The organism is Streptomyces sp. LaBMicrA B280 (assembly GCF_049222185.1).
GTDB lineage: Bacteria > Actinomycetota > Actinomycetes > Streptomycetales > Streptomycetaceae > Streptomyces > Streptomyces murinus.
This window is the reverse complement of sequence record NZ_JBMJCT010000058.1, coordinates 227652-317221: the sequence shown is the minus strand read 5'-3', so window position 1 is coordinate 317221 and position 89570 is coordinate 227652. Positions and strand designations below refer to the sequence as shown.

83 protein-coding genes, 2 pseudogenes and 1 riboswitch are annotated in these 89570 nt (G+C 73.7%); of the genes and pseudogenes, 44 read left to right on the top strand and 41 right to left on the bottom strand.

Features of this window, described 5'->3' with window-relative positions:
* The 5 genes and pseudogenes from ACLF5H_RS32950 to ACLF5H_RS32930 all read right to left on the bottom strand — a co-directional run.
* Positions 1-490: pseudogene (locus ACLF5H_RS32950) on the bottom strand (hypothetical protein); the annotation flags it as partial.
* Between the two features lie 5 nt (positions 491-495).
* Positions 496-1371, bottom strand: coding sequence for an AAA family ATPase (locus tag ACLF5H_RS32945; RefSeq protein ID WP_421679670.1), 876 nt, complete (start codon positions 1369-1371; stop codon positions 496-498).
* Between the two features lie 15 nt (positions 1372-1386).
* Positions 1387-2244, bottom strand: coding sequence for an FAD binding domain-containing protein (locus ACLF5H_RS32940; RefSeq protein WP_421679669.1), 858 nt, complete (start codon positions 2242-2244; stop codon positions 1387-1389).
* The gene (locus tag ACLF5H_RS32935) at positions 2241-4616 is read right to left on the bottom strand and encodes a xanthine dehydrogenase family protein molybdopterin-binding subunit (RefSeq protein ID WP_421679668.1); all 2376 of its coding nucleotides are present in this window, start codon (positions 4614-4616) and stop codon (positions 2241-2243) included. Before ACLF5H_RS32935 ends, ACLF5H_RS32940 begins: the two co-directional genes overlap by 4 nt.
* Positions 4613-5143 (bottom strand): (2Fe-2S)-binding protein, encoded by a 531-nt coding sequence (locus ACLF5H_RS32930; protein ID WP_421679667.1) that lies wholly within the window; start codon positions 5141-5143, stop codon positions 4613-4615. Before ACLF5H_RS32930 ends, ACLF5H_RS32935 begins: the two co-directional genes overlap by 4 nt.
* A gap of 352 nt (positions 5144-5495) precedes the next feature.
* Between ACLF5H_RS32930 and ACLF5H_RS32925 the strand changes: the two genes are divergently transcribed.
* Entirely contained in the window at positions 5496-6521 is a 1026-nt protein-coding gene (locus ACLF5H_RS32925) for an alcohol dehydrogenase catalytic domain-containing protein (protein ID WP_421679666.1), read from the top strand.
* 209 nt (positions 6522-6730) lie between these two features.
* Here the strand turns inward: ACLF5H_RS32925 and ACLF5H_RS32920 are convergent, their stop codons facing one another.
* From ACLF5H_RS32920 to ACLF5H_RS32910, 3 genes are all read right to left on the bottom strand, one after another.
* Entirely contained in the window at positions 6731-7591 is an 861-nt protein-coding gene (locus ACLF5H_RS32920) for a bifunctional 5,10-methylenetetrahydrofolate dehydrogenase/5,10-methenyltetrahydrofolate cyclohydrolase (RefSeq protein WP_421679665.1), read from the bottom strand.
* A 26-nt stretch (positions 7592-7617) separates the two neighbouring features.
* Positions 7618-7697, bottom strand: a riboswitch (ZMP/ZTP riboswitch).
* 77 nt (positions 7698-7774) lie between these two features.
* Positions 7775-8071, bottom strand: coding sequence for a hypothetical protein (locus ACLF5H_RS32915; RefSeq protein ID WP_421679664.1), 297 nt, complete (start codon positions 8069-8071; stop codon positions 7775-7777).
* Positions 8059-8424: a nuclear transport factor 2 family protein gene (locus ACLF5H_RS32910; RefSeq protein WP_421679663.1), complete on the bottom strand. Its 366-nt coding sequence runs from the start codon at positions 8422-8424 to the stop codon at positions 8059-8061. The genes ACLF5H_RS32915 and ACLF5H_RS32910 overlap by 13 nt, the downstream gene beginning before the upstream one ends.
* A 171-nt stretch (positions 8425-8595) precedes the next feature.
* On the opposite strand from ACLF5H_RS32910, the gene ACLF5H_RS32905 reads away from it, so the two are divergent.
* Positions 8596-8901, top strand: a complete 306-nt coding sequence (locus ACLF5H_RS32905) for a hypothetical protein (protein WP_421679662.1) — start codon at positions 8596-8598, stop codon at positions 8899-8901.
* Between the two features lie 9 nt (positions 8902-8910).
* On the opposite strand, the gene ACLF5H_RS32900 is transcribed toward ACLF5H_RS32905, so the two are convergent.
* Positions 8911-9693 (bottom strand): acyltransferase domain-containing protein, encoded by a 783-nt coding sequence (locus tag ACLF5H_RS32900; protein ID WP_421679661.1) that lies wholly within the window; start codon positions 9691-9693, stop codon positions 8911-8913.
* A gap of 286 nt (positions 9694-9979) precedes the next feature.
* On the opposite strand from ACLF5H_RS32900, the gene ACLF5H_RS32895 reads away from it, so the two are divergent.
* The 7 genes from ACLF5H_RS32895 (at position 9980) to ACLF5H_RS32865 (ending at position 15282) form a co-directional block, all read left to right on the top strand.
* Positions 9980-11068: an S-(hydroxymethyl)mycothiol dehydrogenase gene (locus ACLF5H_RS32895; RefSeq protein WP_421679660.1), complete on the top strand. Its 1089-nt coding sequence runs from the start codon at positions 9980-9982 to the stop codon at positions 11066-11068.
* On the top strand, positions 11068-11697 hold the full coding sequence (locus tag ACLF5H_RS32890) for an MBL fold metallo-hydrolase (protein WP_421679659.1): 630 nt from the start codon (positions 11068-11070) through the stop codon (positions 11695-11697). The genes ACLF5H_RS32895 and ACLF5H_RS32890 overlap by 1 nt, the downstream gene beginning before the upstream one ends.
* A 28-nt stretch (positions 11698-11725) precedes the next feature.
* Positions 11726-12094: a DUF4180 domain-containing protein gene (locus ACLF5H_RS32885; RefSeq protein WP_421679658.1), complete on the top strand. Its 369-nt coding sequence runs from the start codon at positions 11726-11728 to the stop codon at positions 12092-12094.
* 105 nt (positions 12095-12199) lie between these two features.
* Positions 12200-13156 carry an SDR family oxidoreductase gene (locus tag ACLF5H_RS32880; protein ID WP_421679657.1) on the top strand — a complete coding sequence of 319 codons (957 nt, stop codon included), beginning with the start codon at positions 12200-12202 and terminating at the stop codon, positions 13154-13156.
* Positions 13157-13223: 67 nt separating this feature from the next.
* Positions 13224-14009, top strand: a complete 786-nt coding sequence (locus ACLF5H_RS32875; RefSeq protein ID WP_421679656.1) for an SDR family NAD(P)-dependent oxidoreductase — start codon at positions 13224-13226, stop codon at positions 14007-14009.
* 183 nt (positions 14010-14192) lie between these two features.
* Positions 14193-14891 (top strand): L,D-transpeptidase family protein, encoded by a 699-nt coding sequence (locus ACLF5H_RS32870; protein ID WP_421679655.1) that lies wholly within the window; start codon positions 14193-14195, stop codon positions 14889-14891.
* Positions 14892-15096: 205 nt separating this feature from the next.
* Positions 15097-15282: a hypothetical protein gene (locus ACLF5H_RS32865; RefSeq protein WP_085568129.1), complete on the top strand. Its 186-nt coding sequence runs from the start codon at positions 15097-15099 to the stop codon at positions 15280-15282.
* 55 nt (positions 15283-15337) lie between these two features.
* Here the strand turns inward: ACLF5H_RS32865 and ACLF5H_RS32860 are convergent, their stop codons facing one another.
* Positions 15338-16168 (bottom strand): SAM-dependent methyltransferase, encoded by an 831-nt coding sequence (locus tag ACLF5H_RS32860; protein WP_421679654.1) that lies wholly within the window; start codon positions 16166-16168, stop codon positions 15338-15340.
* 342 nt (positions 16169-16510) lie between these two features.
* Between ACLF5H_RS32860 and ACLF5H_RS32855 the strand changes: the two genes are divergently transcribed.
* Entirely contained in the window at positions 16511-17689 is a 1179-nt protein-coding gene (locus ACLF5H_RS32855; protein WP_421679653.1) for a MalY/PatB family protein, read from the top strand.
* Between the two features lie 22 nt (positions 17690-17711).
* Positions 17712-18101, top strand: a complete 390-nt coding sequence (locus ACLF5H_RS32850) for a PPOX class F420-dependent oxidoreductase (RefSeq protein WP_421679652.1) — start codon at positions 17712-17714, stop codon at positions 18099-18101.
* A 31-nt stretch (positions 18102-18132) separates the two neighbouring features.
* Here ACLF5H_RS32850 and ACLF5H_RS32845 read toward each other — a convergent pair whose 3' ends face one another.
* The 3 genes from ACLF5H_RS32845 to ACLF5H_RS32835 form a co-directional block, all read right to left on the bottom strand.
* Positions 18133-20952, bottom strand: a complete 2820-nt coding sequence (locus ACLF5H_RS32845) for an alpha/beta hydrolase family protein (protein ID WP_421679651.1) — start codon at positions 20950-20952, stop codon at positions 18133-18135.
* A 172-nt stretch (positions 20953-21124) separates the two neighbouring features.
* Positions 21125-21541, bottom strand: a complete 417-nt coding sequence (locus ACLF5H_RS32840) for a Zn-ribbon domain-containing OB-fold protein (protein ID WP_421679650.1) — start codon at positions 21539-21541, stop codon at positions 21125-21127.
* 177 nt (positions 21542-21718) lie between these two features.
* On the bottom strand, positions 21719-22480 hold the full coding sequence (locus ACLF5H_RS32835; RefSeq protein WP_421679649.1) for a TetR family transcriptional regulator: 762 nt from the start codon (positions 22478-22480) through the stop codon (positions 21719-21721).
* Positions 22481-22676: 196 nt separating this feature from the next.
* Between ACLF5H_RS32835 and ACLF5H_RS32830 the strand changes: the two genes are divergently transcribed.
* Positions 22677-23795 (top strand): substrate-binding domain-containing protein, encoded by a 1119-nt coding sequence (locus ACLF5H_RS32830; protein WP_421679648.1) that lies wholly within the window; start codon positions 22677-22679, stop codon positions 23793-23795.
* A gap of 70 nt (positions 23796-23865) precedes the next feature.
* Here the strand turns inward: ACLF5H_RS32830 and ACLF5H_RS32825 are convergent, their stop codons facing one another.
* The gene (locus ACLF5H_RS32825; RefSeq protein WP_421679647.1) at positions 23866-25023 is read right to left on the bottom strand and encodes a CaiB/BaiF CoA transferase family protein; all 1158 of its coding nucleotides are present in this window, start codon (positions 25021-25023) and stop codon (positions 23866-23868) included.
* A 364-nt stretch (positions 25024-25387) separates the two neighbouring features.
* Between ACLF5H_RS32825 and ACLF5H_RS32820 the strand changes: the two genes are divergently transcribed.
* Positions 25388-26254, top strand: a complete 867-nt coding sequence (locus ACLF5H_RS32820) for a hypothetical protein (RefSeq protein ID WP_421679646.1) — start codon at positions 25388-25390, stop codon at positions 26252-26254.
* Here the strand turns inward: ACLF5H_RS32820 and ACLF5H_RS32815 are convergent.
* On the bottom strand, positions 26241-28664 hold the full coding sequence (locus ACLF5H_RS32815) for a polysaccharide lyase 8 family protein (protein WP_421679645.1): 2424 nt from the start codon (positions 28662-28664) through the stop codon (positions 26241-26243). The two genes, ACLF5H_RS32820 and ACLF5H_RS32815, sit on opposite strands and share 14 nt — an antisense overlap.
* A gap of 226 nt (positions 28665-28890) precedes the next feature.
* Here ACLF5H_RS32815 and ACLF5H_RS32810 point away from each other — a divergent pair, with 226 nt between their 5' ends.
* Entirely contained in the window at positions 28891-29376 is a 486-nt protein-coding gene (locus ACLF5H_RS32810; protein WP_421679644.1) for a flavin reductase family protein, read from the top strand.
* A 166-nt stretch (positions 29377-29542) separates the two neighbouring features.
* Here the strand turns inward: ACLF5H_RS32810 and ACLF5H_RS32805 are convergent, their stop codons facing one another.
* From ACLF5H_RS32805 to ACLF5H_RS32790, 4 genes are all read right to left on the bottom strand, one after another.
* A complete protein-coding gene (locus ACLF5H_RS32805) occupies positions 29543-32116 on the bottom strand; it encodes a SpoIIE family protein phosphatase (protein WP_421679685.1) in 2574 nt (857 codons plus the stop codon).
* A gap of 202 nt (positions 32117-32318) precedes the next feature.
* Positions 32319-32687, bottom strand: a complete 369-nt coding sequence (locus ACLF5H_RS32800; RefSeq protein WP_037652599.1) for a hypothetical protein — start codon at positions 32685-32687, stop codon at positions 32319-32321.
* Positions 32688-33038: 351 nt separating this feature from the next.
* Positions 33039-33956 (bottom strand): MurR/RpiR family transcriptional regulator, encoded by a 918-nt coding sequence (locus ACLF5H_RS32795; protein WP_037652601.1) that lies wholly within the window; start codon positions 33954-33956, stop codon positions 33039-33041.
* 242 nt (positions 33957-34198) lie between these two features.
* Positions 34199-34849 carry a nucleoside/nucleotide kinase family protein gene (locus tag ACLF5H_RS32790; protein WP_421679684.1) on the bottom strand — a complete coding sequence of 217 codons (651 nt, stop codon included), beginning with the start codon at positions 34847-34849 and terminating at the stop codon, positions 34199-34201.
* A 106-nt stretch (positions 34850-34955) separates the two neighbouring features.
* Here ACLF5H_RS32790 and ACLF5H_RS32785 point away from each other — a divergent pair, with 106 nt between their 5' ends.
* Both ACLF5H_RS32785 and ACLF5H_RS32780 read left to right on the top strand, forming a co-directional pair.
* Positions 34956-35696: a beta-phosphoglucomutase family hydrolase gene (locus ACLF5H_RS32785; protein ID WP_421679643.1), complete on the top strand. Its 741-nt coding sequence runs from the start codon at positions 34956-34958 to the stop codon at positions 35694-35696.
* On the top strand, positions 35693-38050 hold the full coding sequence (locus ACLF5H_RS32780) for a glycoside hydrolase family 65 protein (RefSeq protein ID WP_421679642.1): 2358 nt from the start codon (positions 35693-35695) through the stop codon (positions 38048-38050). Before ACLF5H_RS32785 ends, ACLF5H_RS32780 begins: the two co-directional genes overlap by 4 nt.
* A 22-nt stretch (positions 38051-38072) precedes the next feature.
* On the opposite strand, the gene ACLF5H_RS32775 is transcribed toward ACLF5H_RS32780, so the two are convergent.
* Both ACLF5H_RS32775 and ACLF5H_RS32770 read right to left on the bottom strand, forming a co-directional pair.
* Positions 38073-38954, bottom strand: coding sequence for a M56 family metallopeptidase (locus tag ACLF5H_RS32775; RefSeq protein WP_421679641.1), 882 nt, complete (start codon positions 38952-38954; stop codon positions 38073-38075).
* A 137-nt stretch (positions 38955-39091) separates the two neighbouring features.
* The gene (locus ACLF5H_RS32770; protein WP_085568146.1) at positions 39092-39475 is read right to left on the bottom strand and encodes a BlaI/MecI/CopY family transcriptional regulator; all 384 of its coding nucleotides are present in this window, start codon (positions 39473-39475) and stop codon (positions 39092-39094) included.
* A gap of 153 nt (positions 39476-39628) precedes the next feature.
* Between ACLF5H_RS32770 and ACLF5H_RS32765 the strand changes: the two genes are divergently transcribed.
* Together ACLF5H_RS32765 and prcB are read left to right on the top strand one after the other, a co-directional pair.
* Positions 39629-41149, top strand: coding sequence for a hypothetical protein (locus ACLF5H_RS32765; protein ID WP_421679640.1), 1521 nt, complete (start codon positions 39629-39631; stop codon positions 41147-41149).
* A gap of 27 nt (positions 41150-41176) precedes the next feature.
* A complete protein-coding gene (gene prcB, locus ACLF5H_RS32760) occupies positions 41177-42031 on the top strand; it encodes a proteasome subunit beta (RefSeq protein ID WP_421679639.1) in 855 nt (284 codons plus the stop codon).
* Between the two features lie 98 nt (positions 42032-42129).
* Here the strand turns inward: prcB and ACLF5H_RS32755 are convergent, their stop codons facing one another.
* From ACLF5H_RS32755 to ACLF5H_RS32730, 6 genes are all read right to left on the bottom strand, one after another.
* A complete protein-coding gene (locus ACLF5H_RS32755; RefSeq protein ID WP_421679638.1) occupies positions 42130-42627 on the bottom strand; it encodes a YbhB/YbcL family Raf kinase inhibitor-like protein in 498 nt (165 codons plus the stop codon).
* 59 nt (positions 42628-42686) lie between these two features.
* Positions 42687-43271 carry an isochorismatase family cysteine hydrolase gene (locus tag ACLF5H_RS32750; protein WP_421679637.1) on the bottom strand — a complete coding sequence of 195 codons (585 nt, stop codon included), beginning with the start codon at positions 43269-43271 and terminating at the stop codon, positions 42687-42689.
* A gap of 98 nt (positions 43272-43369) precedes the next feature.
* Positions 43370-45124, bottom strand: a complete 1755-nt coding sequence (locus ACLF5H_RS32745; protein ID WP_421679636.1) for an MFS transporter — start codon at positions 45122-45124, stop codon at positions 43370-43372.
* Between the two features lie 45 nt (positions 45125-45169).
* Positions 45170-45610 (bottom strand): MarR family winged helix-turn-helix transcriptional regulator, encoded by a 441-nt coding sequence (locus ACLF5H_RS32740; protein ID WP_421679635.1) that lies wholly within the window; start codon positions 45608-45610, stop codon positions 45170-45172.
* 27 nt (positions 45611-45637) lie between these two features.
* Positions 45638-46303: a phosphatase PAP2 family protein gene (locus ACLF5H_RS32735; RefSeq protein WP_421679634.1), complete on the bottom strand. Its 666-nt coding sequence runs from the start codon at positions 46301-46303 to the stop codon at positions 45638-45640.
* A 166-nt stretch (positions 46304-46469) separates the two neighbouring features.
* A complete protein-coding gene (locus ACLF5H_RS32730) occupies positions 46470-47129 on the bottom strand; it encodes a DedA family protein (RefSeq protein WP_421679633.1) in 660 nt (219 codons plus the stop codon).
* 213 nt (positions 47130-47342) lie between these two features.
* Here ACLF5H_RS32730 and efeU point away from each other — a divergent pair, with 213 nt between their 5' ends.
* The 4 genes from efeU to ACLF5H_RS32710 all read left to right on the top strand — a co-directional run bounded on the left by efeU (position 47343) and on the right by ACLF5H_RS32710 (position 52655).
* The gene (efeU, locus tag ACLF5H_RS32725) at positions 47343-49448 is read left to right on the top strand and encodes an iron uptake transporter permease EfeU (RefSeq protein WP_421679632.1); all 2106 of its coding nucleotides are present in this window, start codon (positions 47343-47345) and stop codon (positions 49446-49448) included.
* A 38-nt stretch (positions 49449-49486) separates the two neighbouring features.
* The gene (gene efeB, locus ACLF5H_RS32720; RefSeq protein WP_421679631.1) at positions 49487-50758 is read left to right on the top strand and encodes an iron uptake transporter deferrochelatase/peroxidase subunit; all 1272 of its coding nucleotides are present in this window, start codon (positions 49487-49489) and stop codon (positions 50756-50758) included.
* Between the two features lie 188 nt (positions 50759-50946).
* Entirely contained in the window at positions 50947-52098 is a 1152-nt protein-coding gene (locus ACLF5H_RS32715; RefSeq protein ID WP_421679683.1) for a HoxN/HupN/NixA family nickel/cobalt transporter, read from the top strand.
* Between the two features lie 98 nt (positions 52099-52196).
* The gene (locus tag ACLF5H_RS32710; RefSeq protein ID WP_421679630.1) at positions 52197-52655 is read left to right on the top strand and encodes a DUF5709 domain-containing protein; all 459 of its coding nucleotides are present in this window, start codon (positions 52197-52199) and stop codon (positions 52653-52655) included.
* Positions 52656-52850: 195 nt separating this feature from the next.
* On the opposite strand, the gene ACLF5H_RS32705 is transcribed toward ACLF5H_RS32710, so the two are convergent.
* A complete protein-coding gene (locus ACLF5H_RS32705) occupies positions 52851-53057 on the bottom strand; it encodes a hypothetical protein (RefSeq protein WP_037652629.1) in 207 nt (68 codons plus the stop codon).
* A gap of 212 nt (positions 53058-53269) precedes the next feature.
* Here ACLF5H_RS32705 and ACLF5H_RS32700 point away from each other — a divergent pair, with 212 nt between their 5' ends.
* The gene (locus ACLF5H_RS32700; protein ID WP_421679629.1) at positions 53270-55114 is read left to right on the top strand and encodes a glycoside hydrolase family 15 protein; all 1845 of its coding nucleotides are present in this window, start codon (positions 53270-53272) and stop codon (positions 55112-55114) included.
* On the opposite strand, the gene cynR is transcribed toward ACLF5H_RS32700, so the two are convergent.
* Positions 55070-56038, bottom strand: a complete 969-nt coding sequence (gene cynR, locus ACLF5H_RS32695; RefSeq protein ID WP_421679682.1) for a transcriptional regulator CynR — start codon at positions 56036-56038, stop codon at positions 55070-55072. The genes ACLF5H_RS32700 and cynR overlap by 45 nt on opposite strands.
* Positions 56039-56164: 126 nt before the next feature.
* Here cynR and ACLF5H_RS32690 point away from each other — a divergent pair, with 126 nt between their 5' ends.
* The 3 genes from ACLF5H_RS32690 to ACLF5H_RS32680 all read left to right on the top strand — a co-directional run bounded on the left by ACLF5H_RS32690 (position 56165) and on the right by ACLF5H_RS32680 (position 57829).
* Complete coding sequence (locus ACLF5H_RS32690; RefSeq protein WP_421679628.1) at positions 56165-56749, top strand: carbonic anhydrase; 585 nt, start codon at positions 56165-56167, stop codon at positions 56747-56749.
* A 74-nt stretch (positions 56750-56823) separates the two neighbouring features.
* Complete coding sequence (cynS, locus tag ACLF5H_RS32685; RefSeq protein WP_421679627.1) at positions 56824-57294, top strand: cyanase; 471 nt, start codon at positions 56824-56826, stop codon at positions 57292-57294.
* A gap of 34 nt (positions 57295-57328) precedes the next feature.
* On the top strand, positions 57329-57829 hold the full coding sequence (locus ACLF5H_RS32680) for a nucleoside deaminase (RefSeq protein ID WP_421679626.1): 501 nt from the start codon (positions 57329-57331) through the stop codon (positions 57827-57829).
* 38 nt (positions 57830-57867) lie between these two features.
* Here the strand turns inward: ACLF5H_RS32680 and ACLF5H_RS32675 are convergent, their stop codons facing one another.
* Both ACLF5H_RS32675 and ACLF5H_RS32670 read right to left on the bottom strand, forming a co-directional pair.
* A complete protein-coding gene (locus ACLF5H_RS32675) occupies positions 57868-60489 on the bottom strand; it encodes a SpoIIE family protein phosphatase (RefSeq protein ID WP_421679681.1) in 2622 nt (873 codons plus the stop codon).
* A 286-nt stretch (positions 60490-60775) separates the two neighbouring features.
* Positions 60776-63245: pseudogene (locus ACLF5H_RS32670) on the bottom strand (SpoIIE family protein phosphatase).
* A gap of 217 nt (positions 63246-63462) precedes the next feature.
* Here ACLF5H_RS32670 and ACLF5H_RS32665 point away from each other — a divergent pair.
* The gene (locus ACLF5H_RS32665) at positions 63463-64638 is read left to right on the top strand and encodes a hypothetical protein (protein ID WP_421679625.1); all 1176 of its coding nucleotides are present in this window, start codon (positions 63463-63465) and stop codon (positions 64636-64638) included.
* 21 nt (positions 64639-64659) lie between these two features.
* Here ACLF5H_RS32665 and ACLF5H_RS32660 read toward each other — a convergent pair whose 3' ends face one another.
* From ACLF5H_RS32660 to ACLF5H_RS32635, 6 genes are all read right to left on the bottom strand, one after another.
* A complete protein-coding gene (locus tag ACLF5H_RS32660) occupies positions 64660-65382 on the bottom strand; it encodes a 2-phosphosulfolactate phosphatase (protein WP_421679624.1) in 723 nt (240 codons plus the stop codon).
* Between the two features lie 29 nt (positions 65383-65411).
* Positions 65412-65702 (bottom strand): DUF1232 domain-containing protein, encoded by a 291-nt coding sequence (locus ACLF5H_RS32655; RefSeq protein ID WP_256639195.1) that lies wholly within the window; start codon positions 65700-65702, stop codon positions 65412-65414.
* A 27-nt stretch (positions 65703-65729) separates the two neighbouring features.
* Positions 65730-66914: a hypothetical protein gene (locus ACLF5H_RS32650; RefSeq protein WP_421679623.1), complete on the bottom strand. Its 1185-nt coding sequence runs from the start codon at positions 66912-66914 to the stop codon at positions 65730-65732.
* Positions 66915-67271: 357 nt separating this feature from the next.
* Positions 67272-68636 carry an FAD-dependent oxidoreductase gene (locus ACLF5H_RS32645; protein WP_421679622.1) on the bottom strand — a complete coding sequence of 455 codons (1365 nt, stop codon included), beginning with the start codon at positions 68634-68636 and terminating at the stop codon, positions 67272-67274.
* A gap of 158 nt (positions 68637-68794) precedes the next feature.
* Positions 68795-69130, bottom strand: coding sequence for a hypothetical protein (locus ACLF5H_RS32640; RefSeq protein ID WP_421679621.1), 336 nt, complete (start codon positions 69128-69130; stop codon positions 68795-68797).
* A 76-nt stretch (positions 69131-69206) separates the two neighbouring features.
* Positions 69207-69848, bottom strand: a complete 642-nt coding sequence (locus ACLF5H_RS32635; RefSeq protein ID WP_421679620.1) for a class I SAM-dependent methyltransferase — start codon at positions 69846-69848, stop codon at positions 69207-69209.
* 192 nt (positions 69849-70040) lie between these two features.
* On the opposite strand from ACLF5H_RS32635, the gene ACLF5H_RS32630 reads away from it, so the two are divergent.
* A complete protein-coding gene (locus tag ACLF5H_RS32630; protein WP_421679619.1) occupies positions 70041-70493 on the top strand; it encodes a flavodoxin family protein in 453 nt (150 codons plus the stop codon).
* A 9-nt stretch (positions 70494-70502) separates the two neighbouring features.
* On the opposite strand, the gene ACLF5H_RS32625 is transcribed toward ACLF5H_RS32630, so the two are convergent.
* Together ACLF5H_RS32625 and ACLF5H_RS32620 are read right to left on the bottom strand one after the other, a co-directional pair.
* Positions 70503-71246, bottom strand: coding sequence for a polysaccharide deacetylase family protein (locus ACLF5H_RS32625; RefSeq protein ID WP_421679618.1), 744 nt, complete (start codon positions 71244-71246; stop codon positions 70503-70505).
* Between the two features lie 94 nt (positions 71247-71340).
* Positions 71341-72681, bottom strand: a complete 1341-nt coding sequence (locus ACLF5H_RS32620) for a glycosyltransferase (protein WP_421679617.1) — start codon at positions 72679-72681, stop codon at positions 71341-71343.
* A gap of 184 nt (positions 72682-72865) precedes the next feature.
* Here ACLF5H_RS32620 and ACLF5H_RS32615 point away from each other — a divergent pair, with 184 nt between their 5' ends.
* The 7 genes from ACLF5H_RS32615 (at position 72866) to ACLF5H_RS32585 (ending at position 80346) form a co-directional block, all read left to right on the top strand.
* On the top strand, positions 72866-73279 hold the full coding sequence (locus ACLF5H_RS32615; protein WP_421679616.1) for a BlaI/MecI/CopY family transcriptional regulator: 414 nt from the start codon (positions 72866-72868) through the stop codon (positions 73277-73279).
* Positions 73280-73283: 4 nt separating this feature from the next.
* On the top strand, positions 73284-74132 hold the full coding sequence (locus ACLF5H_RS32610) for a M56 family metallopeptidase (RefSeq protein WP_421679615.1): 849 nt from the start codon (positions 73284-73286) through the stop codon (positions 74130-74132).
* 86 nt (positions 74133-74218) lie between these two features.
* Positions 74219-75184, top strand: coding sequence for an ABC transporter ATP-binding protein (locus tag ACLF5H_RS32605; protein WP_421679614.1), 966 nt, complete (start codon positions 74219-74221; stop codon positions 75182-75184).
* Complete coding sequence (locus ACLF5H_RS32600; RefSeq protein ID WP_421679613.1) at positions 75181-76029, top strand: ABC transporter permease; 849 nt, start codon at positions 75181-75183, stop codon at positions 76027-76029. Before ACLF5H_RS32605 ends, ACLF5H_RS32600 begins: the two co-directional genes overlap by 4 nt.
* 14 nt (positions 76030-76043) lie before the next feature.
* Positions 76044-77363 carry a sensor histidine kinase gene (locus ACLF5H_RS32595; RefSeq protein ID WP_421679612.1) on the top strand — a complete coding sequence of 440 codons (1320 nt, stop codon included), beginning with the start codon at positions 76044-76046 and terminating at the stop codon, positions 77361-77363.
* A complete protein-coding gene (locus ACLF5H_RS32590) occupies positions 77360-78016 on the top strand; it encodes a response regulator (RefSeq protein ID WP_128793218.1) in 657 nt (218 codons plus the stop codon). Before ACLF5H_RS32595 ends, ACLF5H_RS32590 begins: the two co-directional genes overlap by 4 nt.
* A gap of 260 nt (positions 78017-78276) precedes the next feature.
* Entirely contained in the window at positions 78277-80346 is a 2070-nt protein-coding gene (locus tag ACLF5H_RS32585) for an acetoacetate decarboxylase family protein (protein ID WP_421679611.1), read from the top strand.
* A gap of 518 nt (positions 80347-80864) precedes the next feature.
* Here the strand turns inward: ACLF5H_RS32585 and ACLF5H_RS32580 are convergent.
* Entirely contained in the window at positions 80865-81338 is a 474-nt protein-coding gene (locus ACLF5H_RS32580; protein WP_421679610.1) for an ATP-binding protein, read from the bottom strand.
* A gap of 404 nt (positions 81339-81742) precedes the next feature.
* On the opposite strand from ACLF5H_RS32580, the gene ACLF5H_RS32575 reads away from it, so the two are divergent.
* The 4 genes from ACLF5H_RS32575 to ACLF5H_RS32560 all read left to right on the top strand — a co-directional run bounded on the left by ACLF5H_RS32575 (position 81743) and on the right by ACLF5H_RS32560 (position 84491).
* Entirely contained in the window at positions 81743-82618 is an 876-nt protein-coding gene (locus tag ACLF5H_RS32575; RefSeq protein ID WP_421679609.1) for a helix-turn-helix domain-containing protein, read from the top strand.
* A gap of 181 nt (positions 82619-82799) precedes the next feature.
* A complete protein-coding gene (locus ACLF5H_RS32570; protein ID WP_421679608.1) occupies positions 82800-83285 on the top strand; it encodes a TerB family tellurite resistance protein in 486 nt (161 codons plus the stop codon).
* 65 nt (positions 83286-83350) lie between these two features.
* Positions 83351-83809, top strand: coding sequence for an SRPBCC domain-containing protein (locus tag ACLF5H_RS32565; RefSeq protein WP_421679607.1), 459 nt, complete (start codon positions 83351-83353; stop codon positions 83807-83809).
* A 181-nt stretch (positions 83810-83990) separates the two neighbouring features.
* Positions 83991-84491, top strand: coding sequence for a hypothetical protein (locus ACLF5H_RS32560; protein ID WP_421679606.1), 501 nt, complete (start codon positions 83991-83993; stop codon positions 84489-84491).
* Between the two features lie 58 nt (positions 84492-84549).
* Here the strand turns inward: ACLF5H_RS32560 and ACLF5H_RS32555 are convergent, their stop codons facing one another.
* Positions 84550-85740, bottom strand: coding sequence for a PP2C family protein-serine/threonine phosphatase (locus tag ACLF5H_RS32555; RefSeq protein WP_421679605.1), 1191 nt, complete (start codon positions 85738-85740; stop codon positions 84550-84552).
* A gap of 181 nt (positions 85741-85921) precedes the next feature.
* Here ACLF5H_RS32555 and ACLF5H_RS32550 point away from each other — a divergent pair, with 181 nt between their 5' ends.
* The 5 genes from ACLF5H_RS32550 to ACLF5H_RS32530 all read left to right on the top strand — a co-directional run bounded on the left by ACLF5H_RS32550 (position 85922) and on the right by ACLF5H_RS32530 (position 89549).
* Positions 85922-86761 carry a hypothetical protein gene (locus tag ACLF5H_RS32550; RefSeq protein ID WP_421679604.1) on the top strand — a complete coding sequence of 280 codons (840 nt, stop codon included), beginning with the start codon at positions 85922-85924 and terminating at the stop codon, positions 86759-86761.
* Positions 86758-87027: a BON domain-containing protein gene (locus ACLF5H_RS32545; RefSeq protein WP_421679603.1), complete on the top strand. Its 270-nt coding sequence runs from the start codon at positions 86758-86760 to the stop codon at positions 87025-87027. Before ACLF5H_RS32550 ends, ACLF5H_RS32545 begins: the two co-directional genes overlap by 4 nt.
* Positions 87024-87755 carry a metallophosphoesterase family protein gene (locus ACLF5H_RS32540; RefSeq protein ID WP_421679602.1) on the top strand — a complete coding sequence of 244 codons (732 nt, stop codon included), beginning with the start codon at positions 87024-87026 and terminating at the stop codon, positions 87753-87755. Before ACLF5H_RS32545 ends, ACLF5H_RS32540 begins: the two co-directional genes overlap by 4 nt.
* Before the next feature lie 47 nt (positions 87756-87802).
* Entirely contained in the window at positions 87803-88132 is a 330-nt protein-coding gene (locus tag ACLF5H_RS32535) for a DUF6343 family protein (protein ID WP_421679601.1), read from the top strand.
* A gap of 310 nt (positions 88133-88442) precedes the next feature.
* Positions 88443-89549 carry an MFS transporter gene (locus tag ACLF5H_RS32530; RefSeq protein ID WP_421679680.1) on the top strand — a complete coding sequence of 369 codons (1107 nt, stop codon included), beginning with the start codon at positions 88443-88445 and terminating at the stop codon, positions 89547-89549.
* Positions 89550-89570: the final 21 nt, after the last annotated feature.

Genomic DNA, 89570 nt, shown 5'->3' with positions numbered 1-89570 from the left:
CCAGCAGCCGGCGGAGTTGAGCGCGCTCGGCGGCGTCCAGCGCGGCGACGTCACGGTGCCGCAGCACCTCCGTCGCGCTGGCGAGCGCCGCCGTGGGCGGGCCCAGCGGATCGCGTTCGCCGGGGGTACGGCTGCCACCGGCCGCGTCCCGTGCGCGCAGCCGCGGCCGAGGCGGTTGCGGAGTGCGGACCGTAGGTGGGAGAGGGGAGCCCTCGGCGGCGCCGAAGTAGGCGGCGAACACCCGCTCGTAGCGCTCCAGATCGTCCGGCCCCCCGCACAGCGTCGCCCGCCCCGCCGCGTACACGTCCGCCCGCATCCCGGGCCGCAGCACGGCCACCGCCCGCAGGAAGGCGTACATCCGCTCGGTGCTCGCCTCGACCCCGGCCGCGCGCAACGCCCGTACGAGGCCGAGCAGTACGGCGTCCGCCCCGGCGAGTCCCGCGGCCGCCGCCTCGGACTCCCCGGCCTCCCCCCGCCCGCCGACGGCCATGCCGTTCACACCCCCCGCGCCGCCAGCACCGCGGCCAGGTCGAGCCCCCTGGCCCGGTCCATGTCCTCCCGGTACTTCAGGACCGAACCCAGTGTGGAGACGGCGAGTTCCGCGTCCACCTCCGTGGCACCCAGGGCGTCCAGCGCCTCGGCCCAGTCGATGGTCTCCGCGACCCCCGGGGGCTTCACCAGGTCCGCGCCGCGCAACGCCTGGACGAGCACCGTGACCTGCTCGGCCAGGCGCGCCGACACCTCGGGCAACCGACGGCGCACGATGGCCAGTTCACGGGCGAAGCCGGGATGGTCGAACCAGTGGTACAGGCAGCGCCGCTTCAGCGCGTCGTGCACCTCCCGGGTCCGGTTGGAGGTGAGGACGACCACCGGCGGCACCTCGGCGCGCAGCGTGCCCAGTTCCGGGATCGTCACCGCGTACTCGGACAGCAGCTCCAGCAGGAACGCCTCGAACTCGTCGTCGGCGCGGTCGATCTCGTCCACCAGCAGCACCGACGGCTGCCGCTGCAGGGCCTGGAGCAGCGGCCGGGCGACGAGGAACCGCCGGTCGTACAGCTCGCTCTCCAGCCGGTCCGCGTCCTTGACCCCGGCCGCCTCCGCCGCGCGCAGATGCAGCAGCTGACGCGGGAAGTCCCAGTCGTACAGGGCCTGGGAGGCGTCGATGCCCTCATGGCACTGCAACCGGATCAGCGGCGCGTCGAGCGCCTCGGCGAGGGCGGAGGCGAGCGCGGTCTTGCCGACGCCCGCGTCGCCCTCGCAGAACAGCGGCCGGTGCAGCCTCAGCGCCAGGTAGCAGGTGACGGCCAGCCCCTCGTCGACGAGATACCCCGTCTCCGCCAGGCGGGCCCGCACCTGGTCCGGGCCGTCCATCCGGGTGATCGGCGCTCACCCCATCCCGGCGGCGGCCAGCACCGCCCGCTTGGTCAGCACCTCGGCCAGATGCGCCCGGTAGTCGGGCGCGGCCGACGCGTCCCGCCCCGGCCGGGCGCCCTCGGCCGCCGACCGCGCGGCGGCACGCGCCACCGCGTCCGGCCCGTCGGCCCCGGCCAGCGCCGCCTCGGTCGTGGCCGCGCGCAGCGGGGTCGCGCCCATGTTGGTCAGGCCGACCCGTGCCTCGGCGATGTGCCCGTTCTCCCGGCGCACCAGCGCGGCGACCCCGACGATCGCCCAGGACTGCGCCACCCGGTGGAACTTCTCGTAGTGGAAGCCCCAGCCGTCCGCCTTCGGCAACCGCACCTCCACCAGCAACTCATCGGGAGAGAGCCCGGTTTGGAGGTAGTCGACGAAGAACTCCCGGGCCGGGAGGGTGCGTCGGCCGCCGGGGCCCACGGCGACCAGTTCACCGTCCAGCGCCAGCACGATCGCGGGCAGATCACCGGCCGGGTCGGCGTGCGCCAACGAGCCGCCGAGCGTGCCCCGATGCCGTACCGCCGGATCGGCGACGGTCGCCGTCGCCCGGGCCAGCAGACCCGCGTGGCGGCGCACCAGCGGGTCGTGGATCACCTCGTGGTGGGTGGTGAGCGCGCCGATCACCAGCATGTCGCCGTCCTCGCGGACCCCGCGCAGACCGGGGATCCGGCCCACGTCCACGACGAGTCCGGGAAAGGCGAGCCGCAACCGCAGCAGCGGCAGCAGGCTCTGCCCACCGGCCAGCACCTTCGCCTCGTCGCCCGCCTCGCCGAGCAGCCGTACGGCCTCCTCGACGCTCTCGGGGCGGGCGTACTCGAACGCCGGGGGAATCATGCCGTCGCCTCCCTCACCGCGCGCCACACCCGTTCCGGGGTGCAGGGCATCCGTACGTCGGTCACCCCGAGCGGCCGCAGCGCGTCCACGACGGCGTTGACCACGGCGGGCGTCGAGGCGATCGTCCCGGCCTCGCCGACCCCCTTGACGCCGAGCGCGTTGGACGACGCGGGGGTCTCGGTGCGGTCGGTCACGAACTCCGGCAGATCGGCGGCCGAGGGCAGGAGGTAGTCGGCCATGCTGGCGGAGACCAGATTGCCCTCGTCGTCGTAGACGGCCTCCTCGTACAGCGCCTGCGCGATGCCCTGCGCGAGCCCGCCGTGCACCTGCCCCTCGACGATCATCGGGTTGACCACATGGCCGACGTCGTCCACGCAGACGTACGACCTGATCCGCGTCCGCCCGGTCTCCGTGTCGACCTCGACCGCGCACAGATGCGTGCCGTGCGGGAAGGAGAAGTTCTCCGGGTCGACCACGTGCTCGGCGTTGATGGACGGCTCCACGCCGTCGGGCAGATCGTGGTTGGTGAACGCCTCGAAGGCGATCTCCTGGATGGACCTGCGCGCCTCCGGGGAGCCCTTCACGGAGAAGACGCCCTCCCGGAACTCCAGGTCCTGCTCGCTCGCCTCCAGCAGATGCGCGGCCACCTTGCGTGCCTTGTCGACCACCGTGGTCGCCGCCCGGTGCACGGCCTCGCCGCCGACGGCCAGCGAACGCGAACCGTAGGTGTCCATGCCCTGCGGACAGGACCTGGTGTCGCCGTGCAGCACCTCGACGTCCTCGAACGGCACCCCGAGGACGTCCGCCGCGATCTGGCTCCAGCAGGTCTCGTGGCCCTGTCCGTGCGGGCTGGTCCCGGTGACCACCTCGACCTTGCCGGTGGGCAGCATCCGGATGCTCGCCGCCTCCCAGCCGCCCGCGCCGTACCTGAGGTCGCGCAGCACCCGGCTCGGCGCCAGGCCGCACATCTCCGTGAACGTCGACACGCCGATCCCGAGGCGCACCGGATCGCCGCGCCCGGCGCGCTCGCGCTGCTCGGCGCGCAGCGCGTCGTAGCCGAACAGGGCGAGCGCCTTCGCGGTCGCCGCCTCGTAGTCGCCGCTGTCGTAGGTCAGTCCGGCGATGGTGGTGTACGGGAACTCCTCGTGCCGGATCCAGTTGCGGCGCCGCAACTCCACCGGGTCCAGGCCCAGTTCGGCGGCCAGCTCGTCCATGATCCGCTCGATGGCGAACGTGGCCTCCGGACGGCCGGCGCCCCGGTAGGCGTCGGTGGGGGTGCGGGTGGTGAAGACGCCGGTGCAGGTGAACTCGTAGGAGTCCATCTTGTAGATCGCCGGGTACATGAACGCGCCCAGGATCGGGATGCCCGGGGTCACCAGCATCAGATAGGCGCCCATGTCCGCGAGCAGGTCCACCTTCAGGCCGAGCAGCCGGCCCTCCCGGGTGGCCGCGACCTCGATGTCCTGGATCATGCCGCGCCCGTGGTGGGTGGCGAGGTGGCCCTCGGACCGTGACTCGGTCCATTTCACCGGCCGTCCCAGCCTGCGGGCGACCGCGAGGGCCAGCACCTCCTCGCCGTACACCTGCAGTTTGGAGCCGAAGCCGCCGCCGACGTCCGGGGCGATCACCCGCAGCTTGTGCTCGGGGATGCCGGTGACCGTCGCGAGCATGATCCGCAGGATGTGCGGGATCTGGGTGGCCGAGTACACGGTGTACTCGCCGGACGCGGCCAGCGGGGTGACCACGACCGCGCGCGGCTCCATCGCGTCGGGGATGAGCCGCTGCTGGTGGTAGCGCCGCCTGACCGTCACCTCGGCGCGTTCGCGGACCGCCTCGAAGCTCTCGCCGGTGGCCAGCGGCCAGGTGTAGCAGCGGTTGGTGCCCTTGTCGGAGTGGACCAGCGGGGCGCCCTCGGCGAGCGCGTCCTCCAGGTCGAGGACCGGCGGCAGCGGCTCGTAGTCGACCTCGATCGCCTCCAGCGCGTCGGCCGCCGCGTACCGGTCGCGGGCCACGACGACGGCCACCGGGTCGCCCGCGTAGCGGACCTCGTCCACCGCGATCGGCGGATGGCCGGGCAGCACGATGTCCTCGGTCACCGGCCACGCGCAGGGCAGCGAGCCGAGCCCCTCGGCGAGGTCCGCGCCGCTGAACGCCGCGAGGACACCGGGGCGTTCGAGCGCGGGGGCGACATCGACGCGGGTGATGCGGGCGTGCGCCATCGGGCTGCGCAGCACGGCCAGGTGCAGCATCCCGGCGACCTGGATGTTGTCGGTCCAGGTGGTCTGGCCGGTGATCAGCCGGGCGTCCTCCTTGCGCAGCCGGGACCGGCCGACCTCCCGCCCGGCCTCGCCCGCCACGGCCTGCTCGGTCATGCCCCGACCTCCTCGGTGACCTGCGCCCCCGAGGCGTCCCACGCGTGATCGCCGGAGCCGGGGCCGTCCGGCCCTCCGGCGGCGGCGAGCACCGCGCGCACGATGTTCTGGTAGCCGGTGCAGCGGCAGAGGTTCCCCTCCAGGGCGCCGCGCACCTCCTCGGCGGTGGGGTGCGGGTTCTCCCGCAGGAGATCGCGCGCCGCCATGATCATGCCGGGGGTGCAGTAGCCGCACTGGAGTCCGTGCTGCTCGTGGAAGGCGCGCTGGAGCGGTGTCCACTCGCCGTCCTTCGCAAGGCCCTGCACGGTCGTCACCGCGCAGCCGTCCGCCTGGACGGCCAGCACCGAGCAGCTCTTGGCGGTCGCGCCGTCCAGGTCGACGGTGCACGCCCCGCAGTTGGAGGTGTCGCAGCCGATCGGGGTGCCGGTCAGGCCGAGACGGTCACGCAGGTAGTGGACGAGGAGCAGCCGCGGCTCCACGTCGTCCTCGTAGGTCGTGCCGTCCACGTTCACCGTGATGTGCGTCATGCGCCCTCCAGACCGTGCGGGCAGGAGCGGAGATCAGCCGGTCCGGCGTGATGTAGGTCACTCTATGGCCGGGGTGTGGACCCGGCGAGCGCTGAGGCGGCCGGTTTGTTGAGCGTTGATCCATTACTGGAGGGGGAGCGTATTACCGCACTGAACGTGATCGGCCGACACGCTGCGTCACGACGAATCGAAGCCGTTCGGCGCGCGCGATCGCGCGGGAACTGGTCTGCTGGTCGGGGGCGGACCGCCGTACCGGCCCGTTCGGGAGAGCGGCGTCCGGCACCACCGCTCGGCCGTATCGCCCACGCTCGTATCCCCTTCTCAGGAGAGACCCCCTTCTCAGGAGAGATCCATGAGTAGCTATCGAGTCGCCCAAGTGCCCGCCGCGAACGGCACGTTCGAGGTGGTCGAGCGCGAGGTGCCGCGGCCGGGGCCCGGCCATGTGCGGATCGCCGTCGAGGCGTGCGGCGTCTGCCACAGCGACGCGCTGTTCGTCAGCGCGGCGGTGCCGGGCATCACCTTCCCCGAGGTGCCCGGACATGAGATCGCCGGGCGGATCGCGGAGCTGGGCGAGGGGGCGGGGGAGCGTGGCTGGCAGGTCGGCGACCGGGTGGCCGTGGGCTGGTTCGGCGGCAGCTGCGGCCACTGCCGGGCCTGCCGCGAGGGCGACTTCATCGTGTGCGAGAGCCTCAAGGTGCCGGGCTGGGCCTACGACGGCGGCTTCGGCGAGCAGGTGATCGCACCCGTCGACGCCCTGGCCCGGATCCCCGACGCGCTCGCCGCGAGCGACGCGGGACCGCTGGCCTGTGCCGGTGTGACCACGTTCAACGGACTGCGGCGCAGCGCGGGGCGCCCCGGCGACCTGGTCGCGGTGCTCGGCCTGGGCGGCCTCGGGCACCTGGGTGTGCAGTACGCGGTCGCGATGGGCTTCGAGACGGTCGCGATCGCCCGGGGCCCCCAGAAGGCGGAATTCGCCAAGCAGCTCGGCGCCCACCACTATGTCGACAGCACCGCCGCCACTCCGGTCGCCGAGGCGCTGCGGTCCCTCGGCGGCGCCAAGGTCGTCCTCGCCACCGCCGGCAACTCCGAGGCCATCTCCGCCACCGTGGACGGCCTGAGCCACCGCGGTGAACTGGTCGTCATCGGCGCGGACATCGCCCCCCTCGACATCAACCCCAACCAGCTCCTCATGGCCGCCCGCGTGGTCCGGGGCCACCCCTCCGGGACCTCGCAGGACGTCGAGGACACCATGGCGTTCAGCGTCCTGCACGGCATCCGCCCGATGACGGAGAAGGTTCCGCTGACGGAGGCGGACGCGGCGTACCGGAAGATGATGTCGGGCGGCGCGAGGTTCAGGATGGTGCTGACGGAGGGGTGAGCGGGGGAGCGTGGAGGCGGGGGCGTGCGCACACGTCCGGGCGGACCCGGCCGACTTCCGCCGTACGCGACCGACTTCCGCCGTACGCGACCGACTTGCGTCGTGCGCTGACGACTTGCGTCGTGCGTGGTCAACTCCCGCCGTGTGCGCCCGAGTACGACCGGCACGGCGGGAGTTGACCGCTCTGCCCCGCCCCCCGTCCTCCGTCGTCAGGCCGCCTTGAGCCCTCCGGCGGCAGCCCCCGCCGCCGTCACCGTCTGCTCCAGCAGCGTGGCGATCGTCATCGGGCCGACGCCGCCCGGGACCGGGGTGATCAGGGAGGCCCGCTCGACGGCCGAGTCGAAGTCGACGTCGCCCACGTTCCCGGCGTTGTAGCCGGCGTCGATCACGACCGCGCCGGGCTTGATGTCCTGGCCCCGCAGCAGCCGGGGGCGGCCGACCGCGGCGACGACGATGTCCGCCTCGCGGACCGCCGCCGACAGATCTCGGGTACGCGAGTGGCAGTACGTCACCGTCGCGTCCCTGGCCAGCAGCAGCATGCCCACCGGCTTGCCGAGGATCGCGCTGCGGCCCACCACCACGGCCCGCTTCCCGGCCGGCTCGACGCCGTACTCGTCCAGCAGCCGCAGGATGCCGCCCGGCGTGCAGGACACGAAGCCCGGCAGGCCGAAGCTCATCGTGGCGAAGGAGGCGAAGGTGACCCCGTCGACGTCCTTCTCGGGCGCGATCGCCTCGAACGCGGCCCGCTCGTCGACGTGATCGCCCACCGGATGCTGGAGCAGGATCCCGTGCACCGCCGGATCGGCCGACAACTCCCGCAGCGTGCCCACCAGTTCGGCGGTGGACGTGCTCGCGGGCAGGGCCACGTGCCGGGAGGCGACACCGGCCTCGCGGCAGCGGTTCTGCTTCATCCGTACGTACGTCACGGACGCCGGGTCCTCGCCGACCAGCACGGTCGCGAGACAGGGCACCACACCGGTGCGCGCGGTGAGTTCGGCCGCCCGGCGCGCGGTGTCCTCGACGATGCGGCGGGCGAGGGCGGTTCCGTCCATGAGACGGGCCTGGGTCATGCGGCACACTCCTGAGCTGGATCGATGTCTTTCGCCCAGGCGCGCGGCAACCATGCGGACCGCTCCCCGGTGGTACTCCACCTCAGCGCCAGTCACGGCCCGCGCACAGCGTAACCGAGGCGCGTACGGGGCCGGGGAGCGGGCGCGATCCGGCCCGCGCCGCACGCGCACCGCCCGGAAGGCTCACCGCGTCCGGCCGCGCCGTACCCGTGGCACCCGTGGCACCCTCGGCACCCGTGGCAGCCGCGACGCACGCGGCACCGCCGCCGGGGGACGTCCGCGCACCGCCTTCAGGACCGACCGCAGCACCGCGCCCGTCACCGGCGCGCCCGCCGCGGAGACCGTCACCGGCGCGCCCGCCGCGGAGACCGGCCCGCGGCGCCGGGGCCGCGCCCGGCCCACCACCGCGCGGGCCGAGAAGGTCCAGGTCAGCCGGGAGCTGACCTGGATCCGCGCGAACCTCCTGCCTACTCGTCCCATGCCTGGATCAGAATCTGCTCGGCGATCTTCCCGTCCCGCAGGGTGATCATGGATTCGGCGAGGACGCGGGTGCCGTCCCCGTACTGGCAGGACTCGGTGAACGCGGCGTGGTCGCCCTGCACCACGCACCGGTCCAACTTGTGGATCATGTCGCGGCGGTAGACGTCGTCGAGCATCTCGGCGATCTCGCCGCGGCCGTGCAGGATCCTGGGGTGGCTCGGCTGGGTGTTGCGGTCGATGACGCGGATCTCCGCGTCGTCCGCGTACAGGGACAGCAGGGTGTTCCCGGTGTTCCCCTCGATGCCCCGGCGCAGTGCCTCGGTGTCGAAGGCGGAGCCTGTCGCGGTGCCCATGGTGACCTCCTTCAAGGGCTCGCGGTCCGGCGCGCGGCGGACCGTACGGACCCGTCTTCGAGCGTCCCGCGCCCCGGCGGCCTCGGCAAGCGCACGGGGCGCGCTCCGCCTCACGAGTGAGCGCGGGTCGCCGCCCGTGTCCGGCCGGGGGCCGCCGCCGTTGCTGAGGGCATGATCTCAACACGCCGTATCGTCGCCGTCCTCGGACTCGCCGCCGGGGTCACGGGCCTGGCCGCACCCCTCGCGAGCGCGGCCGACGCGAGCGCCTCGCACACCGGGCGGATCAACCCGATGACCGTGCTCGACTCGCTCACCGCCGGCGACATCCCCGCCGAGCAGCGGGCCCAGCTGCCCACGGCCTCCCAGCAGCTGAAGGCCCTGAACCAGGTCAGCCAGCTGAACCAGCTCAGCGAACTCCACCAGGTCACCGACATCGTGGCGCCGGTGACCGGCCTGCTCCCGGCCGTGGGGGCCTGAGCCGACGCGTCACGCCGGGGCTCCGCGCAGCCGTGTGCCGCCGCCCGTGTCCAGCTCCGCCCAGTCCCGGGCCACGGCGTACGCCGAGCCGGGGGCCGGGGCGGCGCCGGGCGGCAGGTCCTCGGCCAGCGCGCGGGTCAGGGTGTCCGCCGGGCCCAGCTCCAGCCAGGTCCGCACCCCGTCCCGGTGCAGCAGGGCGGCCACGTCCGCGAACCGCCGGGTCCCCGGGCCCGGCAGCCAGAACCCCGGCTCGGCGGTCTCGACGCCGACCGGGCGGGCGGTGACGTCGGAGACGAGGGGGAGCCGCGGCGGGCAGGGGTGCAGCGTGGCGAGCGTACGGCCGTAGGCGGTGAGCAGCGCCTGCGGGGCCGCCTCGCCCAGAGCGCCGTCCAGCAGCCGGGCCAGGGTGCCGACCGCGTGGCAGCCGTCCGCGAGCGAGAAGACCCCGGCGGCGTACGCGGCGGCCATCCGCCCGGCCCCGTGCCCGAACAGCACATCAGGGCGGGCGCCCCAGCTCCGCAGCAGCCGGTACTGCGCCACCTGGAGCGCGAAGAGCGCCGGTCCGGCGTACGACGACCGGCCCAGCAGCGTCGCCGTCCGGGTGCCGGGCGTCGCGAACATCACGCATTTCAAGGGCAGTTCGAGATAGGGATCCAGACGCGCGCACAGCTCGTCCAGCGTCTTCGCGAACAGCGGGAAAGCCGCCGCGAGTTCACGTCCCGTTCCAGGGCGCGGCGAGGCACCGGCCGAGAACAGGAATGCGGTACGTCCCTTACGGCCATCAGCGAGCATGCCCCCATGAAGGCACGGTCGGGTAAGCACCCGGACCGGTCGGGTTCCGGCACCTCGTAAAGGAATCGCCATCATCGAACGTCGTCATTCGATCCGATTCTTGTGCAATTCATAAGCGTTCCTCAGATCAAGCGCTCCCGAGCGTTCCCGAGAGTTCCCGGGTGTCCCAGGGAGCACTCGGGTGCCCCCGGGGGAAAGATCCACGGTCACCGCCGTGGCCCGTCCCGCCGCCCAACGGACGCGCGTAGGGTCTGCACCGTAAGCATTCGATGGAAGGAACCAGAGCATGGCGCAGGAAGTACGCGGCGTGATCGCACCGGGCAAGAACGAGCCCGTACGAGTCGAGACGATCGTGGTGCCGGATCCCGGGCCGGGCGAGGCCGTCGTACGCGTCCAGGCCTGCGGTGTCTGCCACACCGATCTGCACTACAAGCAGGGCGGCATCTCCGACGACTTCCCCTTCCTCCTCGGCCATGAGGCCGCCGGTGTCGTGGAGTCGGTCGGCGACGGTGTCACCGAGGTGGCCCCCGGTGACTTCGTCATCCTCAACTGGCGTGCGGTGTGCGGCAATTGCCGGGCCTGTCTGCGCGGCCGCCCCTGGTACTGCTTCAACACCCACAACGCGAAGCAGAAGATGACCCTCGCCGCCACCGGCCAGGAACTCTCCCCGGCCCTCGGCATCGGCGCGTTCGCCGAGAAGACCCTCGTCGCCGCCGGTCAGTGCACCAAGGTCGACCCGGCCGTCTCCCCGGCCGTCGCGGGCCTCCTCGGCTGCGGTGTGATGGCCGGCATCGGCGCCGCCATCAACACCGGCCAGGTCGGGCGGGGCGACTCGGTCGCCGTCATCGGCTGCGGCGGCGTCGGCGACGCGGCCATCGCCGGGGCCGACCTCGCCGGCGCGGCGAAGATCATCGCCGTGGACATCGACGACCGCAAGCTGGAGAAGGCCCGCGCCCTCGGCGCCACCCACACCGTCAACTCCAAGCAGAACGACCCGGTCGAGGCCATCCGCGAGCTGACCGGCGGCTTCGGCGCCGACGTCGTCATCGAGGCGGTCGGCCGCCCGGAGACGTACCAGCAGGCCTTCTACGCCCGCGACCTCGCCGGAACCGTCGTCCTCGTCGGCGTCCCCACCCCCGAGATGAAGCTCGAACTGCCCCTGCTGGACGTCTTCGGCCGCGGCGGCGCCCTCAAGTCCAGCTGGTACGGCGACTGCCTGCCCTCCCGCGACTTCCCGATGCTCATCGACCTGCATCTGCAAGGCAGGCTGCCGCTCGACGCGTTCGTCACCGAGACCGTCCAACTCGACGAGGTGGAGAAGGCGTTCGAGCGGATGCACCAGGGCGACGTGCTGCGCTCGGTGGTGGTGCTCTGATGACCGCACGCATCGAACAGCTCGTCACCTCGGGGCAGTTCACCCTCGACGGCGGCACCTGGGACGTCGACAACAACGTCTGGATCGTCGGCGACGACCACGAGGCGATCGTCATCGACGCCGCCCATGACGCCGACGCCATCGCCCGCGCCGTCGGCGACCGCCGGCTCACCGCCATCATCTGCACCCACGCCCACAACGACCATATCGACGCGGCGCCCGCGCTGGCCGACCGCACCGGCGCGGTCATCTGGCTGCACCCCGACGACCTGCCGCTGTGGCGGATGACCCACCCGGACCGCGACCCCGACCGGCTCCTCGTGGACGACCAGGTCATCGAGGCGGCCGGCGCCGACCTCACCGTGCTGCACACCCCCGGGCACGCGCCCGGCGCGGTCTGCCTCTACGACCCCGCACTGGGCGCCGTCTTCACCGGCGACACCCTCTTCCAGGGCGGCCCCGGCGCCACCGGCCGCTCCTTCTCGCACTTCCCGACGATCATCGACTCCATCCGCGACAAACTGCTCACCCTCCCGCCCGAGACCAAGGTCCTCACCGGCCACGGCGACTCAACCACCATCGGCGCCGAGGCCCCTCACCTGGAGGAATGGATTAACCGCGGGCACTGAACCGCATCGTGCGCATAGGGTCGCGATCATGACCACGAACACGCTCGTGACCCTGCACGACACCCGCGTCCTGCGCTGCGCCCCCGACGGCCCGACCCTCGACGGCGAGCGCGCGGCACTGGACCTCATAGGCGACGCCTTCGGGCAGGACGCCCAACTGGTCGAGGTGCCCGTGGCACGGATCGCGCAGGAGTTCTTCCGGCTGCGGTCCGGTGTCGCGGGCGCCGTCGTCCAGAAGTTCGTGAACTACCGGGTGCGGCTCGCCGTCGTCGGCGACATCTCGGCCCACATCGAGGCGAGCGACGCCCTGCGCGACTTCGTGCACGAGTCCAACCAGGGCGACCAGCTGTGGTTCCTGCCGGACACCGACGCCGTCGCCGAGCGGCTCGCCCGCTGACCCACCGCCCGCTGACCCACCGCCCGGTAAAACCCGACAGGAGATGTCCGGCTTCTCCGTGACGCTGAGGGATGACCCCACACCCCCAGCGCACGGAGGCCGGACATGGCAGCAGCACCGCTCGACGCGGACCACGGAGATCCGCAGCACCTCGAGGACCTCGCGGGCAGGGTCGCCCTGGTCGCGGGCGCGACCCGGGGCGCCGGGCGGGGCATCGCCGTGGAGCTCGGCGCGGCCGGCGCCACCGTCTACGTCACCGGCCGCAGCACCCGCGCCCGGCGCTCCGAGTACGACCGCCCCGAGACCATCGAGGACACCGCCGACCTGGTCACCGCCGCCGGCGGCCACGGCATCGGCGTACCCGTCGACCACCTGCGCCCGGCCGCCGTCCGCGACCTGGTGGAGCGCATCGCGACCGAACAGGGCCGCCTGGACATCCTCGTCAACGACATCTGGGGCGGCGAGAAACTCTTCGAGTGGGACACCCCGGTGTGGGAGCACGACCTCGACAACGGGCTCAGACTCCTGCGCCTCGCGATCGACACACACGCCGTCACCAGCCACTTCGCGCTGCCCCTGCTGCTGCGCCGACCCGGTGGCCTGGTCGTGGAGATGACCGACGGCACCGCCGACCACAACCGCGACACCTATCGCGTGAACCTCTTCTACAACCTCGCGAAGGCCGCCGTCCTGCGCATGGCCTTCGCCCTCGGCCATGAACTCGGCCCGCGCGGCGCCACCGCCGTCGCCCTCACCCCCGGCTGGATGCGCTCCGAACTGATGCTGGACCTGTTCGGCGTCCGCGAGGACAACTGGCGCGACGCCCTCGCGCGCGAACCGCACTTCGCCATCTCCGAGACCCCGCGCTTCACCGGCCGGGCCGTCGCCGCCCTGGCCGCCGACCCCGCCGTCGCCCGCTTCAACGGGCGGTCCCTCTCCAGCGGCGGCCTCGCCCGGGAGTACGGCTTCACCGACCTCGACGGCAGCCGCCCCGACGCCTGGCGCTATCTGAAGGAGGTCCAGGACGCGGGCCGGCCGGCCGACACAACGGGATACCGGTGAGGGGGAGTTGGGCGAAGCACCGGCACGGGACGGTGAAAGAGCGCGGGTACGGCCGTACCGTCGCCCCATGAGCGATCACACCCGTTTCGCGGGACACGGAGTACTCGTCACCGGAGCGGCCCGCGGCATCGGTGCCGCCGTCGCCCGGCGGCTCGCCGAGGAGGGCGCCCGGGTCCTGGTCACCGACCGGGACCCGGCCGAGGCCGAGCGGACCGCCGCCGAGCTGCGCCGACAGGGCCTGACCGGCGAGGCGTTCGGCTGCGACGTGGCCGAACGCACCGCCGTGGAAGCGGCCGTGGCCCACGCCGTCGACGCCTTCGGCTCCCTGGACGTCCTGGTCAACTGCGCCGCCCACTGCACCCCGGACACCCCGCGCTTCGAGGACGGCACGGACGAGACCTGGGCCCGCGACCTCGACATCACCCTGACCGGCGTCCAGCGCTGCTGCCGCGCCGCCCTGCCCCACCTGGCCGCCTCCGGACGCGGCGCGATCGTGAGCATCGGCTCCGTCAACGGCCTCCAGGACTTCGGCAACCACGCCTACAGCGCCGCCAAGGCCGGCCTCGGCTCACTGACCCGCACCCTCGCCGGGCACGCGGCGGCCCGGGGCGTCCGGGTGAACCTCGTGGCACCGGGCACGGTGCGCACCTCGGCGTGGGCGGGGCGCGACGACGAACTCGACGCCGTCCGCGCCCTGTACCCGCTGGGCCGGATCGGCGAACCCGAGGACATCGCCGCCGCGGTCGCCTTCCTCGCCTCCCGCGACGCCGCCTGGATCACCGGCACCACCCTCGTGGTCGACGGCGGCCTCACCTCGGTGCACACCGGCTTCCACACCGCCCTGCACAACTGACCCCCCGCCCCCCTCGCAGGCGGCTCCGGGGTGAGGAAGCTCACCGTTTCGTCACAACGTGACGAGAAAGGCAACCTCGATGTGCCCGATCAGGTCTACTTGTCCGAGATCGTGGGAATCGCGCATGAAGACACCCCGGGGGAGGCCCTGGGTAAAACGGCCAGAAGAAGGAGAAAAGCCCTTATGGGGGACATACGTAGACGAGGTGTTGTGGCGCTCGGACTCACGGGCCTGGTGGCGCCGCTCACACTCGCCCTCGGCGCGGCACCCGCCCAGGCCGCGAGCTCCTGCACCACATCGACGGGCCCGTACCAGAAGCAGGTGGAGAAGTTCCTCGGCCGGCCGGTCGACGGCCGCCAGTCCACCGCCGACTGCAAGGCGATCCGCGCCTTCCAGGCGAAGAACGGCATCACCCCCACCATCGGCTACGCGGGGCCCGTCACCTGGAGTGTGATGGACCTCATCAACAAGCAGAAGGCTGTGGGGAAGAACCCGAACAAGAGCGGCAAGTGCCCGGTGAACAAGGGCCGGATCGCCTGTGTGGACCTCACGCACCAGCTCAGCTGGATCCAGGACGGCAAGAAGCTCGTCTACGGCCCGGTACCGGTGCGCACCGGCCGCAAGGGCTTCGTCACCCGCACCGGCCTGACGAAGGTCTACTGGCGTGACCTCCACCACGTCTCGACGCTCTATGACGTGTCGATGCCCTACAGCCAGTTCTTCAACGGCGGTGAGGCCTTCCACTCGGTCGGCCTGAGCATGTGGAACCCGCCCGGCTCGCACGGCTGCGTCAACATGACCCCGAAGGACGCCAAGAAGTACTGGTCGCTGCTGCGGACGGGCGACGACGTCTTCGTGTACGGCCACAAGCCCGGCACCTGAGCGACCGATCACCCGATCGTCCCGGTCACTTCGATCGAGTGCTGTGCCGTGACTCACCCTCGTCCGGCGGTCCCGGAGCGGCCGTCGGGTGAGGGTCGGGTGTGAACTCCCGTGCGCCGCTTGACACATTGACGTGATGAGTAACACGGTCCGAAATGTCCGCATCGAGGGAGCTTGCTCACAGCGCCTTCACCTCGACCGGCATATGCTTCACAGCATGTCCACCACTCTTGAAGCCGCCTCCGAGCGATCGGCCGCGGAGGTCAACGAGGAGATCCGGGCCCTGTGGCGCCGATCGGGCGGGACGCTGACCACCGAGCAGCGCAAGCAGTACCAGCGCCTCGTGATGGAGTGGGCCGCCGCGGCCCCACGGCCGTACCGGGCCGTCTGACCTCGCGACGCGAACCCGCGACCCCGATCGGGGGCCGCGGGTCCCCAGCTCCTCCTCAGTCCTTGCGGGCCACCCCGCCGAACATGGCGACCTCCTCCGGCTCGGCCCCGTTGTCGTGCTCCGGGCGCCAGCGCGAGCAGGAGACCACACCCGGCTCCAGCAGCTGAAGACCGTCGAAGAACCGCGCGACGTCCGCCGGCGTCCGCTGGGTCAGCTTCGGCGTGCCGTGCTCGTTCCAGAACTTCACCGCCTCGTCCACGTCCGGCATCGAGGGATGCGTGACCGTGTGCGACAGCACCAGATGGCTGCCCGCAGGAAGCCGGTCCATCAGCGTCCGCACGAGCCCGTACGCCTCGTCGTCCTCGCCGATGAAGATGACCACACCGAGCAGTATCAGCGCGACCGGCTCACTGAAGTCCAGCGTCTTCGAAGCGTGTTCGAGGATCGCGTCCACATTGCGCAGATCCTCGTCCAGATAGTCGGTACGACCCTCCGGCGTACTCGTCAGCAGGGCCCGCGCGTGCGCCAGCACCAGCGGGTCGTTGTCGACGTACACGATCCGCGACTCGGGCGCGATGCGCTGGGCGACCTCGTGCGTGTTGTCGGCGGTGGGCAGCCCCGTGCCGACGTCCAGGAACTGGCGGATGCCCGCCTCCTCGACCAGATGCCGCACGGCCCGGCCCAGGAACAGTCGGTCCGCGCGCGCGTACTCCCCGATGCCCGGGTGCAGTTGGCGGATCTGGTCACCGGCCGCCCGGTCGACCTCGTAATTGTCCTTGCCGCCGAGCCAGTAGTTCCAGATCCGCGCCGTGTGCGGCTGGCTGGTGTTGATACGGGCGCGCAGCGACACCGCCACGTCGTTGGTGGCTGCGGGGTTGTCGGTCACGTGCGTCAGCTCCTGGGGTGCCTGGAGAAGTGGTTCAACCTTCAAGGCGCAATCTAATCCCCCGAGTTGCCCCGCGCCGCCGGTCCGCCCGATTCCGGTACCGCACCCGCGGGCACCCCGGCGCCGATGCACGGGCGCGGGGCCCGGATCAGGAACGCGCCGCCGCCTTTGGACAACGGGGGAGTGCGGCCGGACGCTCCCGGCAGGCGGTGGCGTCGGCGCGTGCTTCGCCCGCGGGATGCTCCGCCCGGTACTCCTCCGGCCCCCCGACGGCGCACCACCGCCACGCCCGCCTCGTCCGCCCCGTTCCGGCGCACCGCACAGCGACCTATCTTGTGCCTCATGACCAGCTTCCCGCACGACACCGCCGGCGAACCGGATCCGCTGCGCGCCCTCGACCTGGAGCGGCTGCGCCGTCGTACGAGCATGAAGTGGCGCACCTACCCCGAGGACGTCCTCCCGCTGTGGGTGGCCGAGATGGACGTACCCCTCGCCCCGCCCGTCGTCAGCGCCGTCACCGACGCCCTCGCCCTGGGCGACACCGGGTACCCGGCCGGCACCGCCTATGCCGAGGCCCTCGCCGACTTCGCGGCCCGCCGCTGGCACTGGGACGGAATCGCGACGGACCGCACGGCGATCGTTCCCGACGTCATGCTCGGAGTGGTCGAAATGATCAAACTGGTGACCGATGCGGGCGATCCGGTGATCGTCAACCCGCCGGTGTACCCGCCGTTCTTCCTGTTCATCACCCATATGGACCGCCGCGTGCTGGAAGCCCCGCTCGGCGCTGATCTGCGCCTCGACCTGGCGGCCCTGGAAGACGCCTTCCGGGAGGCCACGGCGGGCGGCGGGCGCGCCGCCTACCTGCTGTGCAGCCCGCACAACCCCACCGGCACGGTACACACCGCCGCCGAGCTGACGGCCGTCGCGGAACTGGCCGAACGCCATGGCGTGCGGGTCGTCGCGGACGAGATCCACGCCCCGCTCACCGCCCCCGGCACCCCCTTCGTGCCGTATCTGAGCCTGCCCGCCGCCGCCCGGGGCCTCTCGCTCATGTCGGCCTCCAAGGGCTGGAACCTGCCGGGCCTCAAGGCCGCCCTCGCCCTGGCCGGTCCCGGGGCCGCCGCCGATCTCGCCCGGATGCCCGAGGAGGTCGGCCACGGCGCCGGCCACGTCGCGATCATCGCGCACACCGCCGCGCTGCGCGCGGCCACCGGCTGGCTCGACGCGCTGCGCACCGGGATCCGGGACAACCGGCTCCTGCTGGCCGACCTGCTCGCCGAGCACCTGCCCGCGGTCCGGGTCCACCCCGGGGAGGCGACCTACCTCGCCTGGCTCGACTGCCGCGCCCTCGGCCTCGGTGACGACCCCGCCCAGGTCTTCCTGGACCGCGGCCGGGTCGCCCTCTCCGCCGGTCTCCCCTTCGGCACCGGCGGCGCCGGCCACGCCCGCCTCAACCTCGCGACCTCACCGGAGATCCTCACCGAGGCCGTACACCGCATGGCCGCCGCTCTGAAGTGAGCGAACGCCTAGACTCGCCGTCATGGACGACGACTCGCGCCAGGCCCGGCTCGGCGCCGGAAAGTACCTGCTGGTCACCAGCTTCCGCAGGAACGGCACCCCCGTGGCCACCCCGGTCTGGGTGGTCCGGGACGGCGCGAGCCTCGGCGTCTGGACGGCCGCCGACAGCTTCAAGGTCAAACGCATCCGCCACCGCGCCGACATCCTCGCCGGCCCCTGCGACCTGCGCGGCAACCCCACCGGCGACCAACTCCCCGCCACCGCCGAGATCACCGACCCGGCCACCACCGCCCGCTACCGCGCCCTGATCGCCCGCAAGTACGGCATCCTCGGCCGACTCACCCTCCTGGGCAGTCGGCTGCGGCGCGGCACGGACGGCACCGTCGGCATCCGGGTGACCCTCGACGACTGACCGCCGCGAGCCACCCGGAACCAGCGCCGGATCAGGACGCGTTGAGCACCGAACCCGCCAACACCAGTCCGTTCTTACGGGGTTCGCCCCTCATGTCGTCGACCTGCTGGAACCGGACCGACTCCACCGGCTCCGCGACCTTGTCCTTGACCGTGGGCAGCGTGATGTCCGCACTCGTTTGGTGCGCGGGGATGTCGACCCAGAGGTAGAGACCGCTGACCTTGGACAACGGGCGCTCCGGGTCCGGGGATTCACCGGAGGCATCGCGCAGCCACGCGGCGGGGACGTCCTTGGTGGACAGCTCCGCACCCGCGGTCGGCGCGGTGGCGGCGAACATGGCGCTCATGTCCACGTCGACCGGCTCCGACAGCGAGATTCGCCAGGTGAGGGACTGGCCCTCCGTGACCCGGTCCGCGAGCGGGGTGACGGTCATGGTGGGCGCGGGATCGTCGTCGCGCACGGTGACACCGCCCCCGTAGGACCCGACGACAGCGCCGTGCACCGCCTTGACCAGCACGTCGTACGTCACGTCCGAACCGTAGCGGGTGTTGCCCACGACCTTGACCGGCACATCGATGTCCCGGCCGCCCGGGTGCACCGTGACCAGCCGGCCCGTGGCATGGCCGGTGACCAGGTCGAGGACGTAGACCCGGACCTGGCCGCTGCCGTGACCCGACACCCGGGCCGGGACACGGTAGGTGCGGGTGCCCGAGTCGCCCTCGGCCACCGTCAGCCGGCCGAGGTCCACGCGCGGCAGCGCCGCCGCCCGCACCGCGGGCGTGCCCGGACGCCAGCCCCACGCGTCGACGATCCAGGCCCGTCCGGAGCCCGAACGCGCCGTCAGTTCCATGGACTTGACCGACCGCAGATCGACATGCGCACGACCGGCGGCCGCCAGCGGGACGCGGAACTCGCGGGCCCAGTAGGAGGCGGTCCGCTCACTGCCGGGCAGCCCGTCGGCATGGATCCGGCCCAGCGCCGCACGGTGCCCGCCGGTGTCGGTGAGCGTCACATCGAACTGCGCGCCACGGGAGTTGGGCGGCACGAACAGCCGCAGCGCCAGATCCTTGGCACCGGACAGGGACAGCGGTCGCTGCGAAGTCACCCGGGTCCGGGCACCGGTGTGCGTCCAGCGCAGCGCGATCGCGTGCCGCCCGGCCTCCTGGTCGGCCCCCCACTGCGCGAAGTGCGGCGAGGAGCCGCTCGCGTCGTCGCCGAGGCAGCGCTTGGCCGGGCTGGTGTCCGCGACGGAGCACAGCCTGCCACCGCTCACCGAGACCCCGCCGTCCGGCAGGAACCCGCCGCCGCGGCCCGCCCCCACCGCATGGCTGAGGACCCGCGCCGGATCCGCCGACGGCGCCCGCTTCCCGGAGCCGTCCAGCAGCGGCCGCACCCGGTCGTCGCCGGCCACGAACAGCCGCGCGGCCGCCGCGATGTACACCGAACCCGCGCGGTGCTGCCGGTCGGCGGAGAGCCGGGTCGCGGCGTGCTTGCCGCACACCGGGTCCGGCCGGTCCGGGTCGTCGTAGAAGTCGTCCTCGGCGGGCGCCGCCGAAGTGCCCGGCGTCCACTCGGAGTTGAAGAAGTTGTGGTCGGCGCCGACGACGTACACGGCACTGTGCAGCGCGCTGCCCGCGGCGACCGCACGCGTCCCGTCGACGTACATCTCGCCTTCCAGATCGGAGACATCGCCGTCGCAGCCCGGCAGGACCGACACCGACGGCACATCGGGCACCGGGTTCTGACCGAAGGCGGTGGGGCCGATCAGCACCGTGCCGCGCACGGTCCAGCGCACCGCGCCGTGATAGCCGTCCTGGTCGGCGGGCGGCGGGTAGAGGCTGTCCAGGGCCGCCCGGTTGACGCCCTCGCCGCCCCGGGAGTGCCCGACGAGCAGCACCCGGCTGAGGTCGGCACGGGGCGCGGAACGGACGATCGCGGGCGCGGACCCGGGGTTCTTTGTCCAGTCGGCCCAGTGGCCGAGGTGCAGCCGGACCAGGGAGGAGCGGGCCTGGGCGCCGCCGTCCTCCGTGTCGTTGTCCTGCCCGTTGATGCCGTTGGCCGCGATCGACACCGTCAAGTAGCCCTGTGATGCCAGGAGTTGCTGGTCACGCAGATAGCCGCGGTAGCTCGGCACCGACCGGTAGCCGGACGCGCAGGGCCAGTCGATGCTGATCTCCTCGCCCCGGTAGCAGGTGTAGTGCCGACCGTGCAGGAACAGCGCGAGCGGCCGCTTGCCGGGGGCGCCGACGGGGGCGACGACCACCGCGCGCATCTCCACCGGCTTCGCGAAGCCCGGCAGCCGTACCGACTCCAGGGTGTACTCACCGGACTTGGTGCGATAGGCGCCCGGCTTGCCCGGGTCGACGCCGTTCGCGGGGAGCTGGGGCGGAAGAGCCGGACCGGTGGGTGAGACGGGGGCCACGGGTGAGGCGGGTGACCCGCCGCTCGCATGGCCGTCCAGCCTCCGGCCGCCGGACCAGACCTGGAGCCCGTCCGTCCTGCCGAGTCCGGCGAGCCCCTGCGGGCCGCTCACCTGCCTCCCGTCGAGCGGGAGGCGGAACGTGCGGCCGTCCGCGTCCGGCTTCGGCACGCCCAACAGGCGCCCGCCGGAACGGAATTCGACCCGCGCGTCCCCCATCGGCAGCGGTCGTTCGGAGCGCCACTCCAGCCGGGGCGCCGAAGTCCCGCCGGTCAGCCGCCAACCGGGCGGCAGCGCGCCCTGACCGTCCGCTGACGCCGACTTCGCTGCCGCTGACGGTAGTTGACCCTGGGCGACCGCCACCCCTGGAGACACCCCCGCCACCGCGCATAACGCGGCGGCGGTGACCCATATGCGCCGGGCACGGACCACTGTTCCTCCTCGACCCCCGACCTCGGGCGCCCCGGCCGTCCCGGGACCCCTCGCTCCCGGAGGACGGAACGCGGAGCCTGTGGGTTGCCTGTGGAGGAGAAGTACTGGATCACATGTACGGGGATCAGGCGTACGAGAGTGAGGTGTGCGGGGGCCCGGGGGCCCGGATGGGTCAGGTCCAGGCCCGGTACGGCTCGTCCATCAGCTGGAAGACCGGCTCACCGCGCACCGGGTCCTTGGTGGTCGACAGCCGCACCCGGTCACCGCTGTGAACGCCGACCGGCGGGCCCATCACCCGGCCGCGTACGACGAAGCCCTCGGCCATCTCGATCAGCGAGACATTGCGCGCCGCCGGGGTGTTGCGGTGCACCACCGTGGAGTGGCGGACCGTACCGATCCCCTCGCTGCGCTCGGTGCACAGCTCACTGCCCTGGCACACCGGACACAGCAGCCGGTGGTACATCGCGGTGCCGCACCAGGTGCAGCGCTGGAAGTGGATGGCGTCCCCGGAGTCCGCGGGGGCGGGATCGAGCACACCCGTCGCGGAGCCGGCCACCAGATACGGGGCGCTCACTTCGTGGTGGTACATCCTGGTCAACTCCCTGCACTCGGCCGGAATCCCGCGTGCGCGTCCCGTGCACGCGTGCGCCGGCGGCCTGGCCACCGCGCATGACCGTCAGGGTATGGCACTCAGTGTCACTCGTAAAGGTACTCGGTACCCCTAAAATGCCGCCCAGGCCACCCGCGCGTCCGCCGGGCCGCCCGCTCAGGGACGGTGCGCCGCCGCCTCCAGCTCCTGCACCATCCGCCACAGCGGGGTGCCGCGGCGCGTGACGAGGACCAGCACGTCGTCGGGGTTCGGCGAGTCCTCGTCGTCCGGCGGCGATCCGAGCCGGCCGGGGGTCGGGCCGCCCGCCGCGGCCGCCGTCTCCTCCGGGCGCCCGAACTCCCGCTGCACATACCCCAGGGCGTGGTCCAGCGCCGCGACCGCGTCGCCCCGTCCGTCCGAACGCAGCCAGGAGCGCAGCGCGTTGTTGTGCGCGGCGACCACCGCGGCCGCGATCACATCGGCCCGCAGCGTCCCGTCCGGGCGCCCGGCGAACCGGCCGCGCAGATATCCGGCCATCGCCCGCTCGTACCGCCACACCACCGACAGCTCGGACGCCCGCAGGCCCGGCACCTTCCGGGTGAGGCGGTAGCGCTGCACGGAGAACGCCGGGTTCTCCGCGTACATGTGCAGCACCATCCGGGCCGAGTCGCACACCCGCCGCACCGGCTCGCACTCCTCGCCGCCCGCCGCGAGGAAGGCCGTCATGTCGGCCAGACAGCGCTCGTGGTCCGGGAAGACCACGTCCTCCTTGGCGGGGAAGTAACGGAAGAAGGAACGCCGGCCGACTCCGGCCAGCGCCACGATGTCGTCCACCGTGGTCTGCTCGTAGCCGTGTTCCGAGAAGAGCCGGAAGGCCGCCGCGACCAGGGCGTCCCGCATCGGCGGTTTCGCGGCCGGCGCCGCACTGCTGGAGCTCATGGACGGGAACGTAGCACCCGGACCGGCAATGTGACACTCAGTGCAGCAACAGTGGAGGACGGAGGGAACTGAGTGCTGCACGACTCGCGCATTCGAACACCGGAGCGACCGTATTGATTGGAACCGGTCGATACGGCTGTGAGCGTAGAGTGAGCCGCCCGAAATCGGACTCGGGATCACTGTCCAGGGGGAGCCCATGCGACTGCACGTCGACCAGCGCCACGAGCGGGTGCTCGAACTCGTCCGGCAGCGGGGCAGCCTCCGCGTCGCCGAACTGGCGGCCGAACTCGGCGTCTCCGCCGTCACCTTGCGCCGCGACGTCGAGACCCTCGCCACCCGCGGCAGGCTGCGCCGGATGCACGGAGCGGTCGTCTGGCCCGGCGACCACACCGACACCACCCGCCCGCAGACCCCCACCGACCGGTCCTACGACACCCCCGAAGGCGCGGTGATCGGCATGATCGTGCCGACCACCGTGTCCATCTTCACCGACATCGTGAACGGCGCACGCGAAACGGTCGGCGCCCGCGGCGGCCGGCTCGTCCTCGGCGTGTCCGGCTACGTCGACACCGAGGACTCCGTCCAGGCGGAACACCTGATCGCGGGCGGCGCACAGGGCCTGCTGGCGGCGCCCAGCTGGTTCGACGGCGTCCCCGCCGACGGGCAGGAGGAGTGGCTCACCCGCTGCGGGGTCCCCGTCGTCCTGGTCGAACGCTCCGCACCACCCGGCAACCCCGCCGCCGGCCTCGACCGGGTACGCACCGACCGCGCCCACGGCGCCGCCGTCGCCGTCGGCCACTTCGCCGCCCTCGGCCACCGCCGGATCACCGCCGTCCTCCAGGAAGGCCCGCACGCGGCACCGATCAGCGACGGCTTCCGGACCGCCGCCCGCGCCCGCGGCCTGGAGATCCACCAAGGCGCCCCGAACGTACGCGAGTACGGCGACTACGAGGCGTCCGTCGACTACCTGACCGACGCGGTCCGCGCCCACGGCGTCACCGCCGCCCTGGTGCACAGCGACGAGGACGCCATCGTGCTGGTGCCCCGCCTCCAGGCACGCGGCGTACGGGTGCCCGAGGACCTCGCGCTCATCGCCTACGACGACCAGGTCGCGCCGCTCGCCGACGTGCCCCTCACCGCCATCGCCCCGCCCAAGCGCTCGGTCGGCGAACTCGCCACCGACATCCTGCTGCGCCGGATCGCCGAACGCGCCGGCCGCCTCACCCCCGGCCCCCGCCAACACCTCGACCTGCTCCCGGAGTTGCGTGTCCGCTCCTCCTGCGGCGCACAGTCCCCGGCCGCCACCGCGCACTGACCCGCCAGGCGCCACCGGACCCCTCTGCGGACGCCACCGGATCGCCCTTCGGACGCCTCGGCCCGCCCGGTCAGGAGTCCAGCCAGGCGGTGATCTCCCCGGTGTGCTCGCCGAGTCGGGGCGGGCGGCGGTCGTAGCGGGGCGGGGTGCGGGACAGCGAGATCGGGTTGGCGACGAGGTCCAGCACCGCCCCGTCGTCCCCGTCCAGCGTGGCCCGGGGCGCGAGGCCCAGCCGGTCGGCGAGGGCGAAGGCCTGGCCGAGGTCATTGACCGGACCGCACGGGACACCGAGGGGCGTGAGGTGCTCGAACCACTCGGCGGCGGTCCGAGCGGCCAGCAACGCGCCCAGTTTTCCCGCCAGTTCGTCGACATGGGCCACCCGGTCGGCGTTGCTCACGAAGCGCGGGTCGGCGGCCAGTTCCGGGGCGCCGACGCCCCGGCAGAGCGCCGCGAACTGACGGTCGTTGCCGACGGCGATCACCAGCGGCCCGTCCTTGGCCCGGTACACCTCGTACGGGGCGATCGAGGGATGCCGGTTGCCCATGATGCCCGGCACCCGCCCGGCCAGGGTGTATCCGGCGGACTGGTTGACCAGGCTCGACAGCAGGGTTGTCAGCAGATCGACCTCGATGAGCTGCCCCTCGCCGGTCGCGTCCCGGTGCCGCAGCGCCGCCAGCACCCCGACCGCGGCGTGCAGCCCGGTGAGCACGTCCACCAGCGCCACCCCGGTCTTCACCGGCTCCCCGGGCGCGGACCCGGTGACACTCATCAGCCCGCCCACGGCCTGGATCAGCAGGTCGTACCCGGGCAGCGCGGCCCCGGGACCGGACCCGAAGCCGGTGATCGAGCAGTACACGACGCCCGGGTTCACGGCGCGCACCTCGTCGTAGCCGAGCCCGTACTTGCCCAGCGTCCCCGGCCGGAAGTTCTCGAACAACACATCGGCGCGGCACGCCAGTTCGACGGCTCGACGCCGGTCGGCCGTCTCGCGCAGATCGAGTGCGACCGACCGCTTGTTGCGGTTGACGGAGAGAAAGTAGGTCGCCTCGCCGTGCGCGTGCGGCGGCCCCCACGCACGGGTGTCGTCACCGCCCGCCGGATGCTCGACCTTGATCACATCGGCGCCCAGATCGGCGAGGAGCATCGTCGCGTACGGCGCCGCGAGCACCCGCCCGAAATCGGCGACCAGCACACCGCTCAGCGGCAGCGGCGCGTCGACCCCGCTCATGACGCCCGGCCCCCGGAGGCCTGCGGAGACCCGATGCCCCGGAGCCGCCGGACCGCGCCGGTCCGCCCCTCCTCGCCGCCCGCGACGGACCGCACAACGCCACTCCTTTCGGCACGCCACCGCACACCGGAGTGCCCCGAGCCGCGGTGGCCTGGCTGAGGCGGCCATTGTGAAGGCGCACGGCCCCGCGGCGCACTGGACGAAATGGCCTGCTCCCGGGGGTCCGGGTACGCCGATCTGTCGATGGCGCCGGGTGCGGCGCGATGGAACCCCGGGTGATCGAAAGCGCGTGAACAGTCAGGCGTAACCTTTCTGCGCCCGGCCCGCCCCACCACCGGCCCCCGCGCCGCCCAAGGAGACCCGCATGCCCGCCGCTCGCCCCCGCGTCCTCTACGTCACCGACCTGGCGTACCCGGCCCGCGGGCGCCGCTACTGCGACGAGGACATCTTCCTCACCTCCCGGCTGCGCGCCCACTTCGACCTCGCCCTGTGCCATCCGCTGGACGCTGCGGCCCTGATGGACGGCCACGACGCCGTCGTCGTCCGCAACAGCGGCCCCGTCCTCGGCTACCAGCAGGCCTACGACGCCTTCCGCGCACGGGCCCTGGAACGCGGCAGCCGCGTCTACAACCCACTCACCGGCAGGGCGGACATGGCCGGCAAGCAGTACCTCCTCGACCTGACCGCCGCCGGGTACCCGGTGATACCGACCGTCGACAGCCTGGCCGACGTGCACCGGCTGCCGCCCGCCCACCGCTACGTCGTCAAGCCCCGCCTCGGCGCGGACTCCCTCGGCCTGCGCATCGTCCCCGCCAGCCGCCTCGACATGCACGCCGGGGACGACGTCCTGATCCAGCCGCACATCGACTTCGCCTACGAGGTCTCCTTCTACTTCGTCGACGACGACTTCCAGTACGCCCTCTACGCCCCCGACCCGCGCCGCCGCTGGGAGCTGAAGCCGTACGCCACGACCGCCGCCGACCTGGAGTTCGCCCGGCGCTTCATCGACTGGAACGACCTCGGCCACGGCATCCAGCGCGTCGACGCCTGCCGCGCCCCCGACGACGGCCTCCTGCTGGTCGAGCTGGAGGACCTCAACCCCTATCTGTCACTGGAGGCGCTGCCAGAGGAAGACAGGGACGCCTTCGTCGGAGCGTTCACGGCGTCCCTGAGCCGGTTCGTGCAGGGGGCGGGCGCGGGGGCGGGGGCGGGCGTGGTCAGCGCAGTCTGACGGTGATCAGCTGGGTGACTCCGGCCGTGCCGGTGAGATCGCCGAAGGTCAGCGTGAGCGATTTGCCCGTGTCAGCCGAAGCGAGCGTGGCCGGGGCTGAGGTGACCGAGGCGACCGGACGCCGCCAGGTCAGGGTCAGACCCGTGCGCATCAGCATCGGATCGCTCACGGCGATCACCGCGGTACCGTCCCCCTTCTCGCTGATCATCACGGAGCACGGATCGCTCGCCGTGAGCGATCCGACCGTCCCGCCGAACCAGAAGTTCACCCCGGTGAAGCCGAGCGAGCGAACCGAAACGCCCTGCTGGTCGTTCGTGTTGGCCAAGACGTTCAGCCAGTGCCGGTCCGCCGACCGGGCGCGCGTCCGCGCGGCGCTCGCGCCCGGCATGAGCAGATAGGCGTACGAGGCGTTCACCGGATCGGTGCCGTGATCGACGTACATCGTCAGGTACTTCCGGCTCACCACGGTCGTCGATCCGCCCGTGTTGATCGAACTCCAGCTGCCCTCCCGCGCCTCCCGCACCGCCCGAACCGTCGCGCCCCCGGGAAAGACATAGCCGCCGTGCCCGCCGAGGTGCGCCCAGCCGGTGCCGGTGAGCGTCTGAGACCACGGGTACCGGGCCGGCTCGGCCCTGCCGTCCACCGTGAACGTCGCGCTCCCGGCCGCGCCGAGGTTGCGGTTGTCGACCGTCGTCTCCACGGCCGTACCGTCGGTGCAGGAGATGCCCGCGCCGAGGCAGACCACCGTGTCGTCCAGGAAGAACCACGATTTCTTCGCGACGAGGGTCGACTGGAGGCCCTTGAGGTACTGCCCGACCGCGGCCCGTTGGCCGTCCGTCGCGCCGCCCACCCAGTTCACGTCCGGTCTGGCCGCGCCCCAGTCGCCGCCCGCGCCGTCGGCCAGCGCCTTGCGCGAGACGGTCGTACCGGGGAGCCGGTAGGGGTCGACGGTGGGCCAGAAGGCGTCGCTGTACTGGCCGTTGGCGAACGTGTCGCCCCACCAGTACAGCATTCCGGAACCGGTGTGCCAGCCGCGCGGGTTCTCGCCGTTGCCGGACTCGTAGTACGCGATCCGCTTGTTCGCCATGCTCAGCGAGGCCGCCCAGCCGGGCCGCCGGTGCGTGGCCCGTGCCATGGCGGGGAACAGCCGGTGCCCGGTCGGCTCCGGGAGGGCCCGCACCGTCGGATCGTCCTCGACCCCCTTCAGACGGGCCAGGTTCGGCAGACTGAGCACCGGGTCCGCGAGCGGCGGACGGTACTGGTCGCGCCGCGTCCAGCCCTTCACCAGAGCACGCCAGCGCGCGTTCTCCGCCGCGCTCGCGCCCTGCCCGAGCAGCACGATGGAAGCCAGGATGGGGTGACCGCGCAGATGGTCGTCCTGCTGGACGTTCGAGGGGTCACCGGCCGACAGTCCCCGGCTGATCGCGCGGCCCGCGACCCCGTCCATGACCAGGCCGTTGTACAGGAACGGCGCCCAGGCCCTCTCGACCGAGTCGAACACGATGGTCCGGTTCTCGTCCGTCACCTCCCAGCTCGACCCGGCCAGCAGCGCGAACAGCATGCCGAGACCGCCGAGGAACACCGAACCGTACGAGCCCGTGTAGGGCACCCAGGTGTGCTGGATGAACGAACCGTCGGCGTGCAGTCCGTCCCCCGAGGAGACGTAGGGGAAGACGGGGGACAGGGCGTCCCGGGCCAGCGCCACCTTCGCCGCGTCCGCCCCCACCACCCCGCGCAACGCCAGCACCCGGCACAGGTCCACCCGGTTGGCGCCGGTGCTGGTACCGCTGTAGCTCGACACCGCCGAGTCGGGCACGAACTGGTCCACCGCGGCGAGGTAGCCCGCGAGCTGACCGGCCGACAGCGCGTCGTACATCAGCACGCACGCGTCCAGCAGCGCCTGCGGGGCGCCGATCTGCCAGCTCCACCAGTTGCCGTACCGGGCCCGGCCCGCGTGGTACACGTCGTCGTGGAGGTGGTCGAGGCCGGTGAGGACGGCGTCGCGCAGCTCCGCGTCACCGGTGAGGCCGGTGCCCGGCTGGGCGTACGCCTGCGCGAGGGTGGTCAGCCGGATGTAACTGGTGCTCATGTTGCCCGAGTAGACGTACGACTCCGGGTCCGTGTCCGGATCCGGATCGCCGTACGGGAGGTCCGGCCACAGCGCCCCGCTCGTCGGGGACATCGAGGCGAGGAGCTGCCGTGCCGTGCCGCCCAGGCCGGCCAGGCGGGAGGCGAAGGGCTCGGCGGCGGGATCGAAGCCCTCGCCGAGGATCAGGGTGCGCCACCTCGATCGAAGGGCGGCGAACTCGTCCGCCGCGGCGAAGGCGGGGGAGGAGGTGCCCAGTCCCAGGGCGGCGGCGGTGCCGGAACAGACGGCCAGGAAACCACGGCGTGACCAAGGAGTCGTCATGACGGCGCTTTCTAGCACGCGCTTACTCAAACGCTCAATAGGCGCGTTCTAGGTGATCGTTTGATCGTTTGGTCGGACGGGGTGGGTGAGTTGGGCCAGTGGGGCGATTCGACGGCGGCGCGCGGGGAACGCCGGACCACGAGACGATGAGTGCGCGAAACGAGCGGTACGCGGACGCGGCACTCAGAAGCGACGGTGACGGCGGCGGCGGACGGAGCGGAGCGGCATGGCGCGGGCGGAGGACGGATTCCTGGGGCGGCTCGACCCCGACATGTGCGTGGTCACGGCCACGTCCGGCGACGAACGGGCGGGCTGCCTGGTCGGCTTCGCCTCACAATGCTCCATCCGGCCGACCCGGTTCGCCGTGTGGCTGTCCAAGGCCAACCACACCTACCGCGTCGCCCGCACCGCGCACCGCCTCGCCGTCCACCTGCTCACCCGCGACCAACACGCCCTCGCACAGCGCTTCGGCGGCGAGACCGGCGACGACACCGACAAGTTCACCGGCCTCGACTGGACGCCAGGACCCGGCGGCGCGATCGTCCTCGGCGACGCGGCGGCCTGGTTCGTCGGCGACATCCTGCACCGCGTCGACGGCGGCGACCACGTCGGCTTCGTCCTCGACCCCCTGGAGTGGGGCGGCGGCCGGGCGGGCCCTCTGCTGCGGCTGTCCGACGCGGCCGGCATCGAGGCCGGTCACCCCGTGGACTGATCCAGACCCCGACCGTCCGCCCCATCCTGTCCTGGGGCTGGTTTCTCGACTCCGCCGGTATCGCGAGGTGGCTGGAGACACGGCTCGCCGGAACAGGCTGGTTCGAGGAGGATGCTCGCGACCGGGACGCCGTGGGCGAACCGCAAGAGTCCCGGGCGAACGCCTGTCAGCCGCCCTCACCCTCCTTCTCCCCGGCCCCCGCCGCACCCCCGGCCCCCGCCGCGTCCCCGGCCGCCGTCTCCTCCCCGTCCGCGGCCTCCGCCACCTGCCCCGCCGCCCGCCCCGGCACCCGGATGTCCACCACACACACGTCGTCCCGCCATTCGTCCACCAGCATGGCCGCGAGCAGTGCGTCCAAGGAGTCGGAGCCGCCGTCCTCGGGGGCGCGTACCGCCCGGGCCAGGCGGTCGAGGCCCGCGTCCAGGCCCTCGCCGGGGCGTTCGACCAGGCCGTCGGTGTACAGCAGCAGCCGGTCTCCGGGCCGCAGGCGCAACTCCGCGGACTCGTAGTACGGGTCGGCGGTGGCGCCGAGCAACAGGCCGCCGGGGCGGTCGAGATAGCGGACCTCGTCGCCGCGCACCAGCAGCGGTGGCGGATGCCCGGCCTGGGCCCAGGCGAGGAGATGGCGATCGGGGTCGTAGCGGGCCATGATCATGGTGGCGGTCATCCGGCTGTCCCGGGAGTGCAGCAGCAGGTGGTTCAGCCGTGCCAGGGCGACGGTGAGCGAGGTGCCGGTGCTGACCATCCCCTTGGCGGTGAAGCGGAGTTGGGCCATGGTGGCCACCGCGTCGATGCCGTGTCCGGCCACGTCGCCGACGACGAACAGCGCGTCGTAGTCGGGCAGTTCGACGGCGCTGAACCAGTCGCCGCCGACATGGATCCCGGCCTGCGCGGGCAGATAGGCGACCTCGACGCGCAGCCCCGCCAGCTGCACCGGCTTGCTGGGCAGCGGCAGCAGGGCGTGCTGGAGCCGGGCGGCGAGGGCGCGTTCGGCCTGAAGGACTCCGCGTTGCACTGACATCGTCCGCTCGCTCTTGACCAGGGCGAGCTCCGCGCTGCGCTGCGCGGTGAGGTCCTGCACAAAGCCGTGCACCTCGGCCGGGGTGCCGTCCGGCTCGCTGACGGCCTCGGCGACCAGCCGCAGATGCCGTACGCCCGCGCCCGTCTCGACCCGGAACGGCACGTCGAACGGCCGCCCCCGGTGGATCAGCCCGGCGATCGCGGCGGTCAGCGGGTCCGCGTCCTGCGGCAGCGCGAGACGCGGCAGCTTCTCCAGTTCCAGCGGCCCCTGTTCGGGGTCGCGTCCCAGGACGGCGTACGCCTGCGCGGACCAGGAGATCTCCTGGGTGAGCAGATTCCAGTTCGCCCAGCCGAGGTTGCCGAGCCGCTGCACATCGGCCAGCCGCTGCTCCTGCCGGTCCAGCGGGTCGTGCCGCAGCCAGGACACCAGCAGGCCCCCGCCCAGGGGAGCGGCCCGCACCGAGAAGGTGCCGGTCAGGGCCACGTCGCCGACGGTCTCCTGATAGGCGAACGGCTCGCTCTCGAACGGCACCCCGGACTCCAGGGTCTCCAGATAGCCCCGCCACAGCGGCTCGCCCGCCACGGACGGGTAACTCTCCAGAATGAGCCGGCCGACCATGTCCCGGCCCGTGCGGCCGGACACATCGACCGCCTGCGGGGTCGCGGCGTCGATACGGTAGTCCGTCACCTCACCGGCGGCGGTGCGCAACGGCGTCAGCAGGACCGCGGCACCCGGCAACGCGTCGAACACCGCCTGCACGATCTCCGTGACGCCCGAATCGCCCGGCGCCTCCCGCGCGGTGTCGAAGACGCGCAGCCGCCCCGCGCACAACCGGGCCGAAGCGGCGAGCAGTTGGCGCTCGTGCGGGTCGAACCGCCCCCCGCACCGGCGCAGTACCCCCAGGGCGAACCGGGCGGTTCCCCCCGTGGGTACCGGCAGCCACGCCCGGCTCGGCCACCGCTCCGGCGGATCCCCGACCAGCACATGGCGGACCCGGTCGGCGGCCAGGTCCTCCAGCCACAGTGGCTCGCCCGCCGCCAGGACCTCGAACGCGGGCACCCCGGCCAGCGGGGGCACCAGCCGCCACCGGGCGGCGAACCGCGCGTCGATCCCGGCGTGCCCGGCCAGTTCCAGACCACCCTCGGCCCGCCGCTCGTAGAGGAGCACGGCATCGGCCCGCACCCGCGGCGCCAGGTGGTCCAGCAGGCGCCCGGCCAGCTCGTGCGCGGAGCGGACGCGGAGCAGGTCCCGCCCGATCTCCCCGAGCACCTCCGCCAGCTCCGAGGCGTCGGCGGGCGCGGTCACGGGCGCCGTACGGGGCACGGGCGCCGCGCCGGGCGGCCCGGGGACCGGCGTTTCCGGGGCCGGTGGTTTCCGCGGCGCCGGCTCCTGGACCGGTGGTTCCTGGGTCGATGGTTCCTGGGCCGGTGGTTCCTGGGGCGGCGGCTCCTGGACCGGTGGTTCCTGGGGCGGCGGGAGGGAGCCGAGCGTGAGCCGGCACTGTTCGAGAAGGGTGCGCCCGCTGTCCGCGGCGCGCCCGCGCAGTTCCTGCTCGGCGGCGTCGGGGGCGCACCCGGTGACCGCCATCAGGGCACCCTTGGCCCGTTCGAGGACCGCCGACGTCGCGGCGAGATCGCGCAGCCGCTCAAGCTCGGCACGCTGCCGGGCCACGACCTCGGCCGCGGTGGCGCTGTCGGCGCCGGTTCCCGGGTCGTCCATCGGGGGCACGGACTCGCTCGTCACGCGACGAGCATCGCACATTCGGGCACGTTCGATCACTCGTCCGGAGGGGGTGAAACGCTCCTGCCTTCCGCCCGCCCTTCCAGGGCGCCCGACCGGTCCGACATGGGCCGGGGCGGCCCGAGGGGGGCGCAGGCGGGGCGCAGGCGGAGTGCGGAGGGGAGGCGCGGCGGGACGGGGCTCAGCGGCGGGCCAGGGCCGTGCTGACCGCGCGGACGCTGCGGGCGATGTGCTGGAGTTGCAGCACCTCGGCGGCGTACATCTTGATCGTGTGCTCGATGACCGCCTCGGGCAGGCCGAGCGTCGGCAGCTCGGCCCGCGCGGTCTGGAGCGCGGTGCGGGCCACCCGGATCTCCTGCTCCACCTGGATCTGCGCGTGCCGGGCGAGCAGCACGGGGTGCCGGATCAGGGCCGGATAGCTGGCATAGCGCGCCGGGATCAGCTCACGCAGCCACTTGGCGGCCGAGCGCTCCCAGTCGTACGAGCCCGGGGTCTTGACCTGGCAGGGCCAGTCGGGGCTGATGCGCGTGCTGGTCAGGGGCATGGTCACTTCCGGTCTGCGGCGTCGTGAGGGTGGTCCGACGAGATGCGGGCGGCCCCGGCCTAGGGGATGACCGGGGCCGCCCCTGGTGCGGCACAGGGGCGCCGCACCACCGGACACCCTCCGCGCCGTCCGGGTAGGTGACGGCGGTCAGGGATGTCCGCGCGGGCGATCCGCCAGCAGAGTATTTATATATACCGAGCAGTTTGCAAGACGTATGAAAACATTCATGCTCGATATGGGGTGAAAGATCCCCCTACGGGTGATCGACGACCTCGAGATCTTCACGGGTGTGGGGGCGGCGCCGCAGGTCCGACGGCACGCGGTCACACGGAAGGGACGGCTCCGTGGGGGGGGGGCTCAGTCCCGCACGAAGAACTGGTGCTGGTCGGACACCTGCTCGTACTTCTCCAGCCGCGCCTGTGTCCGCTCCGGGTCGGCGTCCGTCATCGCCTGGAGCAGCGCCGCGGCCATCACGTTGGGCGCGGCGTAGGAGTCGAAGACCAGCCGGGAGCCGGTGCCGGTGGCGAAGGTGACGTCGGCCTCGTCGGCCAGCGGCCCGAGCGCGAGATCGGTGATCAGGGCGACCTTCAGACCGACCCGGTGCGCGACCCGGACCGCCTGGAGGGTCTCGTGCGAGTGCCGGGGCATGGCGAACGCCAGCACCCAGCTGCCGCCGGCCTCGCGGGACTGGAGCAGCGCGTCGTAGGCCACGCTGCCGCCCCGGGTGACCAGCCGTACATCGGGGTGGATACGGCGGGCCGCGTAACCGAAGTACTCCGCCAGCGACTCCGCGATGCGCAGGCCCAGCACGGTCAGCGGGGTGGAGCGGGACAGCTCGCGGCCGATGTGGATCACCCGGTCCGGGTCGGCGAAGTCGCGGCGCAGGTTCTCCAGGTTCGCGAGCTCGGCGTCCACGGCCGCCTGCAACTCGTTGGCGCGGTCCGGCTCACCGGGCCCGCCGGCCAGGGCCTTCAGCGCGATCGACTGGAGCCGTTCGCGCAGTGCGGGGTAGCCGCTGAAGCCGACGGCACCGGCGAAGCGGGTCACGGACGGCTGGCTGACCCCGACCCGGTCCGCCAGTTCGGTGATCGACAGGAACGCGGCCTCGGTGATGTGTTCGATCAGATACTGGGCGATCCGCCGCTGCCCCGGCGACAGGCGGGGGCCGTCGAACAACTCCCTGAGCTGGGAGGTCGGGGCGGCCTCGACCTCCGGTGCGGTCTTGCCCGAAGTGATCGCTGATGCCTGTGCGCGGGCCTGCTGCGGCGAGGGCACCGGTCCGTCTCCTTTGTCTCCCACGAGCACTCAACATAGCTCACCCAGGGCCGTGACCAGCGGGTTGACCAGCAATCGAGGGAACCGGCCCACCACCCGGCGCGGCCAGGGGAATCGGCCCGCCGACCGAGGACCGACCGGCCCGCACGGCCACGAAGGCGAAGGCGCGGCGCACCCGTAGGGGCCACGAAGCCGACGGCACCGGCCCCGCCGCCCTCACGACGGCACCGCCCCCGCCGCCCTCACCAAGGCGACGGCACCGCCCCCGCCGGGACCAGCAGATCCGCCCGCTCCCGGGTCGTCGCCACCAGCTCGGCGTTGCGCTGATCCGTGCCCAGCACCCACGCGCGCGCCGCCGCGGGCGCCTTGCCGAACTCCTCGTGCCGGGCCACCAGTCGGCGGATCCGCTCGGCCTCGGGTATCTCGCAGTACCAGACCTCGTCCAGAGCCGGCCGCACCCGCGCCCACGAACCCTCCCGCAGGAGAAGGTAGTTGCCCTCGGTCACCACGAGGCGGGCGGCCGGCGGCACCGGGATCGCACCGGCGAGCGGCTGCTCCAGGACCCGCTCGAAACCGGGCGCGTACACGACCTCCTCCGGCTCCTCCCGCAGCCGCCGCAGCAGCGCCGCGTACCCGGCCGCGTCGAAGGTGTCCGGCGCGCCCTTGCGGTCCCGCCGCCCCAGCCGGTCGAGTTCGGCGTCGGCCAGATGGAAGCCGTCCATGGGGACCTGGACGGCCCACGGCGGCCCGTCGGCGTTCAGCGCGCGCACCAGGGACGCGGCCAGCGTGGACTTGCCCGCGCCGGGGCCGCCCGCGATGCCGAGCAGGGCGCGCCGGCCGTCCCCGGGGAGTGCGCGGGCGCGCGTGAGGAGGTCGTCGAAGGTCGGGGGCACACGGTCGGAGGTCAACGGCACACCCTTGAGTGTGTCACCCCGACACCGGGAAAATTGTGGCGCGGGACACTCGCTGGAGCGCCGCCGATGGGGAACAGTCCTCGGTATGACTCAGCTCGGACTCCCCGACGACATCCAGGCCTGCCTCTTCGACCTCGACGGGGTCGTCACCAAGACGGCCGTGGTGCACGCGGCCGCCTGGAAGGAGACGTTCGACGCCTTCCTGCGCTCCCACGAGGGCGCGGGGGCACGTCCGTTCGACGCGGTCGCCGACTACGACGAGTACGTCGACGGCCGCCCCCGCGCCGACGGGGTGCGCGCCTTCCTGGAGTCACGCGGCATCCGTCTCCCGGAGGGCACGGCGGACGACCCGCCGGACGCGCTGACCGTGAACGGCCTCGGCAACCGGAAGAACGAACTGCTCCTGGAGCGGATCCGCACCGGCGGCGTCGAGGCGTACGAGGGCACCCTGCGCTACCTGGAGGCGGTCCGCGCCGAGGGGCTGCGCACCGCGATCGTCTCCTCCAGCGCCAACTGCCGTGACGTGCTGCGGGCCGTGGACGCCGAGCACTTCTTCGACGTACGCGTCGACGGCGTGGTCGCCGCCGAGCGCAAGCTGCCCGGCAAGCCGCACCCCGACACCTTCCTCGCCGCCGCCCACGACCTCGGCGTCGAACCCTCCCGGGCGGCCGTCTTCGAGGACGCGCAGGCCGGCATGGACGCGGGCCGCGCGGGCGGCTTCGGGTACGTCGTCGGCCTCGACCGGGTCGGCCAGCGCGACGCCCTGTACGCGCACGGCGCGAGCATCGTCGTGGCGGACCTCGCCGAGCTGGGAGGCAAGCGGTGATCACCCAGGGGTCGTACGCCGTCGAGCCGTGGGCGGTCCGCGAGACCACCCTCGACCTCGACGTACTCGCCCAGAGCGAGTCCGTGTTCGCACTGTCCAACGGCCATGTCGGCTGGCGCGGCAACCTCGACGAGGGCGAACCGCACGGACTGCCCGGCAGCTACCTCAACGGCGTGCACGAGGTGCACCCGCTGCCGTACGCGGAGGCCGGGTACGGCTATCCGGAGTCCGGCCAGACCGTCATCAACGTCACCAACGGCAAGGTGCTGCGGCTGCTCGTGGACGACGAGCCGTTCGATCTGCGCTACGGCCGCCTCATCGCCCACGAACGGGTGCTCGACCTGCGCCGCGGGGTGCTGGAGCGGACCTGCGAGTGGACCTCCCCGGCCGGTTCCACGATCCGGGTGCGCTCGACCCGGCTGGTCTCGCTCACCCAGCGCGCGGTGGCCGCGGTGGCGTACGAGGTGGAGGCCGTCGACGCCCGCAGCCGGGTGGTGATCCAGTCCGAGCTGGTCGCCAACGAGAGCCTGCCCGGCTCCGACGGCGACCCGCGCGCCGCGATGGCGCTCCAGTCGCCGCTGGAGCAGGAGGACCATCTCGCCGCGGGCAACCGGCTGCGCCTGGTGCACCGGACCCGGCGCAGCGGCCTGCGGGTCGCGGTCGCCGCCGACCACGTCGTCAGCGGACCCGAACGCACCACCACCCGCAGCGAGAGCGGCACCGACCTGGCCCGGCTGACCGTCACCTCGGTCCTGGAGCCCGGCCAGAGCCTTCGGGTGGAGAAGCTGGTCACCCACGGCTGGTCCGCGTCCCGCTCGCTGCCCGCGATGGCCGACCAGGTCGACGCCGCGCTCGCGGCCGCCGCCCACGACGGCTGGCCCGGACTGCTCGCCGACCAACGGGCCTGCCTGGACGACTTCTGGGCGCGCGCCGACGTCGAGGTCAGCGGCGACGAGGAGATCCAGCAGGCCGTACGGTTCGCCCTGTTCCACGTCCTGCAGGCGGGGGCCCGCGCGGAGCGGCGCGCGATACCCGCGAAGGGCCTGACCGGCTCCGGCTACGACGGACACGCCTTCTGGGACACCGAGATGTTCGTGCTGCCGGTGCTCACCCACACCGCGCCCGCGGCCGTCGCCGAGGCGCTGCGCTGGCGGTACAGCACCCTGGACGAGGCCCGCGAGCGCGCGGCCCAACTGGGCCTCTCCGGAGCCGCGTTCCCCTGGCGGACCATCGCGGGACCGGAGGGCTCGGCGTACTGGCCGGCCGGCACCGCAGCCTTCCATGTGAACGCCGACATCGCCGACGCCGTCGTGCGTTACGTCGAGGCCACCGACGACACCGCCTTTGAACGCGAGGCCGGGGTCGAACTCCTGGTGGAGACCGCCCGGTTGTGGCGCTCGCTCGGCCATCACGACGCCCATGGCGTCTTCCATCTCGACGGCGTCACCGGACCCGACGAGTACAGCGCGGTCGCCGACGACAACACCTATACGAACCTGATGGCGCGTCAGAATCTGCTGGCCGCCGCCGATGTCGTCGAACGCCATCCGCGCGAGGCGGCCGGGCTCGGGGTGGACGAGGAGGAGAGCGCGGCCTGGCGGGACGCGGCCGGGGCGATGCATGTGCCGTACAACGCCGAACTCCGCGTCCACGAACAGCACTCCGGGTTCACCCGCTACCAGCGCTGGGACTTCGACGGCACCCGCTCCGACCAGTACCCGCTGCTGCTGCACTTCCCGTACTTCGACCTCTACCGCAAACAGGTCGTGAAACAGGCCGACCTGGTGCTGGCGCTGTACACCTGCGACGGCTGGTTCGCCGAGCGGTACGACGAGGAGCAGATCGCCCGGAACTTCGCCTACTACGAGCCGCTGACCGTCCGCGACTCCTCCCTGTCCGCCTGCTGCCAGGCCGTCGTCGCCGCCCGGACCGGCCATCTCGACCTCGCCTACGACTACACGGCCGAGGCGGCCCTGATGGATCTGCACGACCTGGAGCACAACACCCGCGACGGACTGCACATCGCCTCGCTCGCCGGTACCTGGATGGCGCTGGTCGCGGGCTTCGGCGGGATGCGCCGCGACGGCGAACGGCTGCGCTTCGCCCCCCGGTTGCCCGAACGGCTCTCCCGGCTCGCCTTCCATGTGCAGTTCCGGGGCCGCAGGCTGCGGGTGGAGATCGACGCGGACAAGACGACGTACGAGCTGCTCGACGGGCCGCCGCTGGAGCTGCGGCACCACGGCGACGCCGTCACGGTGACCATGAGTGAGCCGGCCGTCCGCGCCGTACCACCGGGCCCCCGCCGGGCGCTGCCGGAACAGCCGCGGCACCGGGTGCCGAACGAGACCTCCTGAGGCCGGGGAGGCCCCGGTCCGCTCAGAGCGGCGCGCCCGTCAGCAGCCGGAAGAGGTCGCGCGTGGCGTCCGCCGCCAGCAGCGGCGGCAGGGTGCTCAGGGCGACCACGGCCAGCGCCGCGGACCCGAGGCTGGGCTGCGGGACGGCCTGGAGGGCGGCGATACGGCGGGTGACGGCGCGGTCGGCGAAGTGCAGCGCGCACACCGCACCGCCCCGCTGCGCCGTGAGCGCGGCCCGCGCCAGCGCGTGGGCGGTGGTACGACGGTCGCCGACCGCGGCCGCCGCCCGCTCGTCGGCCCACCGCTCCACCAGGTAGACGACGGCCGAACGCACCGGGCACAGCAGCGGATCGGCCGCCGCCGCGAGGGTGGCCGCCGTCACCAGGACGTCGTGCCGATGGGCGAGATGGGCCCGCTCGTGCGCGAGCAGCGCCCGCCGCTCCGCGGGCCCGAGCGCGCCCAGCATCGCCGAGGTGACCAGGATCCGGCCCGGCCGCCCGGGGACCGCGCACGCCCGCGGCACCGCCGAGGCGGCCACGATCAGCTCGGTGTCCGCCGGTTGCCCCGCGCACAGCCGCCGCAGCGCCCGGCGGGTGCGCCGCTCGGCCCGTACGGCACGGTGCAGCCGCACGCCGACGACCACCAGCGCCAGACACGCGGCGAGACCGATCACCACCGGCACCGGATCGGCCGCCGCACCACCGTCCCGTACCACCGGCGGCACGTCCCCGAGCAGCGCCGCGCCGAGCAGCACCAGCGACCAGGTGGTGGCCCCGGCGGTCACCACGGCGGCCGCGGCCAGCACCCGGGCAGCCGCCGCGGGCGCGACGTACCGGCCGGTCAGCGGGCCCCCGGCGGCGAGCAGCAACGACAGCACCAGCGGGCTGTACACATCGAATCTCATGCGCGAGACCTCATGTCGTGGACGTCGTGCGCGGAACCGCGTGTGCCGAAACCTTGTGCCGAAACCTTGTGCCGAACCTTGTACGGAGCCTTCGTGCGCGGCCCGGTGCGTGGGCCCGGCTGCGAGGAACCGTCCGCCTACGCGTCGCCCTCGGCGAGCAGCGCGCGCAGCGCCCGCTCCTCCTCGCGGCTCAGACCGGTCACGAACTGCTGGAGCGCGGCGATCGGGTCCGGGCCCCGGTCCAGGGCCTGGTGCATGGCCTCGGCGGTCAGCTCGGCCGCGTTCTTCGCCGGACGGTACGCGCCGCGCCGCCCGTCCGCGTCACGCAGCACCAGCCCCTTGTCGTACAGGCGTTTGAGAATGGTGTGCACCGTGTTGTACGCGAGGCCGCCGCCGATCTCGGTCTGGATCTCCGCCGGGGTGAGCGGCCGGTCGGTGGCCCAGAGGGCGGCCAGCACCTCGCTCTCCAGCTCCCCGGCGCTGCGCCGTTCCGCCCTGCCCCGGGACCCTGTGCCAGCCATGTTCCAACCTTACAGCGCGTAGTGGCGGCGCCCGCGGGCCGTACCGCCTTCCCGGACACCGGGGCGGGCGGCGGGTTCGCCGGAGATCTCCGGCCACTCTGTGGTGGGGTGGTCCTTTCCGGTTCCGCCCGGTTCGGGGCGAAGGGGAGGATGATGACCGGCAGCGCCGACGCCGTACTCACCGGGACGCGGTCCACCCGCTCCCGGCCGCCCTCCGACGGCGCCCGGAGCCCCCGGGCCGCCCTCCCGCTCGCGGCCGTCGCCGCCGCCTTCACCCTCGCCCAACTGCTCCTGGTCCGGCCCGGCACGGGCCTCGGCTGGGACGAGGCGGTGTACGTCAGCCAGGTCGGCGTCCGCGCCCCGGCCGCCTACTTCAGCGCGCCCCGGGCCCGCGGCATCTCCCTGCTCGTCGCGCCGGTCGCCGCGTGGTCGTCCTCGACGGTCCTGCTGCGCTGCTACCTCGCCGCCCTCTCCGGCCTCGCCCTGTACCTGGCGCTGCGGACCTGGCGCGGCCTGTTCCCGCCCCGCGTCCTCGCCCTCGCCGCCGCCCTCCTCGCCTCCCTGTGGGTGACCCTCTTCTACGGCCCCCAGGCCATGCCCAACTACTGGGTCGCGATGGGCGCACTGGTGACGGTCGGCTCGTATCTGCGCGCCGGCGCACGCCCTGTCGACCGGGCCGCGCTCGGGGGCCTCGCCGCGGGCGCCGCGCTGATGGGCTGGATGCGGCCCATGGACGCGGTGTGGGTCGTCCTGCCGCTGCTCGCCCTCGGCCTGCGGCACCGGCACCGGCGGCGGCTGTCCGTGCTGCTCGCCGGGCTCGCGGCCGGTCTCGCCGAGTGGGTGATCGAGGCGTACGTACGCTACGGCGGCCTGCTGCACCGGCTGTCCGAAGGCTCGGCGATCCAGGGCGGCCTGGGCTGGCACCTCGCCGTCGTCGACCAGCTGCGCAGCCTCGGCGGACGCACCCTGTGCCGCCCCTGCGCGGGTGCGCTGCCCGGCCCGCTCGTCACCTTCTGGTGGTGCGCGCTGCCCCCGCTGGCCGCGCTCGCCCTGCTGTGCGCGGTCCGCGCCGGACGTACGGCGGCCACCGCGCTGCCGCTGGCGTGCGCGGCGTCGGCCGCCTTCCCGTACCTGTTCCTCATCGGCTACGCGGCGCCCCGCTTCCTGCTGCCCGCCTACGCCCTGCTCGCCCCGCCCGTCGCCGCCGCGCTGCTCCGCCTGGCGAGCGCCCCGCCCCGGCCCTGGCGCCCGGTGGTCGCGGGCGCGCTCTGCCTGGCGTTCGCCGTCCACCTCGGCGCCCAACTGACCGTCCTCGTGCGCACGGCGGACATCGCCGCGGGCGGCCACCGCGCCTGGTCGCGCACCGCCGCCACCCTGCACCGCCTCGGTGTGCGCGCCCCCTGCCTGGTCACCGGCGAGGACGCCCTGCCCGTCGCCTTCTACGCGGGCTGCTCCTCGGCCGCGACCTCCGGCCCCAACGCCGACACGACGGCGGACGCCCTCGCGCGCAGGGCCCGGCGCGTTCCGACGGCCACCCTCGTACCGGCGGGGGCGAAACCGCCGCCGTACGCCCGCGATTGGCCGTGGGTCGCGGCCGAAAGCCGACGGCTGTACTACACGCCGGGGCACGGGGAAGGGTTTCCGGCTCGGCCGCGTCAGGTAGGAGACGGGTGATACCGCGTGTCTATGGAGGGGAAGCAGATGACGGGGAACGACACCGCCGGGCTGATGGACGAGGCGTTCTTCACGCCGGGAAGCTCGTCCTTCGCCGAGTTCCTGGCCGCCCACCGCCCGCGGCTGCTGCCCACCGCGTCCCCGCTGCCGCCCGGCACCAGCGCGGCCCCGGACAGCTTCCCGCACGGCACCACGGTGCTCGCGCTCACCTACGGCGAGGGTGTGCTGCTCGCCGGGGACCGCCGGGCCACCATGGGCAACCTGATCGCCCAGCGGGACCTGGAGAAGGTCCACCCGGCCGACGACCACACGGCCGTCGCCTTCGCCGGTACCGTCGGACTCGCCCTCGACATGGTGCGGCTCTACCAGGTCGAACTGGCCCACTTCGAGAAGATCGAGGGCATCCCGATGACGCTGGGCGCGAAGGCGACCCGCCTCGCGACCATGATCCGGCAGAACCTCGCCCAGGCCATGCAGGGCCTCGCCGTCGTCCCCCTGCTCGCCGGGTACGACCTCGGCGCGCCCACCGGCGAGGGCGGCCGCATCTTCGCCTACGACGCGGCGGGCGGCCTGTACGAGAAGCGGGAGTTCCACGCCGAGGGCTCCGGCTCGCCGTACGCCCGGGGCGCGCTCAAGAAGCTCTACCGGCCCGGCCTCACCCGCCGCGAGGCCGCCCTCGCCGCGCTGCACGCGCTGTACGACGCCGCCGACGACGACTCGGCCACCGGTGGCCCCGACCTCAACCGCCGTATCTTCCCGATCCTCTCCTTCATCACCGAGGACGGCTACGAACGGCTGCCGGAGGCCGAGACCGAGGAGCTGAGCCGCGAGATGGTCCGCCAGCGCGACACCCGCCCGGACGGCCCGCACGTGGCGCCCTGAACCCCGGCGGACGAGGCGCGGGACCGCTCGCCGAGAAGGCCACGGGCGACGGCTCGCCCGAACCGCCGCGCGCCTTCCTGGAGCACGGACGGACCGGGTCAGCGCTCGTAGACGCCGGTCAGCCGGCCGCGGGCGAGGACCGGCGCGGTGACGGCGGCGAGGAGGGCGCGGGGGCGGGCCCGTTCCGGCCGCGGCAGGTCCACGGGGGTGGCCAGGGCGAACAGCTGGAAGGTGTAGCGGTGGGGGCCGTGGCCCTTGATCGGGGCCGGGCCGTGGTAGCCGCGGCCGACGGTGGAGCGCAACAGCCGTACGCCGGGCGCCGGTTGCCGGGCCCCGAGGGCGCCGGGGGCGAGTCGCTCGGCCGCCGGGTCGATCAGGGCGAGGCAGTGCACGGCGGGTTTGGCCATCGGCACGTCGATGTCCTCGATCACCAGCAGGAGTTGGGCGGTACCGCTCGGGGGCGCCGTCCAGGCCAGGTGGGGGGAGAGGTCGGCGCCGCCGATGGTCTTCGCGCACTGCTGAAGCGGCAGGGGATCACCGTCGCCGAAGTCCCGGCTGGTGAGCGTCAGCGGCTCGGGACCCTGGAGATGGGGCATGTGCCACGCCCCGTGGGTCTCGCCCGCCCTGCGGTTCCTCAGAAGCCGGCCCACAAGGCTCATCGCGTCGCCTCCAGCATCGTGACGACCTCGGTGGCGGTGGCGGTCTCGCCGAGCTTGGGGAAGACGCGTTCGACGCAGTGGCGGTGGGCCTCGGCGTCCGGGTCGGTCATGGCGTCGGTGGCCAGGACCACGTGGTAGCCGTGGTCGGCGGCCGAGCGCGCCGTCGACTCCACGCCCGAACTGGTCGAGACGCCGGTGAGCACGACCTGGGTGACGCCCAGGTCCCGCAGCAGGGTGTCGAGCCCGGTGTCGTGGAACGCGCTGCGCCGCCGCTTGGTGATCAGATGATCGCCCGGCCGGACGCCGAGTTCGTCCACCGGCTCGGCCCAGTCGGCCGAACGCTCGGCCCCGCCCCCGGACCGGCCGGTGTCCCGGGACCGTACGGCGTCCGTACGACCCGGCGCGCGGCCGGTGACGTTGACGAGGACCACCGGCAGGCCGTGCCGCCGGAACTCGTCCGCCAGGTGCGCCGATCGCTCGACGGCGGCGGTCACCCGGGCGTCGGGGCGGGCGGAGACGATGCCCTTCTGGAGATCGATCACGACGAGTGCGCACGCCGGGTCGATCGTGGTCAGTGCCATGGTGGTTGCTTCTCCTGTGGGTGTCCGTGGTGCGGGGCCGCGGGTGTCCGTGGTGTGGGGCCCGGCCGTGCTGCGAAGCCACCCGGCCGGGTGGTGTCTCAGGCGCTGGTGCGCCGGTCCGGACGCGCGGTGGCGCCGTCGGCCGCGCGCGGTTTCGGCGCCCCGGCGGGGGTGTGGGCGCCGCGCAGCAGGGAGGCGATCGCGGCGAGGAAGGCGAGGGTGGCGCCGAAGGCGAACACGATCACCAGGCCGGAGTGGAAGGGCCCGGAGATCAGGTTCGGGAAGAACTCCCGCCCGGTCAGGGCCTGTTGCTGGGCCGGGGTCAGCCGGGCCAGGGCGCCGCTGGGCTCCAGCAGATGCCGGACCGGGTTGACGCCCAGCTGGGCGGCGAACAGCGAGGAGACCGGGGGCAGACCGCCGACCTGGGCGGCGACGTGGGCGGGCACGCCCTGCTGGCGCAGGCCCGCGGTGAGGGTGTGCGGGAGGCGGCTCGCCAGACCGGCGATCATCAGGGAGAAGAACACGCCGATCGAGACGGCGGTGCCGGAGTTCTGGAAGGTGGCGCGCATACCCGAGGCGACGCCCCGCAGCTCGGCGGGCACACTGCCCATGATCGCGGAGGAGTTGGGGGAGGCGAACATGCCGCTGGCGATCCCGTTGACCGCGATCAGTACCGCGAACACCCCGTAGCCGAAGTCGATCGGCAGGAGCATCAGTCCGAGGAAGCTGGCGCCGAACAGCACCGCGCCACCGGTGGCCAGGCCCCGGGAGCCGAGCCGGTCGGACAGATGGCCGGACACCGGGCCCGCCGCGAGGAAGCCCGCGGTCAGCGGCAGCATGAAGACGCCGGCCAACAGGGGCGTGTCGCCGTAGTCGTAGCCGTGCAGCGGCAGCCAGATGCCCTGGAGCCAGATGATCAGCACGAACTGCATCCCGCCGCGCCCGATCGAGATGGCCAGGCCCGCCAGATTGCCGAAGGTGAAGGCGCGGCGGCGGAACAGGCTCAGCTGGATCATCGGCGCGGCGGTGCGGTTCTCGATCACGACGAACGCGGCCAGCAGCGCGAGACCGCCGGCTATCAGCACGTCGACGAAGGGGTTCGTCCAGCCCATGGTGTGCCCGCCGTAGGGCTGGAGGCCGAAGGTGACCGCGATCAGGACCGCGCTGAGGCCCACCGCGAAGGTGATGTTGCCCCACCAGTCGATCCGGCCGCCGTCGCGCCTGCCGGTCTCGCGCAGGGTGCGGTAGGCCCACAGCGTGAAGAACACGCCGACGGGCACGTTCACCCAGAACACCGCCCGCCAGTCCCACGCCGACAGCAGACCCCCGGCGACCAGGCCGATGAACATCCCGGCCAGCGCCGCCACCTGATTGACGCCCAGGGCGAAACCGCGCTGCTCCTCGGGGAAGGCGTCGGTCAGGATCGCCGCCGAGTTCGCGGTCAGCATCGAACCGCCCACGGCCTGCACCACCCGCCAGGCGATCAGCCACATCGCCCCGTGGCCGCCGTCGAAGGGATCGAAGGACAGCAGGACCGAGGCGAAGGTGAACACCGCGAAGCCGCAGTTGTAGATCCGGACCCGTCCGTACATGTCCCCGAGCCGGCCCACCGTGACCACCAGGACGGCCTGGACCAGCCGGTACCCCATGATCATCCACAGCAGGTAGGCGATGTTGCCCGGGGCCAGCGGATCCAGGTGCACACCGCGGAAGACGGCCGGCAGGGCGATCAGCACGATGGAGCCGTCCAGCGCGGACATGAAGACCGCGGCGGTCGTGTTCGTCAGCGCCGTCCACTTGTACCGGTCACCGGGGGAGCGGCGCGGGGCGTGCGCCCGGGGGGAATCCGTCATCGGCCTGCTTCCTCGAGGGTTCGTCGGCGCGGGGGCGTGGCGGCGTCAGATGCTCTGGGCCAGCCGTCGCAGCAGCGGGGCGGTGGCCGCGAGCCGCTCCAGTTCCGCGGGCGTGAACGCGCCGCCGGTCAGGGCGCCCGCGATGAGCTCGGCCCGCGCGTTGCGCTTGTCCCGCAGTGCCTGCCGCCCGGCGTCGGTCACCGACAGCACCACGCGCCTGCCGTCCGCCGGATCCCGGCGGCGCTCGACCAGGCCCCTGGCCTGGAGCGCGCCGAGCGTCGCCCCCATGGACTGCGCGGTGATCTGCGCGTCCCGGGCCAGCGCCGACGAGGTGGTGGGGCCCGAGCGGTCCAGCTGCGCCAGCGCGCCGCGCTCCGGGAGCGTCAGCCCGCCCTCGACCGGCACCTGGCGGACCCGGCGCACCAGCACGCCGATGCTCGCGAGCAGGGCCGAGGCGACCGCCTCGGGGTCCAGATCATCACTCATATGCTAAGGCTAACTTATAAAGCTGCCTTAGTATCTACCCCGGTCCCGGTCCCTGAAGTCGGCGGGCGGCCACCGGGCCGCCGCCGTGAGCAGCAGGGCGAGCCAGCCCGCCGCGAACAGCCAGCCGCCCAGTACATCGGTGAACCAGTGCACCCCGAGGAAGATCCGGGTCAGCCCGACCCCCGCGCCCCAGCAGGCGGCCAGGAGCGTCAGCGGGCCCCGGCCGCGCGGGGCGCGCAGCCACAGAGCCGTGATCAGCAGTCCGGCCGTCAGGGCCGAGGTGGTGGTGTGCCCGGAGGGGTACGACCAGCCGGAGGCGAGCGCCGCCCAGTCCCCGTACGGGGGCCGGACCCGGCCGACCAGGTCCATCACGCCGTACCGCACCGCCTGCCCGAGGCCCAGGCAGAGCAGGCCCATGAGGGCGGCGGCGCACCGCTGCCGGGCTGTCCGGCCCGCGATCAGACCGGCCGCGATCACCAGGGCGTACGGCACCGCGCCCGTGCCCGTGTCGGTCAGTCCGCGCGCCGCGGCGAGCGCGACCGGCGGCCGGTGCCCGAGGGACCAGGCGAGCAGGGCGCGGTCCGGGGGGAGCGGGGCGCCGTGCCGGGAGACCACGATCAGGGTCAGCGCCGCGAACGCGGACCAGGCGCAGACGCCGAGACCGACGACGGCCGCGGCCCTCCGGCGGCTCACGACGCCGGCGGAGGCCACGCCGGGGACGCCCCCGCCGTTCGAAGCGTCGGCCCGTATCTCGTTCGAAGCGTCGGCCCGCATTCCGTTCGACGCACCGGCCCGCGCGCTGTCCGACGCATCGCCCCGCGCGCTGTCCGACGCACCGGCCCGCGCGCCGCCGGGCCCGTCACGGTGTCTCCTTCGCCGCCCTGCGCGAGCGCAGCACCTCCGCCGCGAGCGGGATCAGCGAGACCAGGACGATCAGCGCGATCAGCGGCAGCAGGTACTTGTCGACATTCGGGATCGAGGACCCGAGCGCGTACCCGCCGAGCGTGAGACCGAGGCTCCAGAGCAGGCCGCCGACCACCTGCCACAGGGCGAAGGTGCGGGCCGGTACGCCGAGCGCGCCCGCCATCGGGTTCAGCACCGTCCGCACCACCGGCACGAAGCGGGCCAGCACGATCGCCTTCGCGTGGCCGTACCGGTCCAGCAGCTCCTCCGCGCGGTGCGCGCCCTCGCGCAGTTTCGCCGAGCGGGTGCGGGCCAGCAGCGCGCCGCCCGCCTTGCGCCCGATCAGGAACCCGCACTGGGAGCCCGCCAGGGCGCCGAGCGCCGCCGCGACCAGCAGCGGGCCGAGCGAGAGGCGCAGCCCGCGGTCGGCCGTGCCGGTGCACAGCAGGCCCGCCGTGAACAGCAGCGAGTCCCCGGGCAGGAAGAACCCGATCAGCAGGCCGGTCTCCGCGAAGAGCACCACGCCGACGCCGAACACGCCGAAGGCGGCCAGCAACGAGTGGGCGTCGAGCACATTGACCGCGAGCTGTGACGCCAGATGTGGGGGAGTGGCCACGGCCGCACACCCTTTCCTTCGACTTGCTTCGACAACATGTGACTACACATTTGTAGACGTTCGCCGGGCGACCGGCGGACATGGACAGGGGATCCTTCCCGGACTTTGCCTGGGGATTGCCGGATCGTGACCGGTTGTCTACGAAGGTGTAGTCATCATGGTCCGCGAAGGTAAGGCATGCCTTCGCTTAGTTTTCCGGGAGGGCCGCAAGGCATGTGGGACGACGCGTTTCCGAGTTTCCTGATCGGATTGAGGGAGGGACTCGAAGCCGGACTCATCGTCTCCATCCTGGTCGCCACCCTGGTGCGCGCCGAGGCCCGCTCACGGCTGCCGCAGGTGTGGACCGGTGTACTGGCCGCGATCGCCGTCGCGCTGAGCTTCGGCGCGGTCCTCACCTTCACCGCCGCGTCCATGCCGCAGACCGCCCAGGAGGCCTTCGGCGGCGTCCTCAGCGTGATCGCCGTCGCGTTCGTCACCGCCATGGTGTTCTGGATGCGCCGCTCGGCCCGCAACCTCTCCAGCGAGCTGAAGCAGAAGGTCACCGGCGCTCTCGCCATGGGCTCCGGCATGCTGATCCTCACCTCCTTCCTGGCCGTCGGCCGCGAGGGCCTGGAGACCGCCCTGTTCCTGTGGACCACCGCCCAGGCGGCCGGTGAGTCCGCGGGCCCGCTGACCGGCGCCGCCATCGGCCTGGTCCTCGCGGCGGGGCTGTGCTGGGGCCTGTACCGCAGGGTCCTGAAGATCAACCTGACGAAGTTCTTCACCGCGACCGGCGTCGTCCTGATCGTCATCGCCGCCGGGGTCCTCGGCTACGGCCTGCGCGACCTCCAGGAGGGCGGCGTCCTGCCCGGCAGGACGGCCTACGCCGTCGACCTCGCGAGCAGCATCGACGCCGGCTCCTGGTACAGCACCCTGATCCAGGGCGTCTTCAACCTGATGCCCACCATGACCTGGCTCCAGGTGGTCGCCTACGTCGCCTACCTCGCCGTGGTGATGACCCTGTTCGTGCGCGGCGTACGCGGCACCGCGCCCAAGGCCGTGCCGGAGCCCAGGCCCGAACCGGCCACCCAGGGATCCACCCAGGAATCCGCCCAGGAATCCGCCCAGGTATCCGCCGACGGGTCCGGCGAAGGGTCCGCCGCGCCGAAGCCCGCCGCCCGGCGCCGCCCGGTCTGGGTGGTCCCGGCCGCCGTGGTCGCCGTACCCGCCGTCGTCGCCGGACTCTTCGTCGCCCTCGGCCGCCCCAAGCCCGCCGGTGACCAGACCGTCGCCGTCTCCGAGACCGACTGCGGCAAGGGCTTCACCGCCCCCAAGCCGGGCCGGCAGACCTTCCAGATGCACAACACCGGCCGCCAGGCCTCCGAGGTCTACCTGGTCGACCCGTCCACCGACGCCGTCTACGGGGAGATCGAGGGCCTCGCCCCCGGCACCACCCGCGACCTCGTCGCCACCGTCGCCGGTGGCACCTACGCCTGGCGCTGCGTCCCCGCGAGCGGCAAGGCCGTCACCTCCAAGGCGGTCACCGTCACCGGCGGCGGCGCCGCGAAGCCGGTCGCCCCCGTCTCCGAGCAGGACCTCGCCGCGCCCCTGAAGTCGTACAAGGCGTACGTCGGCAAGGGCCTGGACACCCTCGTCGGGCAGACCCGCGCCCTCCAGCACGACATCGAGGGCGGCCACCTCGCCAAGGCCCGCACCGACTGGCTCACCGCCCACCGCACCTACGCCTCGCTCGGCGCCGCCTACGGCACCTTCGAGGACTTCGACCAGAAGATCGACGGCCGCGCCGACGGTCTGCCCGGCGGTGAGCGGGACAAGGACTTCAGCGGCTTCCTGCGCCTGGAGTACGGCCTGTGGCACGGAGGCTCGGCCAAGGAGCTGACCGGACCCGCCCGGCAGCTCAGCTCGGACGTGGCCGGGCTGCGGAAGGCCTTCCCGAGCCAGGACTTCGACCCCGGCGACCTGCCGCTGCGCGCCCACGAGATCCTGGAGAACACCCTCCAGTTCGAGCTGACCGGCGACACCGACGAGGGCAGCGGCACCAACCTCGCCACCGCCGACGCCAACCTCGCCGGCACCCGCGAACTGCTCACCGTTCTCGAGCCGCTGCTCACCGGCCGCGCCCCCAAGGTGCTGCCGACCGTCGACACCGACATCGACCGGGTGCGGAAGCTGCTGGACGCACAGCACGAGGGCGGCCACTGGACCCCCGTCGAGAAGCTCTCCGACGCCGACCGCCGGCACCTGGACGGGGCCACCGGACAGCTCCTGGAGGACCTCGCGCCGATCCCGGACCTGCTGGAGATCCGGAAGTCCGCCTGATGACCACCGCGCACCCGCACCCCGAAGGGAACCCGCCCATGTCCACCGCCGACACGCCCTCCTGCCCCGTCGGCCCCGCCCGCCGCTCCTTCGTGCGCGGCGCGCTGGGCGCCGGTGCCGCCGGAGCGGTCCTGGCCGGCGGCGGCTTCGCGCTCGCCGAGAGCGGTGGCACGGCCCAGGCCCGGCCGAGCGGCCCGGACGGCCGTACGAAGGTGCCCTTCCACGGCGCCCACCAGGCCGGGATCGTCACCCCGCAGCCGGCCGCCGCCGCGTTCGTCTCCTTCGACGTCATAGCCGACGACCGGAGCGGCCTCGCCGAGCTGCTGAGGACCATCACCGAGCGGGCCCGCTTCCTCACCTCCGGCGGCACCCCCGCCGACCTCGGCGTCGGCGCGCCGCCCGCCGACAACGGCATCCTCGGCCCCGAGGTCCCCGCGGACGGCCTCACCCTCACCCTCGGCGTCGGCAGCTCCCTCTTCGACGACCGCTACGGCCTCGCCAAGGCCAGGCCCGCCCGGCTCGTCCCCATGCGGACCTTCCCGAACGACAATCCGAACCCGGCCGAGTGCCACGGCGACCTCTCCCTCCAGATCTGCGCGCAGAGCAGGGACACCGTGCTGCACGCCCTGCGCGACATCGCCCGGCACACCCGCGGCGCGATGCAGGTCAAGTGGCGCATCGACGGCTTCCAGAACGCGCCCCGGCCCACCGGCGCCCAGCGCAACCTGCTCGGCTTCAAGGACGGCATCGCGAACCCGGACGTCAACTCCGCCCGGGAGACGAACAAGCTGATCTGGGTCGGCGACGGCCAGCGCGAGCCCGCCTGGGCCACCGGCGGCAGCTACCAGGTGATCCGGATCATCCGGATGCTGGTCGAGTTCTGGGACCGGGTCTCGCTCACCGAGCAGGAGAAGATGTTCGGCCGCCGCAAGGACACCGGCGCCCCGCTGGACGGCGCCAAGGAGACCGACGCCCCGAACTACGCCAAGGACCCGCACGGCAACGCCATCCCGATGGACGCCCACATCCGGCTCGCCAACCCGCGCACCGCGGCATCGGACAGCTCCCGCATCCTGCGCCGCGGCTACAACTACGACCGGGGTGCGGACAACGTCGGCAACCTCGACATGGGCCTCGTCTTCTGCTGCTACCAGCAGGACGTCAAGCGCCAGTTCGAGGCCGTGCAGACCCGGCTGATCGACGAGCCCCTGGTGGACTACATCTCCCCGACCGGCGGCGGCTACTTCTTCGCCCTGCCGGGCGTCCGGGACACCAGGGACTGGCTGGGCCGGGGCATGTTCTCCGCCTGACCGGACACCCGGCCCCTCTTTGCCGCTCCCCCCGCCCTGGGGAGCGGCCTTTTCCTGTTCATGGTCTTTTCCTGACCATGGGAAAGGCCTGCCGTCGCCTTTACTGCACATGGGTTGCAAGTACGGGATGATGGCACAAGGCTGCGCTGTGCAGCCGCACCCGTACGACGTTAGGAATGACCCTCCCGATGACGGCCGCCCCTGGTTCCGCTCCGTCCCTCCCCGCCCAGGCCGGCGCCAAGCCGTCGGCCTGGCAACGCGTCCGCCGCTCCATGACGCGCCAGGAGTGGGTCAGGGTCGGCTCGATGGCCGCCTTCGTGCTGGCCCTGCACGTCATCGGCTGGGGCACCCTGGTCGGCGTCATCGCGCCCCAGCACTTCAGCGTCGGCACCGAGTCGTTCGGCATCGGCATCGGCGTGACCGCCTACACCCTGGGCATGCGGCACGCCTTCGACGCCGACCACATCGCGGCCATCGACAACACCACCCGCAAGCTGATGGGCTCGGGGCAGCGCCCGCTGTCCGTCGGCTTCTGGTTCTCCCTCGGCCACTCCAGCATCGTCTTCGGCCTCGCCCTGCTGCTGTCCCTCGGCATGAAGACCCTGGCCGGACCGGTCGAGAACGACAACTCGCATCTGCACGAGGTCACCGGCCTCATCGGTACGACCGTCTCCGGCGCCTTCCTCTACCTCATCGCCGCGATCAACCTCGTCATCCTGGCCGGCATCTGGAAGGTCTTCCGCACGATGCGCACCGGCCACTACGACGAGGCCGCCCTGGAGACCCAGCTCAACAACCGGGGCTTCATGAACCGCCTGCTGGGCCGGGTGACCGGCTCGATCAGCAAACCGTGGCAGATGTACCCGCTGGGCCTGCTGTTCGGGCTCGGCTTCGACACCGCGACCGAGATCGCCCTGCTGGTCCTCGCCGGTTCCGGCGCCGCCTCCGGACTGCCCTGGTACGCGATCCTCACCCTGCCGGTGCTGTTCGCGGCCGGGATGTCGCTGCTGGACACCATCGACGGCTCGTTCATGAACTTCGCCTACGGCTGGGCGTTCTCCAAGCCGGTCCGCAAGGTCTACTACAACCTCACCATCACCGGCCTGTCCGTCGCCGTCGCCCTGATCATCGGCTCCGTCGAACTCCTCGGTCTGCTCGCCGACAAGATGGACCTGCACGGCTTCTTCTGGGACTGGGTCGCCGGGCTCGACCTCAACACGGTCGGCTTCGTGATCGTCGGCCTGTTCTTCGTCACCTGGGCGCTCGCGCTGCTGGTGTGGAAGGCGGGCCGCATCGAGGAGAAGTGGACCTCGGGCCTCGCGGAGCAGTCCGCCGACTGACCCGGTCGCGCCGGCCGAATCCGGCGTGCGCGGGGTTGACGTCCCGGCTGCGGGAAACGCGGTCCGTGACCACCCCGCGAACACCGAAGGAGGCGACGATGAGCGAGGCGCAGACTCCGCTGGGGGACGATGCCTACCAGCCCACCGGGACCAATGAGGAACAGGCGGACGCCGCACCCGTGGACCCCGAGGACGCGGTCGGCGAACGTTCGTACGACGACATGCTGGACGAGGGCTACTCGCCGCCCGAGCGGCCCCTCGGCGTCACCAAGTACGGCACCACCGCGGCCGAGCAGCGCGCGGGGGAGTCCCTGGACCAGCGGCTCCGCCAGGAGGTCCCGGACCCGGACGAGCCGGCCGGCGACGGCATCGGCGACCTGCCCGGCGGCGAGGGCGAGCCCCTCGACCCCGAGGCGGGCGACTCCCGCGCGGGCCGCCTGTCGGCCCCGGACCCGGGAGCGGACACCTTCGCCGAGGACGTGGGCATCGACGGGGGCGCGGCGGGCGCGGAGGAGGCCGCGGTGCATGTCGTACCGGACCAGCAGGATCGGCCGTAATGACCGGACCGGCCGCAATGGCCGGAGCGACTCAGCCGACAGCAGGTGGTCCGGGCCCAGGGGCGCGCGGCGAACCGCGCGCCACGCCACCGGCGCCCCGCGGCTGACGACGTACGGACCCCCCTGAGCAACGCAGTCGGGATTACCGGCCGAGCCTCGATCGCACGCCGCTCGGCCGGTACCCGGTCGGAAAACCTACGGCAGCAGCTTCTCGATCGCCGACGGACCCTCCGTCTCCAGCTTGCGGCGCGCCCAGTCGAGCGTCTTCGGGGTGACGTCCCGCCCGGCCGCCATCACCAGGTCCTCCGGGGTGACGTCCTGCTGGGGAGCCGAGTGGAGCAGGGAGTCCGGGGTGCAGTGGTCGTCGGGCGACCTGGACCCTCCAGTTGCGGATGTCGACATGTGTTGCCTCCTCCTCGGTCCGGATGACCGCATCCGTGCCGGTGCCGCCGAACGGGGCACCCTCTCACCATTGCCCGCCGCGGCGCACCCTGCATCCGGAAGGACACGCCGGTGACGGGTGACCGGCGCCTGCCCACTCCACCGCGCCCCACTCGCTCCTAAGCTGGAGACATCGCGGGACGAGTTCGCGCACCCGCACCGGGAGGCCGCCGATGAGCCAGACGCCGTTCGCCGCGGACACCTCCGCGAGCCCCCGCTACCTGCCCATCGCCGAACACGGCCTGATCGGCGACCTGCGCAGCGTCGCCCTGGTCGGCAGCAACGGCACCATCGACTGGTACTGCTCGCCGTCCTTCGACTCGCCCAGCGTCTTCGCGGCCGTCCTGGACGCCGAGCGCGGCGGCTGCTTCGAGCTGGCCGCCGCCGTCCCGGCCCGCACCAAGCAGTTCTACTTCCCCGACACCAACGTGCTGATCACCCGCTTCTTCACCGAGGAGGGCGTCGGCGAGGTGCAGGACTTCATGCCGGTCACCGCCGATTCCGGGCAGCCCTGCGAGACGGTGCGGCACCGGCTGATCCGGCGGGTGGTGTGCGTGCGCGGCCGGGTGCCCTTCCGCGCCCTGGTCGCCCCCCGCTTCGACTACGGCGCCGCCCCGCACACCGTCCGCGACACGGACGGCACCCTGCTGTTCGAGTCGCCCGACCTGGCGCTCGCGCTCACCGCGACCGTGGCCATGGAGTGCGACGGCCGGGACGCGTGCGCCGAGTTCAAGCTCGGCGAGGGCGAGACGGCGGTGTTCGCCCTCGACCAGGCCGGCACCGCCATCGCCCCGCGCGGCTGCGCCCACGCCGAGGCCGAGCACGAGTTCAACGCGACCGTCGCCTACTGGCGGCGCTGGCTCCAGCAGTCCCGCTACCGGGGCCGCTGGCGCGAGATGGTGCACCGCTCCGCCCTCACCCTCAAGCTGCTCACCTACGCCCCCACCGGGGCCATCGTGGCCGCCCCCACCACCAGCCTGCCCGAGCAGCTCGGCGGCGAGCGCAACTGGGACTACCGGTACGTCTGGGTGCGCGACGCGGCCTTCGCCGTGTACGCGCTGCTGCGGCTCGGCTTCAGCGGCGAGGCCGAGGCGTTCATGCGCTTCCTCACCACCCACATCAGCCCCGGCGACGGCGCCGCCTCCGGCCCGCTCCAGATCATGTACGGCATCGACGGCCGCACCGACCTGCCCGAGCGCGAGCTGCCCCATCTGGAGGGCCACCAGGGCTCGGCCCCGGTCCGGGTCGGCAACGCCGCCGCCGACCAGCTCCAGCTGGACATCTACGGCGCCCTGATCGACTCCGTCTACCTGTTCGACAAATGGGCCCAGCCCATCTCCAGCGCCCAGTGGGACGACGTCACCCAGCTGGTCGAATGGGTCTGCGAGCACTGGGACCAGCCCGACGAGGGCGTGTGGGAGACCCGGGGCGGCCGCAAGAACTTCCTGTACTCGCGGCTGATGTGCTGGGTCGCGGTGGAACGCGCCATCCGGCTCGCCAACCGGCGCGGGCTGCCCGCCGAGCTGCTGCGCTGGCGGCAGACCCGGGACGCGATCTACCGGCGGATCATGGACCGGGGCTGGTCGGAGCGGCGGCACGCCTTCGTGCAGCACGAGGACGGCGATGTGCTGGACGCCTCCGTGCTGATGATGCCGCTCGCCAAGTTCATCGCCCCCACCGATCCCAAGTGGCTGTCCACCCTGGACGCCCTCACCGAGGAACTCGTCTCCGACTCGCTGGTCTACCGCTACGACCCGCTGGTCAGCCCCGACGGGCTGCGCGGCGACGAGGGCACCTTCTCCATCTGCTCGTTCTGGTACGTCGAGGCGCTGGTGCGGGCCGGCCGGGTGGACGAGGCCCGGCTCGCCTTCGAGAAGATGCTCACCTACGCCAACCATCTCGGCCTGTACGCCGAGGAGATCGGCCGCACCGGCGAGCAACAGGGCAACTTCCCCCAGGCGTTCACCCATCTCTCACTGATCAGTGCCGCCTTCAACCTCGACCGCGCCCTCGGCTGACCCGTCCCGGGCGGGGGCCGTGTATCCGCGGCTGCGCACCAGTTCCCGGGTGAGGCGGGTGAAGGCGAGGGCCGCGGCGCTGCGGTAGGCGTCGGCGCGGGCGAGGAGGGTGACCGTGCGGGTCGGCAGGGCGGGGTCGAGCGGCACCGGGGCGAGGCGGGGGTGGTCATGGGTGATCGCGTCCGGCAGCACGGTGGCCAGGGAGGTGCGCTGCACGACCTCGGTCAGGGCCTGGATGGAGTTGGCCTCCACCGCGATCCGCGGGCTGACGCCGTGCCGCTCCAGATACGCGTCGATATGACCGCGAGTGGCGAAGTCGCCGCTGAGCAGCGCGAGTTGGCGCTCGGCGAGGTCCCGCACCGGCAGCGCGGCCGAACTGCCCCCGGTGGCACCGGAGTTGCCGGAGTCACCGGTGACCAGGGTGAGCGTCTCGGTGAACAGGTCGGTCGCGGTGAGGCCCGGCAGATGGGTGCCCCGGAAGGCGATCCCGAGGTCGAACTCGTCGGCCAGCAGCCCCGTTTCGATCCGGTCCTGGGTGGTCTCCCGCACGGTCAGGGTGATGCCGGGGTGGCGGCCGTGCAGCTCGGCGGTGAGCGGGCCGACGAGATAGGCCGTGAACGTGGGCGTGACCGCCAGCCGCAGCCGCCCGCGCGTCAGGTCCCGCACATCGTGGACGGCGCGCTCGGCGGCGGCCAGCTGGTGCAGCGCGCCCCGCGCATGATGGGCGTACGCCTCGCCCGCGTCGGTGAGGCGCACGGTGCGCCCGGTGCGGTCGAGCAGCTGGCTGCCGAGGGTCCGCTCCAGCTGCCTGACCTGCTGGGACAGCGTGGGCTGGGAGATGTGCAGCTCCTCGGCGGCACGGGTGAAGCTGCCGTGTTCGGCCACGGCGAGCAGATAGCGCAGATGACGCAGTTCCAGGGCCACGAGGACGACTATAGATGACATCAATAGCTTCGATGTCCAGCACGTCTTGGACTCTATAGCCCGAGGTCATGCATGGTGGATCTCGCCGGGCCCCACGGGCCGGGCGCCACGAAAGGGAGTGACCCCATGCATGACCTCGCCCACGGCGTCGCGCGCTTCCAGCAGGACGTCTTCCCCGCCAAGCGGGAGCTGTTCAGCCATCTGGCCGCGCACCACACGCCGCACACGCTGTTCATCGGCTGCTCCGACGCCCGCGTCGTGCCCGAGCTGATCACCGGCTGTGAGCCCGGCGAGCTGTTCGTCATCCGCACCGCCGGCAATCTCGTCCCCGCCCGCACCCCGGGCGCCGACGGGGTCGCGGCGAGCATCGAGTACGCCGTCGGCACGCTCGGCGTACGGGACATCGTCGTCTGCGGGCACTCCGCGTGCGGCGCGATGACCGCCCTCGCCCACGGTCACGACCTCAGCGGCGCCCCCGCGGTCGCCGACTGGCTGCGGCTCGCCGACGCCTCGGTGGCCCGCACCCCGGGCACCGCGGACGTGCCCGCCCTGGTACGGCAGAACGTGCTGGCCCAGCTGGCGAACCTGGCCACCCACCCCTGCGTCGCCCGCGCCCTGGCGCGGCGGCAGGTCACGGTGCACGGCTGGGTCTTCGACATCGCCACCGGCCACATCGAGGACCTCACGGCCGCCGCCCCGCTCGCGGCCTGACGACCGACTCCCGGACCGGCCCCGTCAGGGCGGTCCGGTACCCACCCCATCCACACAGTGAGGAACGACCCCCCATGATCCACGCCCAGTTCGACCCCACCGCCCGTCAGCTCCTGGCCGCCGCCGCCGTCGAGGCCAAGACGCGCAAGGACCTCTCCTGGCAGCAGATCGCCGACGCCTCCGGCCTCTCGGTCGCCTTCACCACCGCCGCCGTCCTCGGCCAGCACGCCCTGCCCGCGGACGCCGCCGAGGCGGTCGCCGGCCTGCTCGGCCTGGACGCGGACGCCGCGCTGCTGCTGACCACCGTCCCCACCCGCGGCTCGATCCCCGGCGCGGTCCCCACCGACCCGACGATCTACCGCTTCTACGAGATGCTCCAGGTCTACGGCACCACCCTCAAGGCCCTGGTCCACGAGGAGTTCGGCGACGGCATCATCTCCGCGATCAACTTCAAGCTCGACGTCAAGAAGGTCGCCGACCCCGAGGGCGGCGAGCGCGCCGTCATCACCCTGGACGGCAAGTACCTGCCGACCAAGCCCTTCTGACCCGACCCGCCTCCCTACCTCTCAGGAGGACAGCATGGACTTCGTCCAGCGCACCATCGACCTCGCCCGGCGCAATGTCGCCGAGGGCGGCCGCCCGTTCGCGACCGTCATCGTCAAGGACGGCGAGATCCTCGCCGAGAGCCCCAACCGGGTCGCCCAGACCAACGACCCCACCGCGCACGCGGAGATCCTCGCCATCCGCGAGGCCTGCGTGCGGCTGGGCACCGAGCACCTGACGGGCACGACCATCTACGTCCTCGCCCACCCCTGCCCGATGTGCCTGGGCTCGCTGTACTACTGCTCGCCGGACGAGGTCGTCTTCCTCACCACCCGCGACGCCTACGAGCCGTACTACGTCGACGACCGCAAGTACTTCGAACTGGACACCTTCTACGAGGAGTTCGGCAAGGACTGGGACGAGCGGCGGCTGCCGATGCGGCACGAGCCGCGCGAGGACGCGGTGGAGGTCTACCGGATGTGGCGGCGCCACAACGGCGGCGAGCGCCGCGTCACCGGCGCCCCCACCGCCGGCTGACCGGCGCGCCGGACGGCAGGGTCCGGGTGGAGCAGCCCCTACGGCAGTGGCTGCTCCGCCCAGATGATCTTGCCGTTCGGCGTGTAGCGGGTCCCCCAGCGGTCGGCGACCTGCGCCACCAGGAACAGGCCCCGGCCGCCCTCGTCGGTGCTCGCCGCGTAGCGCAGATGCGGGGAGGTCGTGCTGCGGTCGGAGACCTCGCAGATCAGGGTGCGGTCGCGCAGCAGCCGTACCCCGATCGGGGGCCGCCCGTAGCGGATGGCGTTGGTGACCAGCTCGCTGAGGATCAGCTCGGTGGTGAACGCCAGCTCCTCAAGGCCCCACGCGTCCAGCGCCCGGGTGACCGCGGCGCGCACCTCGGAGACGGCCGCCGGATCGGACGGCACCTCCCACTCGGCCACCTGGTCCGGACCCAGCACCCGGGTCCGGGCCACGATCAGCGCCACATCGTCGCTCGGCCGGCCCGGCATCCCCTCCAGCACCGTACGGCAGGTCGTCTCCGGGGAGCTGTCCGGCGTCCGGCGCAGGGCGTCGCCCAGCAGCTCCAGACCGACGTCGATGTCCCGCTCCCGGTCCTCCACCAGGCCGTCCGTGTACAGCACCAGCCTGCTGCCCTCGGCCAGTTCCAGATCGACCGTCTCGAACGGCAGCCCGCCCAGGCCCAGCGGCGGCCCGGCCGGCAGCTCCGGGAACTCCACCCGCCCGTCGGGATGCACCAGCGCGGGCGGCGGATGCCCCGCGCGGGCCATGGTGCAGCGCCGCGACACCGGGTCGTACACCGCGTACAGACAGGTCGCGCCGGTCACCGCCGCGCCCTCGTCCGGGTTCTCGTCCTGGTCGATCCGGCCCACCAACTCGTCCAGCAGACCGAGCAGTTCATCGGGGGGCAGGTCCAGCGCGGAGAAGTTGTGCACGGCCGTGCGCAGCCGCCCCATGGTCGCCGCCGCGTGCAGCCCGTGCCCCACCACGTCGCCCACCACGAGCGCCACCCGGGCCCCGGACAGCGGCAGCACGTCGAACCAGTCGCCGCCCACCCCGGACTGCGCCGGCAGATACCGGTACGCGATCTCCAGCGCGCCCTGCTCGGGCAGCGTCCGCGGCAGCAGGCTGCGCTGCAGGGTCACCGCCATGCTGTGCTCGCGCGTGTACCGGCGGGCGTTGTCGATGGACACCGCGGCCCGCGCCACCAGCTCCTCGGCGAGCGCCAGCTCCTCGCTGTCGAACGGCTGCGGCTTCTCCGCCCGCCAGAAGTTCGCCACGCCCAGCACCAGGCTGCCCGCCCGCAGCGGCACGGTGATCAGCGAGTGGATGCCGTACTCCACCACCTTGTCGGTGCGCTCCGGCTCCTGCGCCCGCCAGCCCGGCGCGTCCCGCAGCCGCGGCTCCACCACCGACTGCCCGGTCGTCAGGCTGTGGGCCTGCGGCGAGGTCGGGACGAACCGGATCCGGTGATCCACCGGATACAGCGGGGAGTCCTTGCGGATGCCGACACTGGCCACCCGGCGCAGATCGCTCCCGGGCCGCGGCTCCTCTCCGTTCAGCACCGGTTCGAACAGGTCCACGGTCGCGAAGTCCGCGAACCGGGGCACCGCCAGCTCCGCCAGTTCCCCGGCGGTGCGGGTCACGTCCAGGCTGGTGCCGATGCCCACCCCGGCGTCGTACAGCATGTTCAGCCGCTCCCGGGCCACCTCGGCCCGCCCGGACACCGCCCGCAGCTCGGTGGAGTCGCGCAGCGTGGTGACGCTGCCGGCCGGGCCGCCGCGCAGTTCGGTGGGCCGCTGGTTGATCGCGAGGAGGCGGTCCTTGACCAGGTGCACCTCGTCCGTCGCCACCCGCCCCGAGGCCAGCAGCCGTGCCGTGTCGTCGTCCAGGCCCAGCTCCAGGACATGCCGGCGCTCGGCGTTCTGGGGCAGGTCGAGCAGGCGCTGCGCCTCGTCGTTGGCGAGCAGCAGCCGCCCGTCCCGGCCGACGATCAGCACACCCTCGCGGACCGCGTGCAGCACCGCGTCGTGGTGCTCGTACATCCGGGTCATCTCGTACGGCCCGAGTCCGTGCGTCTGGCGCAGCAGCCGTCTGCTGACCAGCGCGGTGCCCGCGGTGGCCAGCGCGAGCGCCGCCGCCGCGGCGGCGAGCAGCAGGGGCAGCTGCTGGTCGGCGGTGCCGCCCACATGCGCGGTGGTGATGCCGGCCGACACCAGCCCCACCACGGTGCCGTGCGCGTCCTTGACCGGGACCACGCTCTGCACCAGCGGGCCGAGCGTGCCGTTGACCGTCTCCACGACCGTGCCACCGGCGACCGCCGGGCCGATGGTGCCGACGAACTTCTTGCCTATGCGGTCGGGATGGGGATGGGTGTAGCGGATCCCCTGGGTGTTCATCACGACGATGAAGTCCACGCCGGTCGCCTTGCGGGCGGCCTCGGCCTTCGGCTGGAGGATCGCCGTCGGGTCCGGTGAGCGCAGCGCGGCGGCCGTGCCGGGCGCGTTGGCGAATGTCTGGGCCACCGCGAGGGAGCGGTTGCGGGCCTCGGTGTCGCTGTCGTGGCGCACCTGGAGGACCTGGGCCACCACCGCCGAGACCACCAGCAGCAGCACGATCACGACCTGGAGCACGAACACCTGACCGGCGACGCTGCGTCCGGTCACCGCCGCCCACAGCATCCCCGGCCGGTCGCCGTTCGCACCGGGGCCGTCCGGCGGCGGGGCCAGTGGTGCGCGCGGGTGCCCGAAAGGTCGGGGCGGCCGGGACACGGGCCGGCCGGGCAGTCGCACCATGTGCCCATGTCTACACTGCCCGACGCCATCAGGCGAGACCGTCACCCCGGGGAGCGGGCGTCGGGAGAGGCGGATGAGGCGTGCCCGGGGAAGGAGCGCGCGGAACGGGCGCAGGCGTTCGACGCGCCACCGCCGCCCGGCCCCCGGCAGCCACCGTGAGCGGACCGGCCCGCTACCCATGGCGGGGCCTCCTCGCCAGGAGCAGGGCCACGTCGTCGGGGCGGGCGTCGGCGTGGCGCGCGGCGGCGGTGAGGCGGTCGGCGACCCCGGACAGGGTGAGGCCGTCGCGCCGCCCGGCGGCCGCGCCCGCCCGGTCAAGGGCCCGGCCCAGATCGGCGATCCCGTCGTCGATGTCGGCGCCCGCCCGCTCCACCAGCCCGTCCGTGTACAGCGCGAGGATCGCGCCCGGTTCGAGGATCAGCTCGGTCACCGGATAGCGCGCCCCCGGATCCACCCCGAGGACGACACCGCCGGGGAGGTCCAGCGGCCGGGCCCGGCCGCCGGGGGAGAGCAGCAGCGGCGGCGGATGGCCCGCGCGGGCGATCCGGGTCAGCCCGGTGGCCGGATCCAGGCGCAGACAGCAGCAGCTGGCGAACTGGCCCGGGTCCAGGCCGATCAGCAGATGGTTGGTGCCGCTGAGCACCTCGTCGGGCGGCCGGTCGCCCAGCGCGAACGCCCGTACCGCGCTGCGCAGCTGGCCCATGGTCGCCGCCGCCTGCACCCCGTGCCCCTGCACATCCCCGATGACCAGCGCGAGACCGTCCCCCGACTCCACCACGTCGTACCAGTCGCCGCCCACGTCCAGCCCCTCGGTGCCCGGCAGATAGCGGCCCGCCGTCTCCACCCGGGGATGCGCCGACAGACGGCTCGGCAGCAGGGCCTGCTGGAGGCCCCGGGCGAGGGCCGCCTCGCTGTCGTAGCGCCGGGCCCGCTCCATCGCGTGCGCGATCAGCCCGGCGAGCGCGGTGAGCACCGTGCGGTCCTCCGCGCTGAAGCCGCGCGGGCGGTCGAAGCCGAGGACGCAGGAACCGACCGGCCGCCCGGACGCGATCAGCGGCAGGAACGCCCGGGCCCCGTCCTCGGCGTCCATCGGCAGTCCCGGATACGTCCGGGCCAGCTGCCGCATCGACTCGAAGAACAGCGGGCGCCCGGTGGCCAGGGCCTCCACGGCCGGGATCCGCGCGTCGAGCGCCACCCCGTCGAACGGCTCCAGGAAGCCCGGCGGGAAACCGGATTCCCACGCCAGGTGGAGATGCCGCTCCTGGAGCAGGTAGATGGCCAGCCGGCGGCCCCCGAACGCGGGCAGCAGCTCCTGCATCACGACCGCCGACACCTGCTGGGCCGTCACCGCGTCGGTCAGCGCGATGGCCAGCGCGATCGGCCGGTACGCCGCCGCCATCGAGGGACCGGCCGCCACCGCGGGCCCCGGCGGCGGCCCGTCCGGCGCCTCCATCCGGCTGGCCGGGACGAGCGTGCAGGTCAGCAGGTCCTCGCCGGGATACACCGACACCGCGAACCCGTCGTACCCGTCGTGCGCCCCGTCCGACACATCCGCGTCGTCCGCGCCGTCCGTCCCGTCCGCGCGGACCGGCCGCCGGACATGGAAGTGCACCGGCTCCGGGGACAGCAGGGCGCCGCGCAGATGATCGTCGTACGGCGGTCCGGTCAGCCAGGGCAGCGCGTCCCACAGCGTCCGCCCGAGCAGTGCCTCCCGCGCCCGCCCGGCGAACCGTGCCGCGGCCGCGTTGGCGTACACGATCGTCCCGAGCCGGTCCAGGCAGCACACGCCCTGCGGCAGCTGGTCGGCGGCGCCGTCGGCGAGGGCGGCCCGGCCGGGGTCGAACACCACCCCGCCGACCCGCGCCACCGCGCCGCCGCAGGCTCAGCGGCGCGCCCGGCGGCTTCCCGGCGGCGGTGTCGCGCAGCGCGGCCAGCACCCGGTACGCCTCCGCCGGGGCGAGCGCCTCGGCGAGCGCGGTGTCGGTGCCCGCGAAGTCGCCCGCCGCCAGGCCGAGCAGGGTGTGCAGCCGGTCGTCCGCGCGGACCGCGTGGGTGCCGGGGTCCCAGGTGAAGCGGCCGACCGCGGCCTGCGGGTGCCGGGCCGCGGGAGGCCGTACGCACTGCGGTTCCCCGTCCCAGACGATCGCGTCCCGGTCCCCGTCGGCGAGCGCGAGCAGCTCGGTGCCCAGGCCCTCGGCGAGCCTGGCCGGCAGCTCCCGGTCGAGCGGCTCGTCCCCGTCGTCGCCGGCCGAGGGACGCAGCACCGCGAGCACCCCGAGCGGACCGCCGCCGCCCGGCACCGGCATGTGCACCGAGGCGAAGGGGAACGGCAGCCCCGCCGCGAACTGCGGATACCGGCGCACGGCCTCGCTCGCGTTCGGCAGCACCACGGGCAGCCCGAGCCGGTAGGCGTCGCAGACGGGGAAGGGGCGGTCCACATGCACCCGCCACCAGGGGCGGAAGAGGGGCCCGGGGAGACCGGCGAGCACGGCCAGGCGCAGGAAGCCGGGTGCGTCGGCGGCGCGCAGATACACGCCCGCCACCCGGCCGCCCGCCGCGCGGAGCGCCGCGGTGGAGGCGTCCGCCAGCAGCGCGGCCAGCCGGGCCCGTGTACGGACCGCCCGCTCCCCGCTGCCCGCCATCGGCCCTACCTCGTCCTGTCCGCCTCCGGGTGGATCACACAGCAAGAATGCGCCAGGAGGAGCAGGGGCCGCACCCCGGCGGGGGGCGGGGCGGCGGGGGCTCACACCAGTGCCTCACCCGGGTGGCGGCGCGGGGCAGCGGCTCCTAGTAATGGACTGCGTACTGCGCGTGCCGCGGTCGGGGGCGTCGCGGCCGCACTCCTGCACTGGAGCCGAGATGACCACCCGCTCTTCGTCCACCTGTTCCGACGACTCCCTCATACCTCCCGCGCCGGTCACGGCCGGTGTCCGGCCGCTGCCGGTCCGGATCCTGACGCGGTCCGCGCCGCCGTCCGGGCCCAGGGCGGAGAGGCCGCCCGGGGCCGGGTCCGGGGCTTCGCACGGGGCCGCTCTCCAGTTCGCGCACGATGCCGCGCACGATGCCGCGCCCGAGGCCGCGCCGGGGTCCGGGGCGGACGGCCGGTACGACGATCCGCTGCTCGGCCTGGTCCGTACGGCCGTCACCACCCGCCCGCTGGAGGACGTCGTCCGCCTCATCGCCCTGCTGGAGGGCGCCCCCGAGCAGGCGCGGACCCTGGCCGAGGCGGTCCGCACGGCGGGCCTTCACCGCTCGGTCGCGGACGTCACCCGACTGGCGGCCCTGCTCACCCGGCCCCCGCGGACCCCTGCGGGCGCCGACGCCGTGCTCCGCGCCGCCGCCGGGCAGCGCCCCGTGGACGAGGTCGGCCCGCTGCTGCGGCTGCTGTACCGCACCCCCCTGGAGCCGCGCTGCCGGCAGACCGCCGTACAGGCCGCGGCCACCGGGCGGACCGTCGCGGAACTGACCGAGCTGATCGGCAGCCTGGCCGCCGACCAGCCGGTGCCGGAACTGCCGCCCGCGGGAACGCCGGTCGCCGAGGGCCCCTCGCCCGCGCACCCGCGCTCACCCGGGACCCCGCCGCGCCGGGCGCCACGGCTCAAGCTCCTCCGGCTGGAAACCGCCGCCCAGCGGCCTCGGCCGAGGAAGGCCGCTGGGCCTGCCCCGGCCGGGACCGGCGTCCGTGTCGCCGCGCTGCTGGTGTTCCTCTGCGGGGCCGCCCACGCGCCCCGCTACTGGGCCGGGCTCTCCCACGGGCTGCTCGGCGCCACGCTCGTCGCCTCCGCGCTGTGCATGCTCCGTGCTCAGCACCGCCGCCGTCACCGCGGTGACCCCCGCCCCGCCCAGCAGCCCGAGCGCCACCGTGAAGGACTGCCACGGCCGCCCTCGCGGTCACGGCGGGGCTCGGCGCGGGACAGGTGCTCGGCGGTCGCTTCGGGCTGCCGGACCCGGCCCGGCTGTGGGTGGCGACACTGGCCCCGCCCTGGCTCGCCGGTACGGCCGCGGCGGTGGCCGCCCTCGGGGCGCTCGCGGTGATGCTGGCCGTCCTGCTCGGGGTCAACGCCCCCGGTCGTCGCGGGGGTTGAGCCGGAGCGGCGACCGATCGGCCATCCGCAACTCCAGGCGGCCGGCCACCCGGGCGGCCACCATGGCGAACGGCACGCTGTCCGCCTCCAGACACAGCTCCACGTCCTGCGGATGCACCCCCGTCCAGCCCCGCCGTACCGCCTCCGCCAGTTCGGCCGCGGCGGACGAGCGGCGGGCCCGGGCCAGATAGGGCCCGGGACCGGTGCCGGGGTCGCGCACCCGGGCGGCGATGTACTCGGCGCAGGCGAGATCCTCCTCGGCCCGCCCGTCGCCCCCGGTGACGACGAAGGTCACCGCCCGCGCCCCGGCCCGGCGCAGCGCCTCGGCGGTCGCCCCGGCCACCAGGAAGCTCGCGCACAGCACCAGACCGGCGTCCGCCACGGCGAGCGCCCCGGCCGTACCCGCGGTGGTCTTCTGCACAATCGTGCGACCGCGTACGTCGAGCGAGCGCAGCCGCGCGGGCGAGTTGGCGAGGTCGAAGCCCGGCACCGGCGCCCCGTCCTGGAAGGCGAGCCAGCCCGGATTGCGGGCCTTGAGCGCCAGCGCCTCCTCTCGCGTTCCGGCGAACACGATCCGCTCGGCGCCGCGCCGCAGCGCGGCGGCGGCCACGGTGAAGGCGCGCATCACATCGACGACGACGGCGACGTCCGGGGCGGCGGGGGCGTCGGGGATCCCGGTGAACACGGCTCGCATCGCACCATGATCGGGTACGCGCCGACGGTTCAGGGCAGCCGGGGCGTCTCCGGTGCCTGTGGCCGGGCGGCGCGCAGGCTGCGCAGGGCGAGGAGCAGGACGCCGATGTCGTCCAGGTAGATGGGATCGGGCAGCAGATCGGTCGGGAGCAGCAGATACGCCACCGCGCCCCAGAACACCCAGCGCGGCCCCGCGGGCAGCCCGGCCCGCAGCAGCGTACGCCGGGTGCGCACCAGGCGTACGAGCAGCGCGACGGCACCGGCGGCCAGCCCCGCGGCGACGACGGCGGCGATGATCAGCAGCAGGGTGGTGGTGTCCATCGGGGCTCCTTGTACGGCACGGGGGCCTTACGACGGCAGGTCGGGGGAGGGCAGGTCCGCGCCGTCGGCGGTGTCCTCCGGGGGCGTCTTCGCCCGGCCGGGAAGACCGGGGAACCGCAGCCGTTCGAACGTCCGGGTGAGCTGCTGGAGCGGTGCGGGCGCCTTGGCGGCGGGCCGCTGCTGCGGCAGCGCGGGCGCCGGTACGTCACGGTAGGCAGCCAGCGCCTCCAGAGCCTGCTCCGCGGCCTGCTTGTACAGGTCCCGGGACTTCGTCATGGCCTCCAGCGCCTCGGCGTACATGGTGACGAGACGGCGTTCCCGGTCCAGCTCCTCCTGGTGGGTCATCAGGGTCCAGTTGTCCCTGAGGTCCGCCAGCGCCTCTGCCGCGTCCTGCGGCGCGGGGCGCGGCAGAGCGACGAAGTGCCGCAGCGCGGCGAGGAGTTCCGGGGGCTCGGAGCCGTCCAGGAAGACGCTGCGCACCCGGTGCGGTTCGCCGTCGTAGCCCTCGGGGGCCGGGTCGGGCGGCAGGATCACGGCGCCGCCGCGCGGCACCTCGACACCGAGGTCCTTCAGCGCCCAGTTGACGCCGCGCAGCTGGTGCGGGGCGGCGCGGTGCTCCACGACGCGGTGCCGCAGGGCGGGCGGCAGCAGCCGGGCGAGCGGCAGTTTGCCCTGCTCGTCGGGGGTCATGGCCTCGTGCACCACCAGGTTGACGCACCAGGCCTCCCGGGCCGCCTCGCGCAGTCGGCGGCGCATCTCCTTGTCGTCCGCGGGCAGCGCGTTGACCTGCCGGAAGCGCACGCCGGCGGCCGTGGGGTGGTGGTCCCAGGAGCCGTCGTCGCCGGAGCCGCCCTCGGGCCAGAACAGCGTCGCGGGGGAGGGCCAGCCCTCGTCCCACGGCCGCTCGGCCTCCGCGACGAGCCGCCACTCGTGCCCCTGGAGCTTGTTCTGCCGGGGTACGAGGCTCAGGCGGGCCCGCACGGTCACGGTGCCGCCGACCCGCCAGCGTGCCTCGAAGATCATGGGGGGCGCGTCGCTCCCGGAGGTGTCCTCGGGGGCGGGGGGCTCGGCGAAGTCGTCGATGTCCCCGCTCTCCTTGTGCCGACGCAGGGTGCGGCGGACGACGTCCTCAGGGGCGGGGCCGGTGTGACGGCCGCGGGCCGCCCAGACGGACTGCGGGACGGGGGCGCGGTCGGTGGCGGAGTTCGACATAAGCCAATCTGCTGATGGGGGCGGATGCGCCTCCCAGTATCACCGCTCGCCCGGGCGAAACGTAGACGGCCCCACGCCCGCGCGCGGCGCGTGTCCCTCCGGGGGATGCGCGGGGCGCCTTCGACCGGGGGCGCGCGGGCCGCTCGCGCCGGGGCGCTTTTCGGACCCGTCGGCTTCTCGGCCGACGGATCCGGCCGTTCCCCGGGGGCGCGGGAAACCGCGCGACCAGCCACGGCGAGCCCGCACCCGTACACCGCCGCAGGCCACCCGCCCACGGCGGCCGGGGCTCAGCCGGACCGGGGCTCAGCCCCGTTCGAGCTCAGCCCCGGCACAGGCGGCGCGCGGAGCGCGGAGCGCTTACGCGCCGCTCTCGCGCAGCATGTCCTCGCGCTCGACGATCTTCACGCGCTCGCGGCCCTGCGGTTCGCCCAGGGCGCGTTCGGCGGCGTCCAGGCGGTGCCAGCCCTCCCACGTGGTGTAGCGCACGCCGCGCTCGGCGAGGAAGGCGTCCACGGCCTGCGGCGCGGGCGAGGCGGGGGTGTGCAGCCGGCCGTCCGCGTGGTCCGCGAGCAGGTTGGACACCGTCTCGTTGGCGTCGCCCTTGGTGTGGCCGATGAGGCCGACGGGGCCGCGCCGGATCCAGCCGGTGACGTAGGTGGACTGGAGGTGGGTGCCGCCCTCCTCGATGACCCGGCCGCCCTCGTCCGGGACGGTGCCCGAGCCGAGGTCCCAGGGCAGCTTGGGCAGCTTCTCGGAGAGGTAGCCGACCGCGCGGTAGACGGCGGTGACGTCCCAGTCCTTGAACTCGCCGGTGCCCTTGACATTGCCGGTGCCGTCCAGGGCGGTGCGCTCGGTGCGCAGGCCCACGACCTCGCCGTTCTCGCCGAGGATCTCCGCGGGGGACTCGAAGAAGTGCAGGAAGAGTTTGTGCGGGCGGTCGCCGACGTCCCGGATCGCCCAGTTCTCCAGGGTCTTGGCGACCATGTCGGCCTGCTTGTTGCCGCGCCGGGTCTCGATCGAACCGGCGTCGTAGTCGATGTCCTCGGGGTCGACGATGACCTCGATGTTGGGGGAGTGGTCCAGCTCGCGCAGCTCCATCGGGCTGAACTTCGCCTGGGCCGGGCCCCGGCGGCCGAAGACGTGGATCTCCACGGCCTTGTTGGCCTTCAGACCGTCGTAGACGTTCCCCGGGATCTCGGTCGGCAGCAGCTCGTCCGCGGTCTTGGCGAGGACGCGGGCCACGTCCAGCGCCACGTTGCCGACGCCGAGCACCGCGACCTTCTCGGCCTCCAGGGGCCAGGTGCGCGGGACGTCCGGGTGGCCGTCGTACCAGGAGACGAAGTCGGCGGCGCCGTAGGAACCGGCCAGGTCGATGCCGGGTATGGACAGCGGGCGGTCGGCCATGGCGCCGGTGGAGAAGATCACCGCGTCGTAGAAGTCGCGCAGGTCGTCCAGGCTGATGTCCGTCGGGTAGTCGACGTTGCCGAACAGCCGGATCTGCGGCTTGTCCAGGACCTGGTGCAGTGCGGTGACGATGCCCTTGATGCGGGGGTGGTCCGGCGCGACGCCGTAGCGGATCAGACCGAAGGGGGCGGGCATGCGCTCGAAGAGGTCGATGGACACGCCGGGGTCGGCGGCCACCTCGGACTTGAGCAGGGCGTCGGCGGCGTAGATCCCGGCGGGGCCGGCTCCGACGATGGCTACCCGCAGGGGGCGCGGCATGATCAGGTTCCCTTCGAGTGAAAAAGTCGACTCGATCGGGAAGCCTAAGCTAAGGCAGACCTAAGTAGGTACGCGGGTCCCGCCTATGACCTCATAAGGGCACCTTATGGCTTCCCTAGGGGTGTCTTATGGCACCCCTCTTGCGGCCTTCCCCACCGTCACTCCGGTTGGGTCAGGGCCTCCTTCTGGAGCTGTACGGCCGCCAGCAGGCTCAGCTTCGGCTCCGCCTGGCGCAGGGCCTTCGTCGCCGCGACCGAGGAGAGGTCGCCGGTGAAGCCGACGGCGGCCAGCCGGGCGCGGGTCCAGTCGGCGCGCAGCTTGGCCTCGGTGGCCTGTGCGGTCGACTCGACCAGCGCGACGGCGCGTTCCAGACCCGGGCGCTCCTCGGGCGACGCCTCCGCGAGCGCCGCGCGCAGCGCCGAGGCCACCACATCCGCGTCCCGGATGACCAGTACGTGATTGTGCTTCCTGTTCAGACCCGCGATTCCCGTCATGGTGATCATCCTCGCCGCCAAGGGCCCCGAGGTCCAAGCGGTTTGAGGAAGACCAGAGGCTGAGGAAGGCCGGAGGCTACCGCGCGGGCCGTCGGCAGTGCAGGAACAGATGCGGCTCCGGTGCCGCCTCGGGATGCGCGGGCGCGAACTCCGCGTGCTCCTCGGCCAGTACGACGAGCCCGGCCCGGACCGCCACGTCCTTGAACGCGTCCGCGCCGAAGCTCGTCACCCGCACCGGCTGCCCCATGAAGAGCCCCTCGGCGCCCTCGATGTCGACGGGCACGGTCGCCAGCACCACGAACCCACCGGGCCGTACCGCCCGGGCGAGCCGGCCCACCACGGCCTCCTGTTCGGCCCGGTCCATCTGGAGCAGCGAGAAGTAGGCACAGGCCGCGTCGAACACCCCGTCCCCCAGCGGGAGTTCACGGATGTCCGCCCGGCGGAACTCGGCCCCCGGCACCTGCCGCGCCGCCAGCTCCGCCATCACCGGGGACACATCGACACCGAGCACCCGGTGCCCCGCGTCCGCGAGGGTCTCCGCGGTCGGCCGCCCCGTCCCGCAGCCCACGTCCAGCACCCGGCTGCCCGGCGCCAGCCGCTGAAGCAGCCACCGCAGGGACGCCCGGTGCGCCGCGGAGGAGGCGAACGCCTTCTCGTAGTCGAGACCCAGCGCGTCGAACACCACGGCCGCCGGTACCCGGCGCTCGTCCTCGGCCACCACGGCTCCTCCCGTCGCACGGCACCGACCCGCACGGCACCGATCCGCACGGCACCGACCGGTACCGCACCGATCCGCACGGCACCCCGCGGCGCCGACGCCGGGCATCCTCGCACCCGCGCGCCGCGCCCGCAACGGCGCGGGGCGACGGCCCGTTTGCGCACCGCGCGCCGGACCCGGCAGGGTGCGGGTGTGCCCACCTTGCTGATCGTCCACCACACCCCGTCACCCAACTGCCAGGCCCTGTTCGAGGCCGTCGTCTCCGGCGCCACGGCACCCGGGATCGAGGGCGTCCGGGTGGTGCGCCGCGCGGCCCTCGCGGCCACCGCCGCCGATGTCCTCGAAGCCGACGGCTACCTCCTCGGCACCCCCGCGAACCTCGGCTACATCTCCGGCGCCCTCAAACACTTCTTCGACCAGATCTACTACCCCTGCCTGGACGGGACCCGGGGCCGCCCCTTCGGCTACTACGTCCACGGGGGCGACGACGTCACCGGCGCGGTGCGCGCCCTCGACACCATCACCACCGGCCTCGGCTGGCGCCGCGCGGCCGAACCGGTCACCGTCACGGGTGAACCCGGCCGGGCCGACACGGAGGCCTGCTGGGAGCTCGGCGCCACCCTCGCCGCGGGCCTGTCCGCCTGACCCGCCCGCTCACACCCCCCGCTCGCCCGCCCACCCGTGTTCGCGCAACGGCCCCACCGCCAGGCCGCGTTCGGCACAGCTGTCCAGGATGCGCGGCAGGGCGCCGAGGGTGGCGCGCCAGGAGCCGGGGGTGGAGGCGGAGTCGGAGTCGTGGAGCAGGATCGTGCCGCCGCCGCGCAGATCGCGGACGACGGTCCGGTGCACCGACGACGGGGTGGCCCGGGCGGTCCAGTCCTCGCCCCAGCAGGTCCACAGCACCGGCGTCAGGCCCAGCCGCCGCGCGGCCAGCCGGGCGGCGGTCGACATCACCCCGTAGGGCGGCCGGAACAGGGCCGGGCACCGCCCGGTGAGATCGCCGACCAGGTCCCGCGCGCGGGCGAGGTCGTCGTAGGTCGCCCGGGGGCCGCGCAGCAGCAGCGGGCGGTGCAGCCAGCCGTGGACGCCGATCTCATGGCCCTCGGCGGCGATCTCGCGCACCAGTCCGGGGCTGCGCCGGGCCTCGCGGCCGAGCAGGAAGAACGTCGCGCGCACCCCGCGCCCGGCCAGCGCGCCCAGGAACAGCGGGGTGGAGTACGGGTCGGGCCCGTCGTCGAAGGTGAGGGCGACATGCCCGGCCCGGCCCCGCCCGGACAGCCGGGGCATGACGCGCTTGCGCAGCGGCCCGAACGTGGCGACCACCGGCGCGGCGTGCACGGCGGCGAGCACGGGCAGCGCGGCCAGGGCGGTGCCCCGCAGGGCGGGTACGACGGTCATCGGCGGTGCCCCGCACCGTGCGGAGCGGCGGTGTGCGGGGCGCGTGCGGCGTGGCCCGCGTCGTCTGGGTCCAGTTCGTGGCCGAGGGCGTGCATCAGCCGGGGACCGTCGTCGGTGGTGGCGACCGCCGTGCCGAACGCGGTCGCCCAGAGGGCGCACGCGACCGCCGCGACCGCGGCGATGCGCCGCGGGCGCCCGGCACGCCGCACCGGCAGGGGAGTTGGTACCGCCGTCGGCGCCAGGACGTGTGCTCTTCCGATCTGCCCGCCCTGGCGATGCGCGCGATCTCGGCGGCCGGACCGCGCCCGGCCTCCGCGAACAGCGCGCGACCGGCCGCCCGTTGCCGCAGGCCCCGCGCCCCGTTGGCCAACTCGAAGACGACCGAGGTGAGTTCGTCGGGGTCCCGGATCCACGCGGCGACCCCCGCCTCCGCCAGAGCCGCGGCATTGGTCTGCCCGTGGCCCGGTATGCAGCGGTAACTCGCCACCGGCAGCCCGGCGGCGAACGCCTCCAGGGAGGTCAGCCCCCCGGCGTTCTGCACCAGTACGTCGGCGGCGTGCATCAGGGCGGGCATGTCGTCCACCCAGCCGAAGGCGTGCTCGATGCCCTCGGCCCGCAGCCGCGCGGCCAGCGCCTCGTTGCGGCCGCACACCACCACCGGGACCGCGACCCTGGACGCCCGTATTTCCAGGGCCACTTGCCGTACCGGGCCCACGCCCCACGAACCGGCGACCAGCAGGGCCAGGGACGCCCGCGCGGGCAGTCCGAAGCGGGCCCGGGCGGCGGCGCGCGTCTCCTCGTCGGCCGGGCGGAAGCGCGGGTCGGTGACCGGCCCGGTCACCCGCACGTCCCCGGCCCCCGCGCCCCGGGCCTGCGCGGCGGGCACGGCGTGCGCCGCGAGATGGACGTCGACACCGTCGGCCACCCACAGCGGATGCACCGAGAAGTCGGTCAGATAGGTGAGCGCCGGGACGGTCAGCCGCCCCGCCCGGCGCAGCGCGCCCAGGACCCGGCTGGCACCCGGATACGTGGAGACGACCGCCCGGGTGCCCGGCGGCAGGGCCCGCAGCACCCGCTCCTCGGCACCGCGCAGCAGCGCCGCGGTCAACGGCCCGCCGCCGCCCGCGCGTTCGGTGCCGCGGTAGATGCGCTGATAGGCCCAGGGCGCGGTGCGCAGCATCCGGTGGTAGCCGTCCCGGACGAGCCGGCCGGTCCCGGCGGGCAGCAGGTCCAGCAGATCGAGCCGGTCCACCGTGAACCCGTCCGCCGTGAGCCGGCGGGCCAGTTCCGCGGCGGCGCCGTCGTGCCCGGCACCGACACCGGCGGACAGCAGCGTGACCCGCTCGGCCGCAGCCGGGGGCACGGGCGGCGGCGCGTCGCGCAGGGTGGCGGCCGCCAGGGCACGCACGTGGGCCGTACTTCCGAGATGGGGCATGGCTGTGCCTTCCGCGCGAGAGCAGCAGGAGGGGGATCCGCGCGGGAGCCGGGCGGAGCGACCGGAACTCTACAACATGTAGTAGATAAGCTCGTACGACATGTAGGAGCAGCCGGGTAGGGTGGTCCACCGGACCGTCAAGGCCGGGCAAAAGGCCGTCAGGGGGCGGGAGGAGGGACCAGGAGTGCGCGAGCGAGGGAGCGAGGCGGCGGGTGAGCCGTCCGGCCGACGGGCACGCGGCGAACTGGAGGGCAGTGTGCTGGCCGTCCTCTGGACCGCCGACCGGCCGCTGACCGCCCGGCAGGTCCTGGACGGGCTGCCCGGCGACCTGGCCTACACCACCGTGCTGACCATCCTGTCCCGCCTGTACGACAAGGGCATGCTGGTCCGGCGCCGGGAAGGCCGCGGCTACGCCTACGCCCCCGCGCGCGACGAGGCGTCCGACACCGCCGCCCGGATGCGGACCCTGCTGGACCGCGGCCCGGACCGGGAGGCGGTCCTCGCCCGGTTCGTCTCCGAACTCTCCACCGAGGACGAGCAGGTGCTCCAGCGGCTGCTGGCCGGGCCGGACCAGGACCGCCCGGCCGGGGAGCCGTGACCGGGTGACCTTCACCGTCTATGTGCCGCTGCTGGTGACCGTCGTCCTCGCCGTGCTCGCCCCGCGCGCCGCCCACCGGCTGCCGCCCCGCGCCGCCGCCCGCTCCCTGGCCTGCGCCGCGGCGGTCACCGCCCTCGGCTGGCTCGGCTCGCTCGCACTGCTCTCCTTCACCGGGCTCGCGCAGATCCCCGAGGTCGCCGAGCAGGGCCACTGGTCGGTGGCCGCGCTGCGCGCCGCCGACCCGGTCTCCCTCGCCGTCGCGATCCTCGGCGCGCTCGGCCTGGCCTCGGGGACCGGCTCGCTCGCCGTGGCCGCCGTACGCGGGACCCGGCATCTGCGGTGGACCCGGCGGGAGGCCGCCGCGCTGCCCGGCGACACCGAACTGGCCGTCCTCGACGACGCGGTGCCGCGGGCGTTCGCGCTGCCCGGCGCGCCCGGCCGGATCGTGGTCTCCCGGGGCATGCTGCGCTGCCTGGGCGACGACGAGCGCGCCGCCCTGCTCGCGCACGAACGCGCCCATCTGCGCGGCCGGCACCACCTCTACCTCGCCCTGTGGCGGCTCGCCGCGGCCGTCACCCCGCTGCTGCGCCCGCTCGCCGACGCGGGCGGCTTCGTCCTGGAACGCTGGGCCGACGAGGCCGCCGCCGCGCACGTGGGCAGCCGTACGGTGGTCGCCCACTTTTTCCCTCCACGACGCTCTTCCGATCTCCGGACGCCGCCACGGACGGCGCCCGCCACCGGCACCACCACCGCGGCCCGCACCGGCCCTGCGGCCGGGCGTAGTACCCCGGTACCACCCCTTCTGCCCCGTTCAGCCCCCAGTACCACGGGTTTGCGGGGTTTCGGCGCCTAGCGTTGCGGATGAGACGTCAGACGTGACGGACGCCGCCGCCCCCGAGGGCGCGGCGGACGCCGCGGTCCGCGACAGAGGGAGCCCGCATGATCGAGGCACGAGGACTGACCAAGAGGTACGGCGAGAAGACGGCGGTCGACGGACTGGACTTCGTCGTCGAGCCCGGCACCGTCACCGGATTCCTGGGCCCGAACGGCGCCGGGAAGTCCACCACCATGCGCATGATCGTCGGCCTCGACGCCCCGACGAGCGGCTCCGTGACCGTGGGCGGCCGCCACTACGCCGGCCACCGCGCCCCGCTCCAGGAGGTCGGCGCCCTGCTGGAGGCCAGGTCCGTGCACCCCGGCCGCTCGGCCTACCAGCATCTGCGGGCGCTCGCGCTGACCCACGGCATCCCGCGCCGCCGCGTCGACGAGGTGATCGGGCTCGCCGGGCTCGGCAGCGTCGCCGGGAAGCGGGCCGGTTCCTTCTCGCTCGGCATGGGCCAGCGGCTCGGCATCGCCGCGGCCCTGCTCGGCGACCCCCGCACGGTGATGCTGGACGAGCCGGTCAACGGCCTCGACCCCGAGGGCGTCCTGTGGATCCGCAACCTGCTCACCTCGCTCGCGGCGGAGGGCCGCACGGTCTTCGTCTCCTCCCACCTGATGAGCGAGGTCGCCCAGGTCGCGGACCATCTGATCGTCGTGGGCCGGGGGCGGCTGCTCGCCGACACGACCGTACGGGACCTGGTGCGCGCGGCGGGCGGCGACACCGTCCGGGTCGCCACCGAGGACCCGGGACGGCTGCGCGAGGTGCTCGCCGGGCCCGGCGTGGAGATCACCGGCCGGGTCGGCTCGGAGGAACTCCAGGTCAGCGGGGTGAGCGCACGGGAGATCGGGCTGAAGGCCGCCGCAAGCGGCATCCCCCTGTTCGAACTGAGCACCAGGGCGGTGTCCCTGGAGTCGGCCTTCATGGACCTGACCCGGGACGCCGTCGAGTACCACGGCGGCACCACCGGCACCGACCCCATCGGCCCCACCACCGGCACCGACCGCACCGGGAGCGCCGCATGAGCACCCTGACCGAGACCACCTCAGCCGCCGGGAACACCGGGTCCGCGCCGGACCGCCCCGCCTACCGGGTCACCGGGCGCCGCGTCCTGGCCTCCGAATGGGCCAAACTCTGGTCCCTGCGCTCCACCTGGATCACCCTCGGCCTGGGACTGCTGTTCCTCGTCGTCTTCGGCGTCATCGCCTCCTACCGCTACCAGTCCATGATCGGCTCACCGCGCATGGACAAGGACTTCGCCCGCTCCACGGCCCTCAGCCTCTCCCTCTTCGGCGCCAACTTCGCCCAACTCGCCCTCGGCGTCCTGGGCGTGCTGGTCACGGCGGGGGAGTACTCCACCGGCATGATCCGCTCCACCATGGCGGCGGTACCGCGCCGACTGCCCGTGCTGTGGTCCAAGGCGGCGGTGTACGGGCTGGTCGCCCTCGTCGTCGGCACGGCCGGCGCGTTCGTCGCTTTCCTCATCGGCAGCCGCGTCGTCGCCGACACGTCCGCCGCCCTGACGATCGGTCACACCGGTGTCGTCCGTGGCCTGTTCGGCGCCGGTCTCTACCTCGGCCTGGTCGGCGTCATCGGTACGGCCCTCGGCGCGCTGCTGCGCTCGGTGGCCGGTGGTATCTCCGTGCTGGTCGCCACCTTCATGCTCGTCCCCGGCCTCGCCTCGCTGCTGCCCAGCTCCTGGCAGGACGACCTCGGCCCCTATCTGCCGAGCAACGCGGGCCAGGCGATGTACGCCCTCACCCACGACGCCACCTCGCTGGCCCCCGGCGCCGGGCTGCTGGTCTTCCTCGGCTGGACCGTGCTGGCGCTGGCGGGGGCGGCCTACCGGTTGCGGCGGGGGGACGTCTGACCGGGAACCCCGCCATGACCACACTGTCCCCCGCCCCCGCCCCCGCGGCGGTCACGGAGGAACTCGGCGCCATGGGGCCGCTGGTCGCCCGGCTCGGCCGGGCCGGCCGGTGGCTGCGGGGCGCCGACCTGGCCCGGCCCTGGGTGCTGGACACCGCCCTGGTGGCCGTCGTCCTCCTGCTGTTCTGCCTGCCCGATCTGCGGCACGGCGGCGTCGTCGACGCCGACGGACCGCGCCGCTTCCGGCTCGCGTTCACCCGGCTGCCGCTCGCGGCCATGCTCGCCGCGCAGGCGGGCCTGGTACTGCCGCTGCTGTGGCGCAGACGCCGTCCCGCGACGGCCTTCGCCGCCGTCGCCGCCGTGTTCGTCCTCCAGTGGGCCCTCGGCGCCGCCCTGCACGCGGACGTCGCCCTCTTCATCGCCCTGTACAGCCTCGCCCGGCATGGCAGGCCCCGCCAACTGCCGTGGGCCTGCGCGGTGATGGCGGCCGCGCTGGCGCTGGTCGCGGTACGGGTGTCGGTCGTCGTGTCCGTCACGGACGCGCTGTTCTTCCTGGCGAGCACGGCGACCGCGGCGCTCGCGCTGGGCCTGGTGATCCGGATCCGCCGCGCCCAGCTGGCCGCGCTGCGGGACCGGGCGGCCCGTCTGGAGACGGAGCGCGACCAGCGCAGCAGACTGGCCGCCGCCTCCGAACGGGCCCGGGTGGCACGGGAGATGCACGACATCGTCGGCCACCATCTGTCCGTCGTGATCACCCTGGCCGACGCGGGCGCGCGCGCCACCGCCGGTGCCACCGCCGCCGAGTGGGGACGCGGCGCCGAGGCACTCCGGCTCATCGGTGACACCGGCCGCCAGGCACTCGGTGAACTCCGGCGCGTCCTCGGCGTGTTGCGCGACACCGACGCGCCGCCCACCGGACCCGAACTCAGCCCGCAGCCCGGACTCGCCGACCTCGACGCCCTCTGCCGCGGTGTGCGCGCCGCCGGGCTCGACGTCGTGTACCGGACCGCGGGGAAAGCGGAAGCCCTGGACGAGGGCGTGCAGTTGACCGTCTACCGGATCGTGCAGGAAGCCATGACCAACACCCTGAAGCACGCGGGCGCCGGTACCCGGGTGGACCTCGCGATCGACGTCGGCGAGGACCGGCTCGCCATCCAGGTCCGCGACACCGGAAGGACCATACGGGTAAGTCAACGGCACGACGGCCAGGGCCTGTCGGGCATGCGCGAGCGCGTCGCGCTGTACGGCGGCAGGCTCAGCGCGGGCCCCGCCCCGGGCGGCGGCTGGGCCGTGGCGGCCACCCTCGAACTCGGCCCGCGGGAGGGCGCGGCGTGACCACCGTACTCATCGTGGACGACCAGCCGCTGCAACGGTACGGCTTCCGGATGCTGCTGGACTCCGTGCCCGGAACCGAGGTGGTCGGCGAGGCGGCCCACGGCGCGGAGGCCGTCCGCCGGGCCGCCCAACTGCGCCCGGACGTCGTCCTGATGGACATCCGGATGCCCGGCATGGACGGCATCGAGGCCACCCGGCGCATCGTCGCCACCGGGGCCCGCTCGCGCGTCCTCGTGCTGACCACCTTCGACCTGGACGAGTACGTGCACGCGGCCCTGCGCGCCGGGGCCAGCGGCTTCCTGCTCAAGGACGCCCGCCCGGACGAGCTGCTGGCCGGCATCCGCGCCGTCGCGGGCGGCGACGCGGTGATCGCCCCCGCCCTCACCCGCCGCCTCCTGGACGAGTTCGCCCGCTACGGCTCCGCCCCCACCGACGACCCCCGCGTCGACCGCCTCACCGAGCGGGAACGCGAGATCCTGGTCGCCATCGGCAAAGGCTGGACCAACGGCGAGATCGCCACCCGCCTCGTCCTCTCCGAGTCCACGGTCAAGACGCATGTCGGCCGCGTCCTGGCCAAGACGGGCGCCCGCGACCGCGTCCAAGCGGTGATCTTCGCCTACGACCTCGGCCTGGCGAGACCGAGCGTGCGGTGAGCGCGGGCCCCCACCCCGGGCATCCCTAGGCCACCCGAGTGACCCCCGCCCCTCGGGAATATGCGACCGGCACCAGCGGCCGCCGACCCGCCGCATCCTCACCTCACGGCCCGTCTCCGGTGCTCGGCCGCGCCCCGCCGCCCCCGTTCCGGCCCCGGACAAAGGTGCGGGGCCGGTGGGGCTGGCACACGATGGACGCGGGTCGCGTCGCGCCGACGCGGCCGCAGCCGTCGTACGTCGTCGAACCGAGGGAGCGCCGGATGCGAGCGGACGGCACCGCACCCGGGCGGCCCGTGCCGGGCGGTCCGGACCCAGGGAACGTGCTGCGCGACTGCGCGCGGGACATGCTGGAGATCGCCGAGGGCATCCGCGCGGTGTCCGAACGCACCGCCACCACCCTGTCCGCGCCGGACCTGGCCGCCGCCACCCGCCGCCACCCCCGCACCGGCCTCGCCGGATGCTGGGCCCTGCTGCGGGCCCGCACCGCGAGACCGGGCCTCGGCGGCAGCACCCGCGCCCTCCGGCTCGCGGACCGGGCACGCGGCGGAGCGGACCTGGCCGCGCTGGTGGCCCTCACCTCGCTGCGGCTGCGCATCGCCGCCGTGCTCGCCGACCACCCCGAACTGTCCCGCGCCCCGGGCATGCGGCTGCTGACCCGGGCCGTCACCGCCGACCGCGACGAGGACGCCGTACGGGCCCTGCGCGCCCTGCTGCGGGACCGCACGGCCCAGCGCGCGCTGTCCGGACTCGCGCCGCTGATATCCGAACTCCTCGCCGTGTGCGCCCTGCTGGACGGACGGCCCGAGGGCGGCGGCACCCCCGAGGGCGGCGCCGAGGCCGTCGACCTCACCGATCAGCGCCGCCGGATCATCGCCACCGAGGGCTCCCTCCTCGGCTTCCTGCGCAACATCGAGGCGCTGTCCACTGACGGACGGATCCTCGTCCAGAACGTGCGCGGCCCCGACGGCGTCGTCCGCTACGTCGTCCAGGCCCCCGGCACGGCCCCCGGCCGCCCCCGCGCCGACGCCCCGCAGGACCTCCTGGGCGCCTGGCGCGACCTGCGCGCGACGGACTCCCCGTACACCCGCTCCCTGGTGCGCGCCCTGGCCGCGCACGGCATTCCGCGGGGTGCCGAACTCGCCCTGATCGGCCACAGCGAGGGCGGCAACGCGGTCCTCAATCTCGCCCAGGACGAGGACTTCTGCCGCGCCTACCGCGTCACCCACGCCATCGCCGTGGGCTCCCCGTCCGGCGACCGCAAACCCGCCGACCCCCGCACCTGGATCGCCACCGTCACCAACCAGTACGACCTGGTGGCCGCCCCCGACGGCCACCGCACCGAACCCGCGCCCCCCGCGGACCCGGCCGACACCACCCGCTATCACGTCGAATACGCCGGTCCCACCCGCGAGTTCCCCCTCTGCCACCGCCTGCGCGAGTACATCGAGCACCTGCGGACCCTGCTCCCCGTGGCCCGCGCGGACCTGGACGAGGCACTGGCCCCCTACCGCGGCCCCGTCGTACGCACCCAGGCGTACCGGCTGAAAGACCACGCCCACCCGCCCGCCGGCCACCCCTTCCTCACCCTCGCCACCGCCCCCGTACGCACCACGGTGGGCCCGGTCGACGTGCCGGTGCGGTACTACGACTCCGCCGCCGCGCACCTCTGCTTCCCCGTCGACCCGGCCGCCGCCCGGAGCCTGCTGCCGGACGCGGACTGGCTGACCCCGAGCCTGCTCGGCCCCCGGGCCCTCGCCGTGCTCTCCCTGCACGAGCACCGGTGCACCACCATCGGCCCGTACACCGAGATCGCCCTGTCCGTCCTGGTGGACGACCTGTGGCGGCCGCGTCCGTACGACGCCGTCACCGATCTGCTGCGCCGCGTCGACCTGCGCCGCACCGGCCGCTACGTCCTCTCGCTCGCCGTCAGCACCGAGGCGGCCCGCGTGGTCGCCCGGGAGATCTGGGGTCAGCCGGTGCTCAGGATGCGCGCCGAGGCCGACCTGACGGGCCGGGAGATCCGGGCCCGCTCCGAGGACCTCGGGCTCGTGGTCGAGGGCCGCCTCGGGCCGGGCGTCCGCTGCCCCGACGCCGACCGGGCCCTGTACGGCCGCCGGGGCACCGGCACGGTACGCACCCTGGTCCGCGCCCACGGCAGGCTCCGCTTGCATCCGGGCGCGGGTGTCCGGGTGCGGCTCGACACCGCGGCCGCCGAACCCCTCGCCGGACAGCTGCGCCGGCTCGGCATCGACGCGGCCCGGCCCCTGTTCGTGCTGGCCTGCCCGCAGTTCATGGCGCATCGCGGCGGCGGCGCCGAGCTGGCGCGCTGAAGTCCCGTACGCACGCAGCCTAGTTGGGAGTACCCATGGTGACCGAGTCCGCCCGGTCGAGCGCGGCGCAGGCCGATGAACTCCTCGCCCACATCGGCCGGTTGCGGGCCGACGCCGATCTGATGGACGGCTACGCCCGGCGCCTGCGCGCCACCGTCAGCACCCTCGGCGGCTGTCCGACGGCCCCCGAGTGGGGCCGCCCGGCCCTGGAGCGGCAGGCGGGCTCGCCCACGCGCGCGCCGACCGGCCGACGCGGGGCGCGATGTCGGGGGCGTAGCCGTAGCGGGCCCTGGCAAGAGGGGCGGGCGCGGGTCAGTCGGGCTGTTCCTCGGAGCCGGGCTTCGGGCGGGCCCGGGTCCAGGAGGGGTCGAGGACCGGGAGGGGCCGGGGGAGAGGCCGGGGTAGGGGGAGGGGAGCGGTGTGGTGCATGGGGATCCTTCGGACTGGTGGGGGTTGGCCCAGAGCGGCGGTTCGACGAGCGGCGGCGCTACCGGAAGAGCCGGGTGGGGCAAGGTGCTTCAGACGGACCGCAGTTCCGCCCGGACGACCCGCGTGGCCCGGTCGGAGGGGAGGGTGACGCCCCAGCCGAGGCTCAGCGCCTCCACCAGGAGCAGCCCGCGCCCGTGCTGGTCCTCGGGCCCGGGACGGCGGGACGCCGGGAGCGCGGGGCCCGCCTCCCCGGTGATCTCGTCCGCCACCTCGACCCGTATCCGCTCGGCCGTGCGGTGCAGGCGGCAGCCGATCCGCGTACCGCCCGCGTGCACCAGGGCGTTGGTGACCAGCTCGGAGACCACCAGGACCACATCGTCCCGTGCCCCCTCCGGCACGTCCCACACCGTCAGCAGTTCCCGTACGACCCGGCGGGCGGCGCCGACGGACAACGGGTGGGCCGGCAGTTCGAAGGAGGCGTCCGACGTCGGGATTCGTGCCTCGGCCGGCGGCCCGCCGGCCTTCTCGAACAGCGCGCCTCGCCTCGGGCCCGGACCGTCCACGCGAGACGACCGGTCCGTTCTCGCGTCCGGGGGCGGGCGGTGGAGCGGTCGGGGGAGGAAGGGCGGAGCCATCGCCGTGCGCCTTTCGTCCGGCCTCGCGTGGGGAGCGTCCGGCCGTGCGTGGTGAGGGGTGGGGGGTGGTCGGCCGACCGCGCGCAGCAGACGGCACACCGCCCCGCACGAGGCCGTGCCGCGGCCCGGTCCCCCGACCGGCCACGCCGCCTGCTCCTCGGTCGGCCGGAGCAGTCGCCCCACTTTCCCACCTGCCAACAACGGCCCGCAACCTGCGAGTTGAAAATGGCAGTCAGTCGTGTGCATGCTGCCCGCGCGGGGCACACCGGGCGTGGCGTGCCCGCCGCGACGGTGTACGAGGGCGACCCTGCTGCCTGCTTTCGGGGGTGCGGATGACCACGGAGACCGACTGGGGCGGCGCCCCTTGTGTGCTGCGCATGATCCTCGGGCGACGGCTGGAGCGGCTACGGATCCGGGCCGGGCTCGGCTACGCGGAGGCGGGCGCCGCCATCGGGGTCAGCCACTCCACGATCCGCCGCATGGAGGCCGCCAAGGTGGCCCGGCTGCGCCTGCCGGACGCCGAGAAACTGCTCCAGGTCTACGGCATGACCGACCCGCACGAGATCGACACCTTCCTGCGCTCCGTGCGCGAGGCCAACAAGCGGGGCTGGTGGCACGGTTACCGCGATGTCATGCCCGAGTGGTGCGCCGCCCACCTCGGTCTGGAGCAGGCCGCCGACCGTATCCGCGGCTACGGGAACAGTTGCGTGCCCGGCCTGTTGCAGACCGAGGACTACGCCCGCGCCCTGCTCCGCGCCACCCACCCGGGCGCGTCCGCGGAGGCCACCGAACGCCGGGTCGCCCTGCGGATGCGGCGGCAGCGGCTGCTGGCCGGGGCCGAACCCCCGCAGGTGTGGCTGGTGTTGGACGAGAGCGTGCTGCGCCGGACCGTCGGTGGGCCCGGGGCGATGCGGGCGCAGATCGACCACCTGGTCGAGATCGGCCGGCTGCCCCATGTGACCGTGCAGCTCATGCCGTTCGCGCACGGCCCGCACCCCGCGATGCCCGTGGCCGCCTACCACCTCTTCCGGTTCCGGGCCCGCGAACTGCCCGACATCGTCTACGTGGACGGCCTGCTCGGGGCCGCCCACCTCGACAAGCCCGAGCACGTCGAGCCGTACCGCGAGGCCCTGGACCGCCTCGCCGCGCAGGCGCCGCCCGCGACGCGGACCGAGTCCCTGCTCGGCGCGATCCGCAGGGAGTTGTAGGGGGTGCGGTCGGGGTGCGGTAGGGACCGTGCCGGGGGTGGGGGACGGGTGTGCCCCTGATCGCCGGTTGGAGTGAACCGCCCGGTCCGGCCCGTCAACACGCCGGACCGGGCGCGGAAGATCGGGTTCCGGGAGCCGGGCGTCGTCCGGGACGGGCCGGCCGGAATCGGAAGGATGCGACGTGACCACGACGCCGATGGTGCCGATGAGTGACCTGTGCCAGGACCTGTACGGCTTGTCGGCCGCCCCGCGGGAAGCCTTCCTCAACTACGGCAAGGCCCTGCTGGTGATCGCGGGCGCCGACGGCGAGGTCGGCGAGGCGGAGCTCGCCTGGCTGGTCGACCACCAGCGGCGGATGGGCGCGCCGGAGGAAGTCATCGAACTGTACCGGGAGTTCGACCACCGCGAGGCCGAGCTCACGGATCTGCTGCCGGCCATCCGTACCGACGTGGACACCTGGCGAGCCGCTCCGCACCTCGTGTACCACGCGATCCAGATGTGCGGCGCGGACGGCGTCTACGCGGAGGCCGAACGCGCCCAGGTCCTGCGGGCGGCCCGTCTGATGGGCGTCCCCGACGACATCGTGCTGTCCCTGCACGCCCTGGTCGACATGGAGCGAGCGGTGGGCGATCTGCGTGCCGCCCTGTTCCACGTCAACAGCATCTGACGCCGCGCCGCCCCCGTCCCCGGGGATCGCCCCCCGGGGACCTCGGCCCGGGTACCGTGCCCCCCGTGTACGCCACCCGAGTCACCCGTCATGTGCGCACGGACCCCTCGGCCGTCTACCGGGCCCTGACCGACCCCGGCGCGGTCGCGCGGTGGCGGGTCCCCGACGGGATGACCGCCCGGGTGCACACCTTCGAGCCGCGGGAGGGCGGCGCCTTCCGGGTCTCCCTCACCTACGCCGAGGGCGGCGGCACCGGCAGGTCGGGCGGGCGCACCGACACCTACCGCGGCCACTTCGCCCGGCTCGTCCCGGACTCTCTGGTCGTGGAGGTGCTGGCGTTCGAGACGGACGACGACGCCCTCGGTGCCCCCATGACCATGACGACGACGCTCACCCCGGCCGACGGCGGCACGGACGTGGAGATCCTGCACGAGGGCGTGCCCGACGCCGTTCCGCGCGCGGACAACGAGCGGGGCACCCGCATGGCCCTCGACCGGCTCGCCCGGCTGCTGGAGGAACGGTAGAACCGGATACATGACCGGATCGGCATGCTCCGAGACCGGAAACCGACGCAACCTTTTCCGCCTTGCCGCATGCCCGGAATCATCCGGAAACCACCGGAACCACCCTTGCCGAAACGTGGTCTTACCAGCCGTCAGCGGCCGGGATCAGCCCGTCCGTCACGAACCGGGGGAACGAGACACCATGTCCGTCCGCAGCCGTACGACCCTGTTCACCGCCCTCGCCCTCGCCGCCGGCCTCAGCCTGGCCGCGGTGACACCCGCGCTCGCCCGACCCGCCACCGCCCGACCCGCCGCCGCGCGCACCACCGCCGTCGCCCAGGGCGACGCGCGCAACGCCACCCAGCACGTCGCCGACTTCTACGGCGCCTACATCGACGCCGTCTGGGCCACCGACGACAAGGCCGCGGGCGCCGAGGCCAAGGCCCTGCGCGCCTTCTACCTGTCCCCGGCCGCCCAGAAGCGGGTCGCCGCCTACGAGACCAAGGAGCATGCCGACGGCATCCTCTTCGCCCAGAACGTGCCGGTGCGCTGGCAGGTGGCGTACACCGGTTCGGGCGCCGGGCATGCCACCAGCCAGGTGACGCTGACCTGGAGCGACGGCCCGCACGCCCAGGTCACCCGGATCGATGTCCAGTCCGACCTGCGCACCCTGAAGATCACCGACCTCAAGCCGGCCGACTGAGCCCGACGGCACGTTCGTACGGCCGCCCCGCCCCGACCTTGCTCCGGCCCGGGCGGGGCTACGACCGCTCGGCGCCCGCCGTGTCCTGCCGTACCGCCGTCCGCCCGTGTCCGCGCCCATGGCCGTGGTGGCGGTGCCGGTCGACCGGGGTGCGGTGCAACGCGATCAGCGCGGCGTCGTCGCCGAGCCGGCCCCCGGTATGGGCGAGCAGATCGCGGCGGATGTGGTGCAGCAGCGCCTCGGGGCTGTCGTCGGTCCAGCGCGCCACCCGCTCCGCCAGCGGATAGAACCGGCCCCGGGCGTCCCGCGCCTCCACCACGCCGTCGGTGTAGAGCAGCAGCGTGTCGCCGGGCTCGAAGGAGAAGACGTCCAGCGTGTGCTCCACGCTCGCGGGCAGCCCCTGCACACCGAGCGGCGGCGAGGGGTGCAGGCTCGGCATCGTCACCACGTGCCCGGGACTCAGCAGCAGCGGCGGCGGATGTCCGCAGCTGGTCATCCGGGTGATCTGGTCCCGGTCCGGGATCTCCACCAGCAGCGCGGTGGCGAACCGCTCGCCCGCCTCGTCCTCCGGCTCCAGATCGGCCGTGTACCGGGTGACGCTCTGCTCCAGCGTGTCGACCAGGTCCTCCAGCGTGTGATGCCGGTGGGCGCTCTCCCGGAACGCGCTGAGCAGCAGCGCGGCCTCCCCGATGGCGGGCAGGCCCTTGCCGCGGACGTCCCCGATCAGGACCCGTACGGCGTTGTCGCACACGGTCGCCGCGTAGAGGTCGCCGCCGATCTGGGCCTCGTCCTCCGCGGCCAGGTACAGGGAGGCGATCCGCAGCGGGCCGATCTGCTCGGGCAGCGGCCACATCAGGACGTGCTGCGCGGCCTCGGCGACCGTGCGGACCTGGGCCAGCTGGGCCTGGCGCCGCTCGCGCAGGGCGCTGTAGAGGACCACCAGCACCGAGAGCACCGCGAGCGTGATGATCTGCACGACGTGGTTCGAGGTGCCGATGCCGCCGTGCGCGACGCCGATGACGATCTGCGCGAGCGTGGCCAGCGCGCCGACGGCGGCGGTGGTCCGGGGTCCGGCGAAGGACGGGGTCAGCGCGGGCGCGATCACCAGGGCCGGCCCGAGGTGGATGCTGGTCGGCGACTGTATGTCCACCACTGTGATCACCACGATGAGCGTGATCGGCAGCAACAGCAACGCGTGCGACGAGTGCCAGAATCGCCGTTCCCCCGCCGACCCGACCGGAGATCTCATGCCTACCAGCGTGCTCCCGGCCGGGACGGGCGGCCACTTGCGCCTTGGTACGCCCCCGAGCCCCTACGGGCCGTCCCCCGATCGGCCGCCGTGTCGCCCCCGGCGCCCCGGGTACCCGTACGGCCCTCGGTGCCCGCCCGGGTCGCCGAGAGTACGGCGCGGCGCCGGGAAGGGATGGGCCATGTCGGACCACGGGGAGGAGACCGCGTCCGCGCGGTGGCCGGACGTACCGGAGGTCACCGGGTTGCGCCTCGCGGCGGACGGCACGCAGCCGAGGGCCGCGGAAGGGGTACGGCCGCACGCCCTGCCGGACCCCGGGCCGCGGCCGGGCGCCCCACCGGGACGGGAGACACGGCAGCAGGCCGCGCCGGACGCCGGGCCCCCGCCGCACCCCCCGCCCGGATGCGAGCCGCAGGCAGAGTCACAAGCCCCGCCCGGCGCCCCCGACCTCCCGCATGACCGCAGCCAGGCCATCCTGGAGGCCGCCAAGCGGATCGGGGCCCTGCTCAAACGGGCCGGGCACCCCTTCGCACTGGCCGGCAGCGTCGCCGTGTACGCGCACGGCGGCAGCCGCTACCTCCAGCACGACGCCGATTTCTGTGTGCTCCCGGACGACGCCGACGCCGTGGCCGCCACCCTGCACGCGGCCGGGCTCCCGCTGCGCGACCCGCCCGAGGACTGGCTGCTGAAGACCACCTGCCAGGGCCAGAACGTCGACATCATCTTCGCGCTGGCCCACGAGCCCGTCACCGGGGCCATGCTCGACCGGGCACACGTCCTGCCCGTCGACTCGGTGCTGATGCCGGTGCTCTGCCCGACCGACCTCATCCGCAGCCTGATCAGCGCGTTCTCCGAGCACTACTGCGATTTCGGGGCCGTGCTGCCGGTCGCCCGCGCCATGCGCGAGAAGGTCGACTGGGACGTCGTCCGCGACACCTGCGGCGAGCAGCCCATGCCCGCCGCCTTCCTCTTCCTCCTCGAACGCCTGAACGTGATCGCACCCCGTGAGGACCGGCCATGACCGATGTCCCGCCCCTGCCGGAGACCCGACTGGACTACCGCGTCGCCCACCTCGCCGAACGCCTGGCCGCCGGAGACCTCGGCGAACTCGGCGTACGCCTGGAACTGCGCGGCGACACCGTCCTGCTCACCGGCACCGTCCCGTCCGCCCGGTGCCGCGACGAGATCCTGGCCGCGGCCCGCGAGGAACTGGCGCCCCATCCCCTCCACAGCGACCTGCTCGTGGCCGACACCTCCTCGCCCGACCACGGAGAGGACCTCACATGATCCGCGTCGCGGCCGTCGGCGACATCCACCTGGGCCCCGACAGCCAGGGCACCCTCCGCCCCTCCTTCGAGACGCTCCCCGAGTGCGCCGACGTCCTGCTGCTCGCCGGTGACCTGACCCGGCACGGCACCCCCGAGGAGGCCGCCGTCGTCGCCCGGGAGATCGAGAACCTCGGGGTGCCCGTCGTCGCCGTGCTCGGCAACCACGACCACCACGACGAGCACCCCGAGGAGGTCACGGCGATCCTCCGGGACGCGGGCGCCCACGTCCTGGAGGGCCAGGCCGCCGTCGTCACCGCGGGAAAGGCGCGCGTCGGGGTCGCCGGCACCAAGGGCTTCGGCGGCGGCTTCGTCGGACGCTGCGCCGGTGAGTTCGGCGAGCCGCTGATGAAGGAGTTCGTGCGCTACAGCCGCCGCTGCGCCGACGGGCTCCACGCCGCCCTGAAGGACCTGGAGCAGTGGGGCCCCGACGTCCGGATCGCCCTCACCCACTTCTCGCCCGTGCCCGACACCCTCGCCGGGGAGCCGCCGGAGATCTACCCGTTCCTCGGCAGCTACCTCCTCGCCGAGGCCATCGACACCGCGGGCGCCGACCTCGCCGTCCACGGCCACGCCCACGCCGGCACCGAGCACGGCATGACCAGCGGCGGCGTCCGCGTCCGCAACGTCGCCCAGCCGGTGATCGGCCGGGCCTTCCACGTGTACCACCTGCCCGACCACCCGGGGTGAAGCGGGCGCCCGCACCCGGCGCCGCCCGCGGCCCCTAGGAGGCTGTCATGGCCGATGACCAGCACGGACGCACGCCCCCACCGGCACCCCGCGCCCGCCCTCGCACCCCCAGCGGCACCGAACCGGCCACCGCCCGCAGCGACCTGCGCCTGCGCCTGATCCTGTCCGCCCTCTTCCTCCCCGTCTTCACCGCCGCCACCGTGGGCTTCGCCCTCTGGTCCGCGCACCAGGGCCCCGGCGACAGCCCCGGCAGCGGCCCCCTGACCGTCCTCGCGGTGGTGTGCGGAGTCCTCGCCCTGTCCGCCGCGCTGGGCCTCGTCCGGGTGACGGGCCGCAGGCGACGCGAGAGCGACCCGACCGACGACGTCATCGGCTAGCCCCTGGGCGCGCTTTGCGCGGCTTTGGCCGGAAGCAGGGCGTGAATATGCCATACGCACGCTACTGAATCCCGGATTCCGGAGGCAGTCTGCTCACGTACCGCCTGCCCCGCCGTGTTCACGAGGTCCGGAAGCCTCCCCGCACTCGGCGGGGCAGGCGTTCGTAGGGGCCGTAAATACATTGCGGCGGGACCCGCGCGCTCGGTGAGCTGGAGCCATGGACACCGAGGCGGACGTCATCGGGCGAGCGGAAAAGTCCGGGACCCGGCGATCGGGCTCCTGGCGCGGCCCGGCCGTGCTCGGCGCCCTGATGCTGTCCGCCCTCACCTTCAACACCGCGGAGAACCTGCCGGTCGGCCTCCTGGACGCGATCTCCCGGAGCCTTCGGGTGTCACCGTCCACGGTCGGTCTCCTGGTCACCGGTTACGGCGTGACGGTCGCCCTCGCCTCCCTGCCGCTCGCCCACGGCGTCCGGGCGGTGCCCCGGCGCCATGTGCTCACCGGGCTGCTGGCCGCGCTCGTGCTGTCCAGCCTGCTCGCCGCGTCCGCCCGTTCCTACGGGCCGCTGCTCGCGGCCCGGCTGCTGACCGCGCTCGCGCAGGCGCTGTTCTGGGCGGTGATGGGCCCGGTCGCGGTGGGCCTGTTCGCGTCCGAGGTGCGCGGACGGGTGATCGGGGCGCTGTCCGTCGCCGGTTCGCTCGCCCTCGTGCTCGGCGTGCCCGCCGGCACCTGGCTGGGCGGGCACACGGACTGGCGGGTGCCCATGGGCGCGCTCGCCGCCCCGGGCCTCGTCGCGCTGGTGACGATCGCGGCCCTGCTCCCCACCTCGCCGCCCGAGGCCGAGCCCGCCGCCTACGGCACCGCCCCCGACACCCGCCGTTTCGCGACCGTGCTCACGGCCGGGGCCCTGTCCGCCACCGGGGCGTTCACGGGATACACGTACCTCGTCCGGTTCCTCGGGGCGGTGAGCGGGTTCTCGCCGGGCGCCGTCGACATCCTGCTCGTGGTGTTCGGCACCGCGTGCCTGACCGGGGTGGTCGTCACCGGCGCGCTCCTGGACCGCTTCCCGCGCGCCGCGCTGCCCACGGCCGCGGCCGTCCAGGCGGCCGGCATGCTGGGCCTCTGCGCGAGCGGCGCGCACCCGGTGCCGGCGGTGGCGTTCCTCGCCCTGATGGGCGGCGCGCTCGGACCGGTGTTCATGGCCGCCCAGAACGAGATGCTGGTCTGCGCGCCCGGCCGTACGGACCTCGCCCTGGCCGCCGACTCCGGTGCCTACAACGCCGGTATCGCGGCGGGCGCCGCCCTCGGCGCGCTGATCCTGCCGCTCGCGGACGTGCGCGGTGCCTTCCTCGTCGGCGGTCTGCTGAGCGCCGGGGCCTGCGCGGTGCTGCTCGCCGAGAGCATCCGAGTCGGATGACGTGACCGACGCGGGAGAGGT

Bases quoted from the DNA above. Each gene is read 5' to 3' on its own strand.
- ACLF5H_RS32945 (WP_421679670.1), bottom strand. From the start codon at position 1,371: ATGGACGGCCCGGACCAGGTGCGGGCCCGCCTGGCGGAGACGGGGTAT.
- ACLF5H_RS32940 (WP_421679669.1), bottom strand. From the start codon at position 2,244: ATGATTCCCCCGGCGTTCGAGTACGCCCGCCCCGAGAGCGTCGAGGAG.
- ACLF5H_RS32935 (WP_421679668.1), bottom strand. From the start codon at position 4,616: ATGACCGAGCAGGCCGTGGCGGGCGAGGCCGGGCGGGAGGTCGGCCGG.
- ACLF5H_RS32930 (WP_421679667.1), bottom strand. From the start codon at position 5,143: ATGACGCACATCACGGTGAACGTGGACGGCACGACCTACGAGGACGAC.
- ACLF5H_RS32925 (WP_421679666.1), top strand. From the start codon at position 5,496: ATGAGTAGCTATCGAGTCGCCCAAGTGCCCGCCGCGAACGGCACGTTC.
- ACLF5H_RS32920 (WP_421679665.1), bottom strand. From the start codon at position 7,591: ATGACCCAGGCCCGTCTCATGGACGGAACCGCCCTCGCCCGCCGCATC.
- ACLF5H_RS32915 (WP_421679664.1), bottom strand. From the start codon at position 8,071: ATGGGACGAGTAGGCAGGAGGTTCGCGCGGATCCAGGTCAGCTCCCGG.
- ACLF5H_RS32910 (WP_421679663.1), bottom strand. From the start codon at position 8,424: ATGGGCACCGCGACAGGCTCCGCCTTCGACACCGAGGCACTGCGCCGG.
- ACLF5H_RS32905 (WP_421679662.1), top strand. From the start codon at position 8,596: ATGATCTCAACACGCCGTATCGTCGCCGTCCTCGGACTCGCCGCCGGG.
- ACLF5H_RS32900 (WP_421679661.1), bottom strand. From the start codon at position 9,693: ATGCTCGCTGATGGCCGTAAGGGACGTACCGCATTCCTGTTCTCGGCC.
- ACLF5H_RS32895 (WP_421679660.1), top strand. From the start codon at position 9,980: ATGGCGCAGGAAGTACGCGGCGTGATCGCACCGGGCAAGAACGAGCCC.
- ACLF5H_RS32890 (WP_421679659.1), top strand. From the start codon at position 11,068: ATGACCGCACGCATCGAACAGCTCGTCACCTCGGGGCAGTTCACCCTC.
- ACLF5H_RS32885 (WP_421679658.1), top strand. From the start codon at position 11,726: ATGACCACGAACACGCTCGTGACCCTGCACGACACCCGCGTCCTGCGC.
- ACLF5H_RS32880 (WP_421679657.1), top strand. From the start codon at position 12,200: ATGGCAGCAGCACCGCTCGACGCGGACCACGGAGATCCGCAGCACCTC.
- ACLF5H_RS32875 (WP_421679656.1), top strand. From the start codon at position 13,224: ATGAGCGATCACACCCGTTTCGCGGGACACGGAGTACTCGTCACCGGA.
- ACLF5H_RS32870 (WP_421679655.1), top strand. From the start codon at position 14,193: ATGGGGGACATACGTAGACGAGGTGTTGTGGCGCTCGGACTCACGGGC.
- ACLF5H_RS32865 (WP_085568129.1), top strand. From the start codon at position 15,097: ATGCTTCACAGCATGTCCACCACTCTTGAAGCCGCCTCCGAGCGATCG.
- ACLF5H_RS32855 (WP_421679653.1), top strand. From the start codon at position 16,511: ATGACCAGCTTCCCGCACGACACCGCCGGCGAACCGGATCCGCTGCGC.
- ACLF5H_RS32850 (WP_421679652.1), top strand. From the start codon at position 17,712: ATGGACGACGACTCGCGCCAGGCCCGGCTCGGCGCCGGAAAGTACCTG.
- ACLF5H_RS32840 (WP_421679650.1), bottom strand. From the start codon at position 21,541: ATGTACCACCACGAAGTGAGCGCCCCGTATCTGGTGGCCGGCTCCGCG.
- ACLF5H_RS32835 (WP_421679649.1), bottom strand. From the start codon at position 22,480: ATGAGCTCCAGCAGTGCGGCGCCGGCCGCGAAACCGCCGATGCGGGAC.
- ACLF5H_RS32830 (WP_421679648.1), top strand. From the start codon at position 22,677: ATGCGACTGCACGTCGACCAGCGCCACGAGCGGGTGCTCGAACTCGTC.
- ACLF5H_RS32825 (WP_421679647.1), bottom strand. From the start codon at position 25,023: ATGAGCGGGGTCGACGCGCCGCTGCCGCTGAGCGGTGTGCTGGTCGCC.
- ACLF5H_RS32820 (WP_421679646.1), top strand. From the start codon at position 25,388: ATGCCCGCCGCTCGCCCCCGCGTCCTCTACGTCACCGACCTGGCGTAC.
- ACLF5H_RS32815 (WP_421679645.1), bottom strand. From the start codon at position 28,664: ATGACGACTCCTTGGTCACGCCGTGGTTTCCTGGCCGTCTGTTCCGGC.
- ACLF5H_RS32810 (WP_421679644.1), top strand. From the start codon at position 28,891: ATGGCGCGGGCGGAGGACGGATTCCTGGGGCGGCTCGACCCCGACATG.
- ACLF5H_RS32805 (WP_421679685.1), bottom strand. From the start codon at position 32,116: ATGGACGACCCGGGAACCGGCGCCGACAGCGCCACCGCGGCCGAGGTC.
- ACLF5H_RS32785 (WP_421679643.1), top strand. From the start codon at position 34,956: ATGACTCAGCTCGGACTCCCCGACGACATCCAGGCCTGCCTCTTCGAC.
- ACLF5H_RS32775 (WP_421679641.1), bottom strand. From the start codon at position 38,954: ATGAGATTCGATGTGTACAGCCCGCTGGTGCTGTCGTTGCTGCTCGCC.
- ACLF5H_RS32770 (WP_085568146.1), bottom strand. From the start codon at position 39,475: ATGGCTGGCACAGGGTCCCGGGGCAGGGCGGAACGGCGCAGCGCCGGG.
- ACLF5H_RS32765 (WP_421679640.1), top strand. From the start codon at position 39,629: ATGACCGGCAGCGCCGACGCCGTACTCACCGGGACGCGGTCCACCCGC.
- prcB (WP_421679639.1), top strand. From the start codon at position 41,177: ATGACGGGGAACGACACCGCCGGGCTGATGGACGAGGCGTTCTTCACG.
- ACLF5H_RS32755 (WP_421679638.1), bottom strand. From the start codon at position 42,627: ATGCCCCATCTCCAGGGTCCCGAGCCGCTGACGCTCACCAGCCGGGAC.
- ACLF5H_RS32750 (WP_421679637.1), bottom strand. From the start codon at position 43,271: ATGGCACTGACCACGATCGACCCGGCGTGCGCACTCGTCGTGATCGAT.
- ACLF5H_RS32745 (WP_421679636.1), bottom strand. From the start codon at position 45,124: ATGACGGATTCCCCCCGGGCGCACGCCCCGCGCCGCTCCCCCGGTGAC.
- ACLF5H_RS32740 (WP_421679635.1), bottom strand. From the start codon at position 45,610: ATGAGTGATGATCTGGACCCCGAGGCGGTCGCCTCGGCCCTGCTCGCG.
- efeU (WP_421679632.1), top strand. From the start codon at position 47,343: ATGTGGGACGACGCGTTTCCGAGTTTCCTGATCGGATTGAGGGAGGGA.
- efeB (WP_421679631.1), top strand. From the start codon at position 49,487: ATGTCCACCGCCGACACGCCCTCCTGCCCCGTCGGCCCCGCCCGCCGC.
- ACLF5H_RS32715 (WP_421679683.1), top strand. From the start codon at position 50,947: ATGACGGCCGCCCCTGGTTCCGCTCCGTCCCTCCCCGCCCAGGCCGGC.
- ACLF5H_RS32710 (WP_421679630.1), top strand. From the start codon at position 52,197: ATGAGCGAGGCGCAGACTCCGCTGGGGGACGATGCCTACCAGCCCACC.
- ACLF5H_RS32705 (WP_037652629.1), bottom strand. From the start codon at position 53,057: ATGTCGACATCCGCAACTGGAGGGTCCAGGTCGCCCGACGACCACTGC.
- ACLF5H_RS32700 (WP_421679629.1), top strand. From the start codon at position 53,270: ATGAGCCAGACGCCGTTCGCCGCGGACACCTCCGCGAGCCCCCGCTAC.
- ACLF5H_RS32690 (WP_421679628.1), top strand. From the start codon at position 56,165: ATGCATGACCTCGCCCACGGCGTCGCGCGCTTCCAGCAGGACGTCTTC.
- cynS (WP_421679627.1), top strand. From the start codon at position 56,824: ATGATCCACGCCCAGTTCGACCCCACCGCCCGTCAGCTCCTGGCCGCC.
- ACLF5H_RS32680 (WP_421679626.1), top strand. From the start codon at position 57,329: ATGGACTTCGTCCAGCGCACCATCGACCTCGCCCGGCGCAATGTCGCC.
- ACLF5H_RS32675 (WP_421679681.1), bottom strand. From the start codon at position 60,489: ATGCTGTGGGCGGCGGTGACCGGACGCAGCGTCGCCGGTCAGGTGTTC.
- ACLF5H_RS32665 (WP_421679625.1), top strand. From the start codon at position 63,463: ATGACCACCCGCTCTTCGTCCACCTGTTCCGACGACTCCCTCATACCT.
- ACLF5H_RS32660 (WP_421679624.1), bottom strand. From the start codon at position 65,382: ATGCGAGCCGTGTTCACCGGGATCCCCGACGCCCCCGCCGCCCCGGAC.
- ACLF5H_RS32655 (WP_256639195.1), bottom strand. From the start codon at position 65,702: ATGGACACCACCACCCTGCTGCTGATCATCGCCGCCGTCGTCGCCGCG.
- ACLF5H_RS32650 (WP_421679623.1), bottom strand. From the start codon at position 66,914: ATGTCGAACTCCGCCACCGACCGCGCCCCCGTCCCGCAGTCCGTCTGG.
- ACLF5H_RS32645 (WP_421679622.1), bottom strand. From the start codon at position 68,636: ATGCCGCGCCCCCTGCGGGTAGCCATCGTCGGAGCCGGCCCCGCCGGG.
- ACLF5H_RS32640 (WP_421679621.1), bottom strand. From the start codon at position 69,130: ATGACGGGAATCGCGGGTCTGAACAGGAAGCACAATCACGTACTGGTC.
- ACLF5H_RS32625 (WP_421679618.1), bottom strand. From the start codon at position 71,246: ATGACCGTCGTACCCGCCCTGCGGGGCACCGCCCTGGCCGCGCTGCCC.
- ACLF5H_RS32620 (WP_421679617.1), bottom strand. From the start codon at position 72,681: ATGCCCCATCTCGGAAGTACGGCCCACGTGCGTGCCCTGGCGGCCGCC.
- ACLF5H_RS32605 (WP_421679614.1), top strand. From the start codon at position 74,219: ATGATCGAGGCACGAGGACTGACCAAGAGGTACGGCGAGAAGACGGCG.
- ACLF5H_RS32600 (WP_421679613.1), top strand. From the start codon at position 75,181: ATGAGCACCCTGACCGAGACCACCTCAGCCGCCGGGAACACCGGGTCC.
- ACLF5H_RS32595 (WP_421679612.1), top strand. From the start codon at position 76,044: ATGACCACACTGTCCCCCGCCCCCGCCCCCGCGGCGGTCACGGAGGAA.
- ACLF5H_RS32585 (WP_421679611.1), top strand. From the start codon at position 78,277: ATGCGAGCGGACGGCACCGCACCCGGGCGGCCCGTGCCGGGCGGTCCG.
- ACLF5H_RS32575 (WP_421679609.1), top strand. From the start codon at position 81,743: ATGACCACGGAGACCGACTGGGGCGGCGCCCCTTGTGTGCTGCGCATG.
- ACLF5H_RS32560 (WP_421679606.1), top strand. From the start codon at position 83,991: ATGTCCGTCCGCAGCCGTACGACCCTGTTCACCGCCCTCGCCCTCGCC.
- ACLF5H_RS32555 (WP_421679605.1), bottom strand. From the start codon at position 85,740: ATGAGATCTCCGGTCGGGTCGGCGGGGGAACGGCGATTCTGGCACTCG.
- ACLF5H_RS32550 (WP_421679604.1), top strand. From the start codon at position 85,922: ATGTCGGACCACGGGGAGGAGACCGCGTCCGCGCGGTGGCCGGACGTA.
- ACLF5H_RS32545 (WP_421679603.1), top strand. From the start codon at position 86,758: ATGACCGATGTCCCGCCCCTGCCGGAGACCCGACTGGACTACCGCGTC.
- ACLF5H_RS32540 (WP_421679602.1), top strand. From the start codon at position 87,024: ATGATCCGCGTCGCGGCCGTCGGCGACATCCACCTGGGCCCCGACAGC.
- ACLF5H_RS32535 (WP_421679601.1), top strand. From the start codon at position 87,803: ATGGCCGATGACCAGCACGGACGCACGCCCCCACCGGCACCCCGCGCC.
- ACLF5H_RS32530 (WP_421679680.1), top strand. From the start codon at position 88,443: ATGCTGTCCGCCCTCACCTTCAACACCGCGGAGAACCTGCCGGTCGGC.